General features: G+C 46.7%; 116 protein-coding genes (2 of these 116 running past the window's edge). 115 read left to right on the top strand and 1 reads right to left on the bottom strand.

What is annotated here, in order from left to right; all coding sequences use genetic code 11:
- The 112 genes from ACKKE8_RS18505 to ACKKE8_RS17950 form a co-directional block, all read left to right on the top strand.
- Positions 1-254 carry the final stretch of an EAL domain-containing protein gene (locus tag ACKKE8_RS18505; RefSeq protein WP_409174342.1) on the top strand. 469 nt of this gene lie to the left of the window's left edge, so 254 of the gene's 723 nt are visible here — the last part of the coding sequence; its start codon lies beyond the left edge, outside the window; the stop codon is at positions 252-254.
- Positions 255-283: 29 nt separating this feature from the next.
- Entirely contained in the window at positions 284-640 is a 357-nt protein-coding gene (locus ACKKE8_RS18500) for a hypothetical protein (protein WP_017249346.1), read from the top strand.
- Positions 637-1,449, top strand: coding sequence for a CBS domain-containing protein (locus tag ACKKE8_RS18495; protein WP_409174341.1), 813 nt, complete (start codon positions 637-639; stop codon positions 1,447-1,449). The genes ACKKE8_RS18500 and ACKKE8_RS18495 overlap by 4 nt, the downstream gene beginning before the upstream one ends.
- A 124-nt stretch (positions 1,450-1,573) precedes the next feature.
- Positions 1,574-1,888 carry a YbjQ family protein gene (locus ACKKE8_RS18490; RefSeq protein ID WP_048033469.1) on the top strand — a complete coding sequence of 105 codons (315 nt, stop codon included), beginning with the start codon at positions 1,574-1,576 and terminating at the stop codon, positions 1,886-1,888.
- A 67-nt stretch (positions 1,889-1,955) separates the two neighbouring features.
- On the top strand, positions 1,956-2,294 hold the full coding sequence (locus ACKKE8_RS18485; RefSeq protein WP_409174340.1) for an SCP2 sterol-binding domain-containing protein: 339 nt from the start codon (positions 1,956-1,958) through the stop codon (positions 2,292-2,294).
- An 84-nt stretch (positions 2,295-2,378) separates the two neighbouring features.
- Positions 2,379-3,272 carry a helix-turn-helix domain-containing protein gene (locus ACKKE8_RS18480; protein ID WP_409174339.1) on the top strand — a complete coding sequence of 298 codons (894 nt, stop codon included), beginning with the start codon at positions 2,379-2,381 and terminating at the stop codon, positions 3,270-3,272.
- 36 nt (positions 3,273-3,308) lie between these two features.
- Positions 3,309-4,364: a hypothetical protein gene (locus tag ACKKE8_RS18475; RefSeq protein ID WP_409174338.1), complete on the top strand. Its 1,056-nt coding sequence runs from the start codon at positions 3,309-3,311 to the stop codon at positions 4,362-4,364.
- A gap of 186 nt (positions 4,365-4,550) precedes the next feature.
- Positions 4,551-5,711 (top strand): ADP-forming succinate--CoA ligase subunit beta, encoded by a 1,161-nt coding sequence (sucC, locus tag ACKKE8_RS18470; protein ID WP_007719385.1) that lies wholly within the window; start codon positions 4,551-4,553, stop codon positions 5,709-5,711.
- Positions 5,712-5,863: 152 nt separating this feature from the next.
- On the top strand, positions 5,864-6,766 hold the full coding sequence (sucD, locus tag ACKKE8_RS18465; RefSeq protein WP_015891769.1) for a succinate--CoA ligase subunit alpha: 903 nt from the start codon (positions 5,864-5,866) through the stop codon (positions 6,764-6,766).
- A gap of 135 nt (positions 6,767-6,901) precedes the next feature.
- Positions 6,902-8,020, top strand: a complete 1,119-nt coding sequence (gene dprA / locus ACKKE8_RS18460) for a DNA-processing protein DprA (protein WP_409174337.1) — start codon at positions 6,902-6,904, stop codon at positions 8,018-8,020.
- Positions 8,021-8,126: 106 nt separating this feature from the next.
- Positions 8,127-10,205, top strand: coding sequence for a type I DNA topoisomerase (gene topA, locus ACKKE8_RS18455; RefSeq protein WP_409174336.1), 2,079 nt, complete (start codon positions 8,127-8,129; stop codon positions 10,203-10,205).
- A 39-nt stretch (positions 10,206-10,244) separates the two neighbouring features.
- On the top strand, positions 10,245-11,558 hold the full coding sequence (gene trmFO / locus ACKKE8_RS18450) for an FADH(2)-oxidizing methylenetetrahydrofolate--tRNA-(uracil(54)-C(5))-methyltransferase TrmFO (RefSeq protein WP_409174335.1): 1,314 nt from the start codon (positions 10,245-10,247) through the stop codon (positions 11,556-11,558).
- 61 nt (positions 11,559-11,619) lie between these two features.
- On the top strand, positions 11,620-12,561 hold the full coding sequence (gene xerC / locus ACKKE8_RS18445; protein WP_144614508.1) for a tyrosine recombinase XerC: 942 nt from the start codon (positions 11,620-11,622) through the stop codon (positions 12,559-12,561).
- 15 nt (positions 12,562-12,576) lie between these two features.
- Positions 12,577-13,119, top strand: a complete 543-nt coding sequence (hslV, locus tag ACKKE8_RS18440; RefSeq protein WP_015891764.1) for an ATP-dependent protease subunit HslV — start codon at positions 12,577-12,579, stop codon at positions 13,117-13,119.
- Positions 13,120-13,139: 20 nt separating this feature from the next.
- Complete coding sequence (gene hslU / locus ACKKE8_RS18435) at positions 13,140-14,537, top strand: ATP-dependent protease ATPase subunit HslU (RefSeq protein ID WP_409174334.1); 1,398 nt, start codon at positions 13,140-13,142, stop codon at positions 14,535-14,537.
- A gap of 39 nt (positions 14,538-14,576) precedes the next feature.
- Positions 14,577-15,356: a GTP-sensing pleiotropic transcriptional regulator CodY gene (gene codY / locus ACKKE8_RS18430; RefSeq protein WP_048033461.1), complete on the top strand. Its 780-nt coding sequence runs from the start codon at positions 14,577-14,579 to the stop codon at positions 15,354-15,356.
- A gap of 372 nt (positions 15,357-15,728) precedes the next feature.
- The gene (flgB, locus tag ACKKE8_RS18425; protein WP_409174333.1) at positions 15,729-16,142 is read left to right on the top strand and encodes a flagellar basal body rod protein FlgB; all 414 of its coding nucleotides are present in this window, start codon (positions 15,729-15,731) and stop codon (positions 16,140-16,142) included.
- 2 nt (positions 16,143-16,144) lie between these two features.
- A complete protein-coding gene (gene flgC, locus ACKKE8_RS18420) occupies positions 16,145-16,603 on the top strand; it encodes a flagellar basal body rod protein FlgC (protein ID WP_106653452.1) in 459 nt (152 codons plus the stop codon).
- Positions 16,604-16,621: 18 nt separating this feature from the next.
- Entirely contained in the window at positions 16,622-16,918 is a 297-nt protein-coding gene (gene fliE, locus ACKKE8_RS18415; protein ID WP_017249332.1) for a flagellar hook-basal body complex protein FliE, read from the top strand.
- A gap of 30 nt (positions 16,919-16,948) precedes the next feature.
- Positions 16,949-18,538: a flagellar basal-body MS-ring/collar protein FliF gene (fliF, locus tag ACKKE8_RS18410; protein ID WP_409174332.1), complete on the top strand. Its 1,590-nt coding sequence runs from the start codon at positions 16,949-16,951 to the stop codon at positions 18,536-18,538.
- A 12-nt stretch (positions 18,539-18,550) separates the two neighbouring features.
- The gene (gene fliG, locus ACKKE8_RS18405) at positions 18,551-19,564 is read left to right on the top strand and encodes a flagellar motor switch protein FliG (RefSeq protein ID WP_007719331.1); all 1,014 of its coding nucleotides are present in this window, start codon (positions 18,551-18,553) and stop codon (positions 19,562-19,564) included.
- Positions 19,548-20,366 (top strand): flagellar assembly protein FliH, encoded by an 819-nt coding sequence (fliH, locus tag ACKKE8_RS18400; protein ID WP_409174331.1) that lies wholly within the window; start codon positions 19,548-19,550, stop codon positions 20,364-20,366. Before fliG ends, fliH begins: the two co-directional genes overlap by 17 nt.
- Positions 20,363-21,682, top strand: a complete 1,320-nt coding sequence (gene fliI, locus ACKKE8_RS18395) for a flagellar protein export ATPase FliI (RefSeq protein WP_409174330.1) — start codon at positions 20,363-20,365, stop codon at positions 21,680-21,682. The genes fliH and fliI overlap by 4 nt, the downstream gene beginning before the upstream one ends.
- 1 nt (position 21,683) lies before the next feature.
- On the top strand, positions 21,684-22,130 hold the full coding sequence (gene fliJ, locus ACKKE8_RS18390; protein WP_409174329.1) for a flagellar export protein FliJ: 447 nt from the start codon (positions 21,684-21,686) through the stop codon (positions 22,128-22,130).
- Between the two features lie 11 nt (positions 22,131-22,141).
- Positions 22,142-23,047, top strand: a complete 906-nt coding sequence (locus tag ACKKE8_RS18385) for a MotE family protein (RefSeq protein ID WP_409174328.1) — start codon at positions 22,142-22,144, stop codon at positions 23,045-23,047.
- Positions 23,048-23,108: 61 nt separating this feature from the next.
- A complete protein-coding gene (locus tag ACKKE8_RS18380) occupies positions 23,109-24,332 on the top strand; it encodes a flagellar hook-length control protein FliK (protein WP_409174327.1) in 1,224 nt (407 codons plus the stop codon).
- 24 nt (positions 24,333-24,356) lie between these two features.
- On the top strand, positions 24,357-24,752 hold the full coding sequence (locus tag ACKKE8_RS18375; RefSeq protein ID WP_007719306.1) for a TIGR02530 family flagellar biosynthesis protein: 396 nt from the start codon (positions 24,357-24,359) through the stop codon (positions 24,750-24,752).
- A gap of 101 nt (positions 24,753-24,853) precedes the next feature.
- A complete protein-coding gene (flgG, locus tag ACKKE8_RS18370) occupies positions 24,854-25,672 on the top strand; it encodes a flagellar basal body rod protein FlgG (protein WP_409174326.1) in 819 nt (272 codons plus the stop codon).
- 71 nt (positions 25,673-25,743) lie between these two features.
- Positions 25,744-25,965, top strand: a complete 222-nt coding sequence (locus tag ACKKE8_RS18365; RefSeq protein WP_015891749.1) for a flagellar FlbD family protein — start codon at positions 25,744-25,746, stop codon at positions 25,963-25,965.
- 15 nt (positions 25,966-25,980) lie between these two features.
- A complete protein-coding gene (locus ACKKE8_RS18360) occupies positions 25,981-26,436 on the top strand; it encodes a flagellar basal body-associated FliL family protein (RefSeq protein WP_392430199.1) in 456 nt (151 codons plus the stop codon).
- A gap of 39 nt (positions 26,437-26,475) precedes the next feature.
- The gene (gene fliM / locus ACKKE8_RS18355) at positions 26,476-27,471 is read left to right on the top strand and encodes a flagellar motor switch protein FliM (protein WP_409174325.1); all 996 of its coding nucleotides are present in this window, start codon (positions 26,476-26,478) and stop codon (positions 27,469-27,471) included.
- Positions 27,464-28,825 carry a flagellar motor switch phosphatase FliY gene (gene fliY / locus ACKKE8_RS18350; RefSeq protein ID WP_409174324.1) on the top strand — a complete coding sequence of 454 codons (1,362 nt, stop codon included), beginning with the start codon at positions 27,464-27,466 and terminating at the stop codon, positions 28,823-28,825. The genes fliM and fliY overlap by 8 nt, the downstream gene beginning before the upstream one ends.
- A 36-nt stretch (positions 28,826-28,861) precedes the next feature.
- The gene (locus ACKKE8_RS18345) at positions 28,862-29,224 is read left to right on the top strand and encodes a response regulator (protein WP_007719294.1); all 363 of its coding nucleotides are present in this window, start codon (positions 28,862-28,864) and stop codon (positions 29,222-29,224) included.
- Positions 29,224-29,904: a flagellar biosynthetic protein FliO gene (locus ACKKE8_RS18340; protein WP_409174323.1), complete on the top strand. Its 681-nt coding sequence runs from the start codon at positions 29,224-29,226 to the stop codon at positions 29,902-29,904. The genes ACKKE8_RS18345 and ACKKE8_RS18340 overlap by 1 nt, the downstream gene beginning before the upstream one ends.
- Positions 29,901-30,662 (top strand): flagellar type III secretion system pore protein FliP, encoded by a 762-nt coding sequence (fliP, locus tag ACKKE8_RS18335; protein ID WP_409174322.1) that lies wholly within the window; start codon positions 29,901-29,903, stop codon positions 30,660-30,662. The genes ACKKE8_RS18340 and fliP overlap by 4 nt, the downstream gene beginning before the upstream one ends.
- Before the next feature lie 30 nt (positions 30,663-30,692).
- The gene (gene fliQ, locus ACKKE8_RS18330; protein ID WP_007719290.1) at positions 30,693-30,962 is read left to right on the top strand and encodes a flagellar biosynthesis protein FliQ; all 270 of its coding nucleotides are present in this window, start codon (positions 30,693-30,695) and stop codon (positions 30,960-30,962) included.
- 3 nt (positions 30,963-30,965) lie between these two features.
- On the top strand, positions 30,966-31,748 hold the full coding sequence (gene fliR, locus ACKKE8_RS18325) for a flagellar biosynthetic protein FliR (protein ID WP_409174321.1): 783 nt from the start codon (positions 30,966-30,968) through the stop codon (positions 31,746-31,748).
- Positions 31,745-32,842, top strand: a complete 1,098-nt coding sequence (gene flhB / locus ACKKE8_RS18320) for a flagellar biosynthesis protein FlhB (protein WP_409174320.1) — start codon at positions 31,745-31,747, stop codon at positions 32,840-32,842. The genes fliR and flhB overlap by 4 nt, the downstream gene beginning before the upstream one ends.
- Positions 32,843-32,860: 18 nt before the next feature.
- Entirely contained in the window at positions 32,861-34,903 is a 2,043-nt protein-coding gene (gene flhA, locus ACKKE8_RS18315; RefSeq protein ID WP_409174319.1) for a flagellar biosynthesis protein FlhA, read from the top strand.
- On the top strand, positions 34,900-36,246 hold the full coding sequence (gene flhF, locus ACKKE8_RS18310; protein ID WP_409174318.1) for a flagellar biosynthesis protein FlhF: 1,347 nt from the start codon (positions 34,900-34,902) through the stop codon (positions 36,244-36,246). The genes flhA and flhF overlap by 4 nt, the downstream gene beginning before the upstream one ends.
- A gap of 4 nt (positions 36,247-36,250) precedes the next feature.
- Entirely contained in the window at positions 36,251-37,114 is an 864-nt protein-coding gene (locus ACKKE8_RS18305; RefSeq protein WP_409174317.1) for a MinD/ParA family protein, read from the top strand.
- Positions 37,115-37,145: 31 nt separating this feature from the next.
- Entirely contained in the window at positions 37,146-38,261 is a 1,116-nt protein-coding gene (locus ACKKE8_RS18300; protein WP_409174316.1) for a chemotaxis response regulator protein-glutamate methylesterase, read from the top strand.
- A gap of 21 nt (positions 38,262-38,282) precedes the next feature.
- Positions 38,283-40,307, top strand: coding sequence for a chemotaxis protein CheW (locus tag ACKKE8_RS18295; RefSeq protein ID WP_409174315.1), 2,025 nt, complete (start codon positions 38,283-38,285; stop codon positions 40,305-40,307).
- Positions 40,308-40,323: 16 nt separating this feature from the next.
- Positions 40,324-40,800, top strand: coding sequence for a chemotaxis protein CheW (locus tag ACKKE8_RS18290; protein WP_007719278.1), 477 nt, complete (start codon positions 40,324-40,326; stop codon positions 40,798-40,800).
- Between the two features lie 5 nt (positions 40,801-40,805).
- A complete protein-coding gene (locus ACKKE8_RS18285; protein WP_048033437.1) occupies positions 40,806-41,432 on the top strand; it encodes a chemotaxis protein CheC in 627 nt (208 codons plus the stop codon).
- Positions 41,419-41,904 carry a chemotaxis protein CheD gene (locus tag ACKKE8_RS18280; protein WP_007719270.1) on the top strand — a complete coding sequence of 162 codons (486 nt, stop codon included), beginning with the start codon at positions 41,419-41,421 and terminating at the stop codon, positions 41,902-41,904. The genes ACKKE8_RS18285 and ACKKE8_RS18280 overlap by 14 nt, the downstream gene beginning before the upstream one ends.
- Positions 41,905-41,907: 3 nt before the next feature.
- On the top strand, positions 41,908-42,291 hold the full coding sequence (locus ACKKE8_RS18275) for a hypothetical protein (RefSeq protein ID WP_409174314.1): 384 nt from the start codon (positions 41,908-41,910) through the stop codon (positions 42,289-42,291).
- A 16-nt stretch (positions 42,292-42,307) separates the two neighbouring features.
- A complete protein-coding gene (locus tag ACKKE8_RS18270) occupies positions 42,308-43,096 on the top strand; it encodes a FliA/WhiG family RNA polymerase sigma factor (protein WP_409174313.1) in 789 nt (262 codons plus the stop codon).
- Positions 43,097-43,127: 31 nt separating this feature from the next.
- A complete protein-coding gene (locus tag ACKKE8_RS18265; protein WP_409174312.1) occupies positions 43,128-44,546 on the top strand; it encodes a DUF342 domain-containing protein in 1,419 nt (472 codons plus the stop codon).
- A gap of 46 nt (positions 44,547-44,592) precedes the next feature.
- The gene (locus ACKKE8_RS18260) at positions 44,593-44,931 is read left to right on the top strand and encodes a hypothetical protein (protein WP_409174311.1); all 339 of its coding nucleotides are present in this window, start codon (positions 44,593-44,595) and stop codon (positions 44,929-44,931) included.
- A gap of 23 nt (positions 44,932-44,954) precedes the next feature.
- Complete coding sequence (locus tag ACKKE8_RS18255; protein WP_409174310.1) at positions 44,955-45,479, top strand: DUF6115 domain-containing protein; 525 nt, start codon at positions 44,955-44,957, stop codon at positions 45,477-45,479.
- Positions 45,454-46,149, top strand: a complete 696-nt coding sequence (locus tag ACKKE8_RS18250) for a DNA polymerase III subunit gamma/tau (RefSeq protein ID WP_409174309.1) — start codon at positions 45,454-45,456, stop codon at positions 46,147-46,149. The genes ACKKE8_RS18255 and ACKKE8_RS18250 overlap by 26 nt, the downstream gene beginning before the upstream one ends.
- A 246-nt stretch (positions 46,150-46,395) precedes the next feature.
- Positions 46,396-47,106, top strand: coding sequence for a 30S ribosomal protein S2 (gene rpsB, locus ACKKE8_RS18245; RefSeq protein ID WP_409174308.1), 711 nt, complete (start codon positions 46,396-46,398; stop codon positions 47,104-47,106).
- 139 nt (positions 47,107-47,245) lie between these two features.
- Positions 47,246-48,133 (top strand): translation elongation factor Ts, encoded by an 888-nt coding sequence (gene tsf, locus ACKKE8_RS18240; RefSeq protein ID WP_409174307.1) that lies wholly within the window; start codon positions 47,246-47,248, stop codon positions 48,131-48,133.
- A 159-nt stretch (positions 48,134-48,292) separates the two neighbouring features.
- Positions 48,293-49,015 carry a UMP kinase gene (pyrH, locus tag ACKKE8_RS18235; RefSeq protein WP_007719254.1) on the top strand — a complete coding sequence of 241 codons (723 nt, stop codon included), beginning with the start codon at positions 48,293-48,295 and terminating at the stop codon, positions 49,013-49,015.
- A 2-nt stretch (positions 49,016-49,017) separates the two neighbouring features.
- Positions 49,018-49,575 (top strand): ribosome recycling factor, encoded by a 558-nt coding sequence (gene frr / locus ACKKE8_RS18230; protein ID WP_409174306.1) that lies wholly within the window; start codon positions 49,018-49,020, stop codon positions 49,573-49,575.
- A 66-nt stretch (positions 49,576-49,641) separates the two neighbouring features.
- A complete protein-coding gene (locus ACKKE8_RS18225; protein WP_409174305.1) occupies positions 49,642-50,412 on the top strand; it encodes an isoprenyl transferase in 771 nt (256 codons plus the stop codon).
- Between the two features lie 17 nt (positions 50,413-50,429).
- Positions 50,430-51,215: a phosphatidate cytidylyltransferase gene (locus ACKKE8_RS18220; protein WP_409174304.1), complete on the top strand. Its 786-nt coding sequence runs from the start codon at positions 50,430-50,432 to the stop codon at positions 51,213-51,215.
- A 40-nt stretch (positions 51,216-51,255) separates the two neighbouring features.
- The gene (locus ACKKE8_RS18215) at positions 51,256-52,404 is read left to right on the top strand and encodes a 1-deoxy-D-xylulose-5-phosphate reductoisomerase (RefSeq protein ID WP_409174303.1); all 1,149 of its coding nucleotides are present in this window, start codon (positions 51,256-51,258) and stop codon (positions 52,402-52,404) included.
- 43 nt (positions 52,405-52,447) lie between these two features.
- On the top strand, positions 52,448-53,713 hold the full coding sequence (gene rseP / locus ACKKE8_RS18210) for an RIP metalloprotease RseP (RefSeq protein ID WP_409174302.1): 1,266 nt from the start codon (positions 52,448-52,450) through the stop codon (positions 53,711-53,713).
- A 55-nt stretch (positions 53,714-53,768) separates the two neighbouring features.
- Positions 53,769-54,851: a flavodoxin-dependent (E)-4-hydroxy-3-methylbut-2-enyl-diphosphate synthase gene (gene ispG, locus ACKKE8_RS18205; RefSeq protein ID WP_007719240.1), complete on the top strand. Its 1,083-nt coding sequence runs from the start codon at positions 53,769-53,771 to the stop codon at positions 54,849-54,851.
- 43 nt (positions 54,852-54,894) lie between these two features.
- Positions 54,895-56,640 carry a proline--tRNA ligase gene (locus ACKKE8_RS18200; protein WP_409179155.1) on the top strand — a complete coding sequence of 582 codons (1,746 nt, stop codon included), beginning with the start codon at positions 54,895-54,897 and terminating at the stop codon, positions 56,638-56,640.
- A 116-nt stretch (positions 56,641-56,756) separates the two neighbouring features.
- A complete protein-coding gene (locus ACKKE8_RS18195; RefSeq protein ID WP_409174301.1) occupies positions 56,757-61,061 on the top strand; it encodes a PolC-type DNA polymerase III in 4,305 nt (1,434 codons plus the stop codon).
- Positions 61,062-61,228: 167 nt separating this feature from the next.
- Positions 61,229-61,687 carry a ribosome maturation factor RimP gene (gene rimP / locus ACKKE8_RS18190; protein WP_409174300.1) on the top strand — a complete coding sequence of 153 codons (459 nt, stop codon included), beginning with the start codon at positions 61,229-61,231 and terminating at the stop codon, positions 61,685-61,687.
- 53 nt (positions 61,688-61,740) lie between these two features.
- Complete coding sequence (gene nusA, locus ACKKE8_RS18185) at positions 61,741-62,832, top strand: transcription termination factor NusA (protein WP_106653488.1); 1,092 nt, start codon at positions 61,741-61,743, stop codon at positions 62,830-62,832.
- A gap of 2 nt (positions 62,833-62,834) precedes the next feature.
- The gene (rnpM, locus tag ACKKE8_RS18180) at positions 62,835-63,125 is read left to right on the top strand and encodes an RNase P modulator RnpM (RefSeq protein ID WP_017249292.1); all 291 of its coding nucleotides are present in this window, start codon (positions 62,835-62,837) and stop codon (positions 63,123-63,125) included.
- Positions 63,122-63,421 carry a YlxQ family RNA-binding protein gene (locus ACKKE8_RS18175; protein WP_144614594.1) on the top strand — a complete coding sequence of 100 codons (300 nt, stop codon included), beginning with the start codon at positions 63,122-63,124 and terminating at the stop codon, positions 63,419-63,421. Before rnpM ends, ACKKE8_RS18175 begins: the two co-directional genes overlap by 4 nt.
- Positions 63,422-63,442: 21 nt before the next feature.
- Positions 63,443-66,025 (top strand): translation initiation factor IF-2, encoded by a 2,583-nt coding sequence (infB, locus tag ACKKE8_RS18170; RefSeq protein WP_409174299.1) that lies wholly within the window; start codon positions 63,443-63,445, stop codon positions 66,023-66,025.
- Positions 66,025-66,306: a DUF503 domain-containing protein gene (locus tag ACKKE8_RS18165; RefSeq protein WP_016743352.1), complete on the top strand. Its 282-nt coding sequence runs from the start codon at positions 66,025-66,027 to the stop codon at positions 66,304-66,306. Before infB ends, ACKKE8_RS18165 begins: the two co-directional genes overlap by 1 nt.
- A 26-nt stretch (positions 66,307-66,332) precedes the next feature.
- Positions 66,333-66,698 (top strand): 30S ribosome-binding factor RbfA, encoded by a 366-nt coding sequence (gene rbfA / locus ACKKE8_RS18160; protein ID WP_007719226.1) that lies wholly within the window; start codon positions 66,333-66,335, stop codon positions 66,696-66,698.
- Positions 66,688-67,683, top strand: coding sequence for a DHH family phosphoesterase (locus ACKKE8_RS18155; RefSeq protein WP_409174298.1), 996 nt, complete (start codon positions 66,688-66,690; stop codon positions 67,681-67,683). Before rbfA ends, ACKKE8_RS18155 begins: the two co-directional genes overlap by 11 nt.
- Complete coding sequence (gene truB, locus ACKKE8_RS18150) at positions 67,676-68,602, top strand: tRNA pseudouridine(55) synthase TruB (RefSeq protein ID WP_409174297.1); 927 nt, start codon at positions 67,676-67,678, stop codon at positions 68,600-68,602. The genes ACKKE8_RS18155 and truB overlap by 8 nt, the downstream gene beginning before the upstream one ends.
- A 3-nt stretch (positions 68,603-68,605) precedes the next feature.
- Complete coding sequence (locus ACKKE8_RS18145; protein ID WP_409174296.1) at positions 68,606-69,547, top strand: bifunctional riboflavin kinase/FAD synthetase; 942 nt, start codon at positions 68,606-68,608, stop codon at positions 69,545-69,547.
- 133 nt (positions 69,548-69,680) lie between these two features.
- Positions 69,681-69,950, top strand: coding sequence for a 30S ribosomal protein S15 (rpsO, locus tag ACKKE8_RS18140; protein ID WP_015891708.1), 270 nt, complete (start codon positions 69,681-69,683; stop codon positions 69,948-69,950).
- A 266-nt stretch (positions 69,951-70,216) separates the two neighbouring features.
- Positions 70,217-72,364: a polyribonucleotide nucleotidyltransferase gene (gene pnp / locus ACKKE8_RS18135; RefSeq protein WP_409174295.1), complete on the top strand. Its 2,148-nt coding sequence runs from the start codon at positions 70,217-70,219 to the stop codon at positions 72,362-72,364.
- A 158-nt stretch (positions 72,365-72,522) separates the two neighbouring features.
- Positions 72,523-73,497 (top strand): polysaccharide deacetylase family protein, encoded by a 975-nt coding sequence (locus ACKKE8_RS18130; RefSeq protein WP_409174294.1) that lies wholly within the window; start codon positions 72,523-72,525, stop codon positions 73,495-73,497.
- Between the two features lie 112 nt (positions 73,498-73,609).
- Positions 73,610-74,863 carry a M16 family metallopeptidase gene (locus ACKKE8_RS18125; protein WP_409174293.1) on the top strand — a complete coding sequence of 418 codons (1,254 nt, stop codon included), beginning with the start codon at positions 73,610-73,612 and terminating at the stop codon, positions 74,861-74,863.
- A 72-nt stretch (positions 74,864-74,935) separates the two neighbouring features.
- The gene (locus ACKKE8_RS18120; protein WP_144614610.1) at positions 74,936-75,196 is read left to right on the top strand and encodes a YlmC/YmxH family sporulation protein; all 261 of its coding nucleotides are present in this window, start codon (positions 74,936-74,938) and stop codon (positions 75,194-75,196) included.
- 137 nt (positions 75,197-75,333) lie between these two features.
- The gene (dpsA, locus tag ACKKE8_RS18115) at positions 75,334-76,236 is read left to right on the top strand and encodes a dipicolinate synthase subunit DpsA (RefSeq protein WP_409174292.1); all 903 of its coding nucleotides are present in this window, start codon (positions 75,334-75,336) and stop codon (positions 76,234-76,236) included.
- A complete protein-coding gene (locus tag ACKKE8_RS18110) occupies positions 76,233-76,829 on the top strand; it encodes a dipicolinate synthase subunit B (RefSeq protein ID WP_007719213.1) in 597 nt (198 codons plus the stop codon). Before dpsA ends, ACKKE8_RS18110 begins: the two co-directional genes overlap by 4 nt.
- A gap of 57 nt (positions 76,830-76,886) precedes the next feature.
- Positions 76,887-77,927 carry an aspartate-semialdehyde dehydrogenase gene (locus tag ACKKE8_RS18105; RefSeq protein ID WP_409174291.1) on the top strand — a complete coding sequence of 347 codons (1,041 nt, stop codon included), beginning with the start codon at positions 76,887-76,889 and terminating at the stop codon, positions 77,925-77,927.
- A gap of 11 nt (positions 77,928-77,938) precedes the next feature.
- Complete coding sequence (dapG, locus tag ACKKE8_RS18100; protein ID WP_409174290.1) at positions 77,939-79,165, top strand: aspartate kinase; 1,227 nt, start codon at positions 77,939-77,941, stop codon at positions 79,163-79,165.
- 56 nt (positions 79,166-79,221) lie between these two features.
- The gene (gene dapA / locus ACKKE8_RS18095) at positions 79,222-80,088 is read left to right on the top strand and encodes a 4-hydroxy-tetrahydrodipicolinate synthase (RefSeq protein WP_409174289.1); all 867 of its coding nucleotides are present in this window, start codon (positions 79,222-79,224) and stop codon (positions 80,086-80,088) included.
- Positions 80,089-80,233: 145 nt separating this feature from the next.
- Entirely contained in the window at positions 80,234-81,910 is a 1,677-nt protein-coding gene (locus ACKKE8_RS18090; RefSeq protein ID WP_409174288.1) for a ribonuclease J, read from the top strand.
- 123 nt (positions 81,911-82,033) lie between these two features.
- Positions 82,034-82,858, top strand: a complete 825-nt coding sequence (locus tag ACKKE8_RS18085; RefSeq protein WP_409174287.1) for a ClpP family protease — start codon at positions 82,034-82,036, stop codon at positions 82,856-82,858.
- Positions 82,855-83,085, top strand: coding sequence for a YlzJ-like family protein (locus ACKKE8_RS18080; protein ID WP_409174286.1), 231 nt, complete (start codon positions 82,855-82,857; stop codon positions 83,083-83,085). Before ACKKE8_RS18085 ends, ACKKE8_RS18080 begins: the two co-directional genes overlap by 4 nt.
- 221 nt (positions 83,086-83,306) lie before the next feature.
- Complete coding sequence (locus tag ACKKE8_RS18075; RefSeq protein ID WP_409174285.1) at positions 83,307-85,685, top strand: DNA translocase FtsK; 2,379 nt, start codon at positions 83,307-83,309, stop codon at positions 85,683-85,685.
- 238 nt (positions 85,686-85,923) lie between these two features.
- Positions 85,924-86,649: a GntR family transcriptional regulator gene (locus ACKKE8_RS18070; protein ID WP_409174284.1), complete on the top strand. Its 726-nt coding sequence runs from the start codon at positions 85,924-85,926 to the stop codon at positions 86,647-86,649.
- A 57-nt stretch (positions 86,650-86,706) separates the two neighbouring features.
- Positions 86,707-87,753, top strand: coding sequence for a BMP family protein (locus tag ACKKE8_RS18065; protein WP_048033407.1), 1,047 nt, complete (start codon positions 86,707-86,709; stop codon positions 87,751-87,753).
- 93 nt (positions 87,754-87,846) lie between these two features.
- On the top strand, positions 87,847-89,388 hold the full coding sequence (locus ACKKE8_RS18060; RefSeq protein ID WP_409174283.1) for an ABC transporter ATP-binding protein: 1,542 nt from the start codon (positions 87,847-87,849) through the stop codon (positions 89,386-89,388).
- Positions 89,381-90,454: an ABC transporter permease gene (locus ACKKE8_RS18055; RefSeq protein WP_409174282.1), complete on the top strand. Its 1,074-nt coding sequence runs from the start codon at positions 89,381-89,383 to the stop codon at positions 90,452-90,454. The genes ACKKE8_RS18060 and ACKKE8_RS18055 overlap by 8 nt, the downstream gene beginning before the upstream one ends.
- Entirely contained in the window at positions 90,454-91,413 is a 960-nt protein-coding gene (locus ACKKE8_RS18050) for an ABC transporter permease (RefSeq protein ID WP_409174281.1), read from the top strand. Before ACKKE8_RS18055 ends, ACKKE8_RS18050 begins: the two co-directional genes overlap by 1 nt.
- Positions 91,414-91,541: 128 nt before the next feature.
- Entirely contained in the window at positions 91,542-92,720 is a 1,179-nt protein-coding gene (locus tag ACKKE8_RS18045; RefSeq protein WP_409174280.1) for a stalk domain-containing protein, read from the top strand.
- A gap of 53 nt (positions 92,721-92,773) precedes the next feature.
- Positions 92,774-92,929, top strand: coding sequence for a hypothetical protein (locus tag ACKKE8_RS18040; protein WP_007719195.1), 156 nt, complete (start codon positions 92,774-92,776; stop codon positions 92,927-92,929).
- 208 nt (positions 92,930-93,137) lie between these two features.
- Entirely contained in the window at positions 93,138-94,433 is a 1,296-nt protein-coding gene (gene yfmF, locus ACKKE8_RS18035; RefSeq protein ID WP_409174279.1) for an EF-P 5-aminopentanol modification-associated protein YfmF, read from the top strand.
- A 1-nt stretch (position 94,434) separates the two neighbouring features.
- Positions 94,435-95,727 carry an EF-P 5-aminopentanol modification-associated protein YfmH gene (yfmH, locus tag ACKKE8_RS18030; RefSeq protein ID WP_409174278.1) on the top strand — a complete coding sequence of 431 codons (1,293 nt, stop codon included), beginning with the start codon at positions 94,435-94,437 and terminating at the stop codon, positions 95,725-95,727.
- A gap of 7 nt (positions 95,728-95,734) precedes the next feature.
- Positions 95,735-96,472, top strand: coding sequence for an elongation factor P 5-aminopentanone reductase (gene ymfI, locus ACKKE8_RS18025; protein ID WP_409174277.1), 738 nt, complete (start codon positions 95,735-95,737; stop codon positions 96,470-96,472).
- A 100-nt stretch (positions 96,473-96,572) separates the two neighbouring features.
- Positions 96,573-96,842, top strand: coding sequence for a DUF3243 domain-containing protein (locus ACKKE8_RS18020; RefSeq protein ID WP_409174276.1), 270 nt, complete (start codon positions 96,573-96,575; stop codon positions 96,840-96,842).
- A 108-nt stretch (positions 96,843-96,950) separates the two neighbouring features.
- A complete protein-coding gene (locus tag ACKKE8_RS18015) occupies positions 96,951-97,730 on the top strand; it encodes a YmfK family protein (protein WP_016743377.1) in 780 nt (259 codons plus the stop codon).
- A 12-nt stretch (positions 97,731-97,742) separates the two neighbouring features.
- Positions 97,743-98,639, top strand: coding sequence for a RodZ domain-containing protein (locus ACKKE8_RS18010; RefSeq protein ID WP_409174275.1), 897 nt, complete (start codon positions 97,743-97,745; stop codon positions 98,637-98,639).
- A 112-nt stretch (positions 98,640-98,751) separates the two neighbouring features.
- Positions 98,752-100,098 (top strand): 30S ribosomal protein S12 methylthiotransferase RimO, encoded by a 1,347-nt coding sequence (gene rimO, locus ACKKE8_RS18005; RefSeq protein ID WP_409174274.1) that lies wholly within the window; start codon positions 98,752-98,754, stop codon positions 100,096-100,098.
- Positions 100,099-100,674, top strand: coding sequence for a CDP-diacylglycerol--glycerol-3-phosphate 3-phosphatidyltransferase (gene pgsA, locus ACKKE8_RS18000; RefSeq protein ID WP_048033396.1), 576 nt, complete (start codon positions 100,099-100,101; stop codon positions 100,672-100,674).
- A 107-nt stretch (positions 100,675-100,781) separates the two neighbouring features.
- Positions 100,782-102,026: a competence/damage-inducible protein A gene (locus ACKKE8_RS17995; protein ID WP_409174273.1), complete on the top strand. Its 1,245-nt coding sequence runs from the start codon at positions 100,782-100,784 to the stop codon at positions 102,024-102,026.
- 8 nt (positions 102,027-102,034) lie between these two features.
- Positions 102,035-103,624 carry a DEAD/DEAH box helicase gene (locus tag ACKKE8_RS17990; protein WP_409174272.1) on the top strand — a complete coding sequence of 530 codons (1,590 nt, stop codon included), beginning with the start codon at positions 102,035-102,037 and terminating at the stop codon, positions 103,622-103,624.
- Positions 103,625-103,792: 168 nt separating this feature from the next.
- Positions 103,793-104,851, top strand: coding sequence for a recombinase RecA (gene recA, locus ACKKE8_RS17985; protein WP_409174271.1), 1,059 nt, complete (start codon positions 103,793-103,795; stop codon positions 104,849-104,851).
- Between the two features lie 69 nt (positions 104,852-104,920).
- Positions 104,921-105,562 carry a RecX family transcriptional regulator gene (locus ACKKE8_RS17980; RefSeq protein ID WP_409174270.1) on the top strand — a complete coding sequence of 214 codons (642 nt, stop codon included), beginning with the start codon at positions 104,921-104,923 and terminating at the stop codon, positions 105,560-105,562.
- Positions 105,563-105,835: 273 nt separating this feature from the next.
- Positions 105,836-107,377: a ribonuclease Y gene (gene rny / locus ACKKE8_RS17975; protein WP_409174269.1), complete on the top strand. Its 1,542-nt coding sequence runs from the start codon at positions 105,836-105,838 to the stop codon at positions 107,375-107,377.
- Between the two features lie 109 nt (positions 107,378-107,486).
- Complete coding sequence (locus ACKKE8_RS17970) at positions 107,487-108,281, top strand: TIGR00282 family metallophosphoesterase (RefSeq protein WP_048033391.1); 795 nt, start codon at positions 107,487-107,489, stop codon at positions 108,279-108,281.
- A 118-nt stretch (positions 108,282-108,399) separates the two neighbouring features.
- Complete coding sequence (gene spoVS, locus ACKKE8_RS17965) at positions 108,400-108,660, top strand: stage V sporulation protein SpoVS (protein ID WP_003385776.1); 261 nt, start codon at positions 108,400-108,402, stop codon at positions 108,658-108,660.
- A 108-nt stretch (positions 108,661-108,768) separates the two neighbouring features.
- The gene (locus ACKKE8_RS17960; RefSeq protein ID WP_409174268.1) at positions 108,769-109,707 is read left to right on the top strand and encodes a dipeptidase; all 939 of its coding nucleotides are present in this window, start codon (positions 108,769-108,771) and stop codon (positions 109,705-109,707) included.
- Between the two features lie 193 nt (positions 109,708-109,900).
- Positions 109,901-111,679, top strand: a complete 1,779-nt coding sequence (locus ACKKE8_RS17955) for a 2-oxoacid:acceptor oxidoreductase subunit alpha (RefSeq protein ID WP_409174267.1) — start codon at positions 109,901-109,903, stop codon at positions 111,677-111,679.
- The gene (locus tag ACKKE8_RS17950) at positions 111,651-112,517 is read left to right on the top strand and encodes a 2-oxoacid:ferredoxin oxidoreductase subunit beta (RefSeq protein ID WP_087346699.1); all 867 of its coding nucleotides are present in this window, start codon (positions 111,651-111,653) and stop codon (positions 112,515-112,517) included. The genes ACKKE8_RS17955 and ACKKE8_RS17950 overlap by 29 nt, the downstream gene beginning before the upstream one ends.
- Positions 112,518-112,563: 46 nt before the next feature.
- On the opposite strand, the gene ACKKE8_RS17945 is transcribed toward ACKKE8_RS17950, so the two are convergent.
- Positions 112,564-113,598, bottom strand: coding sequence for a hypothetical protein (locus ACKKE8_RS17945; RefSeq protein WP_409174266.1), 1,035 nt, complete (start codon positions 113,596-113,598; stop codon positions 112,564-112,566).
- A 53-nt stretch (positions 113,599-113,651) separates the two neighbouring features.
- On the opposite strand from ACKKE8_RS17945, the gene ACKKE8_RS17940 reads away from it, so the two are divergent.
- The 3 genes from ACKKE8_RS17940 to ACKKE8_RS17930 form a co-directional block, all read left to right on the top strand.
- Complete coding sequence (locus ACKKE8_RS17940; RefSeq protein WP_409174265.1) at positions 113,652-114,401, top strand: MBL fold metallo-hydrolase; 750 nt, start codon at positions 113,652-113,654, stop codon at positions 114,399-114,401.
- A 33-nt stretch (positions 114,402-114,434) separates the two neighbouring features.
- Positions 114,435-114,995, top strand: a complete 561-nt coding sequence (locus ACKKE8_RS17935) for a class I SAM-dependent methyltransferase (RefSeq protein WP_409174264.1) — start codon at positions 114,435-114,437, stop codon at positions 114,993-114,995.
- A gap of 162 nt (positions 114,996-115,157) precedes the next feature.
- Positions 115,158-115,343, top strand: partial view of a YheC/YheD family protein gene (locus tag ACKKE8_RS17930; RefSeq protein ID WP_409174263.1) — the 5' end (the start) only. The gene runs 915 nt beyond the window's last position; only the first 186 of its 1,101 coding nucleotides appear in the window; the start codon lies at positions 115,158-115,160; its stop codon lies beyond the right edge, outside the window.

The raw sequence follows: 115,343 nt of genomic DNA, 5'->3' as shown, positions 1-115,343 counted from the left end.
CGAATATATTCAGTAAAATCGAAGATATTTCGCCTGATTACATCAAGATTGATCGTTTTTTTTCGCAAGAGCTCTCAAGTTCATTAGAAAAGCAAAAGACTGTAAAATTGTTTGTCGATTTTTGCAAAGATGCACCTCAACTCATTCTCGAAGGAGTTGAAGAAGAAGAGGATTTTGCTTGTGCTTCTTTATTGGGCGTTGCAATCGGCCAGGGATACTTGTTTGGTAAACCAGGCAGTTTGCCGGACGAATAAGAGGGCAATGCAGAATTGGAGGAATTTTTATGGCTAGTGATAACAACGTATATTCTCGGAAAGCAACGCTTTCCTTAAAAATATCCGAGTTTGAAGTCCCTCCGATGCAGGATCTGTTGATCATCGGACGGAAAGCACCAATTGGTCCTGAGGCAGTAAGGAGAATGGCGGATGCACTTTCACCAGAGCAGTTTACTTTACTGAAAATGAATCATCCAAAGATTGAAGCGGTTTTGTTAAGAAATACCCTTTTGCAAATGATTGATGAAAAATTGTTGATGAAAATCATTCTGGAAGAGGCAGAGCGTATGATTAGCGACTCTATGGTTCTGCGATCTGAGTTAAAAATAGCATTGTCTGTTCAACGAGAGGTGGATCTCTTATGAACATCTCCGACATCATGACGACGACGATTTGTACCATCACCTCTGACAAAAGTGTCTCTTATGCGGCGGAGCGAATGAACGAATCTCAGGTTGATTCGTTAGTTGTCATGGATCACGGAGAGGTACTGGGAATGGTTACGACGAGAGACGTTTTGTCGGCTCATCCAAACCGAATTGTTGCCGATGCCATGAGTAGTCAGCCGTTCTATCTGTCAGCCAATCACAATGTTTGGGAGGCCTATCACGCCCTTCATCAAGAACAAAATGGGCTTGCTTTGGTCAAAGAAGAGGATCAACTGATCGGATTCATCACAAAAGAAATCGTAGAGATGAAAATAGCAGAATATCGAGACCCTTTATCGGGTTTGTATCGCGCTCCATACATCCAGTTTATTGGGGAAAATTTTTTAAAGGAGCGAAAACCTTTCCATTTGCTTTTTATCGATTTGAACGACTTTGGCCGAATTAATAAGCTGCATGGCCATCCATTCGGGGATGATGTCATTCGCACCTATTCTTCGGTCCTCTCTTCTTTGGCTGAAGAACAGGGTGATTACTTATGTCGTTATGCAGGGGACGAGTTTGTTTTGATCTCTACGATTTCCGATGAACAGATACAGGAATACATTACGCTTATTACACGTCCAACAAACGTTCTGGATATCTTCGTATCTGCCGCTGTTGGTCATGTGAACGGGTACAATACACCAGACTTCTTCGCCAGATCCTGGCGGGAATTAATCGCTGAGGCAAGTTTAGGCTCCTCAGCTGCCAAATTATCCAAATCACTTTCTTCCACGGTCGGATAGGAAAAGTATAGTTTGCCAGCAATGCGCATACACTTTTGGACAGGCTAAGATCTTTCCTTTGCAACCAATTATTTTATTGTACGTAATACATATTGTGCATAGATCGATATGAGGAGGCAATGACATGATCGTAACTACTACCAGCATGATCCAAGGAAAAGAAGTGGAAGAGTATCTGGATATCGTCAGTGGAGAGGTAATCATGGGTGCAAACGTAGTCCGTGACTTTCTCGCAGGGATTACGGACATCATCGGAGGCAGAAGTGGCTCGTATGAGAGCAAGCTCTCAGAAGGTCGTGAACTGGCCTTGCGTGAAATGAAAGAAAAAGCACGAGTATTAGGTGCAAACGCAGTGATTGGGGTTGATCTCGACTTCGAAACATTGCGAGAAGGTATGATGATGGTTATTGCCACAGGCACAGCTGTCCGTGTGAAATAAGCCGGTAAACACCCGGCTTTCTTTTTTTACCTGAAGCGGTCTTAATACATAGCAAGGAGAAGTGAACATGCAAGTACAAAAAACTCTTCAGGATTTATCGGATAGAATAAACGCCCAGCCACAAGGGATCGCTGGATTACATGCGGTTTACCATTTTGTCCTAAGTGGAGAAGAGGGGGGCACGTACGAGGTTGTTTTTGCCGATAATCAAGCGGACTACAAGCTGGGTGTGACAAGGGAAGCAGGCTGCAAGCTGGAGTTGTCAGACAAAGATTTTATTAAGCTAATAGAGGGACGCTTGAATCCCACCGTTGCGTTTGTAACGGGTAAGCTAAAAATTAGGGGAGAAATGGGACTTTCATTTAAATTGCAAACAATCTTACATCACTATCATTTACAAAAATAACGAAAAAACTAGTCAATTCTTTAAAGGTTGCGTTAAAATATGACCAAACAATGACACCTACTCTAACACAAAACGAGGGGAAACATGCGCCATATTTGTTCATTGATTGCGATTGTAAGCCAACTGGAAGAACAATCTGTGCGTTTTGATTTTTATCAAGAAATCAGACGACCCAAGCCAGAACGTCAGTTATTAAAGCATCATGCACAATTACCGCGTCATTATTTCGATTATTTAATTCATTCAGGAGTATTGGAAGTGGAAACAGATGCCCCTTATCAGCCGGGGAAGATCATGCCTGCTTCCATCGGTATGAACATACGCTCGCTCGGTGGAAACGTATTGTTTGACATGTGCTTTGCTCCGCAAACATATAAATTGTGGCAAAACACAGATGCAAGCATAGAAGACCTTTCTCTGCCTGCTGATATATTTGAAGAATACGTCTATCGCTTGGGCGCCATCAGTCGCTTTCGCTATTTAGGCCGAATCGATGATCCCGTGACAGCAACAAAACTTGGTGAGAACGATATGATTGAATTCAAACGCGACTTTCTTTATTCGAAGACGGGAATTATTAAGTCTATTGTGGCGTTTGCGAATTCAAACAACGGGAATTTATTTTTAGGCATTACAGATGAGGGAACAGTGTGCGGAATTGATCATGAGATCGAGCAGTATGGAGACCCGGACAAATACATTCTTGCCATTACGCAATACATCCAGGATAAGACGTCACCGTTTGTGACCCCATTTCCCAAAATTTCGTTGAAAAAAATAGATGGGAAAACAGTGGTAGCTATCTTTGTAGAAGCCTCATCTGATTTGATTTGTGGTTTGGACAAAAACAATGAAAAGTATGTGGTGATTCGTACGAACAATCGCTCCGTTATCGTGAAAGATCCCCACCAAATTGGTGAAATTTACGTGAAACGAAAGCTTGGCAGTGAGATCAGCCGTCGATTGGGACTTCTGTAGCGTTATCTTACAGGAATACACGAGGAGGGTTACTGCGTGATATCGTCTTTACGTACGTGTCTACTGGTTATGATGGTGAGTAGCTTGTTCGTCTCTGGCTGTGCACAGTCAGGCAAGGTTTCTGATGACATGAAAGATCATATCGAGACAGAGCTAGGTGCGGTTGAAAAAGTAACGGTGATGTCAACGGATGGACAGGAAGTATTATTGGACTTGCGCTTGTTTTTGCAAGAACTGTCCGGACAGGGACAAGATTTACAAATTTCATCCGAGCCTTTAAAGCAAGAAGATGTACGTTTTACGCTTGTCCTCTACCGTACACAGCAGGCTCCACTCGTCGTGACAGTGGGGGAGTCGGCAAGTGAGTTTGGAGGACACACGTATCGTGGAGCGGGTGCCAGCTATTTTTATCAGTGGGTAAACAAGTTAACTGGCAAAGGAGTGCTCTCACAAAACATTCAGAACGTGCGTTTAGCGGCAGAGGATCTCGGTCAGGGGCGCGTGTTGAACGAAGCAGAAGCAGAATACATCAGGACAGTAATGGGATCGGCAGTACCAGAGCTGGACAGTCGCAGCAAGCAATATCCACTCTACCCGAATTATCGGATGAGAATAAATTCTGCTGACAAACCGGTCGAAGTGGCCATATTGACGCCGACGCTGATTGCGGTTCCCTTTGGGAGAGAAACGTTTTTCTTTCACGTAGAGGGTAGCCTATTCTCGCGGTTAACGGAATGGATGCCGCCAAGCAATCGTAAGGAAGACAGGATCGACCAGTTATTTAAATCTACACAGATTCGCATCACAGCAAATGGCGAAATGAACGTCCAAGACACAGAGTTGAATGTTACCCAAACGACGATCGAGCAAGGAATTGCCCATCAATCCGTTCGATTGCTAAAAAATGGAGATCCACTAAATGTTCCACCGAAAGATCCGGGCTCAAAACAATACGAAATTCATTTTTTGGTGAATGATAAAGAACAGAGAATTGAACTTTATCCACGTTACTTTAAGTATGACCAAACTTGGTACATTCACGATGAACTCGCTGAAAACGAGTGGAAATTGTTTCAATCTCTACGAAAATGAGGAATTTCCTCATGAAGTTTCGCACTTCTGGTCACGATAAAAAGAACATATTACTACCACTTTTGCAGTTTTTGTCGTAGAATAGTTACGTTGCACTGATAGTGGAGGTTACGACCGGAAAAAGACAGACGTCTTTGAACCGGTCTAAAAGCCTGCCGATCTTTATCTGCCATAGGAGGATGGAGAATGAACATTCATGAGTATCAAGGTAAAGAGATACTTAAGCAGTACGGTGTAAAAGTTCCTGAAGGACGCGTAGCTTTCACAGTGGAAGAAGCTGTTGAAGCAGCGAAAGAACTGGGCACCCAAGTAAACGTAGTAAAAGCGCAAATTCACGCTGGTGGCCGTGGTAAGGCTGGCGGTGTAAAGGTTGCAAAAAATCTTGATGAAGTTCGTACATATGCCAGCGAAATTCTTGGCAAAGTACTGGTTACTCATCAGACAGGACCAGAAGGAAAAGAAGTTAAGCGCCTTCTGATCGAGCAAGGCTGCGACATCAAGAAAGAATACTACGTTGGTGTAGTTGTTGACCGTGCTACTGGAAGCGTTGTAATGATGGCTTCAGAAGAGGGCGGTATGGACATCGAGGAAGTAGCAGCAAACAATCCAGAAAAAATCTTCAAAGAAGTAGTTGATCCAGTAACAGGTCTGAATGGCTTCCAAGCTCGTCGCCTGGCTTACGCAATCAACATTCCAAAAGAATTGATTAACAAGGCTGCCAAGTTCATGATGAGCTTGTACCAAGCTTTTGTTGATAAAGATGCTTCTATCGCTGAAATCAACCCACTGGTTGTAACTGGCGACGGTGAAGTAATGGCACTGGATGCGAAACTGAACTTCGACAGCAACGCTCTCTATCGTCACCCTGACATCGTAGCTCTGCGCGATCTGGATGAAGAAGATGAGAAAGAAATCGAAGCTTCCAAGTTCGATCTGTCCTACATCGCACTTGATGGTAACATCGGTTGCATGGTAAACGGTGCAGGTCTGGCGATGGCAACAATGGACATCGTGAAATTCTACGGTGGAGACCCAGCTAACTTCCTTGACGTTGGTGGCGGAGCTACTGAAGAGAAAGTAACGGAAGCGTTTAAAATTATTCTCCGTGACGAAAAAGTAAAAGGTATTTTCGTCAACATCTTTGGCGGCATCATGAAATGCGACGTTATCGCAAACGGCGTAGTGAATGCAGCAAAACAAATCAAATTGGACAAACCTCTCGTTGTACGTCTCGAAGGTACAAACGTAGATTTGGGTAAGAAAATCCTCAATGAGTCCGGTTTGAACATCGTAGCTGCAGAATCTATGGCGGATGGCGCTGAGAAAATCGTATCCTTGGTAAAGTAAGTTATTTCGAGTAGATACGTTAAGAAAACATCTATCGATGTAAACTCAGTGCTGAGCGACCGCGACTCTTCGGAAAGTTTTCATGCGCTCCGGAAATTTATAAGCTGAGCTTATAAATTCCTACACGTTAAAAAAGGTGGGAAAATTACGCGATGAGTATTCTCGTTAATAAAAATACAAAAGTAATTACGCAAGGGATTACGGGTGCAACTGGTCTGTTCCACACTCGCGGAGCCGTTGAATACGGTACACAAATGGTGGGCGGTGTAACACCTGGTAAAGGTGGAACCGAAGTTGACGGTATTCCAATTTTCAACACAGTAAAAGAAGCGGTTGAAGCAACTGGTGCAACTGCATCCGTTATCTACGTTGCTCCTCCTTTCGCTGCTGACGCGATCATGGAAGCTGTTGACGCTGAACTGGATCTGGTAATCTGCATCACTGAAGGTATCCCAGTTCTGGACATGGTAAAAGTGAAGCGCTACATGGAAGGTAAGAAAACCCTTCTCGTAGGTCCTAACTGCCCTGGCGTAATTACTCCAGGTGAGTGCAAAATCGGTATCATGCCTGGTTACATCCACGTTCCAGGTAAAGTAGGTATCGTATCTCGCTCCGGTACCTTGACTTATGAAGCAGTTCACCAAACTTCTACTCGCGGCCTTGGTCAATCCACAGCTGTAGGTATTGGTGGAGACCCAGTAAAAGGTATGGAGTTCATCGATGTACTGAAAATGTTCAACGAAGATCCAGACACTGAAGCAGTTATCATGCTGGGTGAAATCGGTGGTACTGCAGAAGAAGAAGCAGCTGAGTGGATCGCTGCTAACATGAAAAAACCAGTTGTAGGCTTCATCGGCGGACAAACTGCTCCTGAAGGAAAACGTATGGGCCACGCTGGTGCGATCATCTCCGGTGGTAAAGGTACAGCTGCTGAGAAAATCGCGAAGCTCGAAGAATGTGGTATTCGCGTAGCGAAAACACCTGCAGTTATCGGTGAAACACTTGTTGAATTGCTGAAAGAGCGCGGAATGCTCGAGAAAGTAATGGGCAAGTAAGCAGATAAGACAGAAGTGGACAGGCTCAGGCTTGTCCACTTTTTTATTTTTGAAGTAGCCTCTTTCTTTCGATAGAATAGCTTTCAAAAGCCGTCCGTTATGACAATCGTGATCGGGATGAAGGAGGATTTCGGAATGGAAAAGGCGAAGCTCGACGAGAGAGACTGGGTGTATGTGTTAACGATGATATCGGGGTTGGGAAGAAAGAAAATCCGAGAAATTTATGAAATCACAGGTTCTTTTCAGGTTGCCATCGAAAATTGGCATGAACTGGCACATGAGCTCAGATTGACTTCCTTGATCACTGGGCATGTTGACAAGCAAAGCAATGAAGCTTCAGCTATGGCACTATTGGAAAAGCGTGAACAAGAGGGAACGCGCTTTTTATGTCCTTTTGACGATGCTTATCCTGTTTCGCTCCGCAATATCCCGGATTTTCCATGGACGTTGTTTTATCGTGGCGATCACACATTATTGGAAAAATTGTCGATTGGCGTCGTTGGTTCGCGCAAACCGACACCATATGGAAGAGCGAGCTGTAGCTTTTTTGTCCGAGAGCTGGTACAAGCAGGTCTTGTCATTGTCTCAGGAGTAGCGTATGGAATTGATGCGGAAGCTCACCAAGCTACGTTGAAAGCAGGCGGTAAGACCATTGGTGTGCTCGGTTGCGGAATGAATCACGTTTATCCTTCTCGGCATCGAGAACTTTATCGCGAAATTGAATCTTTTGGCCTACTCCTCAGCGAATATCCTCCTCATATTCCACCTGTTTCTGGATTATTTCCAGAGCGAAATCGTATCATAAGTGGACTTTCTATCGGTGTATTAGTGGTGGAAGCAGCAGAAAAAAGCGGATCCTTGATTACGGCAGACTGTGCACTTGAGCAGGGTAAGGAAGTTTTTGCGATTCCTGGTCCGATTTTTTCATTGATGAGTGCGGGACCGCATAACTTGATCAAACAAGGTGCAAAGCTAGTAACGTGCAGTAGCGATATATGGGAGGAAATCAAACATCATCTTCCAGAAGCTGAACGGATGCAGGAGGTCGAAAACAGAAATGCAACTGATGTCATTCCCTTATCTAATGAAGAAAAAGCGATTGTAGAAGCCGTAACATATGATGGGATTCATCTGGATGAGTTAATGAGCAGTTTAGAAAAAGACCAACGCAGGATGCTACATCAGTTGGTGATCCGTTTGGAAGCAAAAGGGGCAATTGTGGCACTTCCTGGCGGTTATTTTGCTCGTCGCTAGCATTTTTTCCAGATATTTGGCAAAGTCTAGACGTACAAGTGTTTGACAAACCGGATGAGGGTATTTAATAATAGGGAAGATTCCTTACTAAAAGGGGAGGAAAAAAATGGCTGATACGCTAGTAATCGTAGAATCCCCTACGAAGGCCAAGACCATTGGAAAATACCTGGGTAGTAAATATATCGTGAAAGCGTCTATCGGACATGTACGCGATTTGCCGAAAAGTCAAATGGGTGTAGACGTTACGCGTAATTTTGAACCCAAATACATAACCATTCGCGGCAAAGGCGATGTATTGAAGGGCTTAAAAGATGCCGCTAAAAAAGTAAAAAAAGTATATCTCGCAGCCGACCCGGATCGCGAAGGGGAGGCAATTGCTTGGCATTTGGCACAATACTTGGGACTCGATTTGAATCAACCACTTCGTGTGGTATTTAATGAGATTACCAAAGATGCCATCAAAGAAGCATTCAAGCATCCACGACACATAAACATGGACTTGGTAAATGCTCAACAGGCACGTCGCATTCTCGACAGGCTCGTTGGCTACAATATTAGTCCAATTCTATGGAAAAAGGTTCGAAAAGGCTTGAGTGCCGGACGTGTTCAATCGGTTGCGGTAAAGCTTATCATGGATCGTGAGCGGGAGATCCAAGATTTTATCCCGGAAGAGTATTGGACGATTGCGAGTACATTGATCAGCGACGGAAAAGAAATCAACGCTAAGTTCTATGGTTATGGCGATCAAAAGGTGGAGCTTCATTCGGAAGATGATGTAGCAGCGGTATTGAAACGAATGAAGAACAAACCATACGTGGTACAAAAGGTAACCAAGCGTGAGCGTAAGCGCAATCCTGCACCTCCTTTTATAACGAGTTCTTTACAGCAAGAGGCAGCGCGTAAGCTGAACTTCCGCACTTCTAAGACCATGCGGATTGCTCAAGAGCTCTATGAGGGGATCGACGTTGGCAATAAGGAAGGCGCAGTTGGTTTGATTACCTATATGCGTACAGACTCTACTCGCCTATCTGCAACTGCACAGAACGAAGCAAAAGAATACATACTTGAGAAATATGGTCCAGACTATGTGTTATCTGAGCCACGCACTCAGGCGAAAAACGAAAATGCTCAAGATGCTCACGAAGCGATTCGTCCAACAGGTGTAATGCGTACACCGGATGAAATCAAGGAATACTTGTCGAGAGACCAGCTTCGCTTGTATCGATTAATCTGGGAGCGTTTCCTTGCCAGTCAAATGTCATCTGCTGTTCTTGATACGATGAGCGTAGATATTGACGCAGGTGGAGTTACCTTCAGAGCAACAGGATCAAAAGTGAAGTTCCCTGGATTTATGAAGGTATATATTGAAGGAAACGATGATGGCGCAGAAGAAGAAAGCTTCCTTCCGCCCATTGAAGAAGGACAAATTCTCGAACAAAAAGAAATCGAGCCGAGTCAGCACTTTACACAGCCACCACCTCGATTCTCCGAAGCGCGTATGCTTAAAACGATGGAAGAGATGGGGATTGGACGTCCGTCTACCTATGCGCCTACTTTAGAGACCATCCAAAAGCGGGGCTATGTGGCGTTAGAGGAGAAGCGATTTGTCCCGACTGAGCTAGGCGAGATTGTGATCACGCTTGTCGAGGAGTTTTTCCCGGAGATTCTCAATGTAGAATTCACTGCCCATATGGAATCGGGCTTGGATAACATCGAAGCAGGAAGCACCAATTGGGTGCAGGTGTTGGACGATTTTTATCAAGGCTTTGCAAAACGCGTAGTTGTTGCAGAAGAAGAAATGAAGGAAGTAGAGCTGAAAGTCGAAGAATCGGATGAATCGTGCGAGCTTTGCGGCAGTGTGATGGTTTATAAGCTTGGTCGATTCGGCAAGTTTTTAGCTTGTTCCGGATTCCCGGATTGCCGTAATACGAAGCCGATTGTAAAAGAAATCGGCGTGAAGTGTCCGCAGTGTGAAACCGGAGAGATTATCGAACGTAAATCTAAGAAGAGTCGTATTTTTTACGGCTGCAATCAATATCCGGAATGCGATTTTGTATCGTGGGACAAACCGATTGCCAGACCTTGTCCAAAATGCTCCAGCATGCTCGTGGAGAAAAAGCGCAAGAAGCAAGGAGTTAGCATTGCTTGCACCAAGTGTGATTATCAAGAAGAGGCAGACTCCTAAGCAGCCTGATTCGATTTTGTAGTTTGGAGGATTAACAGCATGTCACAACCAACAATTACAGTAGTGGGCGCTGGTCTCGCTGGTAGTGAGGCAGCATGGCAAATCGCGCAGGCGGGTGTAAAAGTAAAGCTGTATGAAATGAGACCGAAGACACAAACGCCAGCGCACCATACCGATAAATTTGCAGAGTTGGTATGCAGTAATTCATTGCGTGCTAACACGTTGACGAATGCAGTGGGTGTATTAAAAGAAGAAATGCGTCGACTGAACTCTGTCATTATCAATGCGGCAGATCGTTGCGCGGTTCCAGCTGGAGGCGCGCTTGCCGTAGACAGACACGAGTTTGCGGCTCATGTTACAGATGCCGTTCGTAATCATCCTTTAGTTGAGGTCATTTCGGAAGAGATTACCGAAATTCCTGATGGGATTGTCGTAATTGCCACGGGGCCACTTACTTCTCCAGCTTTGTCTACAAAGTTAAAAGAGCTGACGGGTGAAGAATATCTGTACTTCTATGATGCAGCCGCGCCCATTATCGAGAAAGACTCGATTGATATGAACAAGGTATTCGTTGCTTCCAGATATGATAAAGGTGAAGCAGCCTACCTGAACTGCCCGATGACAGAAGAGGAGTTCAATCGCTTCTATGATGCGCTGATCTCTGCAGAAACAGTTCCATTGAAGGAATTTGAAAAGGAAATCTTCTTCGAAGGCTGCATGCCGATTGAAGTATTGGCAAAGCGCGGGCACAAAACCATGACATTTGGTCCCATGAAGCCAGTAGGTCTGGTTGATCCGCGGACAGGTAAAAAGTCTTACGCAGTTGTACAGCTCCGTCAGGACAATAGTGCTGCGACATTGTATAACATTGTAGGTTTCCAGACCCATCTGAAATGGCCGGATCAAAAAAGAGTCTTTTCACTCATTCCTGGATTGGAAAACTGCGAGATCGTTCGTTATGGTGTCATGCACCGCAACACTTTTATTAATTCGCCAAAACTGTTGAAGCCTACGTATCAGTATAAAGATCGGGAATCACTTTTCTTTGCTGGTCAAATGACTGGTGTAGAAGGATATGTAGAGTCAGCGGCATCTGGCTTGCTTGCGGGGATAAATGCAGCACGACTCGCAAAAGGGGAAGAATTGATCGAGCTTCCGCCAGAAACAATTATGGGCAGCATGGCTCGTTATATTACAACGGCAGATCCAAAGCATTTCCAACCAATGAACGCAAACTTCGGATTGGTACCGGAATGGCCAGAAAGAATCCGAGACAAGCGTTTGAAAAATGAAAAGCTCGCTGAGCGGGCGCTAGATACAATTCAGAATTTTACACAAGAACGACACAATTAACATTGATATCCGATTTTCGTCTGTGTTACTATATAGGTGCTTCGAGGAGGGTGCATCCCGTATGGACATTTCGCATCAAAATTCTGCGGATATTGAGATGTTTACCCGCTATTTGCGAGTTGAAAAAAACGCCTCTCCTCATACGGTGAAGCAGTATGTGGCAGATATCAGCGAATTTGTCTCCTTTATGGAACAGCACCAAATCACCGTATTTGCTGCTGTTTCTTATTTGCATGGTCGCTCCTTTCTCGCGCAATTGGCTGGCAGGGGGCTTTCCCGGCGAAGTATTGCCCGCAAGCTATCCAGTTTGCGTAGCTTGTACCGATTTCTGTTGCGTGAAGGTCAACTGGAACAGAATCCATTTCAACTAGTCTCCACTCCCAAAATGGAGAAGAAACTTCCTTCCTTTTTATATCCACAAGAAGTTCAAGCTTTTTTCGATCTGCCTGATACAACCACTCCATTGGGAATTCGTGATCGGCTGATTTTTGAACTGTTGTATGCAAGCGGCATGCGTGTTACGGAGCTCACCACTTTATCTGTGAGTGATGTGAATCCGAGTATGGGAGTCGCCTTGGTTTATGGAAAAGGAGCGAAAGAACGGTATGTGCCGGTTGGAAGTTATGCCTGCGACGTTCTTCGGCAATACCTAGAATATGGAAGAGAAAAACTGTTGGCTGGAAAAGTAGAACACGGCAATTTGCTGGTTAACTATCGGGGAGAACCGTTATCCGACCGCAGTGTTCGGCGGATTGTAGACAAATACGTAGATACGTACGCTCTTCAATTGCGGGTTTCACCACATACCTTTCGTCATACGTTTGCGACCCATATGTTGAACGGCGGCGCTGATCTGCGTACCGTGCAAGAATTATTGGGACACGTCAATGTTTCGACGACACAGGTGTACACCCATGTGACCAAAGAGCGACTTCGGCATGTATATGACACCGCTCACCCACGAGCAAACCCGGGCAATACAGGTTCCGCCAATCGGACATAACGGGAGGAATCAGTGATGGAACAGTTTCACGCAACAACCATATTTGCTGTACAGCACAATGGGTCTGTAGCGATGGCCGGAGATGGTCAGGTTACGTTTGGCAACAGCATGGTAATGAAGCACGGTGCCAAAAAAGTAAGACGTCTATATCGCGGCGAAGTTTTAGCAGGATTCGCTGGCTCTGTTGCTGATGCCATTACGCTTTTTGAGAAGTTTGAAGGAAAGCTGGAGGAGTATCACGGCAATCTACAGCGTGCTGCTGTAGAGCTGGCGAAAGAGTGGCGCATGGATAAAATTTTGCGTCGTTTGGAAGCAATGATGATTGTTGCCAATAAGGAGCATTTGTTGCTTATCTCCGGCAATGGCGAAATCATTGAGCCTGATGATGGGATTCTTGCCATTGGTTCTGGCGGTAGCTTTGCCCTTGCAGCAGGTCGTGCATTGAAAACATATGCGCCTCATCTCGGCGCACGTGAGATTGCGGAAGCATCGCTTCGTACCGCTGCTGAAATTTGCGTGTTCACAAACAACAATCTTGTTGTGGATGAGTTGAATTGAGCGAAAGGGAGGAACCTACTGTGCTGAATCTTGAGCAATTAACCCCGCGTAAGATCGTAGAGCATTTGGATAAATACATTGTCGGGCAGGCACAAGCCAAGAAAGCCATTGCTGTAGCGCTTCGCAACCGCTATCGTCGCAGTCGTTTGCCAGAGCAAATGATTGATGAGGTTGTTCCAAAAAACATCTTGATGATCGGACCTACTGGTGTTGGAAAAACGGAAATTGCACGTCGGATTGCAAAACTGACAGGTGCTCCTTTTATTAAAGTAGAAGCAACGAAGTTTACGGAAGTCGGTTATGTAGGACGAGATGTGGAATCGATGGTCCGCGATCTGGTGGAAGCTTCTATCCGTACGGTCAAACAGGAAAAAGTAGAGTCGGTGAAAGAGAAAGCCGAGAAGCTTGCGAATGAAGCGATTGTGAACGTACTCGTCCCATCTCGCAAGCAGTCGAACTCGTTCAAAAATCCGTTGGAGATGTTCTTCGGTGGACAGCAGCAACAGCAGCAGGATACCTCTGATCAAGAAGAAGTGTCGATTCAGCAGCAACGCAGACAAGTCATGTGGCAATTGACGAATGGCCAGTTAGAAGAGCAAATGATTGAGATTGAAGTCGAAGATCAATCACCTTCGATGTTTGACATGTTCCAGGTTCCGGGTACAGAACAAATGGGGATGCAAATGCAGGATATGCTCGGTAGCCTGATGCCTAAGCGGATGAAGAAACGAAAATTGCGAATAAAAGATGCGCGAAAGGTATTAATTCAGCAGGAAGCGCAAAAACTGGTGGATATGGACGAAGTTACGCAGGAGTCAATTCGTCGAGCTGAACAACACGGTATTATCTTCATTGACGAAATTGACAAGATTGCGGGCAAGGATGGGCGTGGCCCGGATGTATCCCGTGAAGGGGTCCAGCGTGATATTTTACCGATTGTGGAAGGCTCAACTATCATGACCAAGTATGGTCCTGTCAAAACAGATTATGTTCTGTTTATCGCAGCTGGTGCTTTTCACATGGCAAAGCCATCAGATTTAATTCCTGAATTGCAAGGCCGTTTTCCGATTCGGGTGGAACTGACTAGCTTGCGCGTTGAAGATTTTGTCCGAATTTTGACTGAGCCTAAAAACGCGTTGCTTAAGCAGTACGTGGCCCTCTTGGAAACAGAAGGTGTGCGTATTGAATTTACACCGGAAGCCATTCAGGAACTCGCTCGTCTCGCTGCTGAGGTCAATCAGAGCACAGATAACATTGGTGCTAGAAGATTGCACACGATATTGGAGAAGCTACTGGAGGATCTCTCTTTTGAAGCCCCAGAAATTCACTTAGAAGTTGTACAGATTACCCCCGATTATGTCAAACAGAAATTAGGTACAATCGTGGGGAACAAAGACTTGAGTCAATATATTTTATAACATTGGATAGGCAGCACATATAATTAGGAGGAAATACAGATGGATCTACTGTCAAAAACAAGAAGAATTAACCGCATGTTGCAAAAATCCGCGGGTCATGCCGTGAACTTCAATGAAATGTCCCAAGTTTTGAGTGACGTTATTGAAGCAAATACTTATGTGGTAAGCCGCAAAGGAAAGCTTCTCGGCTATGCGATTCATCAAGAGATGGATAACAGCCGTATGCGCAAAATGCTGGAAGAGCGTCGTTTCCCAGAAGAGTACAGCATGGGGTTACTGAAAGTAGATGAAACATCTGCGAACCTGGATGTAGATAGCCCATACACCATTTTCCCAGTTGAAATGAAGGAAGTATTCCGCACAGGTTGGACGACGCTTGTTCCAATTATGGGTGGAGGAGATCGTCTCGGTACGCTGATTTTGGGTCGTATTAACGATCAATTTGTCGATGACGACCTGATTCTTGCAGAAGTAGGGGCAACTGTAGTAGGTATGGAAATCTTGCGCGAGCGTTCTGAAGCAATCGAAGAAGAAGCACGCAGCAAAGCGGTTGTACAAATGGCGATTGGTTCCCTCTCTTACAGTGAGTTGGAAGCAGTTGAACATATTTTTGAAGAACTCGAAGGCAAAGAAGGCTTGCTCGTAGCCTCCAAAATCGCGGATCGCGTAGGGATTACTCGCTCTGTAATTGTAAACGCACTGCGCAAGCTGGAGAGTGCGGGCGTTATCGAATCCCGTTCTTTGGGGATGAAAGGTACCTTCATTAAAGTCCTGAATGAAAAGCTGTTGCCTGAGCTGGAGAAGCTCAAAACCTCATAATATACCTTGCGAAAAGTTACAAGAAAGTAAACAAAAGGTGTAGCAACTCATGTTGCTGCACCTTTTATCATGGGACTTTAGTCCTATTTATTTCAAAAAACGACACATTATTACCATAAATTATATATTGATTTTTAATGCGTGCCTCGACTTCTGCAATGGTTTGAATATGGTTTCCTTGTAAAATGCAGTAAAAAAACAGGAAAGATAAGGGATTTAGTCCCATTGAATCATTTTGAAAAACGTCATGAAAAGGGGCTTTTTTGTCCAAATTGATTTTGCTATGATTGAATCGTATTAGGGTGTCGAAAATACAGGAAATATAGGTGGTTTTAGGGAAAACAATTGACTCATATTGGGGGAGAAGGAAAAATGCTGGATAGTTACCATCTGCAGGTCCTGGAGAGATCACTCGACGCTGCAACATTGCGACATAGAACGATCGCAAACAACCTTGCCAACATAGACACCCCTCAATTCAAAAGTCAACAAGTCATCTTCGAGAGCTTTTTGCAAGATGAGTTGAACGCAAGAGCGGGAAATGGCAAGTTAGAAGCGTATCGGACCAATCAACGACACCTCCCGTTTGGAAATGTAGGGGGCGTTGCAGTACCACAGGTTGTGTCCAATCCGAATAACTTCATTCAGAACAGTGGCAATGATGTTGACTTAGAAGCAGAAACAACAGAATTGGCCAAAAACCAAATTTGGTACAGCGGTTTAACGCAATTGACAGCAGGGCATTTTCAAAAACTACGGAGTGTAATTGAGGGTGGAGGTAAGTAAAGATGAGCTTGTTTCAGGGAATTAACACAAGTGCTTCTGCCTTAACAGCTAACCGCTTGCGATTGGATACAATTGCCTCCAATATTGCAAATGCGGAAACCACTCGAGCAAACTTCGTAGATGGCGCTTGGCAGCCATATCGGAGGAAAATGGTGGAGTTGTCACCTCAAACAAATGGAACATTTGATAACTTCCTGCAAGCAGCCGTGGGAACGGTCTCAGGAAGTCGGGGTGGACAAGGTGTGAAGGTTACAGCGATTCAAGAAGACAATACTCCGTTTAAGCGAGTATTTGATCCATCTCACCCAGATGCAGATCAAGACGGATATCTCTTGATGCCGAATGTCGACCCGATGAAAGAGATGGTGGACATGATCTCCGCATCAAGATCATACGAAGCCAACGTGACAGCACTGAACGCTTCCAAATCGATGATGCTAAAAGCATTGGAAATCAAGTAAAGCGGGTGACAGTAAGGAATGGAAATGAGTGCAATCTCCCAACTAACGCCAATTCGTACACCGAGTGTGAACAAGCCAACCCCAGCTGAAGTTTCCCAAGAATTCTCATCGTTTCTATCGGATGCCATGAATAAAGTGAATCAGGCGCAAGTAGAATCGTCGAATCTTGCCGACAAGTTTGCAGCGGGAGAAATTACCGACTTGCACCAATTGACTGTTGCAGGTCAAAAAGCTTCCGTGATGCTACAAATGACTATGCAGGTCAGGAACAAGATGATTGAGTCTTATCAAGAAATCATGCGCATGTCGATTTGATCGTTGTTGGTATCCTTTGAGAGGTGAAACATGAACGAACGTTTAGCAGTATACAAAGACCAGTTTACGTCAAAATGGAACCAATTTTCCAAGAAGCAAAAATGGATGATTCTCGGTATTTCGCTCTTCCTCTTGATTTCTCTTGGTCTATACATATACATCGCTTCTCAGCCGGTGTACAAACCACTCTACAACCAAAAATTGAGTGAACAAGAAATCGGGACTATCAAGCAAGAGTTGGAAGCTTCACAAATCCCATATCGTATCACGGGGAATGGTACAAGTATCGAGGTTCCAGAAAAAATGGCACAAGATGTCATTGTCGATTTGGCTGCGCAAGGTATTCCGAGTCAAGCAGGAATTAATGCAGAAATTTTCTCCAGTACCCTTGGAGTTACAGATCGCCAATTTGATGTCATGAAGAAAGAGGCTTTGCAACAAGAGCTGCGGAAGATGCTGGAACGTGTTAAAGGCGTACGCTCCGCACAAGTGATGATTACATTGCCGCAGGAAAGCGTTTGGGTGACGGAGACTCCGGATACAGCGACGGCTTCCGTTATCGTCGATGTTGAACCTGGAACAGCGCTTGATCAAAAGCAAATTAACTCGCTATATCTGCTTGTTTCCCGAAGCGTTCCGAAATTGCCGATGGAAGCGATTGCGATTACAGACCAGTATTCCAATCCGTTAGAACGTTCCGAAGGCAATGAAAACGAAGGCACATTGAGTAGCTTTAAGCAACAGGAAACAATCAAGGCAGATGTTGAAAAGAAAATTCAACAAAACCTGTACAACTTGTTGGGTACAATCATGGGACGCGATAAAGTCATCGTCCATACGTTCATCAAAATGAACTTTGACAAAGAAAATCGCGTAGAGAACATAGTTGAGGCACCTGACAAAGAGAATAACGAAGGACTTATCATTTCTTCTCAAAAATTATCAAAAGCTTTCTCTGGACAAGGTCAACCTCCAGGGGGAATTGCAGGAACCAATAACAATGCAGTTACGAACTACCCAGGAGCTAACCCACAAGGAAGTAACAGTCAATACGAAGAGTTGAATGATACGATTAACCGTGAAGTAAATCGCATCACACGAAATGTTACATCAAGCCCGTACAAGATCGAAGACATCACAATCAACGTTGGGGTAGAACCGCCAGATGGTGCAACGTTGGATGCTGCTACGCTCGAGAGCATCAAACAAGTGTTGCGCAATGTTGTTCGTGTTACTTTGAGTGATCAGGCTTCTAATTTAACGGATGCTGAGTTGGACAAGCATATTTCTGTACTCCCTCGTCAGTTCTCAGGAAAAGCTGAGATTGAGGATTCCAGTGCACTAAGTCCTGCTGTTCTTTGGACAGTTGGTGGTATTGCAGTCTTGGCACTTGCTGCTGTTGCCTTCCTCGTTTATCGCAGACGCAGTCAAGCGAAGCAACAACAAGAAGAAGAGGAATTGCCAGACTTGCTGACACCGTTAAACGCGGCCGAAATACCAGACTTGATTTACCAAGAAGATGGAGACCAGGTAGTGGTCAGAAAGCAACTTGAAAAATTGGCGCGAAGCAAACCAGATGAGTTTGTTGTTCTGCTTCGTACTTGGTTAGCAGAAGATTAAGGAGTGAATGGTATGGCTCGCGGCGCTAAAGAGTTGTCAGGACGACAAAAGGCAGCTATCCTCCTCATCTCACTCGGGCCGGAAGTTTCTGCCCAGGTGTTCAAGCATTTGCGTGAGGATGAGATCGAGCAACTGACATTAGAAATCGCCAATGTGCGAAAAGTGGATACGGATGAAAAAGATAAAATTTTATCTGAATTTCACCAGATAGCAGTTGCCAAGGAGGTAATTGCACAAGGCGGGATTACGTACGCCAAAGAAATTTTGCAAAAAGCTTTGGGCGAGACGAAAGCGATGGATATTATTAATCGCTTGACGGCAAACCTTCAAGTTCGACCGTTTGACTTTGCTAGAAAGGCTGACCCAGGTCAAATCCTTAACTTTATCCAAAATGAACATCCACAGACGATAGCCTTGGTGCTTTCATATCTGGAAGCTCAACAAGCAGCCATGATCCTGTCCGCTCTTCCTCAAGAACGGCAAGCAGAGGTTGCGAAACGTATTGCGACTATGGACAGTACTTCTCCGGAAGTAATCGCTCAAGTTGAACAGGTATTGGAGCAAAAGCTCTCTGCCACTGTTACCCAAGATTACACGCAGGCAGGCGGGATCGAAGCGATCGTGGCTGTACTCAACGGGGTCGATCGTGGAACCGAACGCACGATTCTGGATTCCCTCGAAATTCAAGATCCAGAGCTGGCAGAAGAAATCAAGAAGCGTATGTTCGTCTTCGAGGATATTGCTACACTCGACAACCGTTCGATTCAGCGCGTTATCCGCGATGTGGAAAATGCCGATTTGCAACTTTCTCTCAAAGTATCCAGCGAAGAAGTTCGGGAAGTTATTTTCCGGAACATGTCCAAACGGATGGCGGATACCTTCAAAGAAGAAATGGAGTTTATGGGCCCAGTTCGCCTTCGCGACGTAGAAGAGGCACAATCTCGTATCGTTGCAATTATCCGTCGCTTAGAGGAGGCTGGTGAGATCATCATCGCCCGCGGTGGAGGAGATGATATCATTGTCTAGGATCATCAAAAGCGCCAATTATCGGCCTTCTGAGGAATCTTTTCTCCTCTCGGTAACGCCTGTACCACTAAAGACGGAAGAAGTTGCCGAAAGGTTGCAAGAAAATCAAGAAATTTTTAATCAAGCTGAGATCGAGGCGAAAAGGATCATCTCAGATGCAGAAGAAACCGCACAAAACATCTTGCAACAAGCTGCGGAGCAAGCAGAGCAAGTAAAGCAAGAGACGCTTACTCAGATGGAAGAATGGTGGGAACAAAAGCGTCAGGAAGCTGCGCAACTTTTTCAACAAGTACAAGAGCAGGCTATGACGGAAGGGCACGAGGCAGGTTTCGAAACGGGTAAACGTGAGGCTTACGAGGAGCAAACAGCTACACTCAGCCAAGCAAAAACCATTCTGGAACAGGCGTTTGCCGAGAAAAAACAGGTTATAGCTGAGGCGGAGCCTTTTCTAGTGGAACTCAGCTTGGAAATCGCTAAAAAAATCATTGGACAGGAATTGCAACAGCATCCCGAGCAGGTCCTGGAAATGACTAAAAAAGCACTCCGCCGCTCCCGTGTTCATGGCGAGATTACGGTGTGCGTCAACCATAAGTACTTCGATTATGTGCTCGAACATCGTGCTGGTTTTCTGGAATTGTTAGATGGACAAGCTGAGCTCTCCATTTACCCTGACTATACCGTACAAGATGGTGGATGTGTCATCCGTACTGCCTTGGGAAGTGTCGATGCCCGCATTGATACACAAATGGAGGAGATTAAGCAGGCGCTGCTTACGATTGCCAGAGGAAGTGAGGCTCCATGAGCATCCTAGATCTCTCGAAGTACAAGCACATGCTGCATGGATTAGATCCGATGCGCGTGAATGGCAAAGTGACACAGGTTGTTGGACTCACCATTGAGTCGCAAGGGCCAGAAGTGAGATTAGGCGAGATTTGCCATCTATATCCGGCTAACACAAAGGAACCGATCATCGCAGAAGTCGTTGGCTTTCGCGAAAACAAAGTGCTGTTAATGCCATTAGGCGAATTGACCGAAATTGGTCCAGGTTGTGATGTAGTCGCGACAGGACGTTCGCTAGATGTAAAAGTTGGACCTGAAATATTGGGTTCGATCCTCGATGGACTGGGCCGTCCTTATCAAGGTTCACTGCCATTTGGGCTGACGTCTTATCCTACCAACAATATGCCGCCAAATCCGATCCTTCGACCGCGCATTCAAGAACCATTGAGTGTAGGTGTGAGAGCGATAGACGGTCTGCTTACCATCGGGAAAGGTCAGCGGGTCGGCATCTTCGCAGGATCAGGGGTAGGAAAAAGTACATTGATGGGAATGATCGCCCGAAATACTACGGCAGATATCAATGTGATTGGTCTTATTGGGGAACGCGGCCGTGAAGTCATGGAGTTTATCGAGCGCGATCTTGGGGAAGAAGGACTAAAGCGGTCAGTTGTTGTCGTAGCTACTTCCGATCAACCTGCCATGATCCGAATCAAGGGAGCAATGATTGCGACATCCATAGCGGAATATTTCCGCGATCGTGGAATGAATGTCATGCTCATGATGGATTCCGTCACCCGCTTTGCCATGGCACAACGTGAAGTGGGCTTGGCAATCGGAGAACCGCCGGCTACGCGTGGTTATACGCCATCGGTGTTTGCGATGCTGCCAAAGCTGATGGAGCGCGCGGGAACAGCGGATAAGGGAAGTATTACAGCCTTTTATACCGTACTGGTTGATTCTGACGACATGAACGATCCGATTGCGGATGCAGCGCGGGGGATTTTGGACGGTCACATCGTTCTTGACCGAAAAATCGCTCATAAAGGTCACTTTCCTGCCATTGATGTGATGGCGAGTGTAAGTCGTGTCATGAATGAAATCGTCGATAGTAACCATTTGGATGCTGCTCGTCAGCTGAAAAAGCATTTGGCTACGTTTCGTGAAGCGGAGGACCTCATTAATATTGGGGCGTACAAGCCGGGAAGTAACCGGGAAATTGATGCGGCTATTCGCTATCGCGATATCATTTCTGGTTTTACGGCACAAGGAACGCATGAGCCATCTACTTTGCAGAGCGCTATCCAAGCGTTGACAGCTCATTTCGGAGGAGTGAACTAACGTGCGAGTGTTTCAGTTTCATCTCCAAAAGGTTCTTGATTTAAAGGAAAAAGAAAAAGAACAAGCAGAGTGGGCTTTCGGAAAGTCGATCCAGCGTAAAAACGAAGAAGAGTGGAAGCTTTCTCAACTAACCGATCATCATGACGAGATGACGGTGAAGCTCCAGGAAGTACAGATGCAGACATGCAGTGCTGCACAGCTCATTTCCATTACGCAATATCAGCAATCTGTTGCGAGATCCATACACAATCAGCAACGTACCTTGCACGGTTGTGAACAGGATGTGGAACGCTGTCAGTCACGATTGACGGAACGTATGAAAGAGTCCCAACTATGGCAACGCCTTCGGGAAAAGTCGCTCCACCAATTTCTGGACGACCAGAAGCAAAGAGAGCAAAAAGAGTTGGATGAGATCGGTACGCAGCTCTATCTTCGCCGAAGCTACTGAGGGAGGTCCAAATGGAAGAAATCCAAGAAGAACGGGAATACGGGAGGTGGGAATGGTTCTTTTATATGATTGTCATTCCTGCACTGTTTGCCAGCCTCCTTGGCGGTGTGCTCCTGAGCTTGCTCGGAGTAAACGTGTTAGGGACTGTTCTCCACTGGGCTAACTCCATACCGTACGTGGAAAAATTAGTCCCGGACGAATATGCGGCAACTCCCGACTCAAAAGAACAACCTGACATGGACAAACAAGTGGTAACCCTACAGCAAGATCAAGCAAAAAATCAGCAGCAGATTAGCGCTTTAAAAGAAGAGGCAGCAAAGAAAGACGCCACCATTGTGGCGCTAGAAAAGCAACTCGATGATGTAAACAAGGCAATGGAAGACAAGCGTGCGACTGAGGAAGAACGTCAGAAGCAGTTTGCAGACTTGGCAAAAGTGTATACGACCATGTCTCCAAAAAATGCGGCAGCCATCATTGAAAATCTAAAACTACAAGAGTCAGTTGCCGTCATGACAAAAATGAAACCTGCACAGCAGGCAGACATTTTGGCCAAGATGGAACCGAAGAAAGCTGCTGATATTTCGATCTTGTTAAAAGATTCAGTAGTGAACAAAGATGATGACATTGCGGCCTTGCAACAACGTGTTGATGTGCTGACAAGGGCATTAAGCGATACGCGTGATGGTTCTGATGCAGAGGATCTAAAAAAGACGTTCGCTCAATTGCCTCCAGCGGATGCTGCTGCCATCATTCGTTCACTCATGGATACAAACAAGGGTCAAGCTATTGCCTTAATGAAAGATTTGCCTGTGGATAAACGGGCCCAAACTCTCTCAGCGATCGCCAATGACGACAAGAAGCAGAAAGAACCAGATAATATGGCGGCTCGCGTCACGACAGAGTTGCTTCGAAAATAGATTGAGTAATCATCTGTTTTCGTTCCTATAAGCAACAAATCAAAAAGAGGAGGTGAACGAGATGAATGTGGCCAATTTGACCCCTGCAGTAGGATCAGCAGGATCTGTTACAGCTACACCTGCAACGAACGCGGGAACAACTGGTTTAGGTCAAATGTTTTCCATGCAATTGATGCAGGTGTTGGATCAGGTGGGGAACCCAGAAGATACAATGGTGGCGCCAGAGGGTTTAAGTGAAGAGGAAATGCTAGCATTAGCTGAGCTCATGGCATTATTTGCCCAACTGCTTGGCTCTGGTCAAACTACGCAAGACGAATTACCGCCTGACGCCCAGGAAAAATTTGCAACTGCAATTGAACAACTCATGGGTAAAGCACAAGGAAATGCTGGTCAAGTGAGTGAGGATTTAAAGCAAATCCTAGCTAACCTGAAAAAAGGGGAAGCAACTCCAAACGAACTGGACAAGCTGGCAGCTCTTCTCGAATCCTTGAAGAATCAAAAAGGAAATGCGGAAGAGTCAAAACGAAGTGGTCTGAACTTGCGATCCGATGTGATGGCAAACATGAACACAACCCAGCAGGACACGTTAAAGACGATTTCTTCACTGCGATTGAACCAAGGTCTCTCGGCTTACAAGCTAGAGGCAGGGATTCAGTCTCAAACTGTACAGCCTACACTGCAAGGCGGCCTTTTGAATCAAGAGGGCGATGCACAAGAGGGCATGTTGAATGGAAATGGTCAGACACCGATTGTTGCTTCATCAAATACGCAGACACAATCTGTACAGACCTTTTCGCAACAGTCGGTTCCCACACATCATGTGAACGCCAATCAATTGACACAGCAAGTCACACAACTTTTCGTGTCCAAGATGCAGTTGACGCAAAATAATGGCGTACATGAGGCAAGGCTGATTCTAAATCCACAATCTTTGGGCCAAGTAGATGTAACAATTACTTCCCAAAATGGAGTGATTACAGCACAGTTCCATGCCGAAACACAGGCTGGAAAGGAAATGCTGGACAATCAACTTCCGCAGCTTCGAGCTGCGTTGACACAACAAGGCTTGCAAGTTGATCGCTTGGAGGTAAACCAGCAGCAGGATACAGCTTTTAACTTCCAACAGCAGCGTGAACAAGCACGACAACAGCAAGAGAATCGACAACAGCAAGATAAAGACGAGCAAGAATTTGCTCTCGATGCCCTGGTAGACAGCAATGAATCAACAGAAGTGCTATGGAATCGATTGCGGGAAACGGCTCGCGGCATTGACGACATCGTCTAGGATTGGATACAAGGAGGAAGCGCCATGAATCATTTTCGTGTGGGGCAACCCTATTTTCCTCCGAAAACGAATCACGTCGCAAAAGCTACTACCCAGACTGCTCCGGGAAACAACAAGTTATTTCAGCAGTATTTGACGGAATCGATTGGCGCTGCAACAAAGGCGGAGCCACTTAGTTTTAGCCAGCATGCCGTCAATCGCTTGCAGGAGCGGGGCATTACGTTAGAAAGACAGCAGATGGAGCGTTTGGAATCGGCTGTGCAAAAAGCAGCCGCCAAAGGCGCCAGAGAGTCTCTCGTTATGATGGATAATGTGGCCTACGTCGTGAGCATCGTAAATCGGAAAATTATTACCGCCGTAGACGATGGCAGCATGAAGGACAACGTATTTACTAACATTGACAGTGCCATTTTCGTGTAGGTGGCTGTTTACTGGGCTGGACCTCCTTATGAGGAAGCCCATTCGGCTACCGACTGACAGAGGTAGCCGCTGTAAATGAGAAGGTAAAGGAGGAAGTTTGTATGCTTCGATCTATGTATTCAGGTATTTCAGGCTTGCGTGGCTTTCAAACGAAGTTAGACGTTATTGGTAATAATATCGCGAATGTAAACACCGTTGGTTTCAAAAAGGGCCGCGTAATGTTCCAAGATATTTTGAGCCAAAACGTTCAAGGGGCTGGGGCTCCTACAGCTGGTGCGAAGGGCGGAACTAACCCAACTCAAATTGGACTAGGAGCTTCAATCGCATCGATTGATACCGTCTTCTCTGCTGGTAGTCCGATGACAACCAACCTGCCAACAGACCTTTCTATCGAGGGCGATGGATTCTTTATGGTCAGCCCGGATGAAGGAGCCACGATCTATTATACGCGTGCAGGCAACTTTACACGTGATGCAGAGGGGTACCTGGTGAACTCCCAAGGGATGAAGCTCATGAACTCTGATCCAGGTGTAATTCAGATCAACCAAGATGATGGGATTGTTTCTTACTCCATTGGAAAAGACGGAGTCATCACAACGGTGGATGATACAGGTGCTTTAGACTCTGCGAATACCATTGGGATAATGACCTTCAATAACCCAGGTGGTTTGAAGAAGATTGGGAACAATCTTTACGAAAACACAGTAAACGCTGGAGCGAATGGTGGTGACCCGCGGACACCAGTGACGCCAGTAGATGCAAATGTAAGCATCATCGCAGGACAACTGGAAATGTCCAACGTTGACCTTTCTGAAGAATTTACAGAAATGATCGTGGCACAGCGCGGTTTCCAAGCAAACTCTCGGATCATCACGACATCTGACACAGTACTAGAAGAACTGGTGAACCTGAAACGATAATTTCGTTTAACGGAAAAAAGCCGGGGAAGCGTTCTAAGTCTTCCCCAGCTTGATCCGGAAAGGAGCAGCCAATGATTAAGTTAACTCGGTTTAACGGCTCTACTTTTTATCTGAACATCACTCACATTGAAACTGTTGAAGGAACTCCGGATAGCGTAATCACGCTGTTCAACGACAGAAAGTACATCGTGAAGGATTCGGTGGAATCCATCGCTGAACGTGTTCAGGCTTTTTATCATAATGTTCCTCCGGCAACTTCTGTACCGAAAATGCCGGGTGATTCAAATGAATAGCGGGAGGCATTAGCGATGTTTCAAAATCGATTGTTTAACATGGCTCTAATCATTATCATCGCGATATCGCTACTGGGAGTGGTCTCGTTTGTTCTCTGGCAAACATATCTCTCTCCGGCTGCGCAAACAGCCACGACGGATGAGCAAGAAGTGAAGACGCTCACGGCAGAGGAAATGAAAGAGTTCTCCGTTGACACTGGCGAAATTACTACGAACTTGCTAACGAATAATTACATGATTGTACGCTTTAGCATTACAGCCGACAGTGCTGATGCCAAAACAGAGCTGGAGCAGCGTTTGCCGCAAGTCAATCAGGTGATTATTAAAACATTGGCGGGGTTGACACCAGAAGACATAAAAGGAACTGAAGGTGTGAACAAGCTGGAAGCAAAAATCATGAATGAAATCAGCTCCCTGATGCAAGAAGGTAAGATTGTTCAAGTAGTGACAACCAAACGCGTCTTGTCATAGGAAGCGATTATGGTATACATAGCAAGGAGGTGACGACATATGGCCGAGGTTCTCTCACAGAGTGAGATTGATGCGCTGTTGGCTGCCCTATCTTCGGGCGAAATGGATGCCAACGAGCTGAAAAAGGAAGAAACTGAGCGTAAAATCAAAGTTTATGATTTCAAACGCGCCCTGCGGTTCTCAAAAGATCAGATCCGTGGTTTAACGAGAATCCATGAAAACTACGCGAGGCTGTTGACTACGTATTTTTCAGCTCAGCTCCGTACCTTCGTGCAAATTACGGTTGCCTCCGTCGATCAATTGCCGTATGACGAATTTATACGTTCTATTCCCAAGATGACCATCTTGAACATCTTTGAAGCTCCTCCGCTGGAAGGACGAATGGTTTTGGAAGTAAATCCAAACATCGCCTATACCATGCTGGATCGACTTCTGGGAGGACAGGGGGCGATTCCGGAAAAGATGGGCGCCCTTACGGAAATTGAAACAACGGTGATGGAACGCGTATTCGGCAAAGCGCTGGATACTTTCCACGAGGCATGGAAGCAAATCATTGAGCTAGATCCGTACCAGGAAGGTTTGGAGATGAATCCACAGTTCATGCAGATCGTCTCACCTAACGAGATTGTCGTGGTAATCTCCTTTAGTACAAAAATCGGCGATACAACAGGAATGATCAATCTCTGTTTGCCTCACGTGGTACTGGAGCCAATCATGACAAAGCTGTCTGGACAATACTGGTTCTCCAAACAAAAGAAAACGCGGGATGAAGAAGAGCGCCTGCGTGTAGAAGACCGAGTAAAAGTTGCAAAATTGCCGATTGTTGCTGAAATGGGAACAGCTACGATTACAGTAGGAGATTTCCTACAGCTACAAAGAGGCGATGTCATTCAATTAGATCAATCGATCGACAACAAGTTGAAAATTAAAGTGGGCGACCACTTAAAGTTCTTGGGTCAGCCAGGAACACTTAAAGGAAGAGTCGCCGTACAGATTGATGAAGTCATAGAGGAGGGGGAGGAACAAAATGAGTAGAGATATGCTTTCTCAAGACGAGATTGACGCGCTGTTACGTGCGAACAACTTGGTTGAGGACGAAGAGGAAGCTGTGTCGGCAGTGACCCAGGATGTTGCCGAATTTCTGTCCCCGTTTGAACAGGATGCACTCGGAGAAATTGGTAATATCTCCTTTGGGAGCGCAGCTACTGCGTTATCTACTTTGTTAAGTCAAAAAGTAGATATTACAACCCCTACTGTTTCCGTAGTCAATGTCGATGAATTGGAAAGCGAATTTCCGATTCCTCACGTAGCCGTCCACGTGGAATATACAGATGGTTTCAAAGGAATTAACCTGCTAGTCATTCGCATGGAAGATGCTGCAGTTATCGCGGATCTGATGATGGGCGGAGACGGCAGACCTGCGAACACTGAAATGTCTGAGCTTCATATCAGCGCGGTTCAGGAAGCAATGAATCAGATGATGGGTTCCGCTGCTACGTCCATGTCGACGATTTTCAACCAGTTCATTAATATTACGCCACCAGGCATCGATGTAATGGATCTGGCGCAAGGCAAGGGTGGAGACAGCTTCTCTGATGATGACAGTCCTCTGGTGAAAGTATCTTTCCGCTTAAAGGTAGGAGAGCAAGGCGAACTTATCGATTCCAATATTATGCAGCTTCTCCCGCTTTCCTTTGCGAAAAAGATGATTGATAGATTGGTTGGAGGTTCAGAGGATGAAGCAGCAGCGGCGGCCCTCATAGATGAGATAGAGATGCCTTCTCTGCCTGCTATGAGTCTGTCGGCTCCTTCTATCCAACCAAGTGCGCCGGAGCAACCACAGAGCCACGTACCGCCTGTAGCGCCGCCACCACAGCAACAACCGATGTATCAGCAACCGCCGGGTTACGCACAGCCAATGGGCTACCCAGGACAGCCGCCGATGTATCCTGACGCGTATGGACAACCAATGATGCCACCAGGCTACGCTCCATACCCAGGTATGTATCAGCAACCTCCAATGGCTCCACCAACACCACAGCATTTCGGAGGTCCTGCAGCAAGTCAGGCGAATGTAGTACCAGCACAATTTGCTCCACTTGGAGGTGCTCCTATGTATACAGGAGACATACAGAACTTAAACTTGCTTCATGACATTCCATTGCAAGTAACAGTTGAGTTAGGTCGTACGAAAAAGCTCATTAGAGAAATCCTTGACTTGTCCGCTGGATCGATTATACAGTTGGACAAGCTGGCAGGTGAGCATGTAGACATTTTGGTGAACAACAAATTAATTGCCAAGGGCGAGGTTGTCGTCATTGATGAGAACTTTGGGGTTCGTGTTACAGATATCATCAGTCAGATAGATCGTGTTCAAAAATTACAATAATACAATCAAGAGGGAAGTATTAGGGAGGAGCTATTCATGTCTAACAAAGTTTTAATCGTCGACGATGCAGCATTCATGCGTATGATGATCAAGGAAATTCTTTCGAAAAACGGGTACAGCGTCGTAGGGGAAGCAAGTGACGGTGCACAAGCAGTTGAAAAGTACAAAGAATTGGGACCTGATCTCGTAACCATGGATATTACCATGCCAGAGATGGATGGAATTTCTGCATTGAAAGAAATTAAAAAGTTGGATCCTAACGCGCGTGTGATCATGTGCTCCGCGATGGGACAACAAGCGATGGTAATCGATGCGATCCAGGCGGGCGCAAAAGACTTCATCGTAAAACCATTCCAGGCGGATCGTGTTCTGGAAGCGATCAAAAAGACAATGAGCTAATGATGATGATCCGGAATGCAGGGGCAAGACTCATTTTAGCGTTCAGTCTGATCCTGTTGCTTTTCGTCTCCTCCCTGCCAAGTACCGTTTTTGCGGAAGGTTCAGTAGCGGATGCGTACAACCAGGGAAAAGTGCCAACTAGCAATGCGCCCGCCGGCAGTGAACAGCCGGCGGCCATTCCGGGCAGCGGAACAGGAAGTATGATCGGGTATCTAGTTCAAGTCATCTTTTCGCTTGGCTTTATTGCAGTATTGATCTTTTTATTGCTCCGTTTTCTTGGTCGACGTCAAGGGGCTCAAAGTCATGGACCGATAAAAGTGATTAGCGCTACTGCGCTCGGCAATGGCAAAACACTTCAGGTTGTGATGATCGGCGAGTCATTGTATATCGTGGGCGTGGGAGAAAACGTTCAATTGCTTCGTAGGATCGAACCGGGTGAAGAAGTAGATTTGATTTTGAGTGACGCTGAGATCAAACCGATGAAAAGCCCATTCTCACTAGAATGGCTCCCGTTCGGTAAGAAAAAGCAGGCAGAAGAAGAAATCTTGTTTTCTTCTGATATGGACGGCAAAAGCTTTCAAGATCTGTTGCAGGGTCAATGGAACGACTTGAAAAATCGTCCAAACCAAACAGAACATTGGAAGAAAGAGCAAGCTCAGGACAGAGGGGACCAAAAATGAAATATTTTTTGCAGCTGCTGATGCTTGTCGCAGTGTTGCTATCCGTACCTGATATGGTCATGGCGGCGCCAGCGGGGACACCACTTGTTCCAAGCATTGATTTGAAGATAGGCGGCGGAACAGGAACACCGCAGGAGACATCGACGGCCATTCAGCTGTTACTGATTTTGACAGTACTATCTGTAGCTCCAGCGATTTTGCTTTTAATGACCAGTTTTGCGCGAATTATCATTGTCTTGTCTTTTGTACGAAATGCGTTGGCAACTCAACAAATGCCACCGAACCAAGTATTGATTGCCCTTGCGTTGTTTATGACATTTTTCATTATGGCCCCGACACTCGGACAAGTAAACGAAACAGCCGTGCAGCCATTTATGCAAGGAAAGCTATCGCAACAGCAGGCACTTAACGCAGCGGTCATACCCTTTAAGGAATTTATGGCAAAGCAGACGCGTGAAAAAGATTTGTCACTTTTTCTGGAATACACAAAAGCCGAACGACCAAAATCGATCCAAGATATTCCTTTGAATGCGCTGGTACCTGCTTTTGCCATTAGTGAATTGAAGACGGCTTTTCAGATCGGCTTTATGATATTCATTCCTTTTCTCGTAATTGATATGATCGTCTCCAGTATTTTGATGGGGATGGGGATGATGATGTTACCGCCGGTTATGATTTCATTGCCGTTTAAGATTTTATTGTTCATCATGGTGGACGGCTGGTATCTCATAGTGAGATCACTTTTGACCAGTTTTTAGCGACATTCCGAATGCCTCAGGAGGTAGAGCATGACACAAGAATTACTTATGCAGATTGCCCAAAGCTCTGTATATACCATCCTGCTGATTTCGGCACCCGCACTTGGGGTCGCCTTACTGGTCGGTTTGATGGTCAGTGTCTTTCAGGCAACGACACAAATTCAGGAGCAGACACTCGCTTTCATTCCAAAGATCGTGGCCGTATTTGTCGTGATCTTGGCTGCTGGTCCATGGATGCTTCGGGTACTGCTTGATTTTACGATGGGGATCTTTGGTAACCTTCATCGTTTTGTTGGGTAGCATATGAATCTTTTTCTGATGTATCTGCCCGTATTCTTGCTTGTTTTTGTCCGAATGAGTGCCTTTTTTGTAACGGCTCCGTTCTTTTCCATCCGTGGTGTGCCGAATCAGTTTAAAATCGGTCTCGCGTTTATCATGGCCGTCATCAGTTTTCAATCCTTGCCGGTACAAGGCGAGATTCCGATGGATTTGACATTTATTTTGTACGTCATGAAGGAAGCGCTTGTTGGTGTCATTCTTGGTTACATATGTGAAATGATGTTTATCGCCATTCAGGTTGCCGGTGGACTGATGGACATGCAGATGGGTCTCGCAATGGCAAACGTGATTGACCCCAAAACGGGTACATATATCCCGGTGACAGGTAACTTCAAAAACATTCTCGCTGTCCTGTACTTTTTCAGTATTGACGGGCATCACATGCTGATACAAGGTGTGTTAAGCAGTTACCAGGTTATACCGGTGGACATCATGTGGGCGGCTTTCGGAAGCGAAAACGTCATGATGACAGCAGTAAAAACATTTCAAACGATGTTTGTGAGTGCATTTATGATTGCGGCACCGATCGTCGTAGCATTGTTTCTGGTTGATCTCTCTCTTGGTATTATCGCCAAATCTGTCCCGCAGTTTAATATCTTTGTGGTGGGTTTGCCCATTAAACTGCTTGCCGGCTTTTTACTGCTAATCGTGGTGATGCCTGCGTTCTTGCTGACCCTGAACGGATTGTTTGGGAACATGTTCCGGGCACTTGCAGAAATGATGAAATCGCTCGGAGGATCACCATGAATCAATTGAGGCTTTCTTATCAAGTAGATCTTCAATTTTTTAATGGGGAAAAGACAGAAAAAGCTACGCCCAAGAAAAAGCAAGACGCACGAAAAAAAGGGCAAGTCGCGAAAAGTCAGGATCTTTCCCCAGCCTTATCTTTGACAGCATTTTTCTTTCTGTTAATGATGCTTGGCTCTACCATGCTAGGCACATTTCAAGATATGATGCGAGAGTCATTGATTACATACACCACGTGGCAAGTAAATGAAGAAAATTTAAAAGTCATCGTGATGCAGCTCGTATTTGAAGCGATAAAAATTGTAGGACCCATCCTGGGCTTGAGTTTTCTTGTCGCATTTGTGGTGAACTACATGCAGGTAGGTTGGTTAATTAGTACAGAACCCCTTCAAATGAAATTGGAAAAGATCGATCCGATTAAAGGGGCAAAACGAATTTTTTCCTTACGCTCGCTCGTAGAGCTACTGAAATCTTTATTAAAAATAAGCGCAGGCATATATGTCGCGTACGTTATTTTGTGGAATGCAAAGGAACAAGTTGTACAGCTTTCCTTATTGTCTCTCGGAGCAGTCCTATCGTTTACTGCCGAAGAGGTGACAAAGCTGGGAATCTATCTCGGGTTATTGCTTTTCATTCTCGCGATTCTGGACTACGCCTATCAGCGTTATGAGCATGAAAAGAATCTGCGGATGTCCAAGCAGGATCTCAAGGACGAGCATAAGCAAGCGGAAGGTGATCCGCTCATCAAAGGGAAGATTCGTGAACGGCAAAGAAGTATGGCTATTCGCCGTATGATGCAGGAGCTTCCCAAAGCGGATGTCATTATTACGAACCCGACTCACTTTGCCGTTGCCGTTCGCTATGACGCTAGTGCGATGAGTGCACCGACGGTAATCGCCAAAGGGCAAGACTATCTAGCATTAAAAATAAGGGAAGTAGCGAAAAAGCATCGTATCGTTACCATGGAAAACAAGCCCTTGGCCCGGGCTCTCTATAGTCAAGTTGAAGTTGGGCAACAAATTCCCGAAGAGATGTTTAAAGCGGTCGCGGAAGTTCTCGCGTACGTATACAAGCTGCAAGGGAAAGTGAAATAAATGGAAGGAGGATAACCAGTGGGATTCAAATTTAAAGAAGTTGGTACGATCCTTTTTGTCATAAGCATTGTTGTCATGATGGTAATCCCACTTCCTTCAGCGCTACTTGATTTGCTGTTGATTTTGAATATCTCGCTTGCATTGACCATCTTGCTTGTGTCGATGTATACAAAAGAAACTTTGGAATTCTCGATCTTTCCGACGGTTTTGCTTATTACAACACTTTTTCGACTAGCCTTGAACGTGTCGACGACGAGAAATATTCTATCGCACGGTGAAGGCGGTAAAGTTATTGAGACGTTCGGTAGCTTTGTAGTCGGTGGTAATCAAGTCGTCGGTTTCGTTGTGTTTCTGATCTTGATTATCATTCAGTTTATCGTAATCACGAAAGGTTCTGAGCGTGTAGCTGAGGTAGCAGCACGTTTTACGCTCGACGCGATGCCTGGTAAACAGATGAGTATCGACGCGGATCTGAATGCAGGAATGATTACAGAAGCAGATGCACGTGTCCGAAGAAAAAAGATTGAGAACGAAGCTGACTTTTATGGAGCAATGGATGGTGCCAGCAAATTCGTAAAAGGGGACGCCATCGCGGGTATTATCATTTTTATTGTAAATATTATTGGTGGTTTTATCATCGGGATGCTCATTCACGATATGAGCTTTGCCGAGTCTGCCTCTCGATTTACTACCATGTCAGTCGGTGACGCACTGGTGAGCCAGATTCCTGCGCTCTTAATCTCGACCGCAGCGGGTATTATTGTAACGCGTTCCACTTCTGGTGAAGGTCTGGGTGAAGACATCGTCAAGCAAATGTTCAGCTTTCCGCGTCTTCTCTATATCGTAGCCGGATGCATGTTATTACTGGGGCTCTTTACACCGATTGGAATTCTGCCTGTACTTCCGGTAGGCGGGATAATGGCATTTGCTGCTTGGAAAATGGAGAAGAACCAAAAGATGCAAATCCAAGAATCCGCCGACCAGGTGGAAGAGCAGCAATTGGAAGAAGTACGCAGTCCAGAAAGCGTCGTGAACCTGTTACAGGTCGATCCGATCGAATTCGAGTTCGGTTATGGCTTAATCCCGCTTGCCGATGTGAAGCAGGGAGGAGATTTGTTAGATCGGGTCATTATGATTCGAAGACAAATCGCACTTGAGATGGGGATCGTTGTACCGGTCATTCGTATACGTGACAACATCCAGCTTCGACCGAATGAATATATGATCAAAATAAAAGGCAACCAGGTCGCAAAAGGGGAAATCATGCTGGATCACTATCTGGCGATGAGCCCGGGAATCGAAGATGATTCCATTGTTGGCATAGAAACCGTAGAACCTGCGTTTGGATTGCCTGCATTATGGGTAACAGAAGAGAATAAGGAGATTGCTGAGCTGTCTGGCTATACAGTTGTCGATCCGCCATCTGTTGTGGCTACACATCTGACAGAGGTCATCAAGCGACATGCCCACGAATTGTTAGGTCGCCAGGAAACAAGGGCCCTGATCGACAATGTACGGGAGACAGCACCAGTTCTCGTAGACGAGCTGATTCCAAGTATGCTCGCCATTGGGGACGTACAAAAAGTATTGCAAAAGCTGTTGCGTGAAAAAGTGTCTGTTCGAAATCTCCACGTCATCCTCGAAGCACTTGCGGATCATGCCTTGTATACAAAAGATCCAGATGTACTTACAGAATATGTGAGACAGGCGATGGCGAGACAGATCACACTCCAATTTACGGAGCCAGGACAACCACTTCGCGTGCTTACAGCTGGAGCAGGATTGGAAAAAGCAATCTCTGAACGTGTGGAACAGTCTGAGCAAGGAAGCTATCTGGCGATGGATCCGGAAACGTCTCAGCGAATTTTTCAAAACATGTCGACTGAAGTGAGCAAAATGATCAACTCGGGTCAACAGCCGATCATTCTTTCATCACCAGCGGTCCGAATGTACTTGCGTCAATTAGTAGATCGCATGATGCCAGACGTTCCCGTTTTGTCGTACAGCGAGCTCGAACCACATGTTGAAGTGCAAAGCGTAGGGATGGTGAACATTTCGTGAGGGTAAAACGTTACATTGTCGATTCGATGCCAGAAGCAATGGAAAAAATCAGGACGGACTTAGGAATGGATGCGGTGATTCTTAATTCCAAGCCGATCAAAACAGGTGGATTGTTCGGGATGTTTGGCAAACAACGAATCGAAGTAATCGCTGCTGTCGATGAAAAGGCATCCGAGCGAGAAAATCCCACAGTAGCAGCTGAACATCGAACCAGCAACGTTTTGCCCAAATCGCAGACGGGTACGTACACGGCTGCTCAAGCGTATCGAAGACCAACTGTGACAAAAACATCAGAGACTCAACAAGCTGAATCAACAGGTAGGGAGCAAGTCGTAGCCGCGATGACACAAACCGCGGTTGCGACGCCTCCAAAAGAAGAGATCGCAGATACGAGAGCTGTGCAAAAGCAAGGAGAGCCAGCTGAGCAGCATGCTCCTGTCATGACATCCCAAGAAAGAGCTTTACCCGCAAGCAATCATGACGCGATTGCCACTGAAATGCGAGATATGCGTCAAATGTTTCAAAAGCTGTTGGTGCATGACTTAAGTGAACAACTTCCTCCGGCGATACAGTCTATTCGTGCAAAGTTATTGAAGCAAGAAGTGACTGAAGAGCTAACAGCGGAAATCATTCGAAAAGTAATGGAAATGTCGCAACTAGGTGAAAAGTGGACGGAGGAAGAAGCGTTTACGGTATGCCGAACGATTATCACTTCCATGATCGAGCCATATACAGCATCTTCGCCAAAGCTGGGTAAGAACGTACGGTATGCTTTCTTTTTCGGTCCGACAGGGGTTGGAAAAACAACGACCATTGCGAAGCTTGCGGCGAACAGCATGTTGAAGGAAAAACGAAAGATCGGCTTTATCACGGCTGATACGTATCGAATGGCGGCTGTAGAACAATTGAAGACCTACGCAAACATTTTGAATGTCCCGCTGGAGGTTGTCTTTTCTCCGAAAGAAATGGCGGCAGCGATGGAACGCTTAAGTGATTGTGACCTCATTTTTGTCGATACGGCTGGACGAAACTTTCGCAATGATGAATACGTGGAAGGCATTCGTGAATTGTTGGAGCATGGAAAAGACAGCGTGAACTACCTAGTACTTAGCTTGAGTTCCAAATTCAACGATATGAAAGCGATCGTCCAAAATTTTGCGGAAGTTCAAGTGAAGCAAGTCATTTTTACAAAAGCGGATGAAACGAACAGCTTTGGCACGATTTTGAATGTTTGTCAGGAGATGAATCTACAACTCTCCTATATAACGACAGGTCAAAATGTACCAGATGATATCGTTGTAGCTACACCCGAGCTGGTTTCAACGATGATTATGGGAGAGTAAACAGATGCGTGACCAAGCAGAGCAACTCCGTGAGCGGATGCTACAAAACAAGAAGACACGACCAACTAGACTGGTGACAGTGACGAGTGGAAAAGGTGGTGTCGGCAAGTCCAATTTCAGCTTGAATTTTGGACTTGGTTTGATTGAGAAAGGTCATAAGGCGGTTTTGTTTGACTTGGATCTGGGTCTGGCAAATTTGGATGTATTAATGGGAATTACACCAAAAAAGCATCTGTTTCATTTGTTAGAGCCAGATACGACTGTTTGGGACATTATCGAGCACGGGCCAGGAGGCTTAGAATTCATCGCGGGTGGTTCTGGATTTACGCAGATTATGCAGTTAGATGATCACAAGCTTGATCGCTTATTCTCGCATCTGGACCCGCTGCAAGGCTATGCCGACACAATCATTTTTGATACGGGAGCAGGTTTTTCAAAAGAATCCATGCGATTCATGCTCTCCTCAGACGAGGTCATCCTCGTTACCACCCCCGAACCACCAGCGATAACGGATGCATATGCAGTCATCAAGATGCTACACGCACGTAATCCCGCTGTCTCCATTCGCTTGGTGATAAACCGAGCGTCGTCGGAGAGAGAAGGGAAAATGACGGCAGACAAGCTTGCGATGGTTTCCAAACGCTTTTTGAATATGGATATTCAGTCGCTTGGATATGTTTCGGATGATCCTTATGTTTCAAAAGCTGTCAAACTGCAGCGTCCTTTTCTACTTACATATCCACAATCGCAAGCCGCGAGGAGCATACGAAATCTGGTAGAACGGTATTTGGATCGTCCGGTTACTTCAGATGCTTCTGACAGTGGTCTCAAAGGTTTTCTTGCGAAGCTGAGGCACTTCATACGATGAGACATAAAAGTAGGAAGGGAGCGACACTCGAATGAGCAAAATCCGCGTTCTCGTCACGGACGATTCTGCATTCATGCGTAAAGTGATTTCGGACATTTTATCAACGGATCCTGAGATTGAAGTGATTGATCGAGCCAAGAATGGACTCGAATGTATTGAAAAATGTAAAGAACTGGCGCCGGATGTTCTCACACTCGACATTGAAATGCCGGTTATGAACGGTTTGGACGCTCTGGAAAAGCTGATGAATGAGTGCCCGGTTCCGATTGTCATGTTGAGCAGCCTGACAAAAGAAGGGGCTGAAGCTACGATTCATGCGTTGGAACTAGGCGCGTTTGACTTTGTAACGAAGCCTTCTGGTCCAATTTCTCTCGACATCCACAAAGTGGGCGATCGTCTTATCGAACGCGTGAAGGCTGCGGCAGCATCGAAAGTACGTCTGAAAAAGCAGATCTCTCGCGTAGTCAAACCGGTATCTTCAGAATCAAAAGGTGCACCTGTTACACCGGCATCTCCAGTAATACGTACGAAAATACCGAGCCCGCCTGCCGTGATGCGGTCACAAGTGGGCGGAAAGGCAAGACTGGTGGTTTTAGGTACTTCCACGGGTGGTCCTAAAGCATTGCAGAGTGTACTGACTGCAATTCCGGCGAATTTTCCGGCACCAATTGCCATCGTTCAGCATATGCCAGCAGGTTTCACAAAATCGTTAGCAAATCGGCTAGACTCGTTATGCCAAATTCGAGTAACCGAGGTTGTCGATGGCGAGTATTTGGAAAATGGTACAGCTTACATCGCTCCAGGGGGCTTCCATTTCGAAGTTCGTCAAGTAAATGGGAGACTACAGGCCTATTTACATCAAGAGGAGCCACGAGGCGGTCACAGACCGTCTGTCGATATCCTGTTTGAATCAGTCAGTCAATTGACAAATGTAGACAAATGGGCAATCATCATGACAGGCATGGGAAATGATGGGACTAAAGGGCTAAAGCGCATGAAGGAGCTTGGCGTTGTCACAAGTATTATCGAAGATGAGTCGAGTTGTGTCGTATACGGAATGCCACGAGCAGCGATTCAAGCAGGCTTGGCAGACAACGTTGCCCCATTAGAAAAGATTCCGGAGCTGTTGTGCAAGCTCTTGCACTGATTTTTGGGAGGTGGATCACCTATGGATATGAATCAGTATTTGGACATGTTTATTGAGGAGTCAAAGGAACACCTACAGGCAATCAACGCCAACTTGTTACTCTTGGAAAGTGATCCGGGTAATATTGGTCACGTCAAAGAGATTTTTCGTTCCGCTCATACTTTGAAGGGTATGTCGGCGACCATGGGCTTTGAAGACATGGCGAGTTTGACTCACGAAGCGGAAAATGTACTTGACCTGATTCGCAATCAGAAGTTAACGATTACCAGTGATATCATGGACGCTATTTTTCAGAGCGTAGATTTGATTGAGGGCATGGTCATCGATATCACAGAAGGTGGAGACGGTTCAGCGGATGTATCCGCTATTGTAAAGAAGCTGCGGGCGATTGTAGCTGGAGACTTTTCAGCCGAGCAGGAAGTAGCAGCTGCTACGATGGAAGTGGAAGCACCGCAAGAGGAAAGTACACCAGCTGAAGACCATGAGCTGGATGATTATGCAATGATGGTCTTGAAGCAGTCGCAGGAGCTCGGAAATAACGTTTTGTGGATCAAAGTGACATTGAATGAAAACTGCTTGCTCAAGGCTGCTCGCTCGTACATGGTTTTTGATCAATTGGAATCCATGGGTGAAGTGATCAAAACGAAGCCAGCTGTTGAAGATATCGAGAATGAGCGATTTGAACAATCGTTTGAAATCGCCTATGTGACGGAGCAATCGATTGAAAAAGTACGAACTACGATTCTTAACATTTCGGAAATCCAAGATGTGACGATCGAAACCATTCAATTGAAGAGTGAAGCTCCACCTGCTCCCGTAGTGCAACAGACGCCAGCGCCAGCTGAAAAAGGAGCAGCAGAAGCTCCTCAAGCACCTGTGAAGAAGGCGACGGCTGGTGGAAAAACAATTCGTGTGGATATCGAACGCTTGGATATCTTGATGAATCTGTTTAGCGAATTAGTCATTGACCGCGGTCGTTTGGAGCAGTTGGCACGCGAGATCGGAAAGAATGAACTGCAGGAAACCGTTGAGCACATGAGCCGGATCAGTGGCGATTTGCAAAACATCATTCTGACCATGCGAATGGTTCCAGTGGAGCAAGTATTCAATCGTTTCCCACGTATGATTCGTGATCTGCAAAAAGATCTGAATAAAAAAGTGAATCTGGAGATTATCGGTGCGGAGACAGAATTGGACCGTACGGTTATCGACGAAATCGGGGACCCACTCAATCACTTGCTGCGTAACTCGCTTGACCACGGCATTGAATCTCCAGCAGATCGGAAAAAGGCGGGTAAGCCAGAGGAAGGAAAAATCGAGCTCCGCGCTTTCCACAGTGGGAACCATGTATTTATTGAAGTAAAAGATGATGGTGCTGGAATCAACAAAGATAAAGTTCTCAAAAAAGCGCTTGAGAGAGGGATTGTCAATCCTGCTACTGCAGATAGCATGAGCGACAAGCAAATCCACGAGCTGCTTTTTGCAGCAGGCTTTAGTACAGCGGAAGTTGTTTCGGATATTTCCGGCCGTGGTGTTGGTCTGGATGTCGTGAAGTCCAAAATTGAATCGTTGGGCGGCAGTGTCAGCGTAGATTCTGTGCGCGGCCAGGGCACGACTTTCCTCATTCAATTGCCACTTACGCTCTCTATCATTTCCGCGATGCTGGTACAAGTGCAAGATGAGAAGTACGCTGTCCCACTCAGCTCCATTATTGAGACGGCTGTATTTAAAAAGGATCAAATCATGATGGCTCACCGCCAAAAAGTGATCGACTTCCGGGGACGTGTAGTTCCGCTCGTTTCGCTGCAGGACATTTTCCAAGTGCCTGATAATGGGGAAACGATGGAAGACGAAGTAGCAGTCGTCATCGTACGTAAAGGTGAGAAAATGGCAGGGCTTGTCGTCGATTCGTTCATCGGTCAACAAGAGATTGTTCTAAAATCTCTCGGCAAATATCTGGTCAATGTATTTGCTATTTCAGGTGCAACGATTCTGGGGGACGGTCAGGTCGCGCTCATCATAGATTGTAACTCGCTGATTAAGTAGAAGGAGGGGCAGCCACATGCTCGATCAAAAAGAAGTCATTAGCGAAGTCAAAGTGATTGTCTTTCGATTGAAGGACGAAGAGTATGGCGTAGAGGTTCATCAGGTCAAATCCATTGAAAAGCTGGAGCACATCACTAGAGTTCCCAGAACGCCTAGTTTCGTCAAAGGGGTTATTAATCTGCGTGGCGTTGTGACACCGATTATTGACCTGCGCAATCGCTTTAGTCTCGAAGAAAGCGTCTACTCCGAAGCAACTCGAATCATTATCGTGGCCGTAGGTGAGTTGGAAGTGGGTCTCATTGTAGATGCTGCTAACGATGTAATCGATATACCAGTTGATGCGATTGAACCGCCTCCAGAGGTTGTTGGAGGAGTGGAAGCTGCTTATTTGCGAGGCGTCGCTAAGCTGGATAAACGACTGTTAATCCTCCTAAATCTCGATAAAGTATTGAGCACTGAGGAAATCAAACAGTTGGACGCAATTGAGGGGTAAGTAAAATGGGCGATTTTACGAAGTTTGGGGATTTCCAATTTGACGTTTTACGGGAAATCGGGAACATCGGTGCTGGTCACGCTGCCACGGCTCTCTCCAAGCTCATACAAAAAGAAATCGATATGAAAGTTCCACAAGTCAAGATTATCCCCTTCGACGAAGTTGCAGATTGTGTAGGAGGAGCGGAAACTGTAGTAGTGACCGTCTTCCTCCGGGTTGAAGGCGATTGTCCAGGAAACATGTTTTTCATCCTTGATTTGGATTCTGCCAAACACCTGCTCGAACAAATTACAGGAATTAATAAAGATGTGTACGAGTGGGAAGAGCTGGAGATCTCAGCGCTGCATGAGATTGGCAACATCTTAACAGGTTCTTATCTATCATCATTAGCTGATTTTACACAATTGAATTTGCAGCCGTCCGTACCTGCACTCGCTGTGGATATGGCTGGTGCTATTCTAAGTTATGGATTAATAGCGTTGGGTCAAGCGGGTGACTTTGCCCTCACGATTGACACCGCTTTTTTCGAAGGCAATGATCAAGTAAAAGGGAACTTTTTCTTAATTCCTGATCCTGAATCGCTCCCAATACTATTTCGTTCATTAGGGGTTCCGTTCGATGGAGATTATTAAGATAGGGATGGCTGATCTTGGTGTGGCAAAGCCGCCGAGTAAGCTGCGTACTACCGGTTTAGGTTCTTGCGTAGGGGTAGTGCTCTACGATCATATCCATAAAATTGCAGGTATGGCACATGTTATGCTCCCGGAATCGTCTTTGGCTAAAAGCGGGGAGCTAACGATAGGCAAGTATGCGGATACAGCAATCCCCCATCTGATTCAGTTGATGGTGAAGGCTGGTGCGGAGACCAGACATACAGTTGCGAAATTGGCTGGCGGTGCACAAATGTTCGCGTTTTTGGGGAATAATGACACCATGCGGATTGGGCCTCGGAATGTAGAGGCGTGCAAACTTGCATTGAAGGATGCTCATATAAAGATCGTGGCAGAAGATACAGGGGGAAACTGCGGTCGGACAATAGAGTTAGATGCCACAAACGGCATTCTTCAAATCAGGACCGTAAATCAAGGTGTGAAGGAAGTATAACAAATGTTAGGAACCATTTGGATTAATTTTGGATTAGGAATGCTCGCATTTCTTGTGACGCTGGGTACGGCTGTGGCGAGTAATGTCTGGCTCGTATCACTGGAGAGAGCAGGTATCGCATTTGTCCTATTCTTCCTCGCTGCATTTCCAATTCGTTGGCTGCTCGCAACGTTCATACAGTCATCTACTCCACCAATGGTTACGGACACGCTAGAGGGGACAAGCTCTCCTCTAGCAGAAGGTGGGGTCGTACTGGAAATTGGACAACAATTGGAACAGGAAGATCTAACATTTGCACCACTCTCAATCAACAAGATGGAAAGGATTCATCCTACTGAGGATCCAGCCACCGTTGCAGAGGTCGTTAGGCGCTTATCAGATGAGTAAAGGTTGGTGACTATTCGTGGCACGGCTAACCAGTCAAGAAAAAGCAAATGAGTTCGATAAATGGGTCATGTGGAAACAAGAGGGAAGTCGCGAGGCGGAGGTTGACTTGGTCACGCGTTTTTTGCCACTGGTAGATAAGGTGGCAAATCGGTTGGCAATTAATCTGCCAGCAAATGTGGACAAGGATGACTTGATTAGTTATGGGCGCTTTGGGCTATTGGACGCTTTGGCTAAATTCGATCATACCCGGGGTCTCCAATTTGAGACGTACGCCATGTGGCGGATTCGTGGTGCAATGATCGATGGACTACGTGAGAACGACTGGATCCCTCGTACTGTTCGAGACAAGGCCAAAAAAATCGAAGAAGCATACACCACCTTGGAACAGCAAATGCTGCGAATGCCAACCGATCAAGAAGTGTCTGATTATCTGGGAATAAGCAAAAAGGAGCTTCAACAGGTTTTCTTGGAAACCTCTCTTGCCAGCATGGTTTCTATCGATGAGGCAGTAGGGGATGAAGACGAACAAAAAACAGCAAGACATTCCTATATCATCGACGAGCTCACACCTCGCCCTGATAATGTGGCGGAAGTATCCAGCTTAAAAGAGGTTCTAGTAACGGTCATCGACAAATTGCCTGAAAAGGAACGATTGGTTGTCTCCTTGTTTTATTTTGAAGAAATGACCTTATCAGAAATTGCGGAAATCATGAGCTTGTCACCTTCAAGAATATCCCAGTTGCACTCCAAAGCTCTTTTCCGACTTCGTTCTGCGTTGTCCAGATGGAAATCGCAATTGATGTAAAGGGACATTACCCAAGCTTGAGAGGGGTAGAATGATGGAAGGGATCGGGAAATATAAAATAGAAGTAAAAATTTCAGCTGATAAATTGGAGGCTGAGGTACTTCTCCGTGTGGACGAACAAGATATCGACGAAATTGTTATCTTGGAAACAGATGTTTACAAAGCATTACAAGCAAGCAATGTGAAGTATGGAATTTTCGATGATGTAGTTCAGAACTTGTGCACCTTACCTGCGAAGTATGCAAACGCGAGAGTAAAGGTTGCTCAGGGGATTGCACCTGTGGCCGGAACCGATGCGACTATCGAGTACCCTTATTTGGCTTCTATTAATGAAGGGGAAGGTCCAAAAGAGCTAGAGGATGGCCGTGTTGATTTTTATAATGTGACGACAATCCCTAATGTAGCAAAAGGACAACTCTTGGCACGTAAAATATCAGCAAGCCAGGGACAACCAGGGACAGCAGTTACCGGAGAGCCCATCGCTCCCAAAGCCGGCAAGGAAATAAACATAAAGCCTGGGAAAAATGTTGTGCTTAATCAAGAGCGGACGATGCTATACGCCGCTATTGACGGACAAGTCTCCTTTACGGAACAGGCAAAAATGAACGTGTTTCCCGTATTTGAAGTAAACGGGGATGTTGATTTTGGTGTTGGCAATATTGATTTTGTGGGAACGGTGGTCATTCGCGGGAACGTATTGAATGGCTTTCGCGTAAAGTCATCAGGAGATATCCGTGTACTTGGCAGTGTAGAAGGGGCCGAGTTGTACGCGGAAGGCTCCATTGAAATCAAAAGCGGGATTGTTGCCCAGGACAAAGGCTGCATTGTTGCGGGGAAAGATGTCCGAACATCCTTTATCCAAAACGCCAATGTAACGGCTGGCAATCAAGTGATTGTTTCACAAAGCATCATGTTTTCAACCGTACGAGCAGGAAAGCAAATTATTTGCAAAGGGTCAAAAGGCTTCATCATTGGCGGCGTGCTGCAGGCTGGGGAAAAGATAGTGGCACGGGTATTTGGGAATAGCAGCGCCACTCCTACGATACTCGAAGTAGGAGTAAAACCGGAATTAAGACAAGAGTTGGCGAACATTCAAAAAGAACTACAAAATGTGTATGAAAATTTACGCAAAACAGATCAAGGACTAGGCGTTATTAATCAGATTCTTCAAGTCAGCAAAGAACTTCCAGCAGACAAACGTCTCATGCAAATCAAGCTAACCAATACTCGTTTGGTTCTGGAAAAAGAAAGCAAGGAATTGGAAGGACGCAGAAATGATATTGAACTTGAGCTGAAAGGGGAAGGACCAGCAGCTATTGAGGCATATCATGTGATGTATCCAGGAATTAAAATGACGTTTGGAAAGCTGGTGCACTTTATCAAGCACGAGTATGCGAGAACGCGATTTATTGTGTTGGACGGTGAAATTAGCACAGCAACTCTTATCTAATCCAGGATGCTTACATACTTAGTGTGACAAAGGGAGTTGGGGCCATATGAGTTTGAAAGCGGTTGAATTGCAGGTGGCAATACCACGTACGCTAGAAGTCAGCCGAATTCAGGAGCATCAGCAACAACGAACCATGCATGAACAACAATCAATGATTGATCAGCGACGAGACCTGGATGAACATATGCGCCAGCGCCCGAGCGATCTTGAGCAATCACAAAAGAACCAGATACGCGAACGAGAAAAAAAGCAAGGACAGCAAGAACATCAGGACAAAAAAGAATCCGCTGGAAGTCAATTGTCCGAATCGAGCGAAGGTGTAGCTACGAATGCTGATCTCATGAGAGATCCATTGCGTGGACGTATTATAGATATTTCTTTATAAACGAAGTCAAGCCAGAAATAAAGGTGGACAACATGGACGTAGTGTATCCCATCCTGATTGGAGCAGGAATGATCAGTATGCTTCTTGCTTTTGTCATTAAAAAGAAGCAGCCTGTTGACTCCTTTTCCTCAATACCGACACAACGCACGACGGACAAGGACGAGCTCGAAAAAAGCGTGCAGCGTCTTCAAAAACAGGTAAAGCAAGAAACCAATCTTCTTGCTGCGGAATGGCAGGAAATGAGAGCGGATCTTCTCGAGGATATCGCTAGTTTGCGCAAGCGATTAGACGTTATGGAAGAACGATGGCACAAGAGTGAAAGTCAGAAGCAAGAAGCTCCAAAGGATACGAATAGGATAGAACCAGCACCTCAAGTTCAAGAGGTGGATATGCTGGCACTGCGAGAACGTTATCGCCGTGCCTTTGAGCTGAGTAAAGAAGGTTTGTCTCGGGATGAGATCGCAAAACGACTCGGTGCCGGCAGAGGGGAAATCGATTTGATCTTTTCCTTGGCTGACAGGCATGAGCGAGGTCTTGCCGATGCGTAAACAAGAGCTATTATTTGGATTTGGAGCAGGACTGATTGTGGCTACCTCCATTATCGGACTGTTAGCGCCTAAGCAAACTGCGCAAGCCCCAGCCATGACTGTCGATCAAATGAAAGTAGCTGCACAAGAGCTGGAAATGGTCGTACTTACAGCAGAAGAATACAAACAGTGGCAGGAAGAAAGAAAAGTGAACGTACAGCCAGCTCCTGGAGTCCCTAAGGCGCCAGTTACGCCAAAGGTAGGTCAAACCGTGGCGCCTGTGACAAAGCAACCGCAAACGCCAACTGTACAGCCTGCCACATCTGCAGCTTCATCAGAGCAAAAGGTGATTCCGCCAACGAATCCAGTGAGTAAGGACGGCCAGACTGCTCCAACTGGACCGAATACGCAGACACCAACGCCACCCAATACGGTGGCACCTAAAGCTCCGACAGTAGAAGCACCTGTAGCAGATAAGAAGGTATCTTTCACTGTTCCTTACAAAGCAACTGCAGAGGATGTTTCGCAGATTCTAGTAAAGGAAGGAATCCTTCCTGCCGACAATCAATTTGTGTCGCAGCTACGTGCGAGCGACAAGCTAAATCGTATTCGTGTGGGTACTTATGAAGTGTCAACCGACGCTAAGGAAGCAGACATCGTCAAGTTGATAACAACGCCGCCTAAAAAATAGGCGGTTTTTTCAATGAGACTAAATGTGTACATTTGTCGTCTGCCAAGAAGGGTCAAAACTTTTTTTACGAAATAAATGGAATTCGTTTGTTGCAATTGAAACACCCATATGATATATTCATTTACGGTGTTGAAATCGCACGTCCACCAATTCCGGCAACGGTGCTGCCTATGGCAGAATTGCTTGGAACATGCGGTGTGGCGGAGGTAGGCATCACAAAAACCATTTTTGAAGGAGGTGTGAAATATGGCAGTAATTTCGATGAAACAATTGCTCGAGGCTGGTGTACACTTCGGTCACCAAACTCGTCGTTGGAACCCGAAAATGGCTCGCTATATCTTCACCGAACGTAACGGAATCTACATTATCGACCTGCAAAAAACCGTTAAAAAAGTAGAGGAAGCGTACAACTTCGTACGTGATCTCGCTCAAGACGGCGGAAAAATTCTCTTCGTTGGTACGAAGAAACAAGCACAAGAATCCGTTAAAGAAGAAGCAGAACGCACAGGTCACTACTTCATCAACCAACGTTGGTTGGGTGGTACTCTGACAAACTTCACTACCATCAAAAAACGCACTTCTCGCTTGGCTGAGCTGAAGCGTATGGAAAACGATGGTACTTTCGAAGTATTGCCTAAGAAAGAAGTTATCGTTCTGCGCAAAGAAATGGATCGTCTGGAAAAATTCTTGGGCGGTATCGCTCACATGGATAAACTGCCTGACGCTCTGTTCATCATCGATCCTCGTAAAGAGCGCATCGCTGTAGCAGAAGCTCGCAAATTGGGTATCCCAATCGTTGCAATCGTAGATACTAACTGCGATCCAGATGAGATCGATTATGTGATCCCAGGTAACGATGACGCAATTCGCGCTGTGAAATTGCTCACTGCTAAAATGGCAGACGCTCTGCAAGAAGGAAACCAAGGTACAGAGCAACAAGCAACAACAACTGCGTAAGCATGTGTGTTAAAGGGTGGACTGAGGGTGTCAGAACCCCCGTCCATCCTTTTTTGCTGATTAGCGTCGCCGAGGTGTTAGCAGGCGGCTTGCTTTTCGACTATAATAGGATCGTAACTTTCCGAGGAGGTTTCACTCAATGGCAATTAGTGCACAAGCGGTTAAAGAACTGCGCGAGCGTACAGGCGCAGGTATGATGGATTGCAAACGCGCGTTGGAAGAAACAGCAGGCGACATGGAAAAAGCAATTGACTTGCTCCGTGAGCGCGGTGTAGCGAAAGCAGCGAAAAAATCCGGACGTATTGCAGCTGAAGGTTTGACTGCGACAGCGGTAGCTGGAAACGTTGCAGCAGTAGTAGAAGTAAACTGCGAAACTGACTTCGTTGGTAAAAACCCTGAGTTCCAAACACTTGTGAAAGACATCGCTGAGCACGTTGTATCCCAACGTCCTGCTTCTGTTGAAGAAGCTCTGGAGCAACCTTTCAAAGGTGCTGGCGAGACTTTGGGTCATGTAATCAACGAGAAAATCGCGACTATCGGAGAAAACATCTCCTTCCGTCGTTTTGCACTCTCCGAGAAAACGGACAACGGCGCTTTCGGTGCTTACCTGCACATGGGTGGTCGTATTGGCGTTCTGGTTACTTTGGAAGGTACACAAGACGAAACACTGGCTCGCGACCTGGGCATGCACGCTGCGGCGTCTAACCCTCGTTTTGCTAACCGTGATGAAGTTTCCGCTGATGAGATCGAGCGCGAGCGTGAAGTTCTGAAAAACCAAGCGCTGGCTGAAGGCAAACCTGCTAACATCGTTGAGAAAATGGTAGAAGGCCGCCTCTCCAAATTCTTCGAAGAATACGTACTGGTTGAGCAACCATTCGTAAAAGATACTGACAAGAAAGTAGCTGTTCTGTTGAAAGAAGCAGGCGCTACCTTGAAAGAATTCGCTCGCTTCCAAGTAGGCGAAGGTATCGAGAAGAAACAAGAAGACTTCGCAGCTGAAGTAATGGCTCAAGTTAATAAGCAATAATAAAGGTTATAGGGAACACCTTCGTGTTCCCTATTTTCAAAGCGAGAGTTTCACTTTGTGTGAAACTCTCTGCATGTAAATAGCAGTGTGTACCTGTTCCCAATTAGAAGGAATGAAGACTGGGCACAGAGAATGATTCATGAATGGAGGCCGTTTCACATGCCACTTCCTGCCTATAAACGGGTTGTGTTAAAGTTGAGTGGGGAAGCTTTGGCGGGGGACTTAGGGTATGGTATTGACCCAAAGGTTATTTTCTCCGTCGCTAACCAGATCAAGGAAATCGTAGAATTGGGTGTACAAGTCGCAGTAGTCGTCGGAGGAGGTAACATCTGGCGCGGACTTTCCGGCAGCTCTAAAGGAATGGATCGGGCAACAGCCGATTACATGGGGATGCTGGCCACAATTATGAACTCACTCGCCTTGCAGGATGGGTTAGAAAAAGTGAACGTCCCGACTCGTGTTCAAACCTCGATTGAGATGAGACAGGTAGCAGAACCATACATACGCCGTCGTGCCATTCGTCATTTGGAAAAAATGCGCGTGGTCATCTTTGCTGCCGGTACTGGTAACCCTTACTTTTCAACGGATACGACTGCTGCTCTGCGTGCAGCTGAGATTGAAGCTGAAGTAATCCTGATGGCGAAAAACAAGGTTGACGGTGTGTACTCTGCAGACCCAAGCCTTGACCCGAACGCGAAGAAGTACGACCAGTTGACATTCCTGGAAGTGCTGAATAAAGGTTTGGGTGTCATGGATTCAACAGCGTCCAGCTTGTGCATGGATAACAGTATTCCGTTGATCGTCTTTAACATTTCTGAAGAAGGCAATATTCGTCGGGCAGTAATGGGCGACAAAATCGGTACTCTAGTGAAAGGGGAATAATTATGCCACAAACTGTGCTAAAAGACATGGAAGATCGCATGAATAAAGCGATCAATGCTTTGAAAAGAGATCTGTCCAGCCTGCGTGCAGGTCGTGCGAACCCAGCGATGCTGGATCGTGTTACAGTAGACTACTACGGCACTCCAACGCCGATTAGCCAATTGGCAAACATCAGTGTACCAGAACCACGTATGCTGACTATCCAGCCTTGGGATAAAACGGCGCTCAAAGAAATTGACCGTGCGCTGCAACAATCGGATTTAGGAATTTCCCCATCCAACGATGGCGTGATTATCCGCCTGATCATTCCTCCACTCACAGAAGAGCGTCGTAAAGAGCTCGTGAAGCTGGCAGGAAAAGGTGGAGAAGAAGCAAAGGTAGCGATTCGTAACATCCGTCGTGATGCAAACGATGAAATCAAAAAGCTGGAAAAGGCTGCTACCATTTCTGAGGACGATTCCCGTCGTCATCAAGAAACTATACAAAAAGCGACGGATAAATTCATCGCCGAAGTTGACAAGATCGTTAAGGACAAAGAGAAAGACATTTTGGAAGTATAGGTAATGGTAATCCCCCTCGTTTGAGGGGGATGTACGTCTATATCTCTCATTACGGGGGAACACTTTATGTTAGAACATCTGGCGCGCAAATGGGGCCGCAAACAAAAGCAATCGGAGCCAGCCGAGTTGGATCGTTCCGGTAAGATTCCGGAACATGTCGCGATTATTATGGATGGCAACGGTCGCTGGGCCAACAAGCGCAGTTTACCCCGGGTTGCCGGGCACCGTGCAGGAATGAAAGCAGTAAAAGAAGTCGTCAAGGCTGCAGACGAGATTGGCGTTCGTTATATGACGATGTACGCATTCTCAACCGAAAACTGGAAGCGTCCACGCGATGAAGTGGATTTTCTCATGAAACTTCCGCAGGAATTTTTGTCGACAGAATTGGATGAATTAATAGAACGTGGTGTCCGCATACGTATGCTCGGCAGTAAAAACGAGCTGCCTTCTCATACGCTGAAAGCATTGCTGGAAGCAGAAGAGAAAACGAAGGACAATAGCGGTCTTCAATTGAATTTTGCCCTTAATTACGGGGGGCGAGATGAACTTGCAAAAGCATTTTCAATGATGGCAGCACAAGTAAAAGCAGGTGAGCTTCAACCAGAGCAACTGACTGAGGAATTGATATCAAGCTACCTGTATACAAGCGAAATTCCCGATCCAGACCTCTTGATTCGCACAAGTGGAGAGATTCGCTTGAGTAACTTTATGCTGTGGCAATTAGCATATACAGAATTATGGTTTACGGAAGTGCTATGGCCTGATTTTACCCGTGAACATTTTTATCAAGCAATCGTGGAATACCAAGGCCGAGCTCGTCGCTACGGGGCGGTATAGCCGAGAGGTGGAATCAGTTGAAGCAACGTATAATAACAGGCCTGATTGGTGGGGCTGGTTTTCTATTATTGATGTATGCTGGTGGAGTTTGGTACTCACTATTGGTGTTTTTACTGGCTGTCATTGGCTATTTTGAATTTATGAGAATGGCTGGCATTCAGTCATTTTATTTGGCAGGATTGCTCGGATATGTATTGATGTTAAGCATTTTGTGGCCGTCTCTATTATTTTCGGATTGGCTCAGTATCAGCATGCCGGATCTGATGCTGCCCGTCATCCTGCTCTTGTTGATTTACTCCGTTTTACGGAAAAATCAGTTTCACATTGAACACGTCGCCCTTACGTTGGTGGGGGCGTTATACATAGGCTACGGTTTTACTTATATGGCCGCTACCCGAAACCTACCTGAAGGATTTATACTGACGGTCATGGTCATTATGGGAATCTGGTCCACTGATTCGGGTGCCTATTTTGTCGGAAAAGCAATAGGTAAGCGTAAACTTTGGCCAGAAATAAGTCCAAACAAGACGGTGGAAGGGGCCTTAGGAGGTCTTGTCGCTTCTGTCTTGATTGTTCTTTCCATCAATGCAAGCTTTGGACATTTTGCGATTGATCAGGCTTTGACCATCGCACTTGTTGCGGGGATCGTGGGGCAATTGGGGGATTTGGTTGAGTCGGCTTTCAAGAGACATTTCCATGTAAAAGATTCAGGACAGCTCATTCCGGGTCACGGGGGCGTTTTGGATCGCTTTGATAGTTTTTTGCTCGTCTTTCCGGTTCTACATCTATTAGGTATTGTCTAAAACCTTTTGCATATAGAAAGAGATATAGAGGGTGAAATCCGTGAAAAAAATAGCGCTCTTAGGTTCAACGGGGTCAGTTGGAACGAGCACGCTTGAAGTCGTAGATCAGCATCCTGAGGATTTTTCGGTGGTGGCTATGGCTGCTGGAACAAACGTTGATCTATTGACACGTCAGGTGGAAAAATTCAAGCCCGAGCTCGTTTCTGTGGGAAATGAGAAGGCTGCCGTTGAACTGCGAGATAAATTGGCGGGCAAGTCTCAACCAGAAATCGTTTACGGGGCGGAAGGCTTGGAACTGGTTGCCCGTCATGAAGCTGCCAATTTCGTTATGACCGCTGTTGTCGGCAGTGTAGGGGTCGCACCTACACTCGCTGCGATTGAGGCGGGCAAAACAATTGGACTGGCCAACAAAGAGACACTGGTGAGCGCTGGCCCTGTCGTCATGAAACGAGCGAAAGAAAAAGGCGTATCGATTATTCCAGTAGACAGCGAGCATTCAGCTGTCTACCAATGTCTGCAAGGAGAGCGCAAGGAAGATGTGGCACGGATCATTTTGACCGCTTCAGGCGGTTCCTTCCGTCACCTCTCTCGCGAGGATCTACAGCAAGTGACAGTAGAGCAGGCATTGGCTCATCCGAATTGGAGCATGGGTGCAAAAATTACCATCGATTCTGCTACTATGATGAACAAAGGCTTTGAAGTGATCGAGGCTCATTGGCTGTTCGATTTACCTTATGAGCAAATCGAATGCGTATTGCATTATGAAAGTATCATACACTCTATGGTAGAATACAAAGACAGAGCGGTCATGGCCCAACTCGGTACGCCGGATATGAAGGTTCCGATTCAGTACGCCATGAGCTATCCCATCAGAAAAGAACTGCCTACGGAACCTCTTGATTTGGTCAAGATCGCGACGCTTCATTTTGCAGCCATGGATTATGAGCGTTATCCTCTGTTAAAATTAGCGTATGAGTGCGGCATGGCAGGTGGTACGCATACTGCAGTACTGAATGCAGCTAATGAGGTTGCAGTTGATAGGTTCTTGAAGGGAGCGATCAGTTTCTTGGACATCGAAAAGGTCGTCCGAAAAACATGCGAAGCTCACCCTGGTGTAGCGAGTCCAGAGCTTGCAGATATATTTGCCGCTGATGAGTGGGCACGCTCTTATGCGCTCGTTTCCATCTAAAGAATATGAGTGTTAGATACTTGACAGAAAGGTGGCTGTTCACTTGCCTTTGCCTAACTTGGATTCCGTTGAATCAATTCTCGCGATTGTAGTTGTATTTGGGGTACTTGTCTTTGTGCACGAACTAGGACACTTCCTTCTGGCCAAGAAGGCAGGAATCTTATGTCGTGAATTTGCACTGGGAATGGGGCCAAAAATTTTTCGCGTGAAGCGGGGAGAAACGGAATACACCTTACGCCTGTTACCCATCGGTGGTCTCGTTCGCATGGCGGGGGAAGACCCGGAGATGGATATGTTGAAACCGCACATGGAAGTAACCGTGGAGCGGGATGCGTTAGGAAAGGTCACACATATTTTGCTCGATGGGCCAAGTTCTGGTTCTGCTCGTGCGATTACCGGTACGGTGGTACAATTTGATCTGGAGCAAAATTTAAATATCATGCTTGAACTGGATGGAGAGCAAAAGATGTTTGCTGTTCATCCACAGGCTCAACTGGTCAAGGATGGACAAGAAGTACAGATTGCCCCTCTGAACAGACAGTTCAAAGGTAAGACGGTTTCACAACGTTTTTGGGCGATTTTTGCAGGACCTGCAGCCAACTTTTTGCTGGCGTTTGTTTTGTTTATCGTGATCGGCTTCTTGTACGGCGTACCGAATGGCAGCTATCTGGGGAATGTGATCCCGGGAGGACCTGCTGCTCAAGCTGGATTATTGCCAGGTGATAAGGTGATCGCGATTCAAGGTCAGCCTGTATCCTCGTGGAAAGACGTTGTAGAGAAGATTAGCAAAGCACCGGATCAACAATTAACATTTGAGTACGAGCGCAATGGCCAGCGTATGACTGTGCCAGTTAAAGTAGGGAAAGACGAAAACAACGTGGGCAAAATTATGGTAACGAATGCACTCACGTTTGCTCCAGGGGAAGTTCTGAAATCCGGTGCAACCAACACTTACGATTTTACGGTGATGATCCTGAAAAGCTTGGGAATGCTCGTAACTGGGGAATACGGATTGAAGGATTTGAGTGGTCCAGTCGGTATTTTCAAGATGACTGGAGAGGTTGCGCAACAAGGTATGGCGATTCTGTTGAAATGGGCTGCTGTACTGAGCATTAACCTTGGATTGTTCAATTTGTTGCCGTTGCCAGCTTTGGATGGCGGACGTCTCGCATTCTTGGGAGTAGAGGCGCTGCGTGGTCGACCTGTTGACCCGCATAAAGAAGGAATGGTTCATTTCTTGGGCTTTGCCTTTTTGATGTTGCTGATTTTGGTAGTGACTTGGAATGATCTGCAACGATTGTTCTCCTAATCACGTACTAACACGATAGAAAGAAAAACAGACATACCTAAAAGGATGGTGCAAAATGTTCAAGCGCGAGGAGACGAAACCGGTTTTTGTAGGTGGAGTGCAAATCGGGGGCCAAAAAAGCGTAGTCATCCAGTCGATGACGACAGCAGACACGCGTGATGTAGAGAAAACTCTGGCTGAGATTCAGAGACTACACGATGTCGGTTGCCAAATTGTTCGCTTGGCCGTCATCAATGAAGATGCAGCCCGTGCCATCAAAAAAATTAAAGAACGCTCCCCGTTGCCACTCGTTGCCGACATTCATTTCGACCACAAGCTGGCATTGATTGCGCTGGAGAGCGGAATTGATAAAATTCGTATCAACCCAGGAAACATCGGCTCTAAAGAAAAAACGCAACGCGTAGTGGAAGCGTGCCGTGAACGCAATGTTCCGATTCGCATCGGGGTCAACTCCGGTTCTGTTGAGAGAAGACTTTTGGAAAAATATGGTTACCCTTCTCCGGAAGCAATCGTAGAAAGTGCGATCGACCACGTGCAAATTCTGGAAGACTTGAACTACGACAACATCGTCATTTCCTTGAAGTCTTCCGATGTTCCAACAATGATCCAAACCTATTCGTTGATGGCGCAGAAACGCAACTATCCGCTGCACGTCGGTGTAACAGAAGCAGGCACACAGTTTTCTGGTAGCATTAAGTCTTCAGTTGGAATCGGAACAGTATTGTCGATGGGAATCGGTGACACCATCCGCGTATCTCTGACGGCTGATCCCGTTGAAGAAATTAAAGTAGCGAAACAAATCCTTCGCAGCTTGGATATCGTGAATAACGATCCAGTGGTTATTGCATGCCCATCTTGCGGTCGATGCGCCATTGACCTGATCGGCTTGGCAACAAAAGTCGAGGATGCCATTTCGACGCTGAAAGTACCGTTAAAAGTAGCGGTAATGGGTTGTGCGGTAAATGGTCCTGGTGAAGCTCGTGAAGCAGACGTAGGCGTTGCCGGCGGAAATGGCGAGGGCTTGATTTTCCGTAATGGTGAAATTGTTCGGAAAGTAAAAGAAACCGAGTTGTTTGAAGAGCTGATGAAAGAAATTAATGAAATTGTAAACGAGCAAAAACCTACAACTGTAGGGTAATGCACGTTGATTGCTGATAAGGCATAAGGAGGACACGCACGTGTTGAAGCAAAGTCAAATGTTGATCCCTACCCTGCGGGAAGTGCCATCCGACGCGGAGATTGCCAGCCACAAGCTGCTGCTTCGCGCTGGTATGGCCCGCCAATTGGCTTCCGGTATTTATACGTACCTGCCCCTGGCGCTCCGTTCCCTGCACAAAATCCAAGCGATTGTGCGTGAAGAAATGAACAATGCTGGGGGACAAGAGCTGTTGATGCCAGCGATGCAACCAGCTGAGCTGTGGCATCAAACGGGTCGTTGGGATGTATACGGTCCCGAGCTCGTTCGCCTGCGTGACCGTCATGATCGTCCTTTTGCCTTGGGTCCAACCCACGAAGAAGTCATTACGAGTCTCGTGCGTGATGAGATTAACTCTTACAAAAAACTCCCGATCAACCTTTATCAAATTCAAACCAAGTTCCGTGATGAAGTGCGTCCACGCTTCGGTTTGATTCGTTGCCGTGAGTTCATTATGAAGGATGCTTACTCTTTCGATACGTCACAGGAAGGTCTGGATCGCAACTTCCAGGCTATGTATGATGCGTATACGAACATCTTTACCCGTGTAGGCTTGAACTTCCGTGCAGTAGAAGCGGATGCAGGTGCTATCGGCGGAAAAGGCACGTACGAATTCATGGCGTTGTGCGACATTGGGGAAGACACGATTGCTTATTCTGAAGAAGGCGATTATGCGGCCAACTTGGAAAAGGCAGAAGTCGTGTACAAGCCATCTGCAAAGCCAGCAACAGAAGCGCCAGCTTGCGAAAAATTGCATACGCCTGGCACCAAAACGATCGACCAATTGGTACAAGCACTGCAGATCGAAGCAAAGCAAATCATCAAGAGCCTCATTTATCGCGTAGACGACAAGCTGGTTATGGTGTTGGTGCGCGGTGATCATGAGATCAATGAAGTGAAGCTGAAAAATTTGTTTGATGCAACAATCGTAGGACTGGCTTCTGAAGCAGATATCGTTTCGGTAACAGGGGCGCCTGCAGGTTTTGTTGGCCCGGTCGGCATTGATCCTGAAAAAGTGGAAATCATTGCGGACAATTTTGTTCAAGATGTTTATGATGGTGTCGTCGGCGCCAATGAAACAGACTATCATCTGACTCACGTAGTTGCTGGCCGTGATTTCACGGTTTCCCAGTACGCTGACTTGCGCAACATTACTGAAGGCGACGAGTGCCCTCGTACAGGTGGTGTTATCAAGTTTGCACGTGGTGTAGAAGTTGGTCACGTATTCAAGCTGGGCACGAAATACTCCATAGCGATGGGTGCTACGTACCTGGATGAGAACGGTCGCAGTCAACCAATGATCATGGGTTGCTACGGAATCGGTGTATCTCGTACAATTGCGGCAGTGATCGAGCAGAACAATGATGAAAATGGTATCATTTGGCCAGTATCTGTTGCCCCTTTCCATGTGCATGTGATCCCGGTCAATGTTAAAGTAGAAGAGCAACGTCAAGTTAGTGAACAAATTACAGAAGCATTGCGCAAGGCTGGCGTAGAAGTTTTGTTTGACGATCGTCCTGAGCGTGCTGGTGTGAAGTTTAAAGATGCCGATTTGATTGGATTGCCTCTGCGTATTACGGTTTCCGATAAAGCGGCACAAGAAGGAACAGTTGAAGTGCGTATCCGCAAAAACGGTGAAACACATGATGTGAAGCTGGATCAATTGGTCGATGAAGTGAAAGGTCTCTTATCTCGTGTTGACCAAACTGGAGCTGCCTTGTTCGGTAACTAGTTTCATGCAGGAATAAGAAGGATTTTGTCGAATTTTTACGGGGTACTCCCCTAGATTAACGGGGAGTGCCTCTTTTTCTTGTTTGAACGCTCACTTATAGGGAAGGTGGGAAAACCGTGGACCGTTTACAAGAGCAAAAACATCGCTTCTCCCTATTGGTCAAGCAAATGGAAGTTCCTGACGAATGGGTGGAGCGATTTTTTCTTGATGCTCAGATTGAAAAGTTAGAGCTGTATAAGCAAAACAAAGAATGGGTTTTTCACTTTGCCCTCCCAAGAATGATACCTGCGGATGTTTATGCAGCTTTTACCAAGCGATTGACGCATACATTTTCACATCTAGCCAAAGTAGATACCCGATTTCGCTATCACCAAAAGCCGTCTCTCGATCACGTAGTCGAAGAGTATTGGGATGTCTTGCTGGCAGGGATGGAGCCAACTCTGAACTCCTTGGCAGTTACGATGCGTCAAGCGCGTAAGCAAGTCGACCAACAGGAAGTCAAGGTGTACTTGCCAACGGAGATGTCCGTTGAGGTTGCCAAGCGTAAACGAGCGGATAATGAGCTTTTGGCTGCTTTCCAGAAAGCTACCGATTGCTCGATGCGCTTTACTTTCCATGGGGAAGAAAGCGATGATGCGTATAAGGCCTTTGAGGAGCAACGGAAAGAGGAAGAGCGAGCTCTCGTCGAAGTTGTGATGACGGCTGTTCAACAGGAGAGCAAATCGTCTGATAAAGCTGAGGCTGTCACTACGCTCATGATGGGCTATGAAATCAAAGATGCGCCGATCCCGATCTGCGAGATTCAAGATGAGGAACGCCGTATCGTCATCCAAGGAACTGTATTTAACGTAGAAGTCAAAGAGCTTCGCAGTGGACGCCATTTGCTCACGTTTAACGTTTCAGATTATACGGATTCTCTCACGGTGAAGATGTTCTCCCGCGATAAAGAAGACGTGAAAATGCTTGAATTGCTGAAAGACGGCATGTGGGTGAAAGTGCGGGGTAGTGTACAGCATGACACATTTGTACGCGATCTGGTGATGAATGCCAATGATTTGAACCAGATTGAGCAGGTCATTCGCAAGGACCACGCGGAAGAAAAACGTGTTGAGCTCCACTGCCATACGCCTATGAGTGCGCTGGATGCTGTTGCATCTGTAAAATCACTGGTCTCGACGGCAGCAAAGTGGGGTCATAAAGCAATTGCGGTCACTGACCATGGTGTCGTGCAGGCTTTTCCAGAGGCGTATTCCATCGCCAAAAAGAACAACATCAAATGCATTCTCGGTATGGAAGCATACGTAGTCGAGGATGGTATCGATATTGTTTACAACCTGCAAGCAGACAATAATCTTGCCATTGATGAAAATACCGAATACGTCGTGTTTGATACGGAGACGACGGGGTTAAACGCCTCAGAGCATACAATCATCGAGATCGCTGCTGTCAAAATGAAAGGCTCAGAAATTGTCGACCAATGGACCGAGCTGATCGACCCGCAATTGGAAATTGGGCCAAAGACAACCGAGATTACGGGGATTACCAACGAAATGCTCCGCGGGCAAGAGACACTCGATGTGGTACTCCGCAAGTTCAAAGATTTTACTGGTGACGCCATCCTGGTTGCGCATAATGCAGAGTTTGATAAAGCGTTTATTAACGCCTGCGCCAAACGGATTGGCATGGAACCATGGAGCAATCCATTTTTAGATACGCTGCCCTTGGCTCGTTTGATGTACAAAGGAATGCGCAATTATCGTTTGGGATCATTAGCGAAAAAGTTCAATGTCGAGCTCATCAATGCTCACCGTGCGTTAGACGATACTGTGGCCTTGGCTCAAGTGTTCCAGCAAATGCTGAAGGACATAAAAGAAGCGGAAATCAAGTCGCTTGCTGAACTGAATGAAAAAAGCAACGAAGAGGCGGATTACAAGAGTGGGCGTCCATTCCATGTGACGATTCTCGTGCAAAATAAAGAAGGCCTCAAAAACCTGTACAAGCTTGTAAGTCGCTCGCATGTGGAAACATTCTTCCGTTGGCCACGAATTCAGCGAAGCCAGCTGACCAAATACCGCGAAGGCTTGCTCATTGGTACGGCGTGTAAAGACGGGGAACTCATGCAATCAATTCTCCGCGGTAAGTCACCTGAAGAGTTGAGGGAAGTTGCTGCTTTTTACGACTATTTAGAATTACAGCCGATCGCTCATTATTCACCACTGTTGCGAAATGAAGAAATTCCTTCGCTGGAGACGATGAAAGGCTACCATGAAAAGATCGTCGAAATGGGAAAAGAGCTCGGCAAGCTGGTCGTTGCTACAGGGGATGTGCACTTCCTGAATCCCCAAGATGAAATCTTCCGCGATGTTTTCTTATTGTCAAAAGGAGATCCAACCGCAGGCAATCAGCCGCCGCTTTACTTTCATACAACGGAAGAGATGCTAGAGGCGTTCTCCTTTTTGGGGGAAGAGACCGCAAAAGAAATTGTGGTAACAAACACGAATGCCATAGCAGATATGATTGAGGATATTAGTCCGATTCCAGACAAGCTGTACACGCCGATCATTGAAGGGGCGGACGATGAGCTTCGTCAAATGTGCTATGACAAAGCAAGGTCGTTGTATGGTGACCCATTGCCCGAATTGGTCGAGCATCGCTTGGAAAAAGAATTGAACAGTATCATCAAGCACGGCTTCGGTGTGATTTATTTGATTTCGCAGCGTTTGGTAACGAAATCGTTGAATGATGGTTACCTGGTAGGTTCACGTGGGTCTGTAGGCTCGTCTTTTGTTGCGACGATGTCTGAGATTACAGAGGTAAACCCATTACCTCCTCACTATCGCTGTCCAAATTGCAAGCACAGCGAGTTTATTACAGATGGTTCAATCGCCTCTGGGTTTGACTTGGAGGATAAAGCGTGCACAGAATGCGGAACGATGTATGCCAAGGATGGGCAGGACATCCCGTTCGAGACGTTCCTCGGCTTTAAAGGAGATAAAGTACCGGATATTGACTTGAACTTCTCTGGTGATTATCAGCCACGTGCACATAAGTACACACAAGAGCTGTTCGGAGCGGATTACGTTTATCGTGCAGGAACGATTGGTACCGTTGCGGAAAAAACAGCGTATGGCTACGTGCGAAAGTATGCCGATGAACGAGGCATGACGTTGCGCAATGCGGAGATATCCAGGATCGTCAACGGCTGCACAGGCGTAAAAAGGACGACAGGACAGCATCCAGGCGGTATTATCGTAGTACCTGACTACATGGAGATTGAAGACTTTTGTCCAATTCAGTTCCCGGCTGATGATAATGAATCAGAATGGCGCACAACCCATTTCGACTTCCACTCCATTCATGATAACTTGCTGAAACTCGATATCCTGGGACACGATGATCCGACCGTTATTCGTATGTTGCAAGACTTGACGGGAATGGACCCGAAGACGATTCCACTGGATGATAAAAAGACGATGTCCATCTTCAGTACCACCGAAGCGCTGGGAGTCACACCAGAACAAATCGGTACGAACATGGGGACCCTTGGTATCCCGGAGTTTGGAACCAAATTCGTTCGTCAGATGCTAGAAGACACGAAACCGACTACGTTTGCGGAGCTTGTTCAGATTTCTGGACTCTCTCACGGTACGGACGTTTGGTTGAATAACGCTCAGGACTTGATCCGTAACGGCACTTGCAAGCTGCCAGACGTAATTGGTTGTCGTGACGATATCATGGTGTATTTGATCTATAAAGGGCTAGAGCCATCTCGTGCCTTTAAGATCATGGAGTCCGTGCGTAAGGGTAAAGGGGTTCCTGAGGACGATCAGGAAGAAATGCGCAATAATAACGTGCCAGAATGGTATATTCAGTCGTGCCAGCGGATCAAGTACATGTTCCCAAAAGCGCACGCGACCGCTTATGTCATGATGGCAGTGCGGATCGCATACTTCAAGGTTCATCGTCCATTGGAGTTTTACGCGACGTATTTCACTGTTCGCGCAGACGACTTTGATATTCCGCTGATGGTCAAAGGCTCAGCGGCAATCAAGCAAAAGATTGAAGAGATCGAGGGTAAGGGACACGATGCACAGCCAAAAGAAAAGGCATTGCTGACTGTCTTGGAGATGGCGCTGGAGATGGTAGAACGCGGCTTCCGTTTTACCAACGTTGATTTGTACAAATCGGACGCAACGCGCTTCCTGATCGAGGGTGACACTCTGATCGCTCCATTCAACGCCCTACCTGGCTTAGGGACGAACGCAGCGATCAGTATCGTGCAGGCGAGAGAGCAAGGAGAGTTTTTGTCCAAGGAAGACCTCCTATCCCGATCCCGCATATCCAAGACCATTTTGGAGTTCTTAGACGAGCAAGGTGCTTTGAAAGGATTGCCAGAATCCAACCAGCTATCCTTGTTCTAAGGCGTGCAGTCAAGGCTCACAGTCATCCAAAGGTTGTCAGCGGAGGGCTGTTATGCTATAATTTTTTTGGAAATACTGGTTTTATACGCATGGCTGATCGAGAGTGGGGAAACCCACTCTTTCTTTCTGGCTACACCTCATGGTTCAAATGAGAAGGAGGTACTTGCTTGAGCAAGGTAACGAGCATCGTCACTGAACTCGTCACGCCCATTGTTGAAGAAGTGGGTCTGGAGCTGGTTGACATCGAGTACAAAAAGGAAGGCAGCAACTGGTTTCTGCGCGTGTTTATCGACAATGAAACTGGCAACATCGACATTGATGACTGCCGCCTTGTCAGCGAGAAGCTGAGCGAAAAACTAGACGAAGTAGATCCCATCCCTACGGCATACTTTTTAGAAGTATCTTCGCCGGGTGCTGAGCGCCCATTGCGCAAGGATAAGGATTTCACGAAAGCTGTCGGCAGAAATGTGCATATCACAACAAAAGAGCCAATAGAAGGTGCAACCACGTTCGAAGGCGAACTGATATCCTATGAGGATGGCAAGCTGACAGTAAAAGAAGTAAAGAAAACGTATGTAATTTCCCAAGAGCAAATTGACACGGCTAGAATGGCAATTATTTTTTAGTTGTCGCGGCCAGTGTTAGCCCGTGGTAAGTAAAGGAGGAGGCAACGAAAGTCATGAACGGCGATTTTATCGAGGCTTTAGAAGCCATTGAGAGAGAGAAAGGCATCACCAAAGACGTACTGATCGAGGCCATCGAAGCGGCTCTTATCTCTGGATACAAACGTAACTTCAACTCGGCCCAAAATGTGCGGGTGGATGTAAATCGTCATTCAGGTATGGTGCGTGTGTTTGCGCGGAAGAGCGTAGTCGAAGAGGTTTTGGATCCGCGCCTCGAGATCTCTCAAGAAGCAGCACAAGAAATCGATCCTAACTTCCGTCTGGAGGACATCGTAGAAATCGAGGTAACGCCTCGTGATTTCGGTCGTATTGCCGCTCAGACAGCGAAGCAAGTGGTTACGCAGCGCATTCGCGAAGCGGAGCGCGGTTTGATCTACAGCGAGTTTATTGAGCGTGAAGACGATATCGTAACTGGCGTCGTTCAACGTATGGACGCTCGCAATTATTACATTGATCTGGGTAAGGCGGAAGCTGTTATGCCGATCACTGAAAAAATGCCATCCGAAGATTTTAAGTCACAAGATCGTGTGAAGGCATACATCATCAAAGTAGAGAAAACCACTAAAGGACCGCAAATCGTCGTTTCCCGTACTCACCCGGGGCTCTTGAAGCGCCTGTTTGAATTAGAAGTGCCAGAAATATATGACGGTGTGGTTGAAATCAAGTCTGTAGCGCGTGAAGCAGGTGATCGTTCGAAGATCGCTGTTCATTCGATCAACGCAGATGTAGATCCAGTTGGAGCATGTGTGGGTCCAAAGGGCATGCGTGTCCAAACGATCGTTACAGAGCTGAAAGGCGAGAAGATTGACATTGTCCGTTGGTCTGAAGATCCTGCCGAGTACGTAGCCAACGCACTCAGCCCTGCAAAGGTGCTGCATGTTGAGGTCAACGTCACGGAGAAGGTTACACGTGTAATCGTTCCCGATTATCAATTGTCTCTGGCGATTGGTAAGCGTGGTCAAAACGCACGTCTGGCAGCTAAGCTGACTGGCTGGAAAATCGATATTAAGAGCGAGTCCCAAGCCGACCAAGAAGGCATCGCTTATCCGAAAGAAGTAGAGAGCGATGAAGGGACGGACAACGAATAATCATGAAGCAAAAAAAGATCCCGTTGCGTAAGTGCATTGTTTGCCAAGGAATGTTTCCGAAAAAGGAATTAGTCCGCGTCGTCCGGACGCCAGAAGAAGAGATCGTCATTGATCTTACTGGAAGGGCGGCGGGACGCGGTACCTATGTGTGTCGGCAGGAAAGCTGTCTGAAGCCGGATGCGTTCGCATCGGGAAAATGGAAAAAAGTGCTGGAACGTGCCCTCAATATGTCCATCTCCCAAGAAAAGTATGATGCTTTCCGTGAGAAATGGCTGGAGATGATGGGAAAATGATCCCAAAAGCAGCACAACTACTCGGATTGGCGATGCGTGCGAGAAAGATCGTTACCGGGGAGGGGCTAGTCATTACCGCTATTCGTAATGGGCAGGCCCGCCTGGTATTGCTCGCATCAGATGCATCAGACAATACCGCCAAGAAAGTAAAGGATAAATGTTCCTATTACGGTGTCTCATGTGTAACCACTGGCGACCGACATTCATTGGGACACGCAATCGGAAAAGATGGGCGCGTTACCGTGGCGGTAACCGATGGGAAATTGGCCGAAAGCATTCAGCGTCTGCTCACCTAACTTAGAAAGGGTGAAGTATATTTGAAGACACGTGTGTATGAGTATGCCAAACAGCACAACATGAGCAGCAAGGAAATCCTCAATTTGCTAAAACGATTGAATATAGAAGTAGCAAATCATATGAGTATCATGGAAGAAGGGACGATCAAAAGGATCGAGGATCACATGGCCAAATTGCGTTCTGGTGCCAAACCGGAGCAGCGTAATACGTCAAGTGATGCAAGACCCAAACAAACGGAAGATCAACGACGCCCCAACGACTCCAGAGGACAACAGAACAAACCCCAACAACAAGCGGGGCAAGCTCAACCGGTTAGAAATGACAGGCCAAACAGCGATCGCGGAGGAAGCACATCAAACATCAATCGTCCAGTTAACAACAGTGCGAGTGCCAATTCCGATCAGCAAAGTCCTCAACATGGAAAAAATCAGGGGAAGAATCAGGAGAGAAAACCAAACAATATGAGAAGTCAACCCGCAAAGCCGAATGACCGCAAGCCACAAGGTAACCAGCAACGACCACAAGGCCAAGGCCAACAAAGACCACAGAACAATCAGCAACGACCGCAAAACCAACAGCGTCCAGCTCAGAAACCTGCGTCTACCACTCAACCTACTGCTAATCAAACAGAGGGTCGCACTGGTGAAGAGTTTGAAGACAAAGTTAAACTTCCTTCAAACGTAGGTACGGAAAAACGTGAGAAAATCAAAAAGGGTCCACAGACTCAAAAGACTTTTGAAGATAATAAAAAAACTCAGCCGTTCCGTGGTGGTGGTAATAACCGCTACAACAACAACCGCCGTGGCAATAATTCGCGTGGTGGTCAAAAGACACCGCGTCCTGTTTTTGACCCACCAACAAAGATCACATTTACAGAGTCTTTGACTGTAAACGAATTGGCTGTTAAGCTCCGCAAAGAGCCTGCAGAAGTAATCAAAAAGTTGTTTAACTTGGGGATCATGGCAACGATTAACCAATACCTCGATCGCGATGCCATTGAACTCATTTGCACGGATTACGGTATTGAAGTCGAAGAAAAAATCATCATCGATGAGACTAACTTTGAAACGCTGGAAGAAGTAGATGCACCAGAGAGCCTGCTGGAGCGCCCACCAGTTGTTACCATCATGGGTCACGTTGACCACGGGAAAACAACTTTGCTGGACGCGATTCGCTCTACAAACGTAGTAGCGGGAGAAGCAGGCGGAATTACACAGCATATCGGTGCGTACCAAGTTGAGATCAAAGGAAAGAAAATTACTTTCCTCGATACACCAGGTCACGCGGCGTTCACAACGATGCGTGCACGCGGTGCGCAAATCACAGATATTACCATTCTGGTTGTTGCAGCAGATGACGGTGTTATGCCGCAAACCGTAGAGGCAATTAGCCATGCAAAAGCGGCAAATGTTCCAATCATCGTAGCGGTAAACAAGATTGATAAACCAGAAGCCAATATGGATCGTATTAAGCAAGAGTTGACCGAGTATGAGCTGGTTGCCGAAGAGTGGGGCGGCGAGACGATTTTCTCCCCATTGTCTGCAAAGCAACGTACAGGTATTGAAGAACTGCTTGAGTACATCTTGCTCGTATCCGAAGTACAAGAACTGAAAGCAAACCCAGACAAGCGTGCTCGTGGTACTGTAGTGGAAGCAGAGCTTGACAAGGGACGCGGTCCAGTTGCAACCATCCTGGTTCAACAAGGTACACTGCGCGTTGGTGACCCTATCGTAGTAGGCTCTGCTTTCGGACGTGTACGTGCGATGGTGAACGACAAAGGACGCCGTCTGAAAGAAGCTGGTCCATCTACGCCAGTTGAAATCACGGGTCTGAATGATGTTCCACAAGCGGGCGACCAGTTCCGTGTCTTTGAAGATGAGAAGAAAGCCCGCGCGATCGGGGAAGCACGCGCTTCCAAACAGCGTGAATCCGAGCGTCGTGAGAGCTCCCGCGTTTCTTTGGATGATCTGTTCCAACACATCCAAGAAGGCGATATCAAAGAGTTGAACCTGATTGTAAAAGGTGACGTACAAGGTTCTGTAGAAGCTCTGCGCGGTTCTTTGGAAAAAATCGATGTCAACGGCACGCGTGTGAAAATCATTCATACAGGTGCTGGGGCGATTACGGAATCCGATGTTACCTTGGCAAATGCTTCGAATGCCATCATCATTGGTTTCAACGTACGTCCTGAACCGAATGCACGCAGCATGGCTGAACAAGAGAAAATCGACATTCGCCTGCACCGTGTCATCTACACTGTAATCGAAGAGATCGAGTCTGCTCTCAAAGGTATGCTTGATCCAGTCTTCAAAGAAAATATTATCGGTCAAGCTGAGATTCGTGAAGTGTTCAAAGTATCCAAAGTCGGAAACATCGCTGGTTGCTATGTGACTGAAGGTAAATTGAGCCGCGATGCTGGTGCGCGTTTGATCCGTGAAGGCATTGTGATCTATGAAGGTAAACTTGATACCCTCAAGCGCTTCAAAGATGATGCGAAAGACGTTGCAGCTGGCTATGAGTGCGGTCTGACTTTGGAACGCTTCAATGACCTCAAAATCGGCGACGTAATCGAAGCATTCGTCATGGTTGAAGTGAAACAATAATGATAGCAGGTGTGCAGATTGAACTGTTTCTGCCCGCTAGCCAAAACCTGAAAGAAAAACGGGCCATCGTCAAAAGTCTGATCGGCAAGCTGCGGAGCCGATTTCATGTCTCCGCGGCAGAGGTGGCTTATCTCGAGCAATGGCAGCGTACCGTGTTGGGTATCGCTGCCGTTGCTAATGAGATCTCTTTTTTACAACAAGAAATGCAGGCTGTCATTCGATTCGTGGAAAACCATCCAGAGGTAGAGTTGATTCGCGTGGATACGGAATACTACGATTAAAGAGCAGCCAGCGGAGGTGAAAATCGATGAATAAAACACGAATCAGCCGCGTAGGGGAAGAAATCAAAAAAGAACTGAGCCTCGTATTGCAGCGTGGACTTAAAGATCCTCGTGTCGGTTTCGTAACGGTAACAGATGTAGAGGTAAGCAGTGACCTGCAATTGGCAAAGGTTTTTGTCAGCATTTTTGGCAGTGAGGAAGAGCGTAAAGCTTCTCTTGCAGGTTTGACAAAAGCAAAAGGTTATTTGCGTACAGAGATCGGGAAACGCGTAAAGCTGCGTCACATTCCTGATTTTGTATTCAAGCTGGACGAGTCCATTGACTACGGCAGCAAAATTGAATCAATCCTGCGGGAAATCTCCACAGAGGGAGAGAAACAGGATGAATCTTAATCAAATGGCAGTACAGGAAGCGGCGCGGTTTATGCAGGAGCACGACCGCTTCCTGGTTCTCTCTCATGTAAGTCCTGACGGAGATGCTACAGGATCTGCTTTGGGAGTCGTGCTCATGCTCGAGCAATTGGGAAAAGAGTATGTGGTTGTAAACGAAGGGGAAACACCGATCAAGTTTAACTTCTTGCCGCGGTTTGACCGTCTTTATAACCTGCGCAAACAACCACTGAACGAGACGTTCGGGGCCGTAATCGCTGTAGACTGCGCGGATGAGTCGCGGATGGGCGATGTACGGTCTTTATTTGCGTCTGGCGCTGCTTTGCTGAATATCGATCACCATCCGACCAATGATCATTTTGGAACGGTAAATCTGGTTCGTTCGGATGCAGCCGCGACAGCAGAGATTTTGTTTGATGTTGCAGAAGCAGCAGGGGTTTCTTTCAATGAAGAGCTTGCGCTATGCATCTATACCGGTCTTCTGACGGATACAGGCGGTTTCCGCTATTCCAATACATCGCCGCGCGTCATGGAGATCGCTGCTCGATTGCTCGGATACGGTGTGAAACCAGGAGACGTAGCAGAGCGCTGTCTGGAGGAAATCACTTTTGCCCATGTGAAAGTTTTGCGACGCGCGCTCCAAACCTTGCAATTGTCCCATCAAAATTTGGTTGCTTCCATCACTGTTTCAGCCGCAGATTTTGCTGAGGTGGGTGCCGAGCGAGAAGATGCTGGTGGATTGGTGAATTACTGCCGCAACATTGAGGGAATCGAGGTCGGCGTTTCTTTTGTGGAAGCGGAACCGGGAGTGGTCAAGGTGAGCATGCGCGCTCGCGATCGGGTTGACGTAGCTGTCATTGCGAAGCAGCTTGGTGGCGGTGGACACGCAAAAGCAGCAGGATGCACGATTAAAGGACCACTTTCAGAAGTACAGCAAAAAGTATGGACTGTGTTGGACGATGCAGTAGGAGTGAAATTCGATGAGTAACGTGAACGGCGTGTTGGTTATCGACAAGCCAGCTGGTATGACCTCCCATGATTGTGTAGCACGTATTCGTCGATTGTATGGAACGAAAAAAGTGGGGCATACGGGTACACTGGATCCAGATGTGACGGGTGTACTCCCCATTTGTGTGGGACACGCAACGAGGCTAGTTGAATATTTGCAAGAGCTGCCTAAGCGCTATGATGTAGTCATGCGCCTCGGTTCTACGACCACGACGGAAGATGCTTCCGGAGAAGTGGTGGAGCAAGCTAGTGTAGATGCAGCATCGATTACGACGGAGCGTATTCAAGCACTGTTCGAATCCTTTTTGGGTGAAATGGAACAGGTACCTCCGATGTTCTCTGCGGTAAAGGTAAACGGCAAGCGGCTGTACGACCTGGCTCGTGAAGGCACGGTGATCGAGCGGCAGGCACGGAAAGTGATGCTGTATGAGCTGACGCTTCATAAGATCAGCGTGGATGGGGACACTGTCGATGTTGCATTTACGTGCACGTGCTCCAAAGGCACATACATGCGCACCTTATGTGTTGACCTCGGACGCGCTCTGGGTTATCCTGCCCATATGAAGCTGTTGCGGCGAATAAAAAGCGGCCCGTTCCAGGAGCAAGAGGCAATCCCCCTCCAGCAAATTGAGGAACAGGCAGCAAACGGGGAAGACATTTCCCGCTACTTGGTCTCCATCCCTCAGGCAATCTCGTTCTTACCGTCGTTTCAGGTCAAGCCAGAACGAATCAAAGCAGTACGTAATGGACTTGCGACTGCGCTTCCAGGCGTCACTGCGGAGGAAGGAAGTTTGATTTGCTTGTTTGCGGGGGAAGAATTACTTGGCATCCATCGCGTATGCCGTGGAGACAAAGGACTTTTCGCCAAACCAGAAAAAGTCTTTCCAGCCGAGGTGTAATCCGTGAAAACGATCTACCTGACATACCCGTTTCCGTCTGACCTGCAAGCGAATCCTTGTGCGATTGCACTGGGGTACTTTGATGGTGTACATATTGGGCATCGCCGTGTAATTCAAAAGGCGATTGATACAGCGAAAGCAAACGGATGGCAAAGTACGGTAGTGACCTTTGATCCGCATCCTCGAGAAGTATTGGGGCAAAGCGGTTATACCCGCTATTTGACACCACTTGCAGACAAGCTCGAGCAATTCGAAAAGATGGGCGTAGACACCACTTATGTGATGAAATTCGATATTAGCTTTGCGGCTATTTATCCAGAAGATTTCATCGCAGAGTGCCTTCTCCCATTGGAATGCCGCCATATTGTCGTTGGCTTCGACTACACCTTTGGTTATCGCGGGATGGGGACTGCCCATACCCTGCAAGAAATGAGCAAAGGTCGTTATGGGCTCGACATAGTGGGTCCGGTAAATCTCTTGGGTGAAAAAGTGAGCAGTACAATCATCCGTGAATATCTTCATCATGGGGATGTCGAGCAGGTTCGCCATTTGCTAGGCCGCTCCTACAAAGTGCGCGGGACAGTCGTGCATGGTGACAAACGCGGTCGAACCATCGGCTTTCCTACAGCGAATGTCCAAGTGAATCAGCCGTACTTGATCGGAAAGAATGGGGTCTACGGTGTTCGCTTTACCGTGGATGAAAAAAGCTACTATGGCGTCATGAACGTAGGGATCAAGCCTACATTCGAACTGGAGAAAAAAGAAAAGTCACTAGAAGTGCACATTTTTGAGTTCTCTGGTGAAATCTATGACAAAGAAGTAGAAGTAGAGTTCCTGTTCTACATTCGCGAAGAACAGAAATTTGCTGGAGTCGATGCACTCATCGCGCAAATTGGACGAGATGTACAAACGGCGAAGCAAAAATTTGCAGAGGGAACCTCGTAAACGATTCTCTTTGCTTTTCACAAAATGGTATGCTATAATTCAAAACGTTGTACAGATAACCGTAGCTTGGCTGACCGATTCTCACCGACGGCAGACTCGGCGAACGGTATAAAAAATGAGGAGGTGAGTCATGATGGCATTGACTCAAGAACGTAAAACTCAACTGATTCAAGAGTTCCGTACTCATGAGAACGACACCGGTTCACCGGAAGTGCAAATCGCTATCTTGACCGAAAACATTAACAATCTGAACGGACACTTGCGTACGCACAAGAAAGATCACCACAGCCGTCGTGGTCTCTTGAAAATGGTTGGTCAACGTCGTAACCTGTTGACATACCTGCGTGAAGCAGATGTTCAACGCTATCGTTCGGTTGTAGACCGCCTTGGTCTGCGCCGCTAATCAGCGTCTTGTAAAAAGCGGGTTCTGCCCGCTTTTTCTATCGTGTAGGAGGGTTTAGCGTAGAAATGCGCTAAGCCCATCCGAAACGAGTAAAAAGGCTTGTGTCCTATCTGGTAGATTTAATTAGCTTCAAAAGAAGCTTTTTTTATTATCTAGAAAGACTGCCAAAGGTAACCATTTAATTTTTATCATGGCAGGAAATAATACATATAGGTAGAAAACAAAGTGTGAAATGCACATTGTTGTGAAGGAGGACTGCTAGCATCATGGAGCAACAATACCGTACATATGACTTCGAACTGGCAGGCCGAAAACTGACCCTGGAATTTGGCAAAATGGCTAAACAGGCGCATGGTTCGGTCTTGGTTCGTTACGGCGATACAGCAATCCTGTCCGCAGTTACAGTCTCGAAGGAACCAAAACCACTTGATTTCTTTCCATTGACTGTCAACTATGAGGAGCGGCTCTACGCGGTCGGGAAAATTCCTGGCGGCTTTATTAAAAGAGAAGGACGTCCAAGCGAAAAGGCAATTTTGGCTAGCCGCTTGATTGACCGCCCTGTCCGCCCTCTTTTTGCAGAAGGATTCCGTAACGACGTACAAATCGTAAATACTGTTCTGTCTGTGGATCAAGACTGCTCGCCTGAAATCGCCGCGATGATCGGTACTTCCGCAGCGCTATGCGTTTCGGAGATTCCTTTTGAAGGTCCGATTGCAGGCGTAATCGTAGGACGAATTGACGGGGAGTTCGTCATTAACCCTACTGTAGCTCAAGCGGAGAAAAGCGATATTCACCTGACTGTCGCAGGTACGCACAAAGCGATTAACATGGTGGAAGCAGCTGCGAACCAAGTATCGGAAGCAGTAATGCTCGAAGCGATCATGGCTGGTCATGACGTTATTAAGCAACTGGTAGAATTCCAGAACATGATCGTGTCCGAAATTGGCAAGCAAAAGATGGAAGTCATCTTGCATGAGGTGGATCCTGAAATCGATCAAGCTGTGCGTGAATTTGCGGAAGCTCGCCTGAAAGAAGCTGTTCGCATCGAAGAAAAACAAGCACGCTACGATGCTATTGACGATATCAAGGCAGAAACCAAAGAGCATTTTGCAGCCAAGGACCCTGAGGCATATCCAGAGCAGGAAAAGATGATTAGCGAAGTACTTGGCAATATTGTCAAGGATGAAGTTCGCCGTCTGATTACTGACGAGAAAGTTCGCCCTGATGGACGCGCTCTGAACGAAATTCGTCCGCTGTCCAGTGAGACAACCATTCTTTCCCGTACACATGGCTCTGCTATGTTTACCCGTGGTCAGACGCAAGCGCTGAGCGTTTGCACATTGGGCGCGCTGGGAGATGTTCAAATTCTCGATGGACTCGGTCTGGAAGAATCGAAGCGTTTCATGCATCACTACAACTTCCCGCCGTATAGCGTGGGTGAAGCACGTCCGTTGCGTCCTCCGGGCCGTCGTGAAATCGGACACGGTGCATTGGGTGAGCGTGCAATCGAGCCAATCATTCCATCAGAGGTAGAGTTCCCATACACGATTCGTCTCGTATCCGAAGTAATTGAATCCAACGGTTCCACATCGCAAGCGTCGATTTGCGCGAGCGTACTTGCCTTGATGGATGCAGGTGTACCGATCAAAGCACCGGTAGCAGGTATTGCGATGGGCTTGATCATGAGCAAAGATGAGAAATCTTTCTCGATCCTGACTGATATTCAAGGTATGGAAGATCATTTGGGAGACATGGATTTCAAAGTAGCAGGTACAGAGGCTGGTGTAACAGCTATCCAAATGGACATCAAAATTTCCGGTATCAACCGTGAGATTTTAGAGCTGGCCTTGGAGCAAGCGCGTGTAGGTCGTTTGCACATCCTGAACCATATGATGAGCACGATTTCCGAACCGCGTAAAGAACTGTCACCTTATGCACCAAAAATCATGACCATGACGATCAATCCGGAGAAAATTCGCGATGTAATCGGTCCACAAGGTCGTGTCATCAATAAGATTATCGAAGAAACCGGCGTAAAAATCGACATTGAACAAGATGGACGAGTCTTTATCGCATCCATCAACCACGAAGCGAATCTGCGCGCGAAACAAATCATTGAAGATCTGGTTCGTGAGGTAGCTGTTGGTCAGGTGTACCTGGGAACAGTAAAACGCGTAGAGAAGTACGGTGCGTTCATCGAGTTGTTCGCAGGTAAAGAGGGCTTGTGCCACATCTCTCAACTGGCTGAAGAGCGTGTAGCCAAAACAGAAGATGTTGTCGCAGTTGGTGATAAAGTACAAGTGAAAGTGACCGAGATCGACGACCAAGGTCGTGTGAATCTCTCTCGCAAAGCAGTTTTGAAAGAGCAAGCTGCTGCGGAACAAGCTGCTGAAACACCAACAAAAGCAGAATAAAGAAAAACAAAAGGCTTCGTCACTCGAAGAAATTCGTGTACGGAAGCTTTTTTCTTTTATGTGCCAGATGCTCCCGATTCGTAAGTCTAAGTCGTTCCTTCCTCTCATACATTGGACAAGAGAGACTCGTACGATCGATAGAGGAGGGCGACGCCCTAATGACGAATAGGACCAGGAGACTTTTGTTCATCGTTATATATGGAGTAGCGCTGATCGTTCTCTTGAATTATCAGCCTATTCATCATTACATCAGTACGATCAAAAATGTCCAAGTGATTGGAGATCGTAACGAAAACGAAAAAGCGCGTTTACGGGCGGAGATTGAAAAGTGGAAAGAGGGCAGAGAGGAACAGCCGATAGATGCCGTCCTCGATCAGACGTGGAAGGCGATTCCGGGATATAATGGCCGTGTAGTGGATGTAGAAGAATCAATCAATAAAATGCTGGCTGCTGGTGTGTCCAGTCCAGATTTGCTGGTATACAAGGAAGTACCTCCAGCGGTTTCGCTTGAGCAATTGGGAGCACATCCTATCTATCGAGGAAATCCGAATAAACCAGCGATTTCTTTCATGATCAACGTGGCTTGGGGAAATGAGTATCTTGATTCAATGCTCAATACACTCGATAAACACAAGGTAAAGACGACCTTCTTTTTTGATGGCTCTTGGGTAAAACGTTACCCAGAAGAAGCAAAAAAAATCTTGGCACGTGGCCATGAGATTGGTAATCATGCGTATTCTCATCCAGATATGAACACACTGGGGACACAGAGAATTCATCAAGAAATAAGTCGTACGCAAGATGTTATTTATAAAACGCTGGAAGTGAAGCCTTCACTATTCGCACCGCCATCTGGTGCTTTTAACCAGCGCGTTGTACAAATCGCGCATTCGTCATATCAAATGAAGACGATTCTATGGACGGCAGATACGGTAGACTGGCAGAAACCTTCGCCTGCTTCTGTAATCAATAAAATAAGCCGGAAAATGGGGAACGGTGTCCTCGTACTCATGCATCCTACTTCTACCTCCGAGGCCAGTTTAGATCAACTTCTAACGATCGCCAAAAAGAAGGGGCTACAGCCGACGACTGTTTCAGAGGTTATATCGAGTCGTAGACTCCCGTCACCGTAAATACATGTTCATTTATTGTGGAGACAAAGGAAGTTTGCTATAGTTAGACGTGTTTACAAGAAATTCCCCGAGGTTTCGGGTAGAGACAGATGAACAACCGAGGAGGATTTACGTGATACAACGTCATACGTGTGATAACGGTCTTCGAATCGTGACGGAACGGATTCCGTCCGTTCGCTCCGTTGCCTTAGGCATCTGGGTAGGGACTGGTTCGAAATATGAAAACGAGAAAAACAACGGGATTTCCCATTTTCTCGAGCATATGTTTTTCAAAGGCACGACTACTCGTTCTGCAAAGGAAATTGCGGAAACCTTTGATGAGATTGGCGGGAACGTGAACGCCTTTACCTCGAAGGAGTATACCTGCTATTACGCAAGGGTGCTGGACCAACACGCTCCAATCGCCCTCGATGTTCTTTCCGATATGTATTTCAACTCGGTATTTGATGCAGATGAGTTGGAAAAGGAAAAGAACGTCGTCATTGAAGAGATTAGCATGTATGAAGACGCGCCAGATGATTTGGTGCATGATTTGATTGCACGCGCTTCGTACAGCACACACCCACTGGGGTATTCGATTTTGGGTACGGAAGATGTCCTGCGCAGCTTGAAACGTGACGATTTGCTCGCTTATATTGATCAGCATTACCTGCCAACGAATACGGTGATTACGGTAGCAGGTAATTTTGAAGAGAGTTTGATTGAAGACATTCAAAAGCGCTTTCAGACTTTCTCTCGTCCAGGCAGTATGCCGACCTTGTCTACTCCTGATTTTGCTGGAAATGTGATCGCGCATCATAAGGCGACAGAGCAAGCGCATCTGTGCCTGTCACTACCCGGCTTTAAGGTAGGACATCCTGAAGTCTACTCCTTGATTTTGCTGAATAACGTGCTGGGTGGCAGCATGAGCTCGCGTCTATTCCAAGAAATTCGAGAAGAGCGCGGCTTGGCATACTCTGTTTATTCCTATCATTCGTCCTATAAAGAAGCGGGTACGTTCCACGTGTATACAGGAACGGCACCAGAGCAAGTAGGACAGGTTTTTGACATCGTCTCGCGCGTCCTGCGCGATGTCGCTGATCATGGAATTACGGACAAAGAGCTGAACAAAGGAAAAGAGCAGCTGAAAGGCAGCTTGATGCTCAGCTTGGAAAGCACCAATAGCCGTATGAGTCGACTTGGCAAAAATGAACTCCTGCTGGGTCGTCACCTTAGTTTAGACGAGATCATTGCCAAAATTGACCGTGTTTCCCATGAATCTGTTTTGGCTGTGGCGCAGCAACTGTTCCGTTCCAAGATGTCTATGGCGATGGTGAGTCCACTCGACGGCTTCCCTGAAAATGTGAAGAACGATATTTTGTTGTAAGCAAAAATCCGGCATAGCCCGGATTTTTTTGCGTATATCAACAGTAAATAAAAGGACAAAGGGGGCTTCTCCATGCGCTTAAGCGAGTTGGGTGGGAAGGAGATTATCGGACTGGACAACGGGGAGAAAATGGGGGTCATCAGTGATTCCGATTTAGTCATCCATCCCGAAAACGGTACGATTCAATCCATCATCTTGCCTGGAGGCAGTTTCTTTGGGTTCGGAAAGAAGCGAGAGGACCTCGTGATCCCATGGAGCTCCATCGTAAAAATTGGGCCAGATATGGTTATCATCCAGCTTCAAGCGCCTGAGGCACAAGCTTCTCAAAAGTAGGCGCTACTGTCACCGAAGTAGCAGGAGCGGAATAGGATGGGGGTAGACCGCATGGATTTCCGTCAACTTTTCCAAATGGAAAACCTTTGCGTTCCGATCATTTAATGCAGTAAAATGTGTGGAAAGGGGAACGCAGCATGCTAACGGGCATACATGTTGCCTTCATCGGCGGAGACGCTCGCCAGTTGGAAGTCATTAAGCGATGCATACAACTGGATGCTAGCGTCACGTTAGTTGGCTTCGACAACCTGGAAAGTAATTTCACAGGGGCAACGAAGAAACCATTAACATGCGATGTGTTGAAAGACGTGGACGCCCTCATCCTACCCATCGTAGGGACCGATGACCAAGGATACGTGGAAAGTATTTTCTGCTCCAAGCAACTGCAGTTGCTAGACGAACATGTGGCAAGTCTGCCGAGTCATTGCGTGGTTTACACGGGAATGGCAAAGCCTTATCTGAAAAAGCTGTTGGCTTCCACACAGCTTCCTCTCGTGGAGCTCTTGGGTCGTGATGACGTAGCTATCTATAACTCTATCCCTACAGTAGAGGGAGCGTTAATGATGGCGATTCAACATACGGATATTACGATTCATGGATCACAGTCAATTGTTTTGGGATTGGGCCGAACAGGTTTGTCTATGGCTCGAGCATTGCATGCGTTGGGAGCCCGCGTAAGAGTGGGGGCCAGGCGTCAGGAACACTTGGCACGCATTTATGAGATGGGATTGACTCCCTTCCATATAAGCGAAGTAAGGCAACAGGTTACGAATGCTGATTTCATTTTTAATACCATCCCGCAATTATTACTCACGGCAGAAGTGATTGCTCAAATGCCTCAATCGGCGTTTATTCTTGATCTTGCCTCCAAGCCAGGGGGAACAGATTTTCGTTACGCTGAAAGACGAGGTATCAAAGCTCTTCTTGCTCCCGGATTGCCTGGAATCGTTGCACCGAAAACCGCTGGACAAATTTTAGCCCAAACATTGTCTCGTCTGATTGCGGATCAAAGGAAAGCGCCAGGAGGGGATGCAACATGAGTAAGCTTCAGGGAAAGACCATTGGATTTGGTTTGTCTGGATCGCATTGCACCTTTGAGGAAACCATGCCGCAAATTAAGCGATTTGTGGATGCTGGAGCACGGGTCGTACCCATCGTATCGAATACGATTATGACCACGGATACACGCTTCGGTACTTCACAAAGCTGGCAACAACAAATCAAGGAACTGACAGGGGAGGAGCTTATTTCAACGATTCCTCAGGCTGAGCCGTTGGGACCTTCGAAGTTGTTGGATGTCATGCTGATTGCGCCTTGCACAGGCAGTACGACGAGTCGATTGGCGAATGCCATTACAGATAGTGCCGTACTGATGGCGGCTAAAGCGACGATGCGTAATCTACGACCGATTGTGATTGCCATTTCCACCAATGATGGTCTGGGATTAAATGCAGCCAACATTGCCAAGCTGTTGGCCGCGAAAAATATGTATTTCGTGCCGTTCGGGCAGGATGCCCCGGATAAAAAACCGAACTCGCTTGTAGCTCGTATGGATCTCCTATTGGAAACATGCGAAGCAGCTTTGGAAGGTCGACAATTGCAACCCTTGCTCATCGAGAGATTTAACTACTAATAAGACTACAGAAAAAACAATAAACCTGCTTTTTCGCGATTAGGAGGAGAGTAAGAGATGGCAAACCAACTGACTTTCAATGTTGCTGTAGTCGGTGCGACTGGTGCAGTCGGACAGCAAATGATTCAACTATTAGAAAAGCGCAACTTCCCAATCAAACAGCTTAAGCTGCTTGCTTCTGGACGTTCTGCAGGAAAAACGGTTACGTTCAAGGGCCAAGAAATTGTGCTGGAAGAGGCGACTCCAGACAGTTTTGCAGGGGTTGATTTTGCCTTGTTTAGTGCTGGCGGATCTGTCAGTAAGGAACTGGCTCATCACGCAGTGCGTCATGGTGCAGTTGTCATTGACAATACCAGTGCATTCCGGATGGACCCGGATGTTCCTCTCGTTGTGCCAGAAGTAAACATGGATGCTGCGCTCGCCCATAATGGAATCATTGCGAATCCGAATTGCTCTACGATTCAGATGGTTGCCGCTCTAAAACCCCTATATGATCGTTTTGGTATAGACAGAATCATCGTTTCTACTTACCAGGCAGTATCTGGTGCAGGTCAATCTGCGATCAATGAATTGCTCGACCAGAGTCGAGACATTTTGGATGGTAAAGAACCGCAGTGTAACGTACTTCCCGTAGGCAAATTGCCTGTACATCATCAGATTGCTTACAACGCGATTCCGCAGATTGATGTGTTCACCGACAATGGTTTTACTTATGAAGAAATGAAAATGATCAATGAGACCAAAAAAATCTTCGGTGATGACACTGTACTTGTTTCAGCTACTTGCGTACGTATTCCAGTGGTCTACGGCCATAGCGAGTCGGTATATGTAGAGCTGAAACAGGATTACGATCTGGCAGAAGTAAAGGCCCTGCTGAAAAACGCTCCGGGTGTCGTGTTAGTAGATGCGCCGGAGGAACAGCAGTATCCACTCGCTACTGATGCAACAGGCAAACTGGAAGTATTCGTGGGCCGGGTGCGTCGTGATCTCCATCATCCTCGTGGACTGCATATGTGGATCGTTTCTGACAATCTTCTCAAGGGTGCAGCATGGAATACAGTACAAATCGCTGAAGAACTCATAAAAGCAAGAGTATAGGGGAGAGGTTAGTGAAGATTCTCGTCCAGAAGTTCGGTGGTTCTTCCTTGACGACGGAGGATTGCCGGATGCGGGCAATCTACCATATGGAAAAAGCAATTGATGAGGGCTATGCCCTCGTCGTTGTCGTATCGGCGATGGGACGCAAAGGTGATCCATACGCAACCGATACACTATTGCAGTTGGTTCGGGCGAATGGGAACCAACTGCCAAGTCGAGAAACGGATATGCTGATGCATACCGGAGAAATCATCTCTGCTACAGTCATGTGCAGCATGCTGAATGCACGAGGAATTAAAGCATCGATTTTGACAGGCGGTCAGGCAAATATTGTGACGAGCGACGACTTTACGAATGCACAAATCATGTCGATCGATCCAAGTCGTATTTTGCAGGACTTGCAGGAAAGTCAAGTTGTGATCGTTCCAGGGTTTCAGGGACGTACTGCCGAGTGGGAAATTACGACACTGGGAAGGGGCGGAAGCGATACGACTGCAACCGCTCTCGGTGTCGCCTTGAAGGCTGAAACGGTGGATATTTTCACCGACGTGGAAGGCATCATGACGGCGGATCCGCGTATCGTTGAAGAAGCGCAGCGGCTCGGTATGGTGACTTACACGGAGATTTGCAACATGGCTCACCTGGGTGCAAAAGTCATTCATCCTAGAGCGGTGGAGATCGCGATGCACGCAAACGTGCCGATTCGTGTTCGCTCTACGTTTTCGGACGACCCCGGTACACTTGTAACGACTATGCTGGAGATCGGGAAAATGGGCTACACCGTACACGACAGAGTCGTCATGGGAATTGCTCATGTACCGAACATTACTCAGATTAAGGTAGCGAACAAAGAAGGGTCTTACGATACACAGCTACAAGTCTTCAAAACGATGGCAACCAATAACATCAGTGTAGATTTCATCAATGTGAACCCAATGGGTGTTGCTTACACGGTCCATGATGAAATGGGAGAAAAAGCTGCTCGTCTGTTAACGGAAATGGGATACGAGCCGCAGCTTTTGCCGCATTGCGCAAAAGTGTCCGTGATTGGTGCAGGGATGACGGGCGTGCCGGGCGTGATGGCGCGAATCGTGGAGGCACTTACGCAAGAAGACATTCAAATTCTTCAATCGGCAGACTCCCATACAACCATCTGGGTACTCGTGCATGAAATGGATATGGTGAAGGCTGTTCGTGCGCTTCATCAGCAGTTCAACCTGCATGTTCAACATATGTAAGAGCATATCCTGACTTTAAATACCTACTGATCACGATAAGAGGAGTTGGAGAGGTAGTGGCACATTTTGGTAGACTGCTTACCGCAATGGTAACGCCTTTTAATGATCAACTTCAAATCGATTACGATAAAACAGAACGTTTGATTGATCATTTGATCGCAAATGGTACGACGGGGATTGTCGTCAGTGGAACGACTGGCGAATCTCCGACTTTGTCTCGAACCGAAAAGCTTGATTTGTTTCGTCATGTGGTTTCCTACGCAAAAGGAAGAGTCCACATCATTGCTGGAACAGGTAGTAATGATACAGCTTCCAGTATAGAGTTCACTCAAGCTGTACAATCCATTGGCGTAGACGCTGTAATGCTCGTTGCACCATATTACAGCAAGCCATCTCAAGAAGGGCTTTACGCACACTTTAAGGCATTGGCTGATGCTACTGAGTTGCCAATTATGCTGTACAATGTGCCAGGACGTACTGTTGTCAATATGACAGCGGAAACGACGCTGCGTTTGGCTCAATTGCCAAATGTCGTTTGCGTGAAGGAAGCCTCCGGCAACTTATCGCAGATGGCGCAAATCATTGAGCATGCCCCAGAAGGCTTTGAGCTGTACAGTGGTGATGATGGCTTAACCTTGCCGATCCTGTCTATCGGGGGAGTGGGCATTGTCAGTGTGGCGAGTCATGTAGTTGGCCGCCCGATGACAGACATGATGGACGCCTATTTTGCTGGTAACTATACGGAAGCAGCAAGGCTCCATCGCAAGCTGTTGCCGATTTTTGAAGGCCTGTTTGCCTACCCGAGCCCAGGACCGACGAAGGTCGCGTTAGAAAAGCTCGGCGTTCAAGTTGGGGGCGTTCGACTGCCTTTAGTAGAACTGAACGAACAAGAAAAAGCATTCGTTCATTCCCTGCTTGTTTAACTCCATAGAAGATCAAGAGCCATTCCTGCCCGGGATGGCTCTTTTTCCTTGTGTTCATGATTTCACTTCGGGTATAATAAGATCAAGTGATTTGGGGCGGTTTTTTTGAGTGGACATGACAACTAAATATAGGAGGTTACACGTTTTGGCAAAGTCGAATCACTCGGTTCTCGTTTTCGCCCTGGGCGGAGTCGGCGAAATTGGGAAGAATATGTACGTGGTACAAAGCGGTGACGACATCGTAGTGATTGATGCCGGATTGAAGTTCCCAGAAGAGGAAATGCTGGGGATTGATATGGTTATTCCGGATATCACCTACTTGGAGGAACATCGCGACAAGGTTCGGGGTATTATTATTACGCATGGACACGAAGACCACATCGGCGGCCTCAGCTACGTGCTGAAGCATTTGAAAGTCCCGGTTTATGCGACAAAACTTACCCTCGGTTTAATTGATGCAAAGTTAAAAGAAGCGGGCATCCTAAACGAAACAAAACGCGTATTGATCAACAGCGACTCGGAAGTCGTTCTCGGAAAGATGAAGGCGACCTTTTTCCGCGTAAACCACAGCATCCCGGATTGTGTAGGGGTATGCCTGGATACGCCAGAAGGTTACATCGTTCATACAGGAGACTTCAAGTTCGATCAAACGCCTGTTAACAATCAGGTAGCTGATCTGGCAAAAATGGCGATGATCGGTGACAGAGGCGTTTTGTGCTTGCTCTCTGACAGTACGAATGCAGAACGGCCTGGATTTACCGGATCGGAACGCTCAGTGGGCAAAGCACTCATGGATGTGTTTAGCAAAGCATCTGGACGTATTGTTGTTTCAACGTTTGCATCAAATGTTCACCGCATTCAACAAGTGGTGGACGCTGCAGCACAGTTCAACCGCAAATTGACGGTTGTCGGCCGGAGCATGCAAAATGTCATGAATATCAGCAGAGACTTAGGGTACTTGTTGGTTCCTGAGGGCTTGATTGTTGAGATCGATGAAATCAACAAGCTGAATGCTGAACAAGTCGTTATTTTATCAACTGGAAGCCAAGGAGAGCCTATGTCCGCGCTCACTCGGATGGCCCGATCCGCCCATCGGAAAATTGACATCCTTCCAGGAGATACCGTTATTATTGCAGCCACTCCCATTCCAGGGAATGAAAAATACGTGGCGCGTACGATCGATCAATTATCGCGTATTGGTGCAGAGGTCATTTATGGTGGCCATGGACCTAACGGAACCGTCCACGTCTCCGGTCATGGTAGCCAAGAAGAATTGCGCCTGATGCTTAACCTAATGAAGCCTAAGTATTTTATTCCTGTTCACGGTGAATATCGCATGTTAAAAACGCATGCCTTACTTGCTGAACAGGTTGGCATTCCTGAAGAAAACACGTTCTTGCTGGATAACGGCGATACAGTTGAATTCTCAGGGGGCAAGGCTCGTTACGGTGGAAAAGTCCATGCTGGCAACGTTTTGATTGACGGCTTGGGCGTTGGTGATGTAGGAAACATCGTACTTAGAGATCGCAAATTACTGTCACAAGATGGCATACTGGTAGTTGTCGTTACACTCAGCAAACAAAATGGCACGATTTTGTCAGGTCCAGACATCATTTCTCGCGGTTTCGTCTACGTGCGTGAATCCGAAGAGTTGCTGGATGAGGCAAATCGCATAGTGACCCAAACACTTGTCAAATGCATGGAAGAAAATGTGAATGAATGGTCTTCACTGAAAAATAACGTAAAAGAGTCATTAGGCCGTTATCTGTACGAGCAAACGCGCAGACGTCCGATGATCTTGCCGATTATCATGGAAGTGTAGGATCACTAGATAAAGAGCTGGAAACCCTTTCGAAGAAGGGTTTCTGGCTCTTTTTGGCTTTGTGGGCGCATGATTTTTCCCCCCCTTATCCATACTACAGAGGAAAGTGAGGGAGGATCATCCATGCCGAATCAACAATTTAACGATTTTTTAAATAGGTCGCCGTTTGCAAACACAGCGGTAAATAGTAAGGAATCCCAGCCACAAGCACCAACGAATGATCAGGAGCCTGCTGCTTCGCCGCCGTCAGAAGCACCCGCACAAGAAGATCCGAAGAAAAAACTGCTCGATTCCATTACGCAACTGGGCCAGACAAACGTCCCACAGCTCGAAAGCAATATTTATTGTATGACCATCATCGGACAAGTAGAAGGGCATATTCAGTTGCCTCCCCAAAATAAGACGACGAAATATGAGCACCTCATCCCTCAATTGGTTGCGGCAGAACAAAACAGCAAAATAGAGGGCGTGCTCGTTATTTTGAATACGGTTGGCGGGGACGTGGAAGCGGGCTTGGCGATTGCGGAAATGGTATCGTCCTTATCCAAACCGGTAGTCACACTCGTACTCGGTGGTGGTCATAGTATCGGTGTGCCAATCGCTGTAGCTGGTTCGTACTCATTTATTGCAGAAACCGCCACGATGACGATCCACCCGATTCGCTTGACGGGTCTTGTTATTGGTGTACCGCAAACGTTTGAGTACTTGGACAAAATGCAAGATCGTGTAGTTAGCTTCATTTCCCGTCACTCCAAAGTCTCGGAAGAAAAGTTCCGTGAGCTCATGACCCGAACTGGTGAATTGACACGAGACATCGGAACCAATGTGATTGGTGTAGATGCAGTTAAATACGGTTTGATTGATGAAGTCGGCGGCCTTGGAAGTGCGCTGAAAAAGCTGAACGAACTGATCAAAGCGCAAAAAGGCGAGGAGAGTGTACTCCAATGATTTTATACTCCATCATTCCGATGGAAACGGTTTTTGAGAACATGGAGCAAGTGGAGAAACAAGAGCTGAAAGAGATCGCAGTGGGTCATGCCACGATGCTCATTGAGCAAACCGGACCGTTTGAAGGAAAAATTGTCAGGCTGATTAGTCCAGATCCGCAAGACTACCTGAAGAAGCAGTACGCACCGGGACAAAAAATTCAGTTTCAACCTGAATGGCTCGCCTAAGAAGTCCTGTATTTCTATGAATTTCCTGTGTTATACTAGTGATGTACGAACAGCAGCCGAACACGCGACGGCTGCCTTTTTTAACGAATAGGAATTTATAAAATAAATTCCGGAGCGCATGGAAACTTTCCGCCAAAACGCGGTCGCTCTACGTTGAAAAGGCCTCGATAGAGGTTTTCTTACCATTCGGTACATAACAAGTATAATGACGAGGAGGAGGCGTGCCATTGAGTAGGAGAAAAAAAGAGCGTTCACAAGCGGCATTGGCCTCAGTTGTCAAAATAGAGCTGCTGGGACTTCTCATCATCGTGCTGTCCTTGATTGGGCTATTAGAGAGTGGGTGGCTAGGCAAAAATGTACTGGCACTTCTATTCCGGTTTATTGCGGGCTCATGGGATTTCATTATTCCTGTTTTGCTAATCGGTATGGCCATACATATGATGTTTACGAGAAAGTCACCGAAGCTTACTTACCGCGTCTTAGGGATAGCACTCATTGGTGTGGCGATTTTGACCTGGGATCACATGATTCTGTACAAACAAATTACCGCCGATGGAAAATTTGCAGAGCAAAGCATTATTAAGGTTACATGGGACAGAATTTGGCTCGATCATGGTCAGAAAGTGTCCACCACCGGGGTAGGCGGAGGAATGATCGGTGCCCTGTTTTTTGCGGTGACAAATGGTCTTGTTGGAACAATTGGTACTGGTCTCGTGATTGTTTTCCTTTTCCTTGTGGGATTGATGTTCCTGTTCAATCTTTCTTATGTAAACATTCTGATGTTTGCCAAGGACAAGCTCGCTTTGTTTTACGGAAAGGCGAAGGATACAGTGAAGGACTCTGTACAGCTTTTGCAGGAAGAGAACGAGAAGCGAAAGAAAGAAGCAAAGGAAGCCGAAGAGGCTCGCAAGCAAAAGCAATCGGTGGAAGAGAACGAGGCCATCGCGGTTACTGCGTTGAAAGAGCAAAAATCTCATCCACAGACTGCTATGCAGGAGGAAGAAGTCCAGCAACCGAGCGCTCCGTTAATTCGTGATTTTACGGATCGCATTGCGTTGGATGAGGATGAAGAACCCGTTGATCCTAGTCATCAAGCGAGAGCTGCACAACCGAAAACGAATCAGGAAATTACGTTTGCGCTCGAAGGAGAAGAAGAAATCTTCGGTACACTAGATACCGCGGAAGCACAGAAAACCATACCGTATGAGCTTCCAGGTCTGCACATGCTCGCAAGGCCGAAAGCGAGTTCTACAGGAAAAGACGTCGATCATACCTCAAATGCGGCGAAATTAGTGCAGACACTGAAGAGCTTTGGCGTCAATGCAACGGTTTCCGAAGTACATCGCGGACCAGCTGTTACACGATATGAAGTTCAGCCTGCTACAGGGGTAAAAGTAAGCAGGATTGTCAGCTTGACGGATGACCTTGCTTTGGCATTAGCGGCAAAAGATATCCGGATTGAGGCACCAATCCCAGGAAAATCAGCCATCGGCATCGAGGTTCCGAACTCAGAGGTAGCGGTCGTATCACTACGAGAAGTGTTGGAAGCTCCTGAGTATCAAGATGCGCCAGGGAAGCTTACCGTTGCTCTTGGCCGGGATATTTCCGGAGAGCCGATCGTAGCAGATTTGACCAAAATGCCCCATTTGCTCGTAGCGGGTGCGACGGGAAGCGGAAAATCAGTATGCATTAACGGATTGATTATGAGCATTTTGTTCAAGGCCAAACCAGAAGAAGTCAAGCTGATGATGGTTGACCCGAAAATGGTGGAACTGAATGTGTACAACGGAATTCCGCATTTGTTAGCTCCTGTTGTTACTGACCCGAGAAGGGCTTCTGTTGCATTGAAAAAGGTAGTGGCCGAGATGGAGCGGCGTTATAATTTGTTTGCCAAAACAGGGAGCCGCAATATTGAAATGTACAATGCGCAAGTGGAAGGCACGCCACTTCCCTATATTGTCGTCATCGTCGATGAGCTTGCAGACTTGATGATGGTAGCTCCGGGAGAAGTGGAAGATGCGATTTGTCGACTCGCGCAAATGGCTCGTGCTTCTGGGATACATCTCATCATCGCGACACAACGTCCTTCTGTAGATGTCATTACGGGTGTGATCAAGGCAAATATCCCATCCCGCATCGCCTTTGGCGTATCTTCGATGGCTGACTCCAGAACGATTCTCGATATGGGAGGAGCGGAAAAGCTTCTTGGTAGAGGGGACATGCTTTCGCTGCCGATGGGGGCATCCAAGCCGACTCGTGTTCAAGGAGCCTTTGTATCCGACAAGGAAGTAGAAGAGGTCGTTCGTTTTGTGAAAGAACAGCAAGAGGTTCGCTACAATGAAGAGATGATCCCGGGTGACGTGCAGGAGGAACAGCAGCCAGTCGTGGATGATGAACTATACGATCAAGCTGTTCAAATCGTTTCAGAAGCCCAAACGGCATCGGCATCCTTGCTACAGCGTCGTCTCCGTGTCGGTTATACGCGAGCGGCACGTTTGATTGATATGATGGAAGCTCAAGGAGTAGTCGGTCCTTATGAGGGAAGCAAGCCTCGTGAGGTGCGTCTGCCACGTCCGTCCATAGAAAGCAATATTTCATAGAGAAAGATCTTGCCAACATTTGTGCTGGCAGGGTCTTTTTTCCTATTTTAGGAGAAAAATCTCTGTCGAAATTAATCATTTTGCATTATTATTCATAAATATTTGGCTTGCATGATACTCGCCCCTCATGTAAACTTTTTAAGAGATTGACGGAAATTGTTGTTATTAAGTCTCATACGAATCAGAGGTCTGACGTCCTACCTGTTGGGTGGCTTGCGGACAGCAGGAGTGAATGATGATGAGCATCAAAGGGAATGTTCGATCACTTTTTCTCTTGGTCATGGACAAAATCAAGAGTGATATTGAATCCGGACAACTACGTCCTGGTGAACGCCTCCCTTCTGAAGCCGAACTATCCAAACAGCTTGGTGTAAGCAGGGCGACGCTTCGCGAGGCACTCCGACTTCTTGAGGAAGAGAAGATTGTCATTCGTAGACACGGTGTAGGTACCTTTATTAATTCAAAGCCTGTTTTTTCAGGCGGGATTGGGGAACTCTTTAGTGTGACGGATGCAATCGAGCGCCAAGGATATACGGCAGGAACCTTGATCCTGAAAACATCCTTTGGCGAATCTGCTGAAGAAGAGAGGAAGCGGCTTTCCTTAAATCCGGGTGAAGGCGTTCTCATAGTAGAGCGAATTCGAACGGCTGACGGTGAGCCTGTGGTTTATTGTGTGGACCGCATTCCTGCACATCTGGTGCCCGGGGGCTATGCGGCAAGTGGAGAGTCTATCTTCAAATGGCTGGAGAGCGTAACAGGGGTAAGGATCGCATACGCAGTGGCTGATATTGAACCCATGGGCTACAATGAAAAGGTTTCCAACCTGCTGCACTGCGATAAATCTGCTCCCATGCTCTTGCTCAAACAGATTCATTACGACGAAAGTGAAAAGCCAGTGCTATACTCCCATAATTACTTCAGGGCTGACAAAATTCACTTTCATGTTGTACGGAGACGGTTGTAACTGTGGGGGCAACCTCACTCAACAATTTCATCAACTAAAAACAGGGGGTAATCTCAGATGAAGAAAGTTCTATCCGTGCTTTCTGTGGCAACACTCAGCCTGTCGCTCGTTCTCGCTGGGTGCGGAAGCAAACCAGAAGCACAGCCTCAAGGCCAAACTGGTAGCAATGGAGGCGCTCCAGCCGCTAAAGCTATCAAAGTAGGTATGGTTACAGACGTTGGCGGTGTAAACGACAACTCCTTTAACCAGAGTGCTTGGGAAGGGCTGCAAAAACTCCAAACCGATTTAAATCTCCCAAAAGAAAACGTAAACTATCTGCAATCAAAATCAGATGCTGACTATGTACCAAACCTGACTCAATTCGTAAAAGACGGTTGGGATCTGACTTGGGGTATCGGCTTCCTGATGGGTGACCACCTGAAAAAAGTAGCAGATGAAAACAAAGACGCAAAATTGGCGATCATCGACGCTGAAGTAGATGCTCCTAACGTAGCATCTGTACTCTTTAAAGAGCATGAAGGCTCCTTCCTCGCTGGGGTAGTTGCAGCGAAGATGACCAAAACGAAAAAAGTTGGTTTCGTTGGTGGCGTTGACATCCCAGTAATCAAACGCTTTGATCTTGGCTTCGAAGCGGGTGTAAAAGCTGTTGATCCAAGCATTCAAGTAGTCAAAGTATACACGGGTGCTTTTGATAAACCAGACATGGGTAAATCTACGGCTTCCTCCATGTACGGTCAAGGTGTGGACATCATCTTCCACGCTTCCGGCGGTACAGGCGACGGTGTGTTCAATGAAGCAAAAGACCGTAAAGCTAAAGGCGAAAACGTATGGGTAATCGGTGTTGACAAAGACCAATCCCTGACTTTCGGCGACGAGATCACATTGACTTCCATGGTAAAACGTGTTGACGAAGCAGTTATTCGTGTAGCAAAAGACCTGTCTGAGGGTAAATTCAAAGGCGGAGTACAATGGCTCGGATTGGCTGAAAACGGTGTAGGTCTGGCTGACACTTCCACGAAGAACGTTCCTGAAGACGTACTGAAGCTGGTTGAAGAATACAAGCAAAAAATCGTTAAAGGCGAAATCACAGTTCCTGACAAGTAAAAACTAAGGAAGCTACAAACGGACAAGGCAGGTTCGAGCTACTGGCCTTGTCCTTTACCTTCACACTAGACCCGAAAAATGGGGTGAGCATGCATGAACTCGATAAAAAAAGTGGTTGAAATGAGAGGGATCACAAAACGGTTCCCAGGCATTGTTGCGAATGACAGTATTACACTGTCTGTAGGTAAAGGTGAAATTCATGCGCTGCTCGGAGAGAATGGCGCGGGTAAGTCCACACTCATGAATATCTTGTTCGGTCTATATCAGCCGGATGAAGGCGAAATTCTGATTAACGAGAAAGTTGTACAGATCACCAGTCCAAGGATTGCAAACGACCTTGGTATCGGAATGGTTCACCAACATTTTATGCTCGTAGAAACATTTACAGTCACGGAAAACATTGTGCTAGGAAATGAACCGAAAAACGGGTTGAAGATAGATATTCAAAGCGCTGAGAAAGCGGTAGAAAAACTGTCGAATCAATACGGGCTCAAAGTTGATCCGAGAGCAAAAATTCAGGATATCTCAGTAGGGATGCAGCAGCGTGTTGAGATTTTGAAAACGCTTTATCGCGGTGCGGACATCTTGATTTTTGATGAGCCTACGGCTGTATTGACGCCGCAGGAAATCCATGAACTAATCGAGATCATGCATAACTTGGTAAAAGAAGGCAAGACGATTATCCTGATCACACACAAGCTGAAAGAAATTATGGCTGTATGTGACGCGGTTACGATCATTCGTCGAGGAAAAGTCATTGACTCCGTATTGGTAAAAGATACGAATCCAGACGACTTGGCTGCAAAAATGGTTGGTCGTGAAGTGAACTTCCGCGTGGATAAAACGGAAGCAAAACCAAAAGAAACAATCTTGGCTGTAGAGAACTTGACTGCGATGGGGAACCGCGGTGTGAATGCACTGAACAATCTCAGCTTAGAGGTTCGGGCCGGTGAAATTCTCGGAATTGCTGGAGTCGACGGAAATGGCCAAAGTGAACTGATTGAAGTGTTAACTGGCTTGCGTAAAGCAACAAATGGGCGTGTCCTTCTTAATGGAAAAGAAATTACGAATCAAAGTCCGCGCAACATCTCGGAATCAGGATTGTCTCATATTCCTGAAGACCGACATAAACGAGGATTGGTTCTTGATTTCACCATGAGTGAAAATATGGTATTGGAAACGTACTTCCATCCAACGTTTTGCAAAGGCGGTTTTCTTGATTATGGCGCCATTGACAAGCATGCGGCCAAGCTTATCGAAGAATTCGACGTTCGGACTCCGAGTATTTACACCCCAGCACGAGCGCTCTCTGGAGGAAACCAACAGAAGGCAATTATTGCCCGCGAAGTGGACAAGAACCCGGATTTGCTGATTGCGGCTCAACCTACTCGTGGATTGGACGTAGGGGCTATCGAATTCATTCATCGCAGACTGATTGATCAACGCGATCAGGGAAAAGCGGTTCTCTTGCTTTCCTTGGAGTTGGATGAGGTTATCAATGTGTCCGACCGGATTGCGGTTATTTATGAGGGGGCTATTGTGGGGATTGTCGATGCGAAGTCGACAACGGAGCAAGAGCTCGGCTTGATGATGTCCGGCGGAAAAGTAATGCAAGGAGGGGGAAACGATGAATAGAGTTATAGCGGTCTTCACGAAAGAATCGTTTCTCGTTCCTGCTGTTGCGATCATTCTTGGTCTTTTGACTGGGGCAATCGCAATGTTGGCAGGTGGATTTAATCCAATCGATGCCTATACGGCTTTGATTAAAAAAGTATTTGGTAGCGCGTATAACTTTGGTGAAACGATTCGCCAAATTACGCCTTTGATCTTTACAGGTTTGGCTGTAGCGTTTGCTTTCCGTACAGGTCTCTTTAACATCGGGGCAGAAGGTCAATTTATCGTAGGGATGATTGCTTCTACTGTCGTAGGTGTTTCTTTTGACCTTCCAGCTATCATTCATGCTCCACTTGCTATCATTGCAGGTGCTGTAGCAGGTGGTTTGTGGGGTGCCATTGCCGGTTATTTGAAAGCAGCCCGTGGTGTCAATGAGGTTATTACCAGCATCATGTTGAACTGGGTAGCTCTTTACTTTGCAAACTGGGTCATGAATGCTTTCTTTATTCCAGCAGGCAAGCAAACATCTGAAGAGGTAAAGGATTCTGCGATCATTACCATTGGATGGCTCGCTGAAATGTTTGACAATGCTCGTCTGCACTGGGGTACACTGATTGCCGTACTCGCAGCTATTTTCTTCTATATCATCCTTTGGAAAACAAAATCTGGTTTTGAATTGCGTTCCGTTGGTTTGAACCCGCATGCTTCTGAGTATGCTGGTATGAACGTGAATCGTAATGTTGTAAAGGCTATGTTCATTGGTGGTATGTTTGCAGGGATTGGTGGAGCTACTGAAATTTTGGGCGTATTCCACTATCAAGCGATTATGACGCAGCATACGGGCTATGGCTTTGATGGAATCGCGGTAGCATTGATTGGCGGAAATACACCATTCGGGGTTATCCTTGCTGCTATATTGTTTGGGGTTCTCACATTCGGTGCGAGCGGCATGCAATTTAGTGCGGGTGTACCGTTTGAGTTGATTCGTGTCGTGATTGCTTCTGTTATTTTCTTCGTTGCTGCACATGGCATCGTGAAAATGTTTATTAAGCCGATCTTGCTGAAGAAAAAGGAAGGTGGAAACTGATGGATTGGGGATTAATTCTTAGCAACCTCGTTCATGATACCATCGTGTTTTCCACTGCCTTGATTTTTGCCGCATTGGGTGGACTGTACTCCGAGCGTTCTGGTGTCGTGAACATTGCGCTAGAAGGTATGATGATTATTGGTGCTTTTACCGGTGCCGTAATGACCTATGCTTTCCAAGATTCACTGGGTGCTTGGGCACCGTGGGTCGGATTTATTGCGGCGGGGATTGCCGGTTCTATTTTTGCACTCCCGCATGCTGTTGCTTCGGTAACGTTTAAAGCGGACCAGACCGTCAGCGGTGTGGCCCTGAACTTCTTGGCAGCTGGACTTTCCATCTACCTGACCAAAATTATTTTTGACGGAGCAGGTCAGACAACGACATTGAACTCAGTGTTTAACAAATTCAGTATTCCTGGATTGAGTGAAATTCCGTATATCGGACATGCCATTTTTGAGGCGTATCCTACGAGCTATTTGGCTTTCATTGCCGTTTTCCTTACTTGGTATGTTGTATTTAAGACACCATTCGGATTGCGCTTGCGTTCAGTTGGTGAGCATCCGCGTGCTGCTGATACAGTAGGGATCAATGTTAAGAGAATGCGCTACACGGCTGTTATGATCAGTGGTATGCTGGCTGCATTGGGTGGAGCTACCATTTCTTTGACGACAACCAGTAACTTTTCCCATAACACGGTTTCCGGGCAAGGGTTTATCGCGATTGCGGCCTTGATCTTTGGTAAATGGCATCCAATGGGCGCGATGGGAGCAGCATTATTCTTTGGTGTGGCTCAAGCGATTAAGTCTTTGGTGCAAATCTTCGGATTGACCAATTATATTCCTACTGAATTTATCTTCATGCTTCCGTACGTACTGACGATTCTCGTGATGGCTGGTCTGGTAGGACGATCCAGTGCTCCAGCGGCCCTCGGCAAACCTTACGATACGGGATCGCGTTAATCATTCGTTGACAAAATTTAGCGTCTAGAACCTGTCACTTCCCCTGTGCGATAATTTTTGTGACTGCTTGCGGTCTGCAATAAACGGTCCTATCCGTTTTTGCAAATTGTCTGTGGGGAGGGAAAAAGATGAACCGCTGTCTACATCAGTACAGCAGTTATCGATGGAACAGGATTCTAGGCGCTTTTGTTTTTTGCCTGATGATAGCAGTATCTGGTGGAATGGTTTCAGCAAAAGAGCCAGGACCGGTCATTTCTGTCGTTGTCGATGGAATGGGAGTCCAATCAGATGTATCGCCCATCCATCGAAATGGGCGCATGCTCGTTCCGATACGGGTAGTAGCGGAGGCAACAGGATCAGAAGTAAGCTACGATGCCGATACGCAAAAAGTAATGCTCAACAAAAAAAGCAAACATATCACGCTTACAATTGGCAGCCAGACTGCGTACGTAGATGGAAAACGCTTGAAGATGGATGTTTCTCCAATCATTGTGAATAAGCGGACGCTTGTTCCGATCCGATTTATCTCCGAGGCATTTGGCTATCAGGTTCAATGGGATGAGACGTCGGCTGTTGCATACATACAATCCAAAACTGTGGAAGACAAGGCTGCGAGTGTGAAATACTCCTTGAATCCATATGTCGTTCAACAGGGTGATACCTTATCAAAAATTGCAGCTCGCCACGACACGAACATGAGTGCCATTCAGAAAAATAACCATCTCTCTTCTGATGAGTTACTGGTGGGCCAAATTTTATTTTTGCCAGAAGGTGCACAAAGAGCTGAGCACCCCATTGCCATTAAAGTTGCGGATGATCAATTGACTGGGAAACAATTTCGATTTCCTTTCCACAATAATAATTGGTATGAGCCGTATGGGGATAGCTTCGGGTCTGATCGAGAGTGGACCGAGTCGAGTAGCGGCAGTGTCCGTAGTCACGAAGGCATCGACATTATGGCACCGAAAGGAACGCCGATTTACTCGGTATCCGATGGGACGATCAACAAAGTGGGCTGGAATACGTATGGTGGCTGGAGAGTAAACATTACGGATGAGAATGGCCAATATCGGATGTATTACGCTCATTTGCAGGCGTATGCACCGGGATTGCATGTAGGGAAAACGATAAAAGCTGGACAGCTGATCGGTTTTGTTGGAGATACAGGCTACGGTGGAACTGGTACAGTGGGGATGTTTGAACCTCACCTGCATTTTGGTCTCTATCTTAACAGCACGGGGAAAGCGATCGATCCGTATGATTACTTGCGGATTTGGGAGCAAAATAAAGTGGAGAATCCCCTCTAATATTTGGACAAACTACTACGGAGTACCTGCACGAATAAAAGGAGGCCCTTCGTATGTGGACTTGTCCGTACTGTGGGGGAAGCCACGGCTTACCCTTTCATGATGAGCAGTTGGATGGCATGCTCTGTCTTTCGTCTGATTGCGGTCGATTTGTTGAAGAGCATAGCACATCGGATGATCCTCGAGACTGGGATGCAATGGATATGTAAGAAAAAGAGTGAACGCCCTTCGTAAAAAGGGGCCGTTCGCTTTTTTTTATACAATGGAAGCGCTGTGATTTGCGTATTACGGGACTTGCGTGAGCGCATAGGATGAAGCACTGGGATATATAATGGAAGATTCTGATGCTTGATGCCCTGACAATTGGTTACAATAGAGAAGAGTCTGAGTAAGCTGATGGAGAAGGGAGATTGGACTATGACTGCTTCTACAACCGAAATTGCATTTCAAAGCTCCCAAATCAATGGGATCAACGTACATATCCTTCCAACCGAAAAGTTCAAGACCACGACGATTGTGACGATGATTGAACAGGCGCTATCGGAGGAGCACGTAACGAAAACAGCATTGCTTGCGATGGTCATGAAACGTGCCAGCGCTCGTTTTCCGGAAACGAAACTATTGCGAGCACATTTGGATTTCCTGTATGGTGCCATTTTTGATGTCGATGTCATGAAAAAAGGCGAGCGGCAAATCCTGCAAATTTATATGGAAGTACCGAATGAAAAATATTTGTCCAATGAAGCTTCACTTTTGGAGCAGGCCATCGAATTCGTAGGAGATATGCTCGTCAGACCGCATGTACAGGACAACGCTTTTTCCGAAAAGTACTTGGCACAGGAAAAAGAGACGCTTCGTAAACGCGTGGAGAGTTTGATCGACGACAAAATGAAGTATGCCAACCAACGCGTGACAGAAGAAATGTGTAAAGGTGAACCATTCTCTCTTCTCGTCCAAGGCCGTGTGGCGGATTTACCGAAGATCACTGGTCAAGAGCTATATCAATATTTTAAAGAAGTAACGACGACCAATCCAATCAATATGTTCGTGGTAGGCGATGTTGATCAGCAGGAAGTAAGCGAGGCTATTCGCAAGCATATCCCATTGGAGCGCACCCAAGTAGAAGAACTGCAGATCGCATCGACGGCGAAGGATGTATCTGCTGAGCGCGAAGTGATCGATCGACTCGATGTCAACCAAGCAAAGCTCAACATCGGCTGCCGCACGCAGATCACTTATAAGGATGACGATTACCCGACGCTGCTTTTGTTCAACGGGATTTTAGGTGGTTTTCCTCACTCCAAGCTGTTTGTTAACGTCCGTGAAAAAGAGAGTCTCGCTTACTATGCCGTTTCTAGGCTAGAGAGCCACAAAGGGATTCTCATGATTATGTCCGGGATTGATGTTAGCAAATATCAGCGTGCGGTTGAGATTATTAAGCAGCAGCTTGATCTGATGCAACAAGGAACCATATCGGATGAGGAAATGAGCCAGACGCGTGCGACTTTGTCAAACCAGTTCCGTGAGCTGTTGGACAGTGCACGCGGGATGATTGATTTTACGTACAATGGTGTGATTAGTGGACGTCCTCGGAAAATCGAAGAGCTTTTGGCGGGGATCAACCAAGCGACCATTGAGGATATCAAGAAAGTAGCGAGCAAGGTGACGATCGACACGATTTATCTGCTGCGGGACAAGAAGGGAGAGGCATAAGATGCAGACCACTGTCTTTGAACAAGTAAATGAAACGGTATATCAAGAAACTCTCCAAAATGGATTGCAAGTTTATTTGGTTCCCAAACAAGGCTTCAGCAAAACATACGCTGTGTTCACGACGCGTTATGGCTCCATTGATAGCCATTTCCGTACCCGAAGCGGGGAAGAAATCAATGTTCCCGACGGCATTGCGCATTTTCTTGAGCACAAAATGTTTGAGAAAAAAGATCGGGATGTCATGCACGAATTCAGTAAAAACGGGGCGAGCTGCAATGCGTTCACGAGCTTCAATCGTACGGCTTATTTGTTCTCGTGCACAGATAAGTTAGATGATAATCTGAATCTGCTGCTCGACTATGTGCAGGACCCGTATTTTACAGATGCCAGTGTCGAAAAGGAAAAAGGAATCATCGGCCAGGAAATCACCATGTACGATGACAATCCTGACTGGAAGGTGTACATGAACCTCCTAAAGGCCATGTACCAAAAGTATCCGATTAACATTGAGATTGCGGGTACGATCGAGACGATCTCTCATATTACAAAAGAATATCTGTATCAGTGCTATGAAACGTTTTATCATCCTGCCAATATGCTCTTATTGGTCGTGGGTTCCTTCGAGCCGGAAGCGATCATGAAGCTCATCCGTGAAAATCAGGGAGCAAAGGAGTTTCCTCCTGCGCCACAAATCACGCGCGTTTTTCCAGAAGAGCCATCAGCTCCAGCAGAAGCGAGAGTAGAAGCGTTTCTAACAGTTGGCTTGCCCAAATGCATGATTGGAATCAAGGAAAAGGAAAACGGTCTAACCAAGGAAGCCTTGTTAAAACGCGAGTTGACAACTAAACTGGTATTGGACATCGCGTTCGGCACAAGCTCCGCTGTCTATGAGCGTTTGTATGACAGCGAGCTGATTACGGAAAGCTTTGATTTTGACTACAGCAGCGAGCAGGATTATGCGTATACGATCATTGGTGGAGATACACCTGATCCAGAGCGTTTAGTGGAAACGATCAAAGCGGAAATCGAACAGTTGAAGCAAAACGGTATAGCCCAGGATGATTTTGAGCGTGCGAAGCGTAAAAAAATCGGAAACTTCCTGCGTTCTCTCAACTCCGTGGAGTTTATCGCTAACCAGTTTACCAGCTTCAAATTTAACGGAAATGATCTGTTTTCCGTAGTGCCGACGTTGGAGTCGATCACACGCGAAGATGTGGAAAAACGGTTGAAGGAGCATTTTTTAATCGAGCAGATGGCTGTTTCCATCGTTCGTTCCGCTTCGCCACAGGAGTAATGTATTCATGTTCAAGCAAGAGGCGCCGTGGGCGTTAATTACGGGAGCTTCCGGAGAGATCGGGCAGGCGATCGCTGCCTACCTGATTGATGCGGGGGTTCCCCTTTATCTGCATTACAATCAAAATATAGAAAAATTGGAGCCGTTGGCGCAAAAATGCCAGGAGCGGGGCGTTCCGTACGGCATCCTCCAAGCTGATCTACGGGATCCACAACAAATTGCGGCGATGTTTGCTCAGATGCAGGTTGCACCACTGCTGATTGTAAACAACGCCTCTGTGGATGATGTCGGCTTATTTACGGATGTGACTGTCGAGAAATTCGATGAGCTCATCGCACTCAATGTTCGATCTGCTTTTTTGGTCTGTCAAGCTGCTGTTCCGGCCATGCTGCGAGCAAGGTATGGACGTATTGTCAACATTTCTTCCATTTGGGGGCTGACAGGCGGTTCATGTGAGGTTCTGTATTCCATGACCAAAGGAGCAATCAATACGTTCACCAAAGCCCTGGCAAAGGAAATGGCTCCAAACGGAATCACGGTAAATGCAGTTGCTCCTGGAGCTATTGCTGGTGGCATGATGGAGCGCTTTGCTCCAGATGAAATGGAAATGATCGCGGAAGAAATACCAGCCAACCGTCTCGGACAACCCTATGAGGTAGCCGCAGTCGTGCGCTTTTTGCTTTCGGCGGATTCCAGTTATGTGACGGGGCAAGTGATTAGTCCAAACGGTGGATGGTACACATAGAAGAAAAGTATGCATGAATAAAATACGAGAAATGATGGAATTCTACCTTTTGTGTGGGCAGCAAATCTGTTCGCAACGTACAAAAGGAGGGAACTTCCCTATGTCGATTCTTGACAATTTCAGCGACTGGAAAACGTTTCTCGGAGATCGGGTAGAACAAGCGAAACAAGCCGGGATGGAAAGCGATACGCTTCAAAATGTAGCTTATCAAATCGGTAGCTATCTGTCTGAGCAAGTAGACCCGAAAAACGATCAGGAGCGTCTGTTGAAACAGCTGTGGGACGCAGGTGATCAACAGCAGCAACAAGCTTTGGCATCACTCATGGTGAAGCTTGTTCAGAATCGCAATGACGCGAACGCTGGCAGCTAGCCATTCAAATCCCCTACTTTTGGGGATTTTTCTTTTCGCGATTGTCGTATGAAACGAACGTGATATACTACATAAGAAGAGAATTCTGGTTGGCGGAGAGGATTGCATATGGAAGCGAAGAAAGAATGGTACATGGAGTATGAGATTGCCCGTAACCGTCCCGGTCTCTTAGGGGACGTATCTTCTATTCTGGGGATGTTGAACATCAATATCGTGACGATCAATGGTGTGGATACCATGCGTCGAGGTATGCTGCTCTTGACCGATGATGATGAAAAAATGGAGGTTTTGCGCAACGTTGTGCAAAAAATGGACAACATAACCATAACGAGGTTACGTCCCCCGACCATGCTGGATCGATTGGCTGTGCGTCACGGTCGCTATATTGAACGGGATAGCGAGGACAAAAAAACATTTCGCTTTGTTCGTGAGGAGTTGGGCTTGCTTGTCGATTTCATGGCAGAAATCCTGAAGAAGGAAGGTCACCAGCTCATCGGGATTCGTGGCATGCCTCGCGTAGGGAAGACTGAATCCATGATTGCTGCCAGCGTATCCGCCAATAAACGTTGGACATTCATTTCCTCTACTTTGTTGCGCCAAACGGTGCGTAGTTCCTTAGCCATTGATGAAATGTCTACTGATCATGTATATTTGATAGATGGAATTGTCTCAACGCTGCGATCTACAGAAAAGCACTTCACCTTGCTTCGGGAGATTATGAACTTTCCTGCCGCAAAAATCATTGAGCATCCGGATATATTCGTAAGGGAATCAGAGTACCAACTTGATGATTTCCATTACATTATTGAGCTGCGTCATCATCCGGATGAAGAGATTACATATGAGCTTATCAACAATCGCGGCTTTGATAATTTCGAAATGAATTAAGGAGGGGCAGCTGTGTCTGAGCTAGGTCAAGTCCTACAAAGGGCCCGCGAAGAAAAAGGAATCACGCTCGACGACATCCAACGTATCACCAAGATACAGCGGCGATATTTGGAAGCCATTGAAAGGGGTCATTTTCACGTACTTCCTGGCCACTTTTACGCGCGTGCATTTATAAAGAGTTATGCGGAAGCTGTCGGTCTAGACCCGAACCACATCCTGAGTCACTTTCAGTCCGATTTGCCGGCCCAGCCACCTACAGAGCAAGTAGAACGACTGCGTCGCAGACGAGTTGCTTCAGCGAACAATCCATTACAAGCGGGGCGATGGGTTACCAAAACCTTGCTCGTATTGTTTATTGCCTTGATTATCGGGGTTATTTATTTCGCTGTCGTCAACAACGGAGGTCAGTTGACTCAGCCAATGCCGGGTGGATCAGTTAACCCCGGAGCGGAAATTATCGCGCCTGGCAATGGTGGTGGAGCGACAACATCCCCGATTGCTCAACAACCGAAGCCTCCTTCTATTACCACACCGAATTCTGAAACAGGAACAAACCCACCTGAGACCGTTACGGAAACTCCTCAGGCAACCATCACATTCGAATCGCAGCAAGGATCGATGTATAACTATTCCTTGCAAGGTGGAGAAAAAATCACAGTTTATCTGAAGGTGAAAGAAGAAACGAGCTGGTTTGGTATTTCGGAAGGAAAAGGCAAAACTTATGTTGAGCAGGGCACGCTCAAGAAGGATCAGGAAAAAACGATTGAGCTGGGGAAATCCGCTTATATTCGTTTGGGCAAACCGACTGTAGTGGAATTGAAGGTTAACGGAGTCTTGGTAGACACGTCTAAAATGAAGTCAATGCCGTCCAATATTACGATGAAAGTAAAAGAGGCGGTCACCCAGTAGGCAAGCATATGCTTGCCTTTTGTACTTTTCTCTTTTTTGACACTTCCTTTAGGCTTATATTATACTGGATAGGTGTAATATGGGTTGGTGTGACCAATTGGAGGAAAAAAAGATGACAGAGAAGGTAGGCACGCGTGAAAAAGTAGCGATTGTTACGCTGGGCTGTGAAAAGAATCTCGTTGATTCGGATATGATGGCCCATCTGATAGATGAAAAAGGTTATGAACTGGTTGATAACCCGGAAGAAGCAACTGTGGTCATCGTCAATACCTGCGGTTTCATCGATGCAGCCAAGGAAGAATCCGTAAACAAGATTCTGGAAATGGGTGAATTGAAGGAATCCGGCAAACTGAAATCGCTTGTGGTGGCAGGCTGTCTTACACAACGTTACAAAGAGGATATCTTGAATGAGATTCCTGAGGTGGACGGCATTGTCGGAACAGGCGATTTTATGTCGATTACAGGTATTATCGAAGAATCTCTTGAGGGCAAGCGACCGATTTTTGTAGGAAATCCCATTTTTACGTACGAAGATGTAGTGAAGCGGAAAGTAAAACAAGGCACATACTCCGCATATATTAAAATTGCTGAGGGCTGCGACAACGCCTGTACGTTCTGCTCGATTCCTTTGATGCGTGGGGGATTCCGCAGTCGTACAATCGAGTCCATCGTGGAAGAAGCAAAGCATTTGGCTGCACAAGGGATCGTAGAAGTAAGTCTGATCGCACAAGATTCTACGAACTACGGAACGGATATTTACGATGGAAAACTGATGCTTCCTGAACTTTTAAACCGTCTGGCAGAAGTCGAGGGCATCGAGTGGATTCGTCTTCACTATGCATACCCTGGATTTTTCACGGATGAATTGATCCACACCTTTGCTACCAATCCAAAAGTCTGCAAATACGTAGATATGCCGTTGCAGCACTCCGAAGACCATATTCTGAAAAGAATGCGTCGCCCTGGAAGACAGACGGACATTCGTGCGTTGGTAGCAAAAATTCGCGCACAGGTTCCAGATGTGGCACTGCGTACCTCTTTGATCGTTGGGTTCCCGGGGGAAACAGAGGAAGACTTCGAGCGCCTGAGTGAATTTGTGAAGGATATTCGCTTTGATCGACTGGGAGTATTTACTTACTCCAACGAGGATGACACTCCAGCTTCCCGTCTGCCTGACCACGTAGACGAAGAGGTTAAGGAAAAACGTGCGAACATGCTGATGGAAATTCAGCGTGAAGTAGCCGGAGATCGAAACGGACGCTTTGTTGGTCAAGTCTTGGATGTTTTGATTGAACGGTACGAAGGACGTAACGATATTTATGTAGGTCGAACACAGTATGACGCTCCGGAAATCGATGGTGAAGTATTCGTCACTGGTTTTAAAGGCGAACTGGGCACCATCGTAAAAGTAAAAATCACACACTCCTTTGAATACGATTTAGCCGGGGAGGTAGTCTAGGTGAATCTCGCCAACCGCATCACCCTCGCCAGGATCTTTCTGGTGCCGGTAGTTATGTTTTTTCTGCTGGTGCGTTACAACATCGGGACATTTTCGATTGGCAGCCTGACGATGACGTATAACGAGCTGATTGCGGCTTTGGTGTTTATCCTAGCAGCCAGTACGGACGGACTCGACGGTTACATTGCACGGAAAAAGAAAATCGTGACGAACTTGGGGAAGTTTCTGGACCCGCTTGCTGATAAGCTGTTGATTTCTGCAGCACTCATTTCACTCGTAGAGATGCAGCGTCTGGAAGCGTGGATTGCGATTGTCATTATCAGCCGGGAGTTTGCGGTAACGGGTCTACGACTAGTTGCTGCGGCAGAAGGACAGGTAATTGCTGCGAGTGCATTGGGTAAACTGAAAACATGGGTGCAGATCGTAGCGATTACGGCTGTCATGATTCGCAACTTCCCATTTGAGTTCTTCGGTATTCCGTTCGACGAAGTAGCTACTTGGGCGATGGTGATCATCACGATTTACTCCGGGTACGACTACTTTGCGAAAAATCGTAACGTGATCCAATACTCGTAATGCGGGTATTGGTCTCTTTTTTCACAAGACTCTTCTCTTGAGCGTTTGCAAGTGATAAACTATTAGTTTAGAGGCTTTTCTACTCTCAAAGAGAATGGATGAGGAAGATGAGAGCGGAGATTATCGCGGTAGGTACCGAGCTTTTGTTAGGCCAGATCGCTAACACCAACGCACAGTTTCTTTCTCAGAAGCTGGCGGAAATTGGCGTGGGAGTTTACTTTCATACGGTTGTAGGAGACAACACGGAGCGATTGCTACAAGTGATTCGATTGGCATCAGGGCGATCTGATCTCGTCATTTTCACGGGTGGGCTAGGGCCGACTCAAGATGATTTGACGAAAGAAACCTTGGCGGGGCATGTAGGCATTGGATTGGAAACGAATCCAGAGGCCATGGAGAGAATTGAAAAATTCTTTTCGCAACGTGGGATTGTCATGACGGAGAACAATCGTAAGCAGGCGCTGGTGCTTTCTGGAAGCCATGTATTCTCCAATGATTTCGGGATGGCGCCGGGGATGGCGATCCGTCATGACAGTAGTACGTTCGTGCTGTTGCCTGGACCACCAAGCGAGCTGTATCCAATGGTGGAGAATTACGTGATGCCTTACTTGACCGATTTGCTCCCCGAAAAACAAGTGTTTCATTCTCATGTACTCCGGTTCTACGGAATAGGTGAATCCGCTTTGGAGGAAAAACTGCTCGATCTGATCGAAAAGCAGGACAATCCAACGATCGCGCCATACGCCAAAGAATTCGAAGTAACGCTGCGGATTACGGCAAGAGCTGCTACAGTCGAAGAAGGGGAAGCCTTGATTTTGCCTGTAGAAACAGAAATTCTCAGCCGTGTTGGCCAGTATATGTACGGGATGGGCGAGAACTCGTCGCTGCATGATGTGCTGGTTTCTGAGCTAAAAAAGAGAAATGAGACGATTGCTTGTGCAGAAAGCTGCACAGGAGGAGCAATTGCCTCGTTGATTACCTCTGTGCCGGGAAGCTCACAAGTGTTTCGGGGCGGGGTAGTCTGCTACACCAATGAAGTGAAAAATCAGCTGCTCGAAGTACCTGATACCATTTTGCAAACAGATGGGGCAGTCAGTGAGAAAACGGCTCAATTGCTGGCTGAACATGTACGAGAAAAGCTGGGAGCTACTTACGGGATCTCTGTTACGGGAGTGGCTGGACCCGATCCTTCCGAGGGCAAGCCTGTTGGCCTTGTTTACGTAGGGAGCGCGGCAGAAGGAATGCCCACAGTTGTAAAAGAGCTGCGCCTTGCCGGAAGAAGGCATGCAATCGTTGGGCGTGCCGCTAAATACGCGTTGTTTTATGCGCTGCAAATGCAAAAAGAAAGGTGATTTTTTTCATGACGATTTTTTCCGATTTTCCTTTACATAAATCTATTCTGCAAGCGATTCACGATATGGGCTTCGAGGAGCCATCACCGATTCAGGCAGCCTGCATTCCAAAAGTTCTGGATGGCGGAGACCTGATTGGTCAGGCACAGACAGGTACTGGTAAGACTGCTGCATTCGGGATTCCACTTGTAGAAAAGATTACGCCTGCCAATCGTGTACAAGCGATCGTGCTGACCCCAACTCGTGAGCTGGCTATCCAGGTTGCGGGAGAGCTCTTGCGCATCTCGAAATACAACAAAGTTCGTACGCTTCCAATCTATGGCGGACAGTCGATCGGACATCAAATTCGTGCACTGCGCCAAGGTGTACAAATCGTTGTAGGTACTCCTGGTCGTATCATGGACCACTTGCGCCGCAAAACACTGAAGCTGGATCACGTACATACACTTGTTTTGGATGAAGCGGATGAAATGCTGGACATGGGCTTCATCGAAGATATCGAGACGATCATCACACATATGCCGGAAGAGCGTCAAACCTTGCTGTTCTCTGCGACGATGCCGCCAGAAATCAAGCGTTTGGCTACTCGCTACATGAAACAACCACAAACGATCGCGGTGAGCCGTGAAGAAGTAACGGCGCCATTGATCGAACAGGTATACTACAAAGTATTTGACCGTAACAAGGTAGAGAGCCTCTGCCGCATCCTGGACAGTGAGGATGTCGAGCTGGGAATCATTTTCTGCCGTACCAAGCGCGGTGTAGATGAGCTGTCCGAAGTGCTCCAGTCTCGTGGATACCTTGCAGACGGCTTGCATGGCGACTTGTCGCAGGCACAGCGTGACAAGGTCATGAATGCATTCCGTGAGGGCTCGATTGAATTCCTGATCGCGACAGATGTAGCAGCTCGCGGTATCGACGTAGGAAACGTCTCTCACGTAATCAACTACGATATTCCGCAAGACTCTGAGAGCTACGTACACCGTATTGGCCGTACTGGTCGCGCAGGTCGCAAAGGTATCGCAATGACGTTGGTTACGCCTCGTGAAGTAAGACAAATGATGTTTATCCAAAAGCAGACAAAAGCACAAGTGCTGTCTCGCAACGTACCTTCCCTGGAGGAAGTGGCAGAGCGCAAGCAAGAGCAACTGCGCGAACAGTTGACTAGCCTTTTGGAAAGCGATGCAATCGCGGATATGTATCAAAAAGTAGCGGATGCTCTCGTAGGTCAATACCCGGCTGAAAAAGTAGCAGCTGCTGCATTGCACCTGGCATTCCATACCGAAGCGGGACAAGGACAGGAAGTAGAAGCTTACAACTTTGGTGAGACGGGTGCAGCAAAAGGCATGGTTCGCTTCTTCCTGAACGTAGGCCGCAATGCGAACATGAAGCCACAGGATCTGGTAAGAGAAATCTCTGAATCTGTGGGTATCCCTGGAAAATCAGTAGGTCGCATTGACATTTTCGAGAACTTCACATTTGTTGAGGTTCCAGAAGAGGTAGCGGCATTCGTATATGAGTCACTGCGTCAAACGCGTATCAACGGAAAACGAATCAATCTGGAGCCTGCAAAGCCTCGCGGAGCGAAGCGTTCCTAATTAGCGAGTATTACACAAAGCAGTCATTTCACTGGGAACAACCAGGAAATGGCTGCTTTCTTAGGATGCGAATATTTGTTCGTAAAAAATACTTGGCAAACACTTCTGTCTCGGGGTATGATGAAGACAAGCAAAACAGATGCGAAAAATTGAAAGGGTGTGTACCATTTGTCAGATCGTCGCGCAGCTTTGGAGAGTGCATTGCGTCAAATAGAAAAGCAATTCGGTAAAGGTTCCATTATGAAGTTGGGGGAAGTATCCAACATTCAGATTTCTACTGTATCGAGCGGAGCGCTTGCTCTTGATATCGCACTTGGTGTGGGCGGATTCCCACGCGGACGGATTGTTGAGATTTACGGACCAGAGTCTTCTGGTAAAACAACAGTAGCCCTTCATGCGATCGCAGAAGTACAAAGACAGGGCGGACAGGCTGCGTTTATCGATGCTGAGCATGCTTTGGATCCGGTTTACGCTGCGAAGCTGGGTGTAAACATCGACGAATTGCTGTTGTCCCAACCAGACACTGGTGAGCAAGCTCTGGAAATCGCGGAAGCACTGGTGCGCTCTGGTGCGGTAGACATTATCGTAGTCGACTCCGTTGCGGCACTCGTGCCAAAAGCAGAGATCGAGGGCGAGATGGGAGACTCCCACGTAGGTTTGCAAGCACGCTTGATGTCCCAAGCACTCCGCAAGCTGTCTGGTGCCATCAACAAGTCCAAAACGATTGCGATCTTCATCAACCAGCTTCGTGAAAAAGTGGGAGTTATGTTCGGTAACCCGGAAACAACTCCAGGTGGACGCGCTTTGAAGTTCTACGCGAGTGTTCGTTTGGATGTTCGTAAAGCGGAATCTATCAAAGTCGGCAACGATATTTTGGGAAGCAAGACGAAAATCAAAGTCGTCAAAAATAAAGTGGCTCCACCATTTAAGGTTGCAGAAGTGGACATCATGTACGGTGAAGGTATTTCCAGAGAAGGTAGCATTCTCGACATCGGTTCTGAGATTGATGTGGTTCAAAAGAGTGGGGCGTGGTATTCCTTCAATGAAGAGCGCCTCGGCCAAGGTAGAGAAAATTCGAAGGTCTTCCTGAAGGAGAATCCGCACATTGCATCTCAGATTGAAACAAAAGTGCGCGAATACTTCAGTCTGAATCCTGGTTCTGTACCAGAAATTGAGCCGGTAAATGACCCAGAGCAAGATGAAGAGCCTACATTTGATCTGGAGTAATGAAGAGTAGAAGAGCAGCCTGTCGATGAGACAGGCTGTTATTTTAGCTTTGCGAAGGAGTGAATCATCATGAAGAGCGGCCTGATCACTGCCGTTCATCGAGATATCAAACAAAAGCAACGCTACCATATCGATGTAGAAGGCGAGTATGCCATTACCGTACACGAAGACATACTGGTAAAGTACAACCTATTTAAGGGAACAGAATTAGATGAAGCTTTTTGCCGAGAAGTCCTGATAGCAGAAGAAAAGCATAAAGCGTATTTAGGTGCTTTGCGATACCTCGGCATACGCCCACGGACAAGCAGTCAGCTGCATTCTTATTTGGTAGAGAAGGGATTTTCTACGCAGATTGCCGAAGAGATATGCCAGCGCTGCAAGGATCACGGCTACATCGATGATGAAGCATTTGCGAAGCAATGGGTAGACGAGCGATTGCGTTTGAAGCCGAGGAGCCCGTATATGCTGCGTATGGAGCTTACCCAGCGTGGAGTGGACAGAGCGATTGTAGAGGACGCAGTACGTGGCGTGTCTAGGCAGGCTGAACTAGATGCTGCCCGCGCATTGATAGAGAAGAAGGCGCGACGCATAGAGGGTGCACCAAACTCAGATGAAGAACGCAAGCTGCTGTCCATGCTGATGCGCAAGGGATTTTCTCATGCCATCATTCAACAAATGCGTGAAGAATTGCGTCATAGAAGCGATAGTTAGGGGCAACTCTATTTGCATGATCTTGACAATTCTTGTTCACAAATAATAAAATAGGTTTGTATTTACTTGGTGTATCATATCTTTTTGTGATTTGCTCACTCGTTGCCTATGGAACAACTGAAAAACCGTGCGAAAGCTGTACGGATTCAGCGGACCGAGTAAAATCGGTCTTGTTTTTTAGCCGAATGTTCAAATGTGAGAGCACTCCATGAAAAACGAATGCTTGGAAAGCGGGGAGATGTCTTACAATAAGGAGGTGAAACGAAAAAGCCTATGGATCCTATACTTACTGTTGTCATTGTGCTCGTTGCCCTGCTGATCGGCTTGGGTGCAGGCTACTTCACTCGTAAATCCATTGCGGAAGCGAAGATCTCCAGTGCAGAAGAAGCTGCACGACAGATCGTGGAGGAAGCCAAACGGGACGCCGAAGCCGTTAAGAAGGAAAAGGTGCTGGAGGCAAAGGATGAAGTGTTCAAGCTTCGATCCGAAGCGGAAACTGAATTGCGTGAGAGACGCAATGAGATCCAGCGTCAGGAACGACGAATTCTACAAAAAGAAGAATCGTTGGACCGCAAGATGGAACAGTTGGAGCGCAAAGAAGAAGAATTGTCTGAGCGTGACCGTGCCATCGCAGAACTGCAAAGCAAGGTAGAGCACTTATATAAAGAACAAGTATCAGAGCTAGAACGAATCTCCGGCTTGACGCAGGATGAGGCGAAGACGATCATTCTCACTGATGTGGAGAATACCGTCCGTCACGAAATGGCTGTGATGATCAAGGAGATTGAGACTCAGGCCAAGGAAGAAGCGGACAAGCGTGCTCGTGAGATCATTACGACCTCCATTCAACGTTGTGCAGCAGACCACGTAGCAGAAACAACCGTTTCTGTGGTTACGCTGCCAAATGATGAGATGAAGGGACGTATTATCGGACGCGAAGGACGTAACATTCGTGCCCTGGAGACGTTGACTGGTATCGATCTGATTATTGACGATACTCCAGAAGCAGTCATCCTGTCTGGCTTCGACCCGATTCGTCGGGAAATTGCCAAGACAGCGTTGGATAAACTGGTCGCAGACGGTCGCATTCACCCAGCTCGCATCGAGGAAATGGTGGAAAAAGCGCGTCGCGAAGTAGACGAGCGAATCCGTGAATACGGTGAGCAAGCAACGTTCGAAACAGGCGTTCACGGCTTGCATCCAGATCTGATCAAGATTCTCGGACGCTTGCGTTATCGTACTAGCTACGGTCAAAACGTACTGAAGCACTCTATGGAAGTGGCACATCTCGCCGGTTTAATGGCGGCAGAACTGAAAGAAGATGTGAAGCTGGCCAAACGTGCAGGTTTGCTGCATGATATCGGAAAAGCGATTGACCATGAAGTAGAAGGTTCACACGTTGAAATCGGTGTTGAACTGGCTAAGAAGTACAATGAGCATCACGTAGTAGTGAACAGTATTGCGTCTCATCACGGTGATACCGAACCAACTTCCGTCATTGCTATGCTCGTGGGAGCTGCTGACGCTCTGTCTGCCGCACGCCCAGGTGCACGCCGTGAGACATTGGAAACATATATCAGACGTTTGGAGAAACTGGAAGAAATCTCTGAGTCGTTCGATGGCGTAGAAAAGTCTTATGCGATTCAAGCAGGACGCGAAATTCGCGTGATGGTTCAACCTGATAAGATTGACGATGCGGAAGCTACCCGTCTGGCACGGGATATCACGAAACGAATTGAAAATGAACTTGACTACCCAGGTCATATTAAAGTAACGGTTATCCGTGAAACACGGGCAGTTGAGTATGCAAAGTAAAGTGGCTGCGTGCCACTTTACTTTTTTTGTAGCATACCAAATGCTTGACGAAGTCAAGTTTTCTAATGAACAGAGGAATTGTGTATACTAGCAATGAGGTGATTTGGTAATGAAGTTGTTATTCATTGGAGATATTATGGGCTCGCCTGGCAGAGAGATCGTGAAAACATATTTGCCGTTATTGAAACGAAAATACAGCCCTACCTTTATCGTAGCGAATGGAGAGAACGCTGCGCATGGACGCGGGATCACAGAGAAAATTACCAAGGAGCTTTTCGAGTGGGGTGTTCACGCGATTACGCTCGGGAATCATACGTGGGACCAAAGAGAAATTTTCGATTTTATTGATGATGAGCCGCGGATGATTAGACCCGCGAACTTCCCAGAAGGTGCTCCCGGAAAAGGGATTACATACATCAAACAACCTGAAGGGGAACTAGCTGTTATTAATTTGATGGGGCGTACATTCTTACCACCGCTCGACTGCCCATTCCAAATGGCTGACAAGCTAGTAGAGCAAGCTCGGAAGCGTACGAAGCTCATTTTTGTAGACTTTCATGCAGAAGCCACATCGGAAAAGCAAGCAATGTCATGGTACCTCGATGGAAAGGTAACAGCGGTCGTAGGGACACATACCCATGTGCAAACCGCTGATGAACGTATTTTGCCGCAAGGAACCGGATTTTTGTGTGATGTGGGAATGTGTGGCCCAAGTAACGGCATTTTGGGGATGGAACGCGAAGCTGTAATTAAGAAATTTTTGACGCAGCTTCCTGTTCGCTTTGAGGTAGCGCCAGATCCTGCGCAGTTGAATGCAGTGCTGATTACTCTAGATAAAACGACTGGGCATGCGAAAAAAATGGAACGAATCAGAATTGACTCTGACCATCCGTTTATGGAATAATGGGGATAAGATTAGAATTTTTTGAATCTTTCAAGCGAGTTAGCAGGAATTTTTAGGGGTTATGCGAATATCATTCTAATGATGACAGGATTCCTATCAGACGGGAGGTTCAAAAAGGATGGAAGTATTAAAAGTTTCAGCAAAGTCTAACCCCAATTCCGTTGCTGGTGCCCTTGCCGGAGTTCTTCGTGAACGAGGAGCGGCCGAGATCCAAGCCATTGGCGCTGGGGCGCTTAATCAAGCTGTGAAGGCAGTAGCAATCGCACGAGGGTTCGTAGCGCCGAGTGGAGTTGACCTCATTTGTATTCCAGCCTTTACCGACATCGTGATTGATGGAGAAGAGCGAACTGCAATCAAATTAATCGTAGAACCCAGATGATACAACTGCAAATGCTTCACCTGCCTGTTTGTTCGAAGAATGAACAGGTTTTTTCGTTTGTCCAGAAGTATAACCTCCGAAGTTATCGAAGAGAAGGAGCGTTTCCATATGAAAATCTTTGATGCGCATAGCGATGTATTATGCAAGATATGGCAGAACCCTGAGCTGGACTTTTATAAAGAAGACAAGCTCTTGCAAGCTGGTTTTACCGCCCTTGAAAAGGGGAATGTAGACATACAAGTACTTGCCTGTTTTGTCCCTTCTCAGGTGCCGTTTGGACGTCGTTTTCATACTGTACTAGAAATGATTGATATTTTTTATCAAGAGGTGGCCAGAGATCAATTCCAGCCCATTCTTACAAAGGCAGATTTGACTGAATGCGTATTAAAGGGACAGAAAGGGGCTATTCTGTTTGTAGAAGGCGCGCATGCATTAGAAGAGAGTCTGGTTCAGCTACGTACGTGGTACCGGCTAGGTGTACGAGGAATGACGCTGACCTGGAATCATGGCAATGCCCTAGCGAGTGGAAATGGAGAGCCGAATCCAGGTGGACTTACTTCATTTGGACGAGAAGTCATAGAAGAAATGAATCGCCTGGGGATGATTATTGATGTTTCGCATTTGGCCGATCCAGGATTCTGGGATGTAATAGAATGCTCGAAAGCACCAGTGATCGCTTCGCATTCAAACGTGAGAAGCATATGCAATCACTCTCGCAATTTGACGGACGAACAAATTCGAGCGTTAATCGCCAAAGATGGCGCAATCGGCTTAACGTTTGTAGACTTCTTTACCATATCGGAGAAGCGCACGGTTTGGATCGATGACTTGCTCCGACACTTGGATCACATCTACGCGCTGGGTGGCGTAGACCACGTAGGTTTTGGCTCCGATTTCGATGGGATTACCGAGACGTTTGGAGACATGGCATCTGCGGCAGATTACTCCCAGTTACTAGAAGCTATGTTAAAACGTTATAAAGAGGCGGAAGTATTGAAATTTGTGCAAGGAAATTGGTTGCGTGTTTTCGGAAACGTGCTACAATAAAGCATGAGGATATTAATGTACCAAGTTCAACATTAAAATTCAGGTCAAAAGTAAGTTGAGTAAAAGCACTTGCAATTTGACATGGACAGGACTACAATTGTTACTGTCTATGCACAGAAATGTCACATCTTATCAGTCTTTTCAAGGTGTGATAGGCAGCTTTTCTCACAGTCACTGAAAGGGTGGAATCTGAATGATTAGTCAACTTTCCTGGAAAGTTGGAGGACAGCAAGGGGAGGGCATCGAGAGTACTGGTGAGATTTTCTCGATGGCGATGAACCGGATGGGGTACCATCTGTATAGCTACCGTCACTTCTCTTCCCGTATTAAGGGTGGACACACGAACAATAAAATTCGCGTGAGCACAACGCCAATGCGTGCGATCTCTGACGATCTGGACATTCTCGTAGCGTTTGACCAAGAGACGATCGATTTCAATGCGCATGAGCTGCGTGAAGGCGGTATCATTATCGCGGATGCGAAATTTAATCCAAAGTTGCCGGACGGCTTGAAGCCAGTTCGCTTCTTCACTGTACCACTGACTGAGATCGCTGATGAACTGGGAACTTCCCTGATGAAAAACATGGTGTCGATTGGTGCGTCCAGTGCCATCCTCGGCATTTCAGTGGAAAGCTACCGTCCCATCGTTGAAGATATGTTCCTCCGCAAGGGCGAAAAAGTGGTTGAAAAGAACATGGATGCCATTCGCCGCGGTTTTGATTTTGTAAATGAATTGACTGGTGGTCAACTTCCTGAGTTCCAAATGGAAAAGGCTGATCCACAAAAACAACTGTTCCTCATCGGTAACGATGCGATCGCTCTGGGTGCTGTAGCAGCAGGCTGCCGTTTCATGCCAGCTTACCCGATCACACCTGCTTCCGAGGTAATGGAATACTTGATTAAAAAGCTGCCTAAATTGGGCGGTACTGTTATTCAAACAGAAGACGAGATTGCTGCTATTACGATGGCAATCGGTGCTAACTTCGCGGGTGCTCGTTCCTTGACTGCTTCTGCAGGTCCTGGTCTGTCCCTGATGATGGAAGCAATTGGTCTGGCTGGTATCACGGAACAACCAGTTGTAATCGTGAACACGCAGCGTGGTGGCCCATCTACTGGTATGCCTACCAAAATCGAACAATCCGATGTGAATGCTATGATCTATGGTACACACGGTGACATTCCAAAAGTAGTTATCGCGCCAAGCACAGTAGAAGAGTGCTTCTACGATGCAGTTGAAGCGTTTAACATTGCGGAAGAATACCAACTGCCTGTTATCCTGATGACAGACTTGACACTGTCCTTGGGTAAACAAACAGTGACTCCATTTGACTACAGCAAAGTAGAAATCCGCCGCGGAAAACTGCTTGCTGGACAAGATTTGCCAGAAAAAGAGCAAAACGACCTGTTCAAACGTTATGAAGTAACAGAAGACGGCGTTTCTCCTCGTGTTATTCCTGGTCAAAAATACGGTCTGCACCACGTAACTGGTGTTGAGCATGATCAAACTGGTCGTCCATCTGAGAATGCTGCAAACCGTATTCAACAAATGGATAAACGTATGCGCAAAATGGAAGGCGTCCTGAAAAACTTCAAAGGCGCTGTAACAGCAGATGCTCCTCACGCTGATGCGGATGTTCTGGTTGTAGGTATCAACTCCACAATCGGTACCATTCAAGAAGCAAAAGGCCGTCTGGAACAAGAGGGAATGAAAGTAAACCATGCACAAATCCGTTTGCTGCATCCGTTCCCAACTGAAGAAATCAAAGCACTCGTAGATAAAGCGAAGAAAGTTGTTGTTGTTGAGCACAACGCCCAAGCGCAAGTAACAAGCTTGCTCAAACAACACGTTGGAAACGCTGAAAAAATCGAATCCGTGCTTAAATATGACGGTAACCCATTCCTGCCGAAGGAAATCTATGCTGAAGTGAAGGAGCTGGTAAAACATGGCGACTATGAAAGAGTTTCGAAATAACGTAAAGCCAAACTGGTGCCCAGGCTGTGGAGACTTCTCCATCCAAGCGGCTATTCAACGCGCTGCAGCGAACGTAGGTCTGGAACCTGAAAATCTGGCGGTTGTTTCCGGTATCGGTTGCTCTGGTCGTATTTCCGGCTACATCAACTGTTATGGTTTCCACGGTATTCACGGACGTTCCCTGCCAATCGCACAAGGTGTGAAAATGGCGAACCGCGAGCTGACAGTTATCGCAGCAGGTGGTGACGGGGATGGTTTCGCGATCGGTATGGGCCATACTGTACACGCTATCCGTCGTAATATGAACGTTACGTACATCGTAATGGATAACCAAATCTACGGTCTGACAAAAGGTCAAACCTCCCCGCGTTCCGCGACTGGTTTCGTGACCAAGTCTACACCGGCAGGTTCCATCGAGTCCTCCATTTCTCCAGTTGAACTGGCGCTGTCTGTAGGTGCGACTTTCGTTGCTCAATCCTTCTCCAGCGATCTGAAGGGCTTGACTGAACTGATCGAAAAAGGTATCCAACACGAAGGCTTCTCTTTGATCAACGTATTCAGCCCTTGTGTAACCTACAACAAGGTAAATACGTACGACTGGTTCAAAGAGAACATCGTACCAGTAGACACGATCGAAGGATACGATGCACATGACCGTATCAAAGCAATGTCTACTTCCATGCAATACAAAGGCCTGATTACAGGTCTGATCTACCAAAACACTGAGCAAAAACCTTACGAAGCTCTCGTAAATGGCTTCAAAGAAGAAGGTTTGGTTAACCAAGACATTCGTTTGTCTGAAGAAGACTTCGAAAAATTGGTTAAAGAATTTGCTTAAGTTTGATAGAGTGAAAAACCTCTCCTTAACGGGAGAGGTTTTTTTATTACATGCGATCGCGCCACTGCCTGTACACCAGCATGATAAGGAAAAAAACGACCAGTTGACCAAAGAGTGGATACAGGAAGCGAAGAAGCGAGCTAAACCCGATAAAACTGATCAAATAGCAAATTAGCAAAATCCCGAGTAAAATAGTCGGACCTCGAAGAGGGGTAACTTGCCTAATCTGTTGGGCTAGACCAAATACGTTTGCCACAAGAGTTGAGAAAATTTCCGCATACACCAACAGGGAGAATAAAAAAGGAATGGTTGGTCCCAAGCCTTGCAGCACAGCAATCATGGGCATTTCCGCGTGATGGATTCCCGGCATTTTTACAGAGAGAGAAGCATAGGCGAGCAAGAGCAGAAGGCCTATTCCCAACCCTCCTATGATTCCCCCCAGGATGAGAGGCTTCTCGCTTGTACTCTGTCTGCCCATCGGAACCAAAACTGCTTGTGTAAGCGTGACATTTAAGGCAACATAATAAAAGGGAGAACTAAGCCACGCCCAAGGCCGTAACGATTCAACGACGACATTCGTATCTAACCATGGCTTCGTATAAAGGAAGACAAGTACAGTAAAGCCAATGAGCATCGGAACAAAAATGCTGTTCACGTGATGGATGGCAAACAGCCCTTTTTTCGTCACGAAAAAAATCAAAATCATGCTAAACCAAATGCCGATTTGGGGAGATAATCGAAAAGACTCCCAAAAAATCGCGCCAGTAGCAGCGAGCATGACAGAGGTAGTCCCTAGCAATACGGTTAGAAGCAAGGTATTAAATACAGTGCCAAACGGATGCCCAAATAAATAGGTGCTGACTTCTTGATAGGAATCGGCCTGAATCCGATAAGCAATCAGCATGACCCGGATGCCTGCCCAAATAAACAGCGTCGAAGCCAGAATGATGCCAACTAAGCCTTGTGTTCCATATTGAACAAAGAACTCTACAATTTCTTTGCCAGAGGCAAAACCAGCTCCTACGACTGTCCCAATATACGTAAAAGCGATCTGCCATGCGGCTCTCCATGTTCCTTGCATCTCAGACCTCCTGTCCCACCTTATTCCATCCTATGAGAGGGAGTGAACCGAATATGCGCGTTACCGTGTTAGGCTATCAATCTCCTTATCCTGGCCCAGGGGGTGCTACTCCGGGTTACCTGATTGAGACAGACCGTGTCAAAATTCTTCTCGACTGTGGCAGCGGTGTTCTTGCGCAGTTAGGCAAGCATTTGCCCATTTATGAGCTGGATGCCATGCTCTTATCTCACTATCATCATGATCATGTTGCGGATGTAGGAGTGATGCAGTACGGTTTGATGGTTCATCAGCTATTTGGCCAAAGACCTGCTGACAAGCCGCTTCCGATCTTCGCACCAGCGCTGCCAGTGATCAATACTCAGTCATTGGTGTATCGAGATGCGACCACATTTACCCCAATCACAGAAGAAACGTCTGTTACCATTGGGGACGTCGCGATTACTTTTTTACGGACAGACCATGGTGACGGAGATCCATGCTACGCCATGCGTTTGGAAGCAAATGGTCATGTCCTCGTATACGGAGCGGACAGTGGACCAGGTACAGCCTGGGAGGGGTTTGCAAGTCAAGCGGATTTGTTTATTTGCGAGGGGACCTATCTGGATTACAATTTACCGGCGAAGCCAAATGGGCACCTGTCTGTTCGCCAAGCGGCAGAATTGGCACAATCTCTATCCTGCCGTTCTTTATTAGTCACGCATTTGTTTTACGGCTATGATGAGTCTCAAGTAATCGCGGAGGCCAATGCCTTTGTTGCAGGTCCAGTTTATGCGGCGCGCATCGGTCTGCAAATCGATTTATAAGGTTGTTTGTGTACATAGAGAGGAGAATTGACTGTGTTTCCAAATGTATTAGAAGTCGCACGTAAATTAATCCGTGAACGGGTACAAGTAGGAGAAACTGTTGTAGACGCTACGATGGGGAATGGAAATGACACCTTATTTCTTGCGCAATTGGTGCAAGAAGACGGGAAAGTAATCGCCTTCGATATCCAGCCGCAGGCGATCGAAAAAACGCGAGAGAGACTCGAAAGAGAGGGTCTGGCGAACAGGGTAGAAATGAAGCTCGCCAGTCATGAGGAAATTGACAAGCTGGAGATTAGTGCCGCGGCGATCATGTTTAATTTGGGCTATTTACCGGGTGGAGACAAAGAAATCACAACACAAGCGAGCAGCACCATTCAGGCGATTCAATCAGGGTTGAGGGTGCTCAGACCAGGTGGAATCATGACAGTCATGATTTATTGGGGGCATCCTGCGGGAGAGTCGGAAAAAGAGGCAGTCGAAGCATTTTGCCAAGAGCTAAGTCAATTGGATTATTTGGTTTTAAAATACCAATATATCAATCAGCAAAACCAAGCACCATTTTTACTGGCCATCGAACGCAGGGGACAATAAAAAGAACGAACGCGATCCTTTCCCGGGCAAGCGCAGCATCCGACATCATTCCTATGAGAAAGCAAATATTTTGTCAGGTCGCGGAGAGTGTACAAAAATAGGCACGCTCTTGCCCTTTCTGGCACATACCCTATGTAGAGCAATGTGGCAAGGGGGATCTACGTGGACAGAATCGGGATAATGTTGGATTGGGCCCTTATGGAGAAAGGAATTCAAGGCCTCAAGTCATATGAGCGTCTGCCTTATTATGTCGAAATCGGAAAAGAGCTTGGATTGGAGCCTGTTTTTTTTCATCCGAGACATGTGAAGCCAGGAGATGAAAGGGTCAAGGGATATTTTTGGAACGGA

Origin of the sequence: Brevibacillus fortis (genome assembly GCF_046196545.1) — a bacterium.
In the GTDB taxonomy this organism is placed as follows: domain Bacteria; phylum Bacillota; class Bacilli; order Brevibacillales; family Brevibacillaceae; genus Brevibacillus; species Brevibacillus fortis_A.
The sequence above is the reverse complement of the archived record's forward strand: the minus strand, read 5'-3'. Positions and strand labels throughout refer to the sequence as shown.

Coding starts and splice junctions, on each gene's coding strand:
- ACKKE8_RS18040 (WP_007719195.1), top strand. CDS start 92,774: ATGTGGACTTGTCCGTACTGTGGGGGAAGCCACGGCTTACCCTTTCAT.
- ACKKE8_RS18385 (WP_409174328.1), top strand. CDS start 22,142: ATGGAAGAAATCCAAGAAGAACGGGAATACGGGAGGTGGGAATGGTTC.
- ACKKE8_RS18045 (WP_409174280.1), top strand. CDS start 91,542: ATGAACCGCTGTCTACATCAGTACAGCAGTTATCGATGGAACAGGATT.
- fliM (WP_409174325.1), top strand. CDS start 26,476: ATGGCCGAGGTTCTCTCACAGAGTGAGATTGATGCGCTGTTGGCTGCC.
- nusA (WP_106653488.1), top strand. CDS start 61,741: ATGAACGGCGATTTTATCGAGGCTTTAGAAGCCATTGAGAGAGAGAAA.
- rpsO (WP_015891708.1), top strand. CDS start 69,681: ATGGCATTGACTCAAGAACGTAAAACTCAACTGATTCAAGAGTTCCGT.
- sucD (WP_015891769.1), top strand. CDS start 5,864: ATGAGTATTCTCGTTAATAAAAATACAAAAGTAATTACGCAAGGGATT.
- ACKKE8_RS18130 (WP_409174294.1), top strand. CDS start 72,523: ATGACGAATAGGACCAGGAGACTTTTGTTCATCGTTATATATGGAGTA.
- dprA (WP_409174337.1), top strand. CDS start 6,902: ATGGAAAAGGCGAAGCTCGACGAGAGAGACTGGGTGTATGTGTTAACG.
- yfmF (WP_409174279.1), top strand. CDS start 93,138: ATGACTGCTTCTACAACCGAAATTGCATTTCAAAGCTCCCAAATCAAT.
- pyrH (WP_007719254.1), top strand. CDS start 48,293: ATGCCACTTCCTGCCTATAAACGGGTTGTGTTAAAGTTGAGTGGGGAA.
- ACKKE8_RS18175 (WP_144614594.1), top strand. CDS start 63,122: ATGATCCCAAAAGCAGCACAACTACTCGGATTGGCGATGCGTGCGAGA.
- ACKKE8_RS18250 (WP_409174309.1), top strand. CDS start 45,454: ATGAGCGAGGTCTTGCCGATGCGTAAACAAGAGCTATTATTTGGATTT.
- ACKKE8_RS18105 (WP_409174291.1), top strand. CDS start 76,887: ATGGCAAACCAACTGACTTTCAATGTTGCTGTAGTCGGTGCGACTGGT.
- ACKKE8_RS18500 (WP_017249346.1), top strand. CDS start 284: ATGGCTAGTGATAACAACGTATATTCTCGGAAAGCAACGCTTTCCTTA.
- flhB (WP_409174320.1), top strand. CDS start 31,745: ATGAATCAATTGAGGCTTTCTTATCAAGTAGATCTTCAATTTTTTAAT.
- fliG (WP_007719331.1), top strand. CDS start 18,551: ATGGCTCGCGGCGCTAAAGAGTTGTCAGGACGACAAAAGGCAGCTATC.
- rbfA (WP_007719226.1), top strand. CDS start 66,333: ATGAATAAAACACGAATCAGCCGCGTAGGGGAAGAAATCAAAAAAGAA.
- topA (WP_409174336.1), top strand. CDS start 8,127: ATGGCTGATACGCTAGTAATCGTAGAATCCCCTACGAAGGCCAAGACC.
- ymfI (WP_409174277.1), top strand. CDS start 95,735: ATGTTCAAGCAAGAGGCGCCGTGGGCGTTAATTACGGGAGCTTCCGGA.
- rny (WP_409174269.1), top strand. CDS start 105,836: ATGGATCCTATACTTACTGTTGTCATTGTGCTCGTTGCCCTGCTGATC.
- fliH (WP_409174331.1), top strand. CDS start 19,548: ATGATATCATTGTCTAGGATCATCAAAAGCGCCAATTATCGGCCTTCT.
- ACKKE8_RS18065 (WP_048033407.1), top strand. CDS start 86,707: ATGAAGAAAGTTCTATCCGTGCTTTCTGTGGCAACACTCAGCCTGTCG.
- ACKKE8_RS18050 (WP_409174281.1), top strand. CDS start 90,454: ATGGATTGGGGATTAATTCTTAGCAACCTCGTTCATGATACCATCGTG.
- ACKKE8_RS18300 (WP_409174316.1), top strand. CDS start 37,146: ATGAGCAAAATCCGCGTTCTCGTCACGGACGATTCTGCATTCATGCGT.
- ACKKE8_RS18345 (WP_007719294.1), top strand. CDS start 28,862: ATGTCTAACAAAGTTTTAATCGTCGACGATGCAGCATTCATGCGTATG.
- ACKKE8_RS18080 (WP_409174286.1), top strand. CDS start 82,855: ATGATTTTATACTCCATCATTCCGATGGAAACGGTTTTTGAGAACATG.
- flgB (WP_409174333.1), top strand. CDS start 15,729: ATGCTGGATAGTTACCATCTGCAGGTCCTGGAGAGATCACTCGACGCT.
- ACKKE8_RS18340 (WP_409174323.1), top strand. CDS start 29,224: ATGATGATGATCCGGAATGCAGGGGCAAGACTCATTTTAGCGTTCAGT.
- ACKKE8_RS18290 (WP_007719278.1), top strand. CDS start 40,324: ATGCTCGATCAAAAAGAAGTCATTAGCGAAGTCAAAGTGATTGTCTTT.
- ACKKE8_RS18360 (WP_392430199.1), top strand. CDS start 25,981: ATGTTTCAAAATCGATTGTTTAACATGGCTCTAATCATTATCATCGCG.
- ACKKE8_RS18305 (WP_409174317.1), top strand. CDS start 36,251: ATGCGTGACCAAGCAGAGCAACTCCGTGAGCGGATGCTACAAAACAAG.
- fliE (WP_017249332.1), top strand. CDS start 16,622: ATGGAAATGAGTGCAATCTCCCAACTAACGCCAATTCGTACACCGAGT.
- ACKKE8_RS18480 (WP_409174339.1), top strand. CDS start 2,379: ATGCGCCATATTTGTTCATTGATTGCGATTGTAAGCCAACTGGAAGAA.
- ACKKE8_RS17960 (WP_409174268.1), top strand. CDS start 108,769: ATGAAAATCTTTGATGCGCATAGCGATGTATTATGCAAGATATGGCAG.
- ACKKE8_RS18070 (WP_409174284.1), top strand. CDS start 85,924: ATGAGCATCAAAGGGAATGTTCGATCACTTTTTCTCTTGGTCATGGAC.
- truB (WP_409174297.1), top strand. CDS start 67,676: ATGAGTAACGTGAACGGCGTGTTGGTTATCGACAAGCCAGCTGGTATG.
- ACKKE8_RS18485 (WP_409174340.1), top strand. CDS start 1,956: ATGCAAGTACAAAAAACTCTTCAGGATTTATCGGATAGAATAAACGCC.
- ACKKE8_RS17940 (WP_409174265.1), top strand. CDS start 113,652: ATGCGCGTTACCGTGTTAGGCTATCAATCTCCTTATCCTGGCCCAGGG.
- dpsA (WP_409174292.1), top strand. CDS start 75,334: ATGCTAACGGGCATACATGTTGCCTTCATCGGCGGAGACGCTCGCCAG.
- flgC (WP_106653452.1), top strand. CDS start 16,145: ATGAGCTTGTTTCAGGGAATTAACACAAGTGCTTCTGCCTTAACAGCT.
- fliF (WP_409174332.1), top strand. CDS start 16,949: ATGAACGAACGTTTAGCAGTATACAAAGACCAGTTTACGTCAAAATGG.
- ACKKE8_RS18495 (WP_409174341.1), top strand. CDS start 637: ATGAACATCTCCGACATCATGACGACGACGATTTGTACCATCACCTCT.
- ACKKE8_RS18165 (WP_016743352.1), top strand. CDS start 66,025: ATGATAGCAGGTGTGCAGATTGAACTGTTTCTGCCCGCTAGCCAAAAC.
- fliR (WP_409174321.1), top strand. CDS start 30,966: ATGAATCTTTTTCTGATGTATCTGCCCGTATTCTTGCTTGTTTTTGTC.
- flgG (WP_409174326.1), top strand. CDS start 24,854: ATGCTTCGATCTATGTATTCAGGTATTTCAGGCTTGCGTGGCTTTCAA.
- codY (WP_048033461.1), top strand. CDS start 14,577: ATGGATCTACTGTCAAAAACAAGAAGAATTAACCGCATGTTGCAAAAA.
- hslV (WP_015891764.1), top strand. CDS start 12,577: ATGGAACAGTTTCACGCAACAACCATATTTGCTGTACAGCACAATGGG.
- tsf (WP_409174307.1), top strand. CDS start 47,246: ATGGCAATTAGTGCACAAGCGGTTAAAGAACTGCGCGAGCGTACAGGC.
- pnp (WP_409174295.1), top strand. CDS start 70,217: ATGGAGCAACAATACCGTACATATGACTTCGAACTGGCAGGCCGAAAA.
- ACKKE8_RS18155 (WP_409174298.1), top strand. CDS start 66,688: ATGAATCTTAATCAAATGGCAGTACAGGAAGCGGCGCGGTTTATGCAG.
- ACKKE8_RS18295 (WP_409174315.1), top strand. CDS start 38,283: ATGGATATGAATCAGTATTTGGACATGTTTATTGAGGAGTCAAAGGAA.
- ACKKE8_RS17990 (WP_409174272.1), top strand. CDS start 102,035: ATGACGATTTTTTCCGATTTTCCTTTACATAAATCTATTCTGCAAGCG.
- ACKKE8_RS18085 (WP_409174287.1), top strand. CDS start 82,034: ATGCCGAATCAACAATTTAACGATTTTTTAAATAGGTCGCCGTTTGCA.
- ACKKE8_RS18365 (WP_015891749.1), top strand. CDS start 25,744: ATGATTAAGTTAACTCGGTTTAACGGCTCTACTTTTTATCTGAACATC.
- rpsB (WP_409174308.1), top strand. CDS start 46,396: ATGGCAGTAATTTCGATGAAACAATTGCTCGAGGCTGGTGTACACTTC.
- frr (WP_409174306.1), top strand. CDS start 49,018: ATGCCACAAACTGTGCTAAAAGACATGGAAGATCGCATGAATAAAGCG.
- ACKKE8_RS18225 (WP_409174305.1), top strand. CDS start 49,642: ATGTTAGAACATCTGGCGCGCAAATGGGGCCGCAAACAAAAGCAATCG.
- fliI (WP_409174330.1), top strand. CDS start 20,363: ATGAGCATCCTAGATCTCTCGAAGTACAAGCACATGCTGCATGGATTA.
- ACKKE8_RS18285 (WP_048033437.1), top strand. CDS start 40,806: ATGGGCGATTTTACGAAGTTTGGGGATTTCCAATTTGACGTTTTACGG.
- trmFO (WP_409174335.1), top strand. CDS start 10,245: ATGTCACAACCAACAATTACAGTAGTGGGCGCTGGTCTCGCTGGTAGT.
- ACKKE8_RS18380 (WP_409174327.1), top strand. CDS start 23,109: ATGAATGTGGCCAATTTGACCCCTGCAGTAGGATCAGCAGGATCTGTT.
- ACKKE8_RS18260 (WP_409174311.1), top strand. CDS start 44,593: ATGAGTTTGAAAGCGGTTGAATTGCAGGTGGCAATACCACGTACGCTA.
- ACKKE8_RS18120 (WP_144614610.1), top strand. CDS start 74,936: ATGCGCTTAAGCGAGTTGGGTGGGAAGGAGATTATCGGACTGGACAAC.
- spoVS (WP_003385776.1), top strand. CDS start 108,400: ATGGAAGTATTAAAAGTTTCAGCAAAGTCTAACCCCAATTCCGTTGCT.
- ACKKE8_RS18110 (WP_007719213.1), top strand. CDS start 76,233: ATGAGTAAGCTTCAGGGAAAGACCATTGGATTTGGTTTGTCTGGATCG.
- rnpM (WP_017249292.1), top strand. CDS start 62,835: ATGAAGCAAAAAAAGATCCCGTTGCGTAAGTGCATTGTTTGCCAAGGA.
- ACKKE8_RS18020 (WP_409174276.1), top strand. CDS start 96,573: ATGTCGATTCTTGACAATTTCAGCGACTGGAAAACGTTTCTCGGAGAT.
- ACKKE8_RS18055 (WP_409174282.1), top strand. CDS start 89,381: ATGAATAGAGTTATAGCGGTCTTCACGAAAGAATCGTTTCTCGTTCCT.
- ACKKE8_RS18015 (WP_016743377.1), top strand. CDS start 96,951: ATGGAAGCGAAGAAAGAATGGTACATGGAGTATGAGATTGCCCGTAAC.
- ACKKE8_RS17955 (WP_409174267.1), top strand. CDS start 109,901: ATGATTAGTCAACTTTCCTGGAAAGTTGGAGGACAGCAAGGGGAGGGC.
- ACKKE8_RS18265 (WP_409174312.1), top strand. CDS start 43,128: ATGATGGAAGGGATCGGGAAATATAAAATAGAAGTAAAAATTTCAGCT.
- ACKKE8_RS18375 (WP_007719306.1), top strand. CDS start 24,357: ATGAATCATTTTCGTGTGGGGCAACCCTATTTTCCTCCGAAAACGAAT.
- sucC (WP_007719385.1), top strand. CDS start 4,551: ATGAACATTCATGAGTATCAAGGTAAAGAGATACTTAAGCAGTACGGT.
- fliQ (WP_007719290.1), top strand. CDS start 30,693: ATGACACAAGAATTACTTATGCAGATTGCCCAAAGCTCTGTATATACC.
- ispG (WP_007719240.1), top strand. CDS start 53,769: ATGTTCAAGCGCGAGGAGACGAAACCGGTTTTTGTAGGTGGAGTGCAA.
- xerC (WP_144614508.1), top strand. CDS start 11,620: ATGGACATTTCGCATCAAAATTCTGCGGATATTGAGATGTTTACCCGC.
- ACKKE8_RS17995 (WP_409174273.1), top strand. CDS start 100,782: ATGAGAGCGGAGATTATCGCGGTAGGTACCGAGCTTTTGTTAGGCCAG.
- ACKKE8_RS17945 (WP_409174266.1), bottom strand. CDS start 113,598: ATGCAAGGAACATGGAGAGCCGCATGGCAGATCGCTTTTACGTATATT.
- ACKKE8_RS17970 (WP_048033391.1), top strand. CDS start 107,487: ATGAAGTTGTTATTCATTGGAGATATTATGGGCTCGCCTGGCAGAGAG.
- ACKKE8_RS18490 (WP_048033469.1), top strand. CDS start 1,574: ATGATCGTAACTACTACCAGCATGATCCAAGGAAAAGAAGTGGAAGAG.
- rimO (WP_409174274.1), top strand. CDS start 98,752: ATGACAGAGAAGGTAGGCACGCGTGAAAAAGTAGCGATTGTTACGCTG.
- fliY (WP_409174324.1), top strand. CDS start 27,464: ATGAGTAGAGATATGCTTTCTCAAGACGAGATTGACGCGCTGTTACGT.
- ACKKE8_RS17950 (WP_087346699.1), top strand. CDS start 111,651: ATGGCGACTATGAAAGAGTTTCGAAATAACGTAAAGCCAAACTGGTGC.
- ACKKE8_RS18060 (WP_409174283.1), top strand. CDS start 87,847: ATGAACTCGATAAAAAAAGTGGTTGAAATGAGAGGGATCACAAAACGG.
- ACKKE8_RS17980 (WP_409174270.1), top strand. CDS start 104,921: ATGAAGAGCGGCCTGATCACTGCCGTTCATCGAGATATCAAACAAAAG.
- ACKKE8_RS18280 (WP_007719270.1), top strand. CDS start 41,419: ATGGAGATTATTAAGATAGGGATGGCTGATCTTGGTGTGGCAAAGCCG.
- yfmH (WP_409174278.1), top strand. CDS start 94,435: ATGCAGACCACTGTCTTTGAACAAGTAAATGAAACGGTATATCAAGAA.
- fliP (WP_409174322.1), top strand. CDS start 29,901: ATGAAATATTTTTTGCAGCTGCTGATGCTTGTCGCAGTGTTGCTATCC.
- ACKKE8_RS18275 (WP_409174314.1), top strand. CDS start 41,908: ATGTTAGGAACCATTTGGATTAATTTTGGATTAGGAATGCTCGCATTT.